Raw genomic sequence first — 87,573 nt, forward strand, 5'->3', positions numbered from 1 at the left:
AAGATCCAAAAGTAGGAAGCTATGCGTTTAAATCTTTACAGGCTGCAACAAGCGCGCTTAAAGAAGACCAAATAGATGTTTTGGTGACCGCTCCCATCAATAAACATAGCATCCAGTCTGCCGAGTTTAATTTTCCAGGCCATACAGATTATTTGGCAAAAGAACTGGAGGGCGAAAGCCTCATGTTTATGATTACCGATACATTGAAAATAGGTTTACTTACAGATCATGTGGCCCTAAAGGATATTGCGAATACCATTACACCCCAATTAATTGAAAAGAAATTGAAAATTATCCAGGACACTTTGAAGCAGGATTTTAGGGTTCAGAAACCTAAAATAGCAGTTTTAGGTATTAATCCGCATAGTGGCGATAACGGGGTTATTGGGAAAGAAGATGAAGAAGTTTTAAAACCTACGCTTCAGAAATTGCGGGATAAAGGAGATTTGGTTTTTGGTCCATTTTCGGCCGATAGCTTTTTTGGTTCTAAAAATTACGTGAATTTTGATGCTGTGGTGGCCTCTTACCACGACCAGGGCCTAATTCCTTTTAAAACCCTTTCTTTTGGTAATGGAGTAAATTTTACCGCCGGGTTGAGCAAAGTGAGAACCTCGCCAGATCACGGTACCGCTTTTGAGATTGCGGGTACTAACTCGGCAAATATTAATTCATTTAAAGAGGCCGTTTTTCGGGCAATAGAAATTTATAAATGCCGTGAAGAATATAAGGAGCTTACCAAAAACCCCTTAAAGAAACAGGGTAGAAAGTTATAAACAAAAAATTGTTTATAACAAGGCTCTAATTTATTAATTTTTATATATTTGCACCCGCCTAAGCCTAAGCGGCTCATGGCATGAAACTGATGATGAGATGAGGAATTTAGCAGCGTATACAATCCCTTTTGTAGGGTTAAAGCTGGGGGAACACCAGTTTGAATACGACATTGACAATAAGTTCTTTGAGCATTTTGAGTACGACGATCTTAACAGTGCCAATGTGAAAATTGATTTGTTGTTGGAGAAAAAAACAACAATGATGGAGCTTACTTTTAAAGCTTCCGGTGCGGTTAACGTAAATTGTGATATCACCAATGAGCCATATAATCAGCCTATTGAAGGCAGTTTATATTTGGTTGTGAAATTTGGTGAAGAATATAATGACGAAAATGAAGATTTATTAATTTTGCCCCACGGTGAATATGAAATAAATGTTCAGCAATATATTTATGAGCTTATTGTGCTTTCTGTGCCTTTAAAAAGGGTTCATCCTGGGGTAGAAGATGGCACCTTAGATTCAGACGTACTGGATAAACTTGAAGAATTAAGTATTAGTAATAACGAGAATAAAAATGATGAGGATGAAATAGATCCTCGCTGGGATAAATTAAAAAACTTATTAAACGATAAATAACAGCAAGCCATGGCACATCCAAAGAGAAAAATCTCTAAAACAAGAAGAGATAAAAGAAGGACACATTATAAAGCTTCGGTACCAAAAATAGCTACAGATCCTACAACAGGAGAGGCTCATTTGTACCATAGAGCACACTGGCATGAGGGTAAATTATATTACCGAGGCCAGGTCCTAATTGATAATACAGAAGAAATAGAAGCTTAATTGAACATAGAGCTTTAACTTTTATAAAAACTCTCACCCACGTGAGAGTTTTTTGTTTCAAGTTGAATAAGTGCTAAAAAGACCTTAATTTGCACGCCCAGTTAAAGAAAAATTAGTACTTTTCTTTAGGCTTTTTACGTCTCTATGGGCGTAGAATGGGTATTAAAGTGAAATCTATGAATAAAATCACAGCAGCCATTACCGCTGTGGGTACCTATGTACCCGAGGATGTGTTAACCAACAAAATGTTGGAAGAGATGGTGGAGACCAACGATGAATGGATCTTCAGCCGAACCGGTATTAAAGAACGCCGAATTTTAAAAGACCCTAATAAAGGAACTTCATTTTTAGGAATAGAAGCAGCCAAAAATTTGATAGAGAAATCAAATCTCGATCCAAAAGAGATAGATTTGGTGCTTTTGGCTTCTGCAACTCCAGATTTACCTGTAGCCGCTACAGCGGTTCATATCGCTACGCAAATTGGTGCTACCAATGCGTTTGGATATGATCTTCAGGCCGCTTGTTCCGGATTTTTATATGCCATGTCTACGGCTTCGGCCTATATTGAATCTGGCCGATATAAAAAGGTATTAGTGATTGGGGCCGATAAAATGTCTTCTATAATCGATTATACCGATAGGACTACCTGTATTATCTTTGGCGATGGTGCAGGTGCAGTACTTATGGAGCCTAATGAAGAAGGCCTTGGTTTACAGGATGAAATCTTAAGAAGCGATTCTATTGGAAGGGAATCCCTAAAAATAGAAGCCGGCGGTTCACTAATGCCTCCAACCGAGGAAACAGTAGCTAAAAAATTACATTATGTAAGGCAGGATGGCAAAACTGTATTTAAGTTTGCAGTGTCTAATATGGCAGGCGTTAGCGAACAAATTATGGAGCGCAATAAATTAAACAATGATGATGTAGATTGGCTTATTGCACACCAGGCAAATAAACGAATTGTAGGAGCTACGGCTCAGCGTATGGGCCTTGAAGATAATAAAGTGCTTATGAACATTGAGCGCTATGGAAATACTACATCGGCTACTTTGCCTTTATTGCTTGGAGATTACGAAAAGCAATTCAAAAAAGGAGATAATTTAGTTTTTGCTTCATTTGGAGGCGGCTTCACCTGGGGAGCAATCTACTTAAAATGGGCATATAATTCTTAAAAAAACCAACACCCTAACATTATGGATTTAAAAGAAATTCAGAATTTAATAAAGTTTGTGGCCAAGTCTGGTGCCAGCGAGGTAAAACTGGAGACGGGCGATGTGAAAATTACGATTAGAACAGGCTCAGACGAAAAAGAAACTATTGTTCAACAAGTGCCAATGGGTGGCCAAATGCCACAAATGCCTGCGCAAGTACAACCGCAGCAACCACATGCACCGGCACCATCTCAGGAAGAAAGTGCACCACAACAAAAAGAGAGTAAATCGGCTGCAGAAGACGATTCAAAATATATTACGGTAAAATCTCCAATTATTGGAACTTTCTATCGCAAACCTTCTCCAGATAAACCAACCTTTGTAGAAGTTGGAGATTCGGTTAAAGAAGGAGATGTGCTTTGTGTGATTGAAGCTATGAAACTTTTTAATGAGATAGAGAGCGAAGTTTCAGGAAAAATAGTAAAGGTACTGGTAGACGATGCTTCACCGGTAGAATTCGATCAGCCTTTATTCTTAGTAGATCCATCATAAATTACTGCCCATTTAGCTTAAGGCATTTTGTCCTGGGCCAAAAAAACAATAGGTATGTTTAAAAAAATATTGATTGCAAACAGGGGCGAGATCGCTTTACGCGTAATTCGTACCTGTAAAGAAATGGGAATTAGCACAGTGGCGGTTTATTCTACCGCAGATGCTGAAAGCCTTCACGTAAGGTTTGCCGATGAGGCCGTATGTATAGGGCCTCCTCCCAGTAATTTATCTTATCTTAAAATCTCAAACATCATAGCTGCGGCAGAAATTACCAATGCCGATGCTATTCACCCCGGTTATGGTTTTCTTTCTGAAAACGCAAAATTTTCAAAAATTTGTGAAGAGCACGATATTAAATTTATAGGTGCTTCTGCCGAAATGATTGGAAAAATGGGGGATAAAGCAACAGCTAAAGCTACTATGAAAGCTGCCGGGGTTCCCTGTGTACCGGGATCGGAAGGGATTATTAAAGATTTTGAGGAATGTAAAAAAATAGCCAAGGAAATTGGTTACCCGGTTATGCTAAAAGCTACTGCAGGTGGTGGTGGTAAAGGTATGCGTGCCGTATGGAAGGAAGAAGACCTGCAAGCTGCATGGGATTCTGCAAGACAGGAATCGGCTGCAGCTTTTGATAATAATGATATGTATATGGAAAAGCTCATTGAAGAGCCTCGCCATATAGAAATTCAGGTAGTTGGAGACAGTAGGGGGAAAGCATGTCACCTTTCTGAAAGGGACTGCTCGGTACAACGCCGTCACCAGAAATTAACCGAAGAAACACCTTCTCCTTTTATGACCGATAGCCTTCGGGAAAAAATGGGAGAGGCAGCCGTAAGGGCCGCAGAATACATTAAATACGAAGGTGCAGGTACTGTAGAGTTTTTGGTAGATAAACACCGTAATTTCTACTTTATGGAAATGAACACCCGTATACAGGTAGAGCACCCAATTACCGAACAGGTAATAGATTACGATCTTATTAGGGAGCAAATCCTGGTTGCAGCGGGAGTTCCAATTTCGGGTAAAGATTATTTCCCAAAATTACACTCTATAGAATGCCGAATTAATGCCGAAGATCCTTATAACGGCTTTAGGCCTTCGCCGGGGAAGATCACAAATCTTCACGCACCCGGTGGCCATGGAGTAAGAATAGATACGCACGTTTATAGTGGGTATATTATTCCGCCAAACTACGATTCTATGATTGCGAAATTGATTACTACCGCCCAAACCAGGGAAGAGGCGATCAATAAAATGAAACGCGCATTAGATGAATTCGTGATAGAAGGTATTAAAACCACAATCCCGTTCCATAGACAACTTATGGACCATCCCGATTATATTGATGGGAATTACACCACTAAGTTTATGGAAGATTTTGAAATGAAATCACTCGAATAAGATTAAGTTTCGGCGTCATTCTGAACTTGTTTCAGAATCTAACATCTGGAATATTTAAGCATAAGACCTCACAGATTTTCTAAACCTGTGAGGTCTTTTTTTATTAGCATCGCCAAAAGGGCATATTAACCTGAGGTAGTTTACTTGAACAATTTTCCTTCGTCAGCCTTAATTTATTTCAGAATCTAATATCTTGACAATCTAAATGCGTTAAAAATCCAGAAAAAGATTAAACTATGTCGGCTGGAGTTTTTATGTAGCCTCATTATTTATTTCGTATTTTCATTAAAAATTAACCAAGCCTAATGAACCTTTCTTACTGGGAAACCAAAACCTGGTTTTCAAATATTGATTTTTGCATTGTCGGTAGCGGGATTACGGGCCTAAATTGTGCTCTAAACTTAAAAACGCGATTTCCAAAATCTAACATCCTGGTTTTAGAACGCGGCATGTTACCAAACGGAGCAAGTACAAAAAATGCCGGTTTTGCCTGTTTTGGAAGTATCTCTGAAATCTTGGATGATCTAAATTCCCATTCTGAAGAGGAAGTGCTGCAGCTTATTCAAAAGCGGTTAAAGGGCTTGAATTTGCTTCGGAAGAATTTGGGAGATAAAAACATAGGCTATAAGGAATATGGGGGCTACGAACTTTTTACCAAAGAAGATCGGCCACTTTTTGAAGAATGTAAAGCAAAGCTACCTGAGCTCAATAAAATGCTGGAACCGCTGTTTGGAGAGGCTGTGTTTAGTATTCAAAAAGATAGCTTCGGATTTAGGAATATAGAGAAAAAACTCATTTTTAATCAGTTTGAAGGGCAGTTAAATACCGGGGAAATGATGGAAACTCTGCTATACAAAGTGCAAAAGGCCGGCATCAAAATCCTGAATAATGTTAACGTTGAAGAATTCACGGAGGCCAAAAATTCTGTAAAGATTAAAACCGATAAATTAGAATTTTTAGCAAGGAAATTATTGATAGCTACTAATGGTTTTTCAGAGAAATTGGGGATTGCGCAGGTAAAACCGGCACGTGCCCAGGTGTTGATTACCAAACCGATTAAAAATCTGAAAATCAAAGGCACATTTCATTTAGATAAAGGCTATTATTATTTCAGGAATATTGACGATTGCATTCTTTTTGGCGGTGGTAGGAACCTGGACTTTAAGACGGAAGAAACCACCGAAATGGCGCAAACAAAACTTATTCAGCAGAAACTTGAGGAATTACTTAAAAATACTATTTTGCCCGAAACTTCTTTTGAAATTGAACATCGCTGGAGCGGAATTATGGGCGTTGGAAAACAGAAAAAGCCCATAGTAAAACAGATTTCAGAAAACGTTTATTGCGGAGTGCGATTAGGCGGGATGGGCGTTGCCATTGGCAGTTTAGTAGGAAAGGAACTTTCAGAATTGATAATATGATGAAGAAATTTTTCAAATTTATCCTAAAACTGATAAGTGTTTTACTTCTGTTTTCCATTTTTATGGTCTTGCTATATAAATGGTTACCGGTGCCCTTTACCCCTTTAATGGCTATTCGGTATTTTGAGAATCCCGAAGAAGAAATTCGGCATACCTGGGTGTCCCGGGAAGATATTTCCCAACACTTACAGTTAGGCGTAATTGCCGGTGAAGATCAAAACTTTGTAAAACATAATGGTTTCGATTTTGAAGCTATAGAAAAGGCCATAGAAGATAACCAGAAAGGAAAGCGGGTGCGTGGCGCCAGCACAATTTCCCAGCAAACTGCAAAGAATGTGTTTTTATGGCCGGGAAGAAATTGGTTTAGAAAAGGCCTGGAGGTTTATTTTACGTTTTTAATCGAAACTTTTTGGAGCAAAGAACGAATTTTAGAGGTGTACCTGAATAGTATTGAGATGGGGAAAGGAGTTTACGGGGCTGAAGCTGCAGCCAAGCATTGGTTTAATAAATCGGCTGCGAACCTTTCTATTTACGAAGCCGCTGCAATTGCCGCTATTTTGCCTAATCCCAGGGAATATAAGGCAAACCCTGCGAGTAGTTATATAAATGAGAGGAAAAACTGGATTGTGCGGCAAATGCAGAATTATGGAAGATTTCATTTGGAGTAAATTTTACAATAATTTCATTTATCGTCAATCTGAACTTGTTTCAGATTCTTATATGTTTGGATTATTAAACACTTAGATTCCCGAAAAGATTCGGAGCAGGCTCTGAAATAAATTCAGGATGACCACTGAAAAAACTATGTATAGCTTTTAGCTAAAAAACTCATGAATTTAATAAAAGAGAAATTATATAAAGCTTGCGAGGCTTATGTGGAAGAACGTATAAAGCGTATTGAAGTTGCTATGGGCGGACTTGAAATCGACCTGGAGAACGAAACCAAAAGCAGTGCGGGCGATAAATATGAAACCGGGCGGGAAATGATAAACCTGGAATGGAATAAATTATCGGGACAATTACAGCAATTTAAAAATCTTAGAAATACGCTTAATCTTGCTAAAAGTAGAACTAACAATGGCTCCGCTCAATTGGGGGCTGCGGTAAAGACCAATATGGCTAATTATTTTATAGCGATTCCGGCAGATCGTATTATTGTAGAGGGCGAAGCGTATTTTGCTATAGGTGCTAATTCTCCCATCGCGCAATTATTGCTACATAAAAAAGTTGGAGAAGAAATTACTTTCAACGGAAAAACAGCTAAAATCCTTGAAGTGTTTTAAATTAAAAATGCTTAGCCGCGATTACACGAATATTCTATAAAATACCTCCTCTACTTTTAAAGGGAGGGAATAAATAAAGGTGGGGTGACGACACAAAAAAACAATGTGTGATTGCTAAGAAGGTACGACTAAAGCAATCTGCACAAATAGAAACTCTCATTCAGTAGATTACCGCGCTCCTTCGGGCGCTCGTAATGATGATAGTAAAAAAGGAAAAAACAAGAAACAAGATCAAACCCCTCCGATCTGCGGACACCTCTCCTTGAAGAAATGGTGTTTATCCCTGGATAGTAGGCCTTTTTTGGGGCCATAATTTTCTATCTAACGGCTAATGACTACAGTCTATCGACTAGAATTATTCGGTTATTCGTGGCGAAACTTACTTCAATCTAGATTCGATTAATTTTTCTGAAATTTTAAGCTTTATCCTTTTGCCTTCTTTTAATTCCTGTGAATGATTAAAATAGATAGTTTTTCCGTTTAGTTCGGCTTCAATTAACCAGTTTTCACCTTTAAACCAGGATTTTTTTACTGTTGCTTCTATTCCGTAGGTTTTGGAAAGTTTTATTTCTTCCGGGTAAAGAATCACTTTTTTCCGGCTGCTTTCATCTTTAGCCAAATCCTTTAGCATAAGTTCGTTTACATCTCCAAAAAGGGACGCTACATATTTATTTGGTGGGGTTTCGTATAAATTCTGCGGGGAATTTTCAGCATAGATTTTTGCATTTTTCAGGACGATAGTTTTGTCGGCGAAAGAAAGTGCATCGGTACTATCATGCGTGGCCACTATACAGGCGATATTGTGGTCCTTTAGGTAAGCAAAAAGTCTTCGCCTTAAATTATTTTTTCTAAAGTGGTCTATATGGCTAAAAGGTTCGTCCAGTAAAAGCAGTTCGGGTTGCTTTGCCAGTGCCCGAGCCAGGGCAACCCTCTGTTGCTGGCCGCCGCTTAAAAGTTTCGCTTTCTTATCGGCTAGCTCGGTCATTTCAACCACTTCCAATAATTCTTTTATACGCTGCTTCTTTTTGTGCGGATATTGGTTGCTAAGGTATTTTCCAATATTATCGGCTACACTTAAAGGAAGCATAAGATCGAAATCCTGGGCTAAATATTTTATAAAAGCCTCTCCGGGCACCAGGTTAAAATTGGGTCCCAATAATTCTTTTTCTTCCCAAAAAATCTCACCATCGGTATGAAGCAGGCCGTAAATAAGTTTAAGCAGCGTACTTTTACCACAGCCGCTTTCTCCAATTACCGAAAGGTTTTCTCCTTTTTCAAGCTTAAAACTTATGTTTTTTAAAACCGGTTCTTCAGCATAGGCAAAAGAGACATTTTTGAGTTTCAGCATAAAATTTATGTATTCTTTACAAGAGTGCTTAGCAAGACTTTCTTGCCTGGCATACTAGACATCGTCGTAATCTACCTTAAGCTTTGGCGTAAGAGGTTGTGCCTGGCAGGTTAAGATTAAACCTTCTTCCACTTCGTCATCGGTTAGAATTTGATTTTTACGCATTTCGGCCTTTCCTTCGGTGATTCTGGCAATACAACTGCTGCAAATACCACCCTGGCAGGAATAAGGTACGTCTAAATCCTGCTCTAAAGCAGCATCCAGTACCGTATCTTTGGTATCCATAGAAAAGGTGGTTTCCTCGTCATCTACCATAACCGTAAGTTCGGTTTTACCTTCAACATTGGTTTCTATGGCGCCTGTTTCTTCAGTGGTAAATAGTTCGTAAAGAATTTTGTCTTCGGTAATTCCGTTTTGTTTTAAAACATCACTTACCTGGTTTATCATTTCCTCGGGACCACAAAGGTAAAAAGCATCAAAAGCCTGATCTTTAAATTTGTTCTTTACAACAAAGTTTACCGTGCTGGTTTCTATACGTCCAAAATGGGAATTATCCTCTCTTGTTCGGCTGTATACAAACTCTATAAAAAGCCTGTCGGCAAATTTAGCTTGCAATTCAAGTAGCTCTTTAAAAAAAATGGTTTCTTCCGGAGATTTGTTTCCGTAGGTAAGCACAAACCTACTTTTAGGCTCTTCGCTCAAAACGGTTTTTATAATAGAAAGCACTGGTGTTATCCCGCTTCCGGCAGCAAAGGCTGCATACGTTTTTGCTTCACCGGTAGGTTTTAAAATAAATTTTCCTTCTGGCGGATGAACTTCCAGAATGTCTCCTGCATTGAGTTTGTTATTGGCAATTACTGAGAATTTCCCACCTTCTACCTCTTTTACCGTTACTTTAAACTCTCCCGAATTAGGGGCCGAACAAAGGGAATAAGCACGTCTTATCTCTTCATCACCTACTTTTGTTTTTATGGTAATATACTGGCCTGCATCAAACTTAAATTCCTCTTTTAAGTTTTCCGGAATATTAAAAGACAAGCTTACTGCTTGTGGGGTTTCCCTAATTACTTCTTTTATCTCTAAAGGAAAAAATTTACTCATCAAAAAATATTTTTTGCAAAAATACAAAGTATGTGAAATTAAAGAGTGTAACAAATGCCTAAATTTCTATACTTGTAAAGTAAGTGATAGGTAAAATATGAATATGAGCTATATTTTGGTCTGGAGATACCTTTAAATTTAATTTAGGCCAATGCTTATTTAATCCCGTTTAGTGGGGAAATTCTTAAAAATTATGTTTCAACGATTTTTGTGGTTAGAGTGGAAGTCTTTTTTTCGTTCTGCCAGTCTTGGGAAGAATATAGGGTTAAAAATCTTCTTAATTTTTCTGGCCTTATATTTTTCGGTGGCATTCTTGGCCTTAGGGATTGGTCTCTACCCATTATTACAGGAAACCTTTCCTAATCAGGACCCTTTACAAATGGTAAATCGGTTTGTTTTACTCTGGCTGGTGTTCGAGCTTGGTTTTAGGTTTATGATTCAAACATTGCCGGTGTTAGATATAAAACCGCTTTTAAATTTACCTATTTCCAGAAGAAAAGCAGTGAACTTTGTGCTGCTTAAGTCCATGTATTCTTTTTTTAACTTTCTGCCCCTATTTATAATTATACCATTCGGGATTTTTTGTATTAACAAAGGCGATTATGGCATCTGGAATATTATAGGATGGATGATAGCCATGATTGCTGCCACGCAATGTGTGAATTTTTTAAACTTTCTTATTAAAAAGAAGTTTACTGATAATTTAAAGGCCTTAATTCCCGCAATCTTAGCAGTTGTGATTCTTGGAATATTGGAATATTTTAAAGTTTTCGAGATTAGTTTTTGGTTTGGTAAAATGATGGATTTCCTTGTTTTGAATCCTTATCTTGCTGTTTTGCCTATAGTTCTGCTAATTATGCTATATAAATGGAACCAATTAAACCTTGAAAGCAAGTTTTACCTTGATGCAGGTTTAAAAGAAAAACAAAAAGATGCCGATACAAAGAATTTTGAATGGACTAAAAAATTTGGAGTTCTCGCACCTTTTCTTCAATTAGATTTAAAACTTATTTGGAGAAATAAAAGACCTAAGACCACAATTTATATGTCGTTGCTTTTGTTGGGTTACGGCTTGTTTATTTATCCAGGCGATATGTACGGGCACCCGGCTATGTATGTATTTGTAGGTGTTTTTATGACCGGAATTTTTATGATCAATTTTGGTCAATTTGTGCCTTCCTGGGATGCCTCTTATTACCCCATGATTATGGCGCAAAATATTCCGCTTAAAGATTACCTATCCTCCAAAGCAATGCTAATTAGTTGTAGTGTGATTGTACTGGCTATTTTAAGCACTCCATATATTTATTTTGGGTGGGATATTTTATTGATAAATATGGTTGCAGCTTTATATAATATTGGTGTGAATATCCCTATTCTACTTTATTCCGGTTCTTTTAATAAAAAAAGGATAGATCTTGATAAGAGTCCGTTTATGAACTATCAGGGTACAGGAGCCGCTCAATGGATTGTTGGTATTCCTTTAATGTTTTTACCTGTTTTAATTTTCTGGCTTCTAAACTTTTTTATAAGTTTTGAAGCAGGCTTAATTGCTCTTTCTGGTTTGGGACTGTTAGGGTTGCTGTTGCGAGCTAGTTTAATGAAATACATTGCCGGGGTTTATCAAAAAAGAAAATATGCAATGATTAATGGTTTTAAACAAACCGGTGAATAAAATTATAAATATGATAACAGCTACGAATCTTAGTAAAGTTTACGGCGGAACAAAAGTTTTGAACATAGAACATTTAGATATTCCTGAAGGGGAAAGTTTTGGTCTGGTTGGGAATAATGGAGCCGGAAAAACTACCTTTTTCAGCTTACTGCTTGATTTAATCCAGCCTACTGCCGGAAATATTTTTAACCATGAGATCACCGTTAGTCAAAGCGAAGACTGGAAACCTTTTACTGCTTCCTTTATAGATGAAAGTTTTTTGATTGGCTATTTAACCCCCGAAGAATATTTTTATTTCGTGGGTGAATTAAGAGGAGCCAATAAAGCTGATATCGATTCGTTTTTAACGAATTTTGAAGATTTTTTTCACGGTGAGATTTTAGGCCGAAAAAAATATTTACGCGATCTCTCTAAGGGAAATCAGAAAAAAGTAGGGATTGTAGCTGCTTTAATAGGAAACCCTAAAGTGGTTATTTTAGATGAACCTTTTGCTAATTTAGATCCTACCACCCAAATTCGCTTAAAAAAAATTATTAAAGAACTTACTGAAAATAGAGAGGTTACAGTGTTAATCTCTAGCCATGACCTTATTCATGTAACCGAGGTTTGTGAACGAATAGTAGTTTTGGATAAAGGTGAAGTGGTAAAAGATATTAAAACTTCTGAAGCTACTTTAAGTGAGTTAGAACGCTATTTTTCTGGTGAGGTAGAAGTAACTCAGGCTGAAGAACTATCTTAATTAGGTTTGCATTTATAAAAAGAAGCGTATTTTTGCACACTAAACTTTCTGATTTTTAGTTATAAAGCCATCCAGAACCGGTTGATTTTGAAAATAATTACCAAACTTATTTTGTTTATACTCTTTCTAGGGAGTATTGCGGGCTGTTCCCGAAAAAAGAACACCTTTTTAAACCGAAATTGGCACGCGGTTACTACAGAGTATAATACCCTTTACAATGGTAATATTGGCCTGCAACAGGGGAAAGAAGAGCTTAACCAAAACTATGCCGATAACTATTGGGATATACTGCCCATAGAACGTATGCAAATTGACGAAAATATTGTTTTACCAGACAGTGTTCGAAATCAGAATTTTGGTTATGCTGAAGAAAAGGCTGTAAAAGCTATTCAGCGCCACGCCATGCTTATTGAAGGGAAAGAGAGAAATCCCCAAATCGATGAAGCTTATCTATTATTGGGGAAAGCCAGGTATTTCGATCAGCGTTTTATTCCTGCACTGGAAGCTTTCAACTATATCTTAAGGCGTTACCCTGCCAGTAACAATATTATTCACGCCCGGGTTTGGCGGGAAAAGACCCATATGCGTCTGGAAAATAATAGACTGGCTATTAATAATCTAAAAAAAGTCTTGGATTTGGAATATCTGGAAGATCAGGATATTGCCGATGCCAGTGCCACTATGGCCCAGGCATATATCAACCTTAAGCATTTAGATAGTGCGATAGTTCCATTAAGTAACGCCGCAGAGTTTACCGATAAAAACGAAGAAAAGGGCCGCTATTTTTATATTCTCGGCCAACTTTATAATCGTATGGGTGAGCTTGCCAAAGCCAATGCTGCCTTTGATGCGGTTATAGACCTAAACAGAAAATCCCCCAGGGTGTATATGATTAATGCCTATGTGCAAAAAGCACGAAATTTTCAATTGGGGCAGGGAAATAATTATGAATTAAGGGAAATGCTTCGAGACCTGGAGGAAGACCGTGAAAACAGGCCGTATTTAGACAAAATTTATTTTCAAATTGGTGAATATTATAACCGCCTGGACTCTACCGAAACAGCCGTAGAATATTATAAAAAATCCTTGAGGGCACCCGCCAGCGATATTTACCTGCGGTCTATTAATTACGAGATACTGGCAAATATAAATTTCGACAACAGCAAGTATGTATTGGCAAGTAAATATTTTGATAGTACCCTGGCAGAGATGAATCCCAAACTTAGGGAGTTTAGAACTATAAAGAAAAAAAGGGATAATTTAGAAGATGTTATAAAATATGAGGGGATAGCTTATAAAAACGATAGTATATTGCGTTTAAGCCAAATGACATCTGCGGCGCAGTTAGACTATTTTAAAGACTACACCTCCAATTTGCGTACCCGTTTAGAGGCCGATGAGACTGCAAGTATTTTACCAGTAGCTTTGCCAAACATAGCTTCAGGACAACAGCCCAATTCTTCGCGTACATTTTATTTTTATAACGAAACTCGAGTACAACAGGGTAGGCAGGATTTTCTGAATCAATGGGGTGAGAGGCCACTGGCCGACAATTGGCGTTGGGCAGAAGTGAGCTTTGAAAATGAAGATGCTGTAGCAGAAGAAACAGGACTGTCGCAACAGGTTTTGGATAACGATCCAAGATTAGATCCCTATACCTATATTAATCAAATTCCTACAGATTCGGCAGTTTTGGACACTTTAACTCGTGATCGCGATTTTGCCTATTATCAGCTGGGGGTGATTTATAAAGAAAACTTCGGGGAATACCAGATGGCACAGGATAGACTCGAGGCGGTTTTAGAAATGTCTTCAGAAGAGCGTTTTGTTTTGCCTGCGATGTATAATTTATACCAGATTTACCAAAACACAGGTCAGGCGTTAAGCGCCGATAAAATGAGGGCTGAAATTGTAACTGATTATCCCGATTCGCGTTACGCGGCCTATATTTTGAATCCTGAAAGCATTCAGGAAGATAAAAATGTTCCTGAAGCGATTTATGCACAGCTGTATCGCGATTTTAAAGCACAGAATTTTGATAAGGTTATTTCTGAATCGAATAGATATATCTCAGAATTTTCTGGAGACGCAATTGTACCCAAATTAGAACTTTTAAAAGCCCAGGCCAGTGGCAGGCTTTTAGGTCTAGATGCCTATAAAAGCGCATTAAACCACGTGGCACTAACCTACCCGCAAAGCGCAGAAGGAAAAAAGGCCCAGGAAATTCTAAATAAAACAATTCCAAAATTAAGCGGCCTGGAGTTTAATGCAGATAGCCTTCAGCAAAATTATAAACTGCTTTATAGGTATAAACTTGCAGAAAAAGAAGCTGCCATAGCTTTAGAAGAAAAAATAAAAACAGCCATTTCCGATGTTAATTATAACCATCTTTCGGTTTCTGTAGATGTTTATAGCCAAGAAGAGGTTTTTGTAATGGTTCACGGTCTTAAAGATTTGGAAAGAGCCAAAGGCTTTGCCGAATTACTTCAAATAAATGAAGACTATCTGGTGGAAAAAGAACCAGTTAAAATTTCGACCGAGAATTATAGAGTTGTTCAAATTCAGAAGAATTTGGAAGAATATCCAAAACCAATAAATTAGTATTTTTTTTCGGTTTAAAGTATGAAAAAAGATAACCTGAATAAATACATGGTTTTTGTGAATATTGCTTTTCAAATGGGAATCATTATTGCCGGAGGCGTTTTATTGGGGATATGGTTAGATGGTGAGTTCCCCAATAAATATTCTGTATTTACGATTTCATTATCCTTATTAGGGGTTTTTATAGCGCTTTACCAGGTCTATAGAAGTGTAATTAAAATGAGCGAAGAAGACGAAAAATATGAAAAATGATTTACTGGCTTTCTTAAAGCGATTGTTGCCTTTTACTTTGTTTTTGTGGTTAATACAATTTCTTTTACAACAGTATGTTTTAGAGTTAGATTTCTACTACAGTAGTTTTAGTATCTACCTTTTTCATTTTGTGGCCACCTTTCTAATTTATTCAATCCTGGTTTTTGTTTACCGTAATTTTACCGAAAATACCGGTTTTGCTTTTATGGGATTAAGTTTGTTAAAAATGGTGATGGCCGTAATTTTCTTGCTTCCTCTGGTTTTAAGTGGTTTAGATGGCGTATTTAGTAATATTCTTGCGTTTTTTATTCCTTATTTTTTGTTTTTGATCTTTGAGACGCTATATGCGGTGAAACTAATAAACAAAGCTTAAGCTCCTGTTTGTCAGTAATAATGCAAAAAATAACACTTTTGCTAAAATTTTAGTTGGGGTGCTTTCAAATAAAAATTAAAAGTATACCTTTGCACCCGAATTTAGAGCCCATAATTTTAAGCAGAACAGGTACTATGATAGCACATAAATCTTTAAAGATTATAGTGACGTTTACACTAGCCTTAGCCTTACTTCCTTTTAACGCTTTTGCCAAGGATGATTCTCAGGCAGAAGAAAGTAAAAATGATTTTAATCCTACCGATATGATTATGCATCATATTGGCGATGCCCATGGATGGCATTTTTTTGGCGCGGGAGATAGTTCGGTTACTTTGCCCCTTCCCGTAATTCTTTACACTAAAGAAGATGGATTTGTAACCTTTATGTCAAGTGAGTTTCATCACGATACCGAAGGGAAATACGTGGTTGAAAAGGACGGTATGCGTTTTGTGAATTATCATGAAGATATATACAAATTAGATGCGGGTGCAGAAACTGTAGAGTTTGATGAAGAGCATAATGTTATAAATGCCAGTAAGCCCTGGGATTTTTCTATTACCAAGAATGTGGCCGCTATGCTTTTAACGGTTATTTTAATGTTGATTTTCTTCTTTGGCCTGGCCGGGCATCATAAAAAGAGTAAAAAGGCTCCTGCCGGTTTCAATAATATTTTAGAAACATTGGTTCTTTTTGTGCGCGATGAAATTGCAAAGCCTCAAATTGGCGATAAGAAGTATATGAAGTTTATGCCGTTTTTGCTAACTGTGTTTTTCTTTATATGGATTACAAACCTGTTAGGCCTGCTGCCTGGTGCAGCTAACGTTACCGGGAATATTGCGGTAACTGTTTCCTTAGGGCTTTTTACCCTTGTGTTAATAGTGTTTAACGGGAATAAGGATTTTTGGAAGCACACACTGTGGATGCCGGGTATACCAACTTTTGTAAAACCTATCCTGGCGGTTGTAGAATTGCTTGGGCTGCTAATAAAGCCTATTGCATTAATGATTCGTCTATTCGCTAATATTACAGCAGGGCACATTATTATCCTAAGTTTATTAGCCTTGATATTTATATTGGAAAATGCTGGGGTTGCCGGAATTTCGGTTCCTTTCGCACTTTTTATTACAGTACTGGAATTGCTGGTAGCATTCCTTCAAGCGTTTATTTTTACTATGCTGTCGGCCTTGTTTATTGGGGCTGCGGTAGAGGAACATGAACATCATTAATTTTAATTTTTAATTTTTTTACTATGGAATTATTACACGTAGGTCTTGCAGCTTTAGGAGCTGGATTAGCAGTTATTGGAGCCGCTTATGGCGTTGGTAAAATTGGTGGTTCAGCGATGGACGCTATTGCCCGTCAGCCAGAGGCTTCTGGGAAAATCCAGACTGCAATGATTATTGCTGCTGCACTTGTAGAGGGTGTTGCTCTTTTTGGAGTGGTAGCAGCTTTATTAGGGGTTTTAACTTCCTAATAAGAATTTACAAAACCCATTCGTAACGGTTGGTTGCGAATGGGCTTTTAAAAAATGATGTTAACAGGTATTATAAATAAATAATTATGGATTTAATTACTCCGGAAGTTGGTCTTATTTTTTGGCAAACTATTGTCTTTTTAGTATTGATGTTTATTCTTGCTAAATTCGCCTGGAAGCCAATTCTTGGTGCGGTAAGGACCCGCGAAGAGTCTATTAATGAAGCTCTTGCTTCTGCTGAAGATGCGCGTAAAGAAATGCAAAATCTAAAGGCAGACAATGAGAAATTGTTGCAGGAGGCGCGTGCAGAAAGAGATGAGATTCTTAAGGAAGCACGACAGCTAAAAGAGAAAATGGTTTCTGAGGCTGAGGCAGATGCACAAAGTAAAGCAGATAGTATTGTGGCTAAGGCCAAAGAGAGTATTGAAATAGAGAAGCGTGCAGCTATGGCAGATATTAAAAACCAAGTTGCGACCCTTTCTATAGAAATAGCCGAGAAGGTTATAGGTAAAGAATTAGCCACTGAGGAGAAGCAGCATCAGATGATCGATAAGATGTTGAATGATGCTACCTTAAATTAAGACACATGAAAGGAACCAGGGCAGCACAACGTTACGCTAAGGCGATTTTAGATTTGGCTAAGGAAAAAAATACTACTGAGGGTGTTTTTACCGATATGCAGCAAATTTCTCAAACAATTGCTAAAAGTGAAGATCTTTCGGCTATGCTAAAAAGTCCGGTTGTTAATACAACGGTTAAAAAAGCTAGTTTAAAAGAGATATTTAAGGGCGCAGGAGAGATTACCCAGGGTGTTTTTGATGTGCTTATTGAAAACGGAAGAATTAATATTCTTGACCTGGTAGCGCGAAATTATATACAGCGTTTTAACGAGATGAATCGTTCTCAGGAGGCGGTAGTAACTTCTGCAGTTCCATTAACACCAGAGCTTGAAGATAAGATTTTAGCCAAGGTGAAAGAATTGACAGGTGCCGGCGCAAAAATTAAAAACGTTGTGAATAAGGATATTATTGGAGGTTTTGTTTTAAGAGTTGGTGATTTGCAATATGATGCCAGCGTATCAAGAAACCTTAACAGGTTAAAAAGGGAATTAAAAACAAACGCATATATATCATCTATATAAAATGCCCTTAATGGGCTTTTAAAAAGTTAATAAAAACCGTCACGTAAATATTGTGGCATTTTATCTTAAATAATTATGGCAGAAGTAAATCCTGCTGAAGTATCAGCAATATTAAAGAAACAATTATCAGGTTTTGAAAGCGGAGCCTCTTTAGACGAGGTGGGAACTGTACTTACTGTTGGTGATGGTATCGCTAACGTTTATGGTTTGGCAAACGCACAATACGGAGAATTGGTTCAGTTTGAAAGCGGCCTCGAAGGAATGGTATTAAACCTTGAGGAAGACAATGTAGGTATTGTACTATTAGGCCCTTCTAAAGATGTTAGGGAAGGATCTGTAGTAAAAAGAACCAATAGAATTGCTTCTATAAACGTTGGTGAAGGCATAGTAGGTCGTGTAGTAGACACCTTGGGAGACCCTATAGATGGAAAAGGTGATATTGAAGGAGAAACTTTTCAGATGCCATTAGAGCGTAAAGCGCCGGGAGTAATTTATCGTCAACCGGTAAGTGAACCTATGCAAACAGGAATCAAATCTATTGATGCGATGGTGCCTGTTGGTAGAGGGCAGCGTGAGCTTGTTATTGGTGACCGTCAAACAGGTAAAACTACCGTTTGTATTGATACCATTCTAAACCAAAAAGAATTTTACGATGCAGGGGAACCTGTACACTGTATATATGTTGCTATTGGGCAAAAAGCTTCAACGGTAGCAGGTATCGCAAAAGTACTTGAAGATAAAGGTGCTTTGGCTTATACTACCATTGTAGCGGCAAACGCTTCAGATCCTGCTCCTATGCAGGTATATGCTCCGTTTGCAGGTGCTGCTATTGGTGAGTATTTTAGAGATACCGGTCGTCCGGCCTTAATTATTTATGATGATCTTTCTAAGCAGGCGGTAGCTTACCGTGAGGTATCTTTGCTTTTACGTCGCCCACCGGGACGTGAAGCATACCCTGGAGACGTTTTCTTCTTGCACTCTAGATTGTTAGAGCGTGCTGCAAAGGTTATCAATGACGATGATATTGCAAAAAATATGAACGACCTTCCTGATTCCCTAAAGGGAAAAATAAAAGGAGGTGGCTCTTTAACGGCACTGCCAATTATTGAAACACAGGCAGGTGACGTTTCGGCTTATATCCCAACCAACGTAATTTCGATTACTGATGGACAGATTTTCCTTACTTCAGATTTATTTAACTCTGGGGTTCGTCCTGCAATTGATGTGGGTATTTCTGTATCTCGTGTAGGAGGTTCGGCTCAAATTAAATCGATGAAGAAAGTTGCCGGTACTTTAAAATTAGACCAGGCACAGTATCGTGAATTGGAAGCTTTTGCTAAGTTTGGTTCAGATTTAGATCCTACAACCTTAAGAGTTATTCAAAAAGGTAAACGTAACGTAGAAATCCTTAAGCAGGCTGAAAACGATCCTTATGCGGTAGAAGATCAGATTGCAATTATTTACGCGGGTTCTAAAAACTTACTAAGAGATGTGCCGGTAGAGAAGGTAAAGGAATTTGAAAAAGATTACCTGGAATATCTTAACGCAAAGCATAGAGATATGCTAGATACACTAAAAGCCGGTAAATTAACCGATGAGGTTACAGATACTCTGGTTGCAGTAGCGAAAGAGCTTTCAGCTAAATATAAGAAATAGTATTGAGTATTGAGCTTGGTGTAGTTAGAAACTTAGGTTCATATTTAAACTTTAAATAAATTATAGGTATCGGGTATTTTGTGTAAAATCTAAATACTCGATACTCAATACTAAATAAAATGGCAAACTTAAAAGAATTACGTAGCAGGATTACTTCGGTATCATCAACGATGCAGATTACCAGTGCCATGAAAATGGTGTCGGCAGCAAAGTTGAGCCGGGCTCAGGATGCGATTACGCAAATGAGACCGTATTCTGAAAAATTAACGCAGCTGTTACAAGATTTAAGTGCAACCCTGGATGACGATGCCAGTAGCAAATACGCTGAAGAACGCGAAGTGAAAAACGTGTTAATGGTGGCTATATCTTCAAATAAGGGTCTGGCGGGTGCTTTTAATACCAATATTGTAAAAGCCGTTAAGTATAAAGCCGGTAGCGATTATGATGCTAAAAAGGTAGATCTTTACACCTTGGGTAAAAAGGCAAACGATGTACTTAAAAAAGACTACGGGGTTTTTAAAAATAATAATGAGATCTACGACGATCTTTCTTATGAAAATGTATCCGCGATAGCCGAAGAATTAATGCAGTTGTTCTTAGATGAAAAATACGATAAAATTGTATTGGTATACAACCAGTTTAAGAATGCCGCAACCCAAATTGTACAGCACGAACAGTTTTTGCCTATAGAGCAGTTTGAAACTGAAGAAGAAAAGCAACTTGACTATATTTTTGAACCTTCAAAAGATGAAATAGTAAAAGAACTTATCCCTAAATCTCTAAAGATGCAATTGTTTAAAGCATTAAGGGATTCTTTTGCATCTGAACACGGCGCGCGTATGACAGCAATGCACAAAGCAACCGATAACGCAAAAGAGCTGCGTGACGACCTTAAATTGTCTTATAACAAAGCGAGACAAGCTTCTATTACCAACGAAATCCTTGAGATTGTTGGTGGTGCCGAGGCTTTAAATGGATAAGCTTTATATAATATTCCGGAAATACTTCCGTTTTTAAAAACCCGTATGTTAGTACGGGTTTTTTATTTGGTATAGGTTTTGTTTTTGTACTTTTAAACTGCAATATTTCTATTATGAAGAAACTACTATTTTTACTTGCCGGTATATTTGCTTTGAGCTTAGTTACAAGCTGTGGCAGCAATAAGAAATTGCAGGAACGTGCTCCTGCACAGTTTCAGGATATTTATTATACAGAGAATGAGAATGGGTTAGATCTCTACATTCCTGTGGCTGTTATCCAGAAAAACATGGTGAGTATGGATAGTGTCTATTTTAGAGGAATGAAATCTCCATTGGTGCGTGATAGTGAACAAACCAACCTTTTTATAGCCAATTTTAGTACCGGTGCTATGGATATTATGAGTATTGATCCGGCCGAAGAGAACAAAAACAGGCTTCCGCAACGAACTGAGAAAGTTCCTTTTGAGATTCAAGACGATGAAGCTATTCTCGTGTTTACACAAAACAATAAAACAAAATATTACAAGCTAACTGGAATAGAAGCGCAAAACTAAGCCTAAAATCTAATTATTCTTAAGGTTGGGTATTTTTAAAAAACTTTTTCAACAAACATTTATATACGGGCTTGCCACGGTGTTGCCCCGTATGCTCAATGTTTTATTAATTCCGCTTTATACGCACGTTTTACCAAAGGAAGAATACGGCGAAATTTCTATCATCTTCGCCTATTTTGTGTTTTTTAATGTTATCCTGGCTTATGGGATGGAAACAGCGTTTTTTAGGTTTTATAATAAAATGAAAAACAAAAAAGAAGTTTTAAATACTTCCGGCTGGTCCCTGTTAATAAGTTCTTTAGTGTTTTTTGTCCTGGCTTTTTTTGTAAAGGATTTTATTGCTGAAATGGTGAATATCCCGGTTAAGTATATTCAACTGGTTATTTGGATACTATTTTTGGATGCATTGGTTATTATCCCATTTACCTGGCTTCGTGCTACCGAAAAACCCATGCGTTTCGCAATCATTAAACTTATTAATGTTAGTATAAACCTGGGGTTAAACATATTCTCCTTACTGTTTTTAAAAGACCTGGCTATAGATAATCCGGTTTTTGATAGCATCTATGTGCCAGATTTCGAGATTAGCTATATTTTCATCTCTAACGTGGTGGCCAGTGCAGTTACGTTATTAATGATGCTACCTTTCTATTTTAAAATAAACTTCAGCTTTAATACCGTTTTATGGAAATCGATGATGTCTTATGCATTTCCGGTTTTAATTGCCGGTCTGGCCTTTTCTGTAAATGAAGTTTTTGATAGAATAATGTTAGATTATTTGCTGCCACAGGATATAGCCAGGGAAGAAATTGGGGCTTATGCTGCCTGCTATAAATTAGCCTTGTTTATGACGCTTTTTGCTACTGCTTTTAGGCTGGGCATAGAACCTTTTTTCTTTAGTCACGCCGAAAATAAAAATGCACCGGAAACTTATGCGATAATCACGAAATATTTTGTGGTTTTTGGAAGCTTTATTCTTATTGCCGTTATCGTCTTTATAGACCTTTTAAAAGAACTTTTAATCCAGAATAGTACTTATTGGGAAGCAATGCATATTGTGCCACTTATTTTGCTGGCTAATCTTTTCCTTGGAATATATCATAACCTCTCTGTTTGGTATAAGATTACAGATCGCACCCGTTTTGGCGGGTACATCTCGGTAGTTGGTGCTTTATTCACCCTTACCCTCAATATTATTTTAATTCCATATATAAGTTATACCGGTTCTGCAATTGCAACGTTAGTGGCTTATGCTGTTATGATGTCGCTTTCTTATTTCTTCGGAAAAAAATATTATCCTATTCCCTACAATCTTAAAAAAATAGGCAGCTATTTAATGCTTTCCGTGCTATTTTCGGTATTTTCATTTTATGTCTTCCGCGGAAATTATTTTGTTGGAATAAGCTTATTATTAATCTTTCTCGGAACCGTATATGTTGCAGAAAGAAAACAATTTATTAAAATCTTACAATCATAAATATGCAAGTAAAGATCATCAATAAATCGGCACACAAACTGCCGCATTACGAAACTGAAGCTTCGGCAGGAATGGACCTTAGAGCCAATATTTCTGAAGCTGTTACATTAAAACCATTAGAAAGAACAATCGTTAAAACGGGACTTTTTATAGAGCTTCCGGTAGGTTACGAGGCCCAGGTAAGACCACGAAGTGGCCTGGCCGCTAAAAAAGGGATTACAGTATTGAATGCTCCCGGTACCATAGATGCCGATTATCGCGGTGAAATTGGGGTTATTTTGGTGAATCTTTCTAACGAAGAATTTACAATAGAAAATGGCGAGCGTGTTGCCCAAATGGTTATTGCTAAACACGAACATATTTCCTGGGAAGAGGTAGAAAGCCTGCAAGAAACCACACGTGGTGCCGGCGGATTTGGCAGTACCGGGAATAAATAACACCCGTAGTTCTCACGGGATTTTAAAAAGAGAACTTACTAATTTTTGACCTTCGGGTTAGTTGTGCGAAAAATTAATATAAATATAGATCTTGAAAAATTAAAAGATCTTAAAAACAAATTAAATGAAAATTATAGTGCCTATGGCGGGTCGTGGTTCAAGACTGCGCCCTCATACCTTAACTATTCCAAAACCTTTAATTCCGGTTGCGGGAAAACCAATTGTACACCGTTTGGTAGAGGATATTGCAAAAGTACTTGACCAACCTATAGATGAGATTGCTTTTATTTTGGGCGATCCCGCTTTTTTTGGTGACGATGTTGTAAAGAGTTTAGAGAAATTAGCTGAAGGTTTAAATGCAAAAGCTTCAATTTACCGCCAGGATCAACCATTGGGAACCGGCCACGCTATTATGAGTGCTAAAGAATCGCTTTCCGGTCCTGCAGTGGTTGCCTATGCCGATACTTTGATAAAGGCCGATTTTGAGCTAGATAAAGATGCCGATGCAGTAATTTGGACTAAAAAAGTTGCCAATCCTGAAGCTTTTGGGGTGGTAAACCTTAATGAAAAAAACGAGATTATAGAATTGGTTGAAAAGCCATCAGAGTTTGTTAGCGACCAGGCCGTAATAGGTATCTATTATTTTAAAGATATTGCTGTCTTAAAAGAGAAATTGGAAGAGGTTCTTGATGAAAACCTAATGCACGGTGGCGAATACCAAATTAATGATGGTATTAAAAAAATGATGGCCGAAAATAAGGTTTTTAAAACCGGAACCGTAGATGAATGGATGGACTGCGGAAACAAAAATGTTACCGTAGAAACCAATGGTAAAATGCTTAATTTTCTTCACCGGGATGGTGAAAAGTTAATCTCAGACTCTATTAAGATTACTAATTCTGAAATTACCGAGCCTTGTTATATCGGAGAAAATGTAGAGCTGGTGAATGCTGAAATTGGCCCTAATGTTTCCATTGGCGATGGTACCAAAATTATTAACGCTGAAGTGAAGAATAGTCTAATTCAAACTTTTGCTGAAGTTAAAAATGCAAAATTAGATAATGCGATGATAGGTAATTTTGCTAAATTTAATGGAGAATTCACCCAGATTAGTATTGGGGATTATTCCACTTTAGAATAAGCTTAATTAAGAGGTTGTTTGAAGAATTTTAAGATCGTCATCCTGAATTTATTTCAGGGTCTAATTTATTGTTCGTCAAAACATGTTAGAAGCTGAAACCAGTTCAGCTTGACGAAGCCTGATTTTTTCAAACAACCTCTTTACTTCAATTTTCCTGAAATTTAATCTATGAAAAAGTATGTCTTTAGTATCGCTATATTTTTGGGAGTCTTAGCTCCATTTCAGGAAAATTTTGCCCAGGAAAAAGACATAAATCAGGATGACCTGGGAAATGTAACCGATGCATTTCAGGAGCAATTCTTCGAGGCTTTAAAACAAAAAGGCATAGAGAACTATGAAAAAGCTTTACTTGCTTTAGAAAAATGCCAAAAGTTGGAACCTGATAATGCGGTTGTATATTTTGAAATGGCCAGGAATTATAATGAATTGGAGGATTTTGATAAGGCTATTCTTAATCTTGAAAAAGCACATCAGTTGGTACCCGAAAGGGAAGATGTACTCAACCAACTTTACAAAACATATACCAGGGCACAACGCTATGATGCCGCGATAGAAAGCTTATTGAAGCTTCTTGATTTTAACGAAGATTATAAAGAAAAACTTGCCAATATTTATTTATTAAATAAGCAATACGAGCAAGCTCTTGAAACCATAGATGAATTAGACCGTCGGGAAGGCCTCAGCACTTACCGAAACCAACTACGCAGGCAAATTTATGCACGAACCGGCGATACCGCAGCTCAAATAGAGAACCTGGAGAAGGCAATTTCCAATAATCCTAAAAACGAACAAAATTACCTGAACCTTATTTATATCTATAGTGATATTGGTGATGATGAAAAAGCTTATAACACCGCTTTGCAGTTGCAGGAGGCTAATCCAGGCTCTACTTTGGTGCATTTGGCCCTTTATAAATTTCATCTAAATAGGGAAGAGCCTGAAGAGGCAGTAACTTCAATGAAAATTGTTTTTGAAAGTGAAGAAATTGATGCCGAATCTAAATTTAAGGTACTTAATGATTTTTTAATTTTTGTAGATAATAATCCCGATTATGAAGAAGATTTAATGCAGGTAAGCAAAATGCTTAGTGAGCGTGAAAATGCACCCAAACTCTACGGCCAATTGGGGCAATATTATATGAAACGTGGAGAACTAGAAGATGCATTAAATTTCTTTAAAGCCGGCCTTGCAGAAAATAAAGAAGATTTTCAGTTGGTAAGAAATACAATTTTTCTACAATTAGAGTTGGGAAAATATAAAGAGGCTCAACTTTTGAGTAAAGAAATGTTAGAAGTATTTCCGGCGCAGCCAGTTTTATTTTTATTGCAGGGTATAGCACTAAACAAACTGGAGGCATATAAGGAAGCTGTAGAAATACTTACATTTGGACTGGATTATTTAATAGATAGTCCCAGGATGGAAATAGACTTTTACACACAGTTAAAAATAGCCCATCAAAAATTGGGAGAAGAAAAGAAATCGGTTGAATTTTCAAAGAAAATAGAAACCTTATTAAAAGAAATAGAATAGATGTATAGAAAGATATTGGGACTGGTTTTACTTAGCCTTTTTGTAGTTTCCTGCGGAAGCCGAAAAGGAGTAAAGGGAATTGCCACAAAAAATGCGGAAGCAGCAACAATTATAGAAAGTCATTATAATGCTGAAACCAACTTTAATACACTTACCGGAAGGTTAAAAACTGTTTATCAAAACGAAGATCGTACCCAATCGGTCAACCTAAGCTTTAGAATGGAGAAAGATAAGGCTATTTGGATGAGTGCCTCGGTTCTGGGGTTTCCGGTAGCCAAGGCTTATATCACTCCATCTCGGGTAAGTTATTACGAAAAGGTGGGGCAAACCTATTTTGATGGTGATTTTCGCTTGTTAAGTGATTTACTGGGTACCCCATTAGATTTTCAGAAACTTCAAAATCTGCTTACAGGCCAGGCAATTTATGATCTTAGGGAAGAAGAATTTGAATTTTCACAAACCGCAAAAGGCTTTCAGTTTATGCCTGCTCAAGACGGATTAATAAAAAAAATGTTCTTATTGAATCCGGGTAATTTTAAAGCTTCTGCCCAGCAACTGGCACAAACAAACGAAAATAAAAGTGTAACGGTAACCTATTCTGATTATCAGAACATAGACGGTAGGGTTTTTCCGGAAGAAATAAGTATCATTGCCAACGAGGCTGGAAATAGTACAAGAATAGAACTTACGTACCGCTCATTGGAATTTGATCGCGGTGAGTTGAGTTTTCCGTTCGATATTCCGTCGGGTTATGAAGAAATTAGTTTATAATGAAGTTTAAGAAGTTTTCTGGATTAATATTCTGTTTTATAGGCGTACTGCTTTTCGTAGGGAATTTGTCGGCTCAAACAACCAGGGAAAGCCTGGAGAAAAAGCGTATTGAACTTAGAAATGAGATTCGTAGAATAAACGAACTAAGAAGCAGTAATAAGCAAAAAGAACGCTCGGTTTTAAGTCAGGTTGAAGATTTAGATCAACAAATAAGAAGTACCGAAAACTTAATAAAAGTAACCAACCAGCAGGCCAACCTGTTAACTAATCAAATAAACGCCAATACCAACAAGATTTCGCGTCTTAGAAAGGAATTGGAGGAGCTTAAGGAAGATTATGCCGGGATGATAGAGAAATCTTATAAAAGTAAATCTTCGCAAAGCAGAATAATGTTCTTGTTGTCTTCAGAAAACTTTTTACAGGCATACAAACGCTTGCAGTATATGAAACAATATACAAACTACCGTAAACAGCAAGGAGATGAAATTAAAGCCAGAACCGAAGAACTGCAGGAGCTTAATGCCAGTTTAGCCAATCAAAAAGAGGCCAAGGAGGCACTTATTGCTGAAAATAGGCAAACAAGGGCGCAACTTGAAAAGAATAAAAAAGCCCAGCAGGATTTGATGCAGAGCATTAGAAGTAGAGAAGGAGAGTTTGCAGCACAGATTAGGCAGAAACAACAAGAAATAAATAAAATAAACGCCCAAATCGAGAAAATGATTCGCGAGTCTATTGCGAAATCTAATGAGGAAAGCGGTTCTAGCGAAAGGGATGTGTACGAATTAACACCGGCTGCCAAAGCGCTTGCTGCCGACTTTGTTAAAAATAAAGGTCGTTTGCCATGGCCGGTAAGATCTGGTGTGGTTACTTCTCGTTTTGGCAGGCAACCACACCCTGTTGTGAAGTCCATTAGTATTAATAATAACGGAGTGAATATAGATACCGATTCCGGTGGAAAAGCCCGTGCTGTATTTAATGGTACCGTTAGTGAAGTGCAGGTGCTAAAAGGTGCCAATAAAGCGGTGATGGTAAGGCACGGAGATTATATTACTATTTACGATAACCTGGAAAACGTATTTGTAAAAAAGGGAGATGTAGTGAATACCGGACAGGAACTTGGTGCTATTGCTACCAGTCGTACCTCGGGTAAAACTACTTTGCATTTTCTCATCTATAAGAATATGCAAAAAATGGATCCGGCAGATTGGATCCTGGAGATGTAATTTAGCTACCCTAAACAGATTCAATTGATTTCCTGCAAGGCTAGACGTATTGACTAAATTATTATGATAGTGCTATTTAGCTTTTAATGTGAAAGCTTGGGAAATAAATAGGCTTATTATATTATTAATTCTCAAATAAAGCCTTGAGTTCTGTAGCTTCGTTAGGCTTCATTTTTCCTGCAAGTACCAGGCTAAGTTGTTTTCTTCGCAAAGCAGCTTCGTAGCGCTCTTTTTCGAGGTCTGTTTCAGGTTCTAAAGGAGGAACAGCTACAGGAGAACCGGTCTCGTCTACAGCTACAAATGTATAGATAGCCTCGTTTGCCTTAGAACGTTTTCCGCTTTCACGATCTTCAACCCAAACATCTATAAAAATTTCCATAGAAGACTTAAAAGCTCTCGAAACAGCAGCCTCTACAGTAACCACACTACCTAATGGAACAGCTTTGTTAAACGCAACGTGGTTTACCGAGGCGGTAACCACAATACGGCGGCTATGTCTCCTGGCAGCAATACTGGCCGCACGATCCATTCGGGCAAGTAATTCGCCACCAAATAAATTGTTTAGAGGGTTGGTTTCACTGGGTAAAACCAAATCGGTTAAAGTAGTTCTGGATTCTTCTGGATGTTTTGCCTGCATTCTGCCAATTTTTGGCAAAAATAAGGTGCTTTGGGCAATTTACAACTTAAATAACTATTAAAGTTCCTGTACCAATAACCACGCTGCTTCATTAAAAGCTTTTACCTCGCGAAGCATATTAATGGCATCACGTCTTTTTTCGTGGCTGGCATAAACCACCTGGTGCAAACCATATTTATTTTCGCCAAGTAGATGTGCTTTAAAGCCTTCTTTTCTAAGTTCAGCTACTTTGGTTTTTGCATTTTCCTCTACACGAAATGCCCCGGCTACAATATGATAGCTTCCGGTTTGCTTAGCTACGTTAAAAGTAACGGCCGGTAATGGGGTGTCAATTACAAAGGTGGCTTGTTGTATTTGCTCCTGAAGTTGTTCCTGGGCTTGTTGCTGCTCGGCTATATTATGTTTAGAAACCTGGCTGCTGTAAATGTTTAAGCCGGTAAAACCAGAAATTCCCAGGGCAATAAGGCCTATGGCAGCATATTTTAGATAAGCAGGAGTATTTCTGCGTTTTTCGGGAGTAAAAAGTATAGGAGCTTTTTCTTCAAGCTCTTCCACTTGTTTTTTGTAAGTCTCCCGACTAACTGTTGAAGTTTTAAAGCTATCCAGTCCAAAAGAATCGGTTAAGTAATTAACCTGTTCAAAAGGTTCAAACTGAAGTTTGTCTTCAGCATAAAAAAACCGACCAATATTTTCAAGCTCAACCTTAGTGTCTTGCTGAATGGATTTTTCTAACTTCTCAACAAATTCAGCAATCATATTCACGGCAGTAGTGTAAGATACTTTTTGAGCTGAGGCAATATAATTAGCCAAAAGCCCATCGTTCTTTTTTAACTGCGAATTAAAGGAAACCACTTTTTTAGGCGGATAAAAAACCTGGGTTTCTTTGTTTATAAAAGCTGATTCTTTTTGGGATAAAAAAGCCCCAAACCCGGGTAGAATTACGCATTCGTACCTATATAATAAATCCTGGATGTAGTTAGCTATCTTCATTGCCGCAAAAATAAGGTGTTATTTTAATCCTCCTAAAGTTACCCAAAGAAATTTTATTAACAAACCTTTTTTTCTGTAATTTTAAGGAAAACCCAATTATGTCTTCAGAAGAATTATTATATATCCTTGCTTTGCAACATATTCCAAATCTGGGAGATACAACTGCTAAGAAACTAATTGGGCATTTTGGAACTGCTAAAAATGTTTTAAAACAGAGAAAACAAAATTTATTAAAAATTGATGGTATTGGTGCCTACCGTTTAAGTGGGTTTTTTGATGTTGCTCACCTAAAAGCAGCCGAAGAAGAGCTTAAATTCATTGAAAAGAACAATATAAAAACACTTTATTTTAAAGACAGCGATTATCCAGACAAATTAAAACACTGTATAGATGGCCCGGTGTTATTATTTCAAAGAGGAAATATAAACCTTAATAATCAAAAGATTATTAGTGTAGTAGGAACCCGAAAAATCACTCAAAGTGGCGTTGCATTTTGTGAAAAATTTATCGAAGAACTAAGTCCATTAAATCCTATAATTGTTTCAGGTTTTGCTTACGGGGTAGATATTACAGCGCATAAAGCGGCCGTAGCCAATAGGCTTCAAAATATTGGGTGTTTGGCGCATGGTTTAAATCAAATTTATCCCAAAGTGCATCAAAAATACGTGAGTTCGGTAGAAGAAAATGGAGGCTTTTTTACCGATTTTTGGAGCAGCGACGATTTCGACAGAAATAATTTTTTAAAGCGCAACCGGATAATCGCCGGCCTAAGTGAGGCTACCGTGGTGATAGAAAGTGCCGAAAAAGGCGGTTCGCTGGTTACTGCAGATATTGCGAACTCTTATAACCGGGAAGTATTTGCGGTGCCGGGCCGGCCGGCCGATAAATTTAGCAAGGGTTGTAATAACCTTATAAAATCTCAAAAAGCACATTTGTTGAACAGTGCAGCCGATTTGATTTACATGCTTAATTGGAAGCCGGAAGAAGCAATAAAACCGGTGCAAAAACAGATGTTTGTAGAACTTGATGCCGAGGAGAATAATATATTGGATTTTTTGCAAAAAGAAGGGAAAGCCCAGTTAGATAGCATAGCTTTAAACTGTAACTTTCCCTCTTATAAAGCTGCGGGTATTTTAATTAACATGGAATTAAAAGGCGTTGTACGCCCATTACCCGGTAAATTATTTGAATTAATCTAGTAGCCTACTTTGTTTCTTACCCTATGTAATACTTCATTAGCTACATTTCTGGCTTTTTCGGCACCTACTTCCAGGGCTTTGTCTATTTCTTCCAGATTGTTCATGTAATATTCATACTTTTTACGTGGAGTTTCAAATTGCTCTAAAAGTAGTTCGTATAAAGCTTGTTTAGCGTGGCCATAGCCAAATCCGCCGGCTTCATATTTTTTACGCATTTCGGTAACCTGTTCTTCGCTGGCTACTAATTTATAAAGTGTAAAAACATTACAGGTATCGGGGTTTTTAGGTTCCTCTAGAGCAGTGCTATCGGTAGCAATGGCCATAATTTGTTTCCTTAGCTTTTTATCGTTTACAAATAGATTTATGGTATTACCTTTAGATTTGCTCATCTTGGCACCATCGGTACCCGGTACATATTTTGTGCTTTCCTGAACTTTTGCCTCGGGAATTATAAAAGCTTCTCCCATTTTAGCGTGAAAACGAGAGGCCACGTCACGTGTAATTTCTAAATGTTGAAGCTGGTCTTTTCCTACGGGCACAATTTCGGCATCATAAAGTAATATATCGGCCGCCATTAGCATAGGGTAGGTGAAAAGTCCCGCGTTTACATCTTCCAGCCTATCGGCCTTATCTTTAAAAGAATGTGCCAGAGTTAAACGCTGGTAGGGAAAAAAACAACTTAAATACCAGGAAAGCTCTGCAGTTTGCGGAATATCGCTTTGGCGATAAAAAACTGTTTTTTCAATATCTATACCACAAGCCAGCCAGGTTGCCGCCACAGAGTAGGTGTTGTTTCTTAAAGTTTCGGCATCTTTTATTTGGGTTAGCGAATGCATATCTGCAATAAATATAAAAGAATCGTTATCGGGTTTATTGGCCATTTCTATAGCCGGTAAAATTGCACCCAATAAATTTCCCAAGTGTGGAGTTCCTGTGCTTTGTACTCCTGTAAGAATTCTGGACATCTGCTTTTTGGTTTTTGTGCAAAGGTACTTTTTTTACCGAATTCGTTCGGTTCATTTTAGTACTTTTGGCTGCTATGAGCATTATGCGATCTATACTTATTATTTTATGGCGAATTTGGTTTTATATATTACTTGTAATACCAATTTTGCTAATGTTACCGGTACTTTTGGTGTTTTCTTCGGCTGAGCGATTTTACCCAAAATTTTATTTTTGTGCCCGTATTTGGGCAAAATGTATCTTATACGGAATGGGTTTTTATCCTGAAGTTGAAAGAATGCAGCAACTTGACCCCGGTAAAAATTACATGTTAGTGGCCAATCATACTTCTATGATAGATATTATGATGATGCTCGTGATTATTAAACAGCCCTTCATTTTTGTTGGAAAGAGGGAACTTGCTAAAATTCCTATTTTTGGTTTTTTCTACCGAAAAACCAATATCACCGTAGATAGAAGTTGTGCTAAAAGTAAGCAAGATGTAGTAACCGAAGCGCGCCGAAGATTAGATATGGGAGAGAGCATTTGTATTTTTCCCGAAGGCGGTGTGCCAGACGATATGTCTTTGGTTTTGGATTCCTTTAAAGATGGTGCTTTTAGATTGGCTATAGCCCATAAAATTCCTATAGTGCCCATTACTTTTTATGACAATAAAAAAAGGTTTTCCTATAAGTTCATTTCGGGAGGGCCGGGTAAGCTACGGGTGAAAATCCATAAGTTTATAAGCACCAAAACAATGCAAACCGGCAATAGAAAGATATTGAGGGAACAGACGAGACAAATTATTTTAGACGAGCTTAAAAGAAATTAAAAAGAGGGAATAAGCTTTTAAAAGTCTTCCATTTAAATTTTTAGAAGGATCTTAAATGCAATAGTTACCCTGCCTAAAAGCTAAAACTAACACCCGAATAAACACCAAAATAAAAGGGTTTTACGCCCGGTGCATCATCAAAAGTTTCTAGCTGATATTTAAATATAGGCTCTACATTCAACTTAAAATTGTCAAAAAGTTTATAATCCAGCCCCACACCTATATTTGTACTAAAGCTCACTTTGTTAATATTCTTAGCTTCTCCAAGCCTTGTATTTTGGTTATTGGCATTTACCTGTATACTATTTTCATCTAGAAATAAGCTACTTCCACCGGCAATTATATTAAGTCCTACCTTTTTATCCAGTAAGTTGTATTCTATTTCCAGAGGCACTTCAATAAAACCAAACTGTTGGTTGAGTTCTCCTGGGAAAGATCGACTTAAAGGAGCTAAATCAAATTGACTTTCTGAATTTGGTGAATTTGGCGATCCGCTATGTATACTATTTAATTGAGGATTGTTTTTTTTGTGATCATTAATAATACTTATAGAGCTTGCCGCAACTCCCGGAGAGAATACAATATCTTCAATATTGTAGCTCATGCTAACTTTTGAAATTCCGCTCCTTATCTTTATCTTATCTGAAATAGCGTAGGCCAGGTTCATTCCATAGGCCATACTCACTTCAGAATTGGTTTTGTTTCCTGCAAATTCTGGATCTATCGCGCTGCCACTACCAATATTATCGTAAAAAACCGGGGCTGCGAAAGTGCTTAAACGAAGTTTCTTTTTTGAGACGGTCGCAATACGCTCTTCGTCTTCTTCAAGCCTTTTTTCTTTTTCCAATTCAGCTAACGCGTTTGGTTCATCAGGAGAAAACTCCCTATTTTTCCCGCTATTGTTTTCAGCAATGGCTTCTGCAATATTTTTGTCATCCTGTTTTTCCGGGTTGAATGGGTTGACCTTATTTTTTGGGGCTTTTGAAGATGATTCACTTTCTTCGGCTATGGCTGTTTTATTGTTTTTTTCTTCTGAAGTATTGATTGCAGGTTCTCTATTTTCTTCAGAAGGATAGGTTTTGTCACTGCTGTGGCTTTTTTTAGTATTAGCAGCAATTGCAGTGTTGCTTTGGGCAATGTTTTGGTTAACTCTAGTTGAAGTAGATGATTTCTCCAGGTTATTTAAAAGTTCTGAAGCTATAGTAAAACTGGTATTAGTGTTTATGTCTGGAAAGTTAATATTGGGCTTTGCTTTTTCTTCTATTTCAAAGACTACCCGGGTTTGGGTAAAATTATTTTGGCTAAAGAAGTATCCGCTTAGCATAAGCGCTAAAATTGCGGCAACGCCACCAATTTTCATCCATAAAGGGATTATAAATGGTCTTTTCTCATCTTTTTCATTTAATTTTCCGGCAATAGAATTCCATAATTCAGGTTTGGGCTCAGGGTTATAATCCCTAAACTTTTCCTGGTATAGCCGGTCTATATTTTTTCTTTCTTTCATAGCGAGTGCACCTTATTGCCGTCTAGATGATTTTCTATTTTTTCTTTTAAAATATTCCTGGCACGGGCAAGGTTAGATTTTGAGCTGCCAACGCTAATGCCAAGCATGTCTGCAATTTCTTTATGTGAAAACCCGTCTAAAGCATACAGGTTAAAAATTTGCCGATACCGTGTAGGAAGTTCCTGAATTTTCTCTAAAAGAAAATCTGTGCTAATTTCTTCATTATCGACCTCTATTTCAGGGTCTTCCAGTAAGTTTTCATTAATAATCTCGAAATACCTATTTTTTCTGTGTTGCTGTAGGCTGGTATTTATTACAATGCGTTTCATCCAGCCCTCGAAAGAACCTTTGTCTTTATACTGCCCTATTTTGTTAAAAATTGTAATAAAGCCGTCCTGCAGGCTGTCTTCGGCCTGTTCATAGCTGTTAGAATATTTAAGGCACAGGCCAAAAAGTTTTCCGGCGTACATGCGGTAAAGCTTTTCCTGTGCCTTAATATCCTTTTTTTTACACTTATTTATGAGTTTTTTTAAACTCACTAACTTAACTATTTGTTATGCGTTAGTATTTTCTTCTGGTGTTTCCGGCTCTGGTTCTCCTACCGGTACATCTATTGTTATGTATTCTGGCTTGTCGTCACTGTCAAAACCTGATAGGAAATTGAAACGGTAAGTAGTGTAATCTTCTGATCTTACTCTAAAGTCTTTAGCAAGTTGAGAGGTTCTGGATAAACTATCGTTTTCTACCGTACACTCTGTAAGGGCAGGATCGTATGAAGATATAACTGTGATGTTGTATTCATAAATAGAGTCATTTTCTTCATTTCTCCCCTGGCTGGAATCAAACGTCACAAACTTATGGCAGGCTGAATTTAAAGTGTAATCTGCATTAATCTCGTAAGTTTCATCCTTTTCAAAATACTCGGGTAAATCTGCATCAGTGATTAGGGCAACATCATAAGCAATACTTGGGCCATCGTCTGTATTACAACTTACCAACACCAATGCACTCACAAATAATAAAATTAATCTTTTCATTTTAATAATTTTGATTTTAAATTGTTTTATTGTCTTATAGATGCTTAGCACCTTAAAAGGTTGCGTTTTGAAATAAAAAAAATCCCTGTAAAAAGGGATTTTTTTGACTTTGCTATTGTTTTAACAAACACCTATGCTTCTTTAGCAATTTTAATGGCGTTTTTTATCTTTTCCTCCAATTCTTCCATAAGATCAGGATTGTCTTTTAATAGGGTCTTTACCGCATCACGTCCCTGCCCTAATTTAGTGTCTTCATAACTAAACCAGGAACCACTTTTCTTTACGATCTCGTAATCTACACCAATGTCTATAATCTCTCCAATTTTAGAAATTCCTTCGCCATACATAATGTCAAACTCTGCCGTTTTAAAAGGTGGGGCAACTTTGTTTTTTACCACTTTTACACGGGTTTTGTTCCCCAAAACATTGCTACTACTGTCTTTTATTTGGGTAGAACGCCTTATATCTAAACGTACCGAAGCATAGAATTTTAGGGCATTACCACCGGTGGTGGTTTCTGGATTGCCAAACATAACCCCAATTTTTTCCCTTAGCTGGTTAATAAAGATTACCGTACAATTGGTTTTGCTAATTGAGGAAGTTAGTTTTCTAAGTGCCTGAGACATTAAACGTGCGTGCAAGCCCATTTTAGAATCGCCCATTTCCCCTTCAATCTCACTTTTTGGAGTAAGTGCTGCAACCGAGTCTACCACAATAATATCTATGGCACCAGATCGAATTAAATTATCGGCAATTTCTAAGGCCTGTTCTCCGTTATCGGGTTGAGAGATAATTAAGTTTTCTATATCTACTCCAAGTTTTTCTGCATAAAAACGATCAAAAGCATGTTCAGCATCAATAAAGGCGGCAATGCCTCCTTTTTGTTGAGCTTCAGCTATAGCGTGTAAAGTTAAGGTTGTTTTACCCGAAGATTCCGGCCCGTATATTTCAATAACCCTTCCGCGTGGATATCCTCCAATGCCCATGGCTAAATCTAAGCCCAAAGAACCGGTAGAAATTGCATCTATATCTACTACGGCCTGGTCGCTCATCTTCATTACCGTACCCTTTCCGTAGGTTTTGTCCATTTTATCCAGGGTAAGCTTTAATGCTTTTAATTTTGCTTCTTTTTCTTTATCGTTGCTCATAGTTTGAATAATCTGTTTAGAGAGTTGCTAAATTACTATAAGTTTTGTTGCATCACAATTTTATATACATGGCTTTTGAATATTTACTTTTTCCTCCCAGACTTACATGAAAAAATAGTGTTTTTTGGTTTAGGTTTTTTTGGCTATATCAGGGATTTTAAAAATAAAATATATTTTTGAAGGTTTAACGATGCAAAAACGGGTATAAAAGTTTTAAAATTGAATTATTAACAAAGAAAACTTTAGCAATAGATTTTTGTGCATTTTTTCATCCTTAATTTTTAAACGTATCTTTGCAAAAAATTTCTTTAACCTTAACTAATTAGTATAGCATGCAACTGTACAATAAATTAAGTGCTAAAGAGAGAGAAACACTTATAGACGAAGCAGGTGAAGACCGTTTAACGCTCTCTTTTTATGCCTATGCCAAGATTGGTAATCCGCATTTATTTAGAAACCATCTTTTTATTGCCTGGGACAACATGGATGTACTGGGGAGAATTTATGTTGCCCACGAGGGGATTAACGCTCAACTTTCTGTTCCGGCAAAACGTTTTGAAGAATTTAAAGAGTTTATAGACAATATTTATTTTCTTGAAGGCGTGAGGCTTAATATCGCAATAGAACACGATGCTAAGGCCTTTTTAAAACTAAAGGTAAAGGTGCGTAAAAAGATTGTGGCCGACGGTTTAAATGATAGCACCTTTGATGTAACCAACAAAGGAGTACACGTAGATGCCTTAAAGTTCAACGAGCTTATTAGCGATCCTAATACGGTGTTGGTAGATATGCGAAACCATTACGAAAGTGAAATTGGTCATTTTCAGGGGGCCATCACTCCAGATGTAGACACTTTTAGGGATTCTTTGCCAATTATAGAAGATGACCTCAAGGAGTATAAGGAGGATAAAAACCTGGTGATGTATTGTACCGGGGGTATTAGGTGTGAAAAAGCCAGTGCCTATTATAAACATAAGGGCTTTAAAAATGTATATCAATTGGAAGGTGGTATTATTGAATATGCCCGCCAGGTTGAAAAGCAAAAACTGGAGAATAAATTTATTGGTAAGAATTTTGTTTTTGATCATCGCCGGGCCGAGCAAATTTCAGGAGAGGTCATTGCAAATTGTCACCAATGCGGAAAGGCTTGCGATACGCACGTAAATTGTGCCAATGAAGCTTGCCATTTACTGTTTATTCAGTGTGAGGAATGTGCCAAAAAAATGAATAATTGTTGCTCTACCAGCTGTATGGAAATTGCAGCTTTGCCTTACGAAGAGCAAAAAGCACTTAGAAAAGGTAAGGGAAATAGCAATAAAATATTTAAAAAAGGGCGTTCTAAAGTTTTAAAATATAAAAGTTAAGAAAGCGTTCTAAAAAGAGAGTGCCAATTAATATTGGTATATTTACTCGATAATCGAAATTTAATTGTTTAGAGGATTGCTTCTATTCAAGTGTAAACTTTCGGTTTATAACTCTTGGGATTGTCCCGGGGTTCTTTTTTTAGAAACTCAATATAAACCCAAAAGTCTGCAAATTAATTTTGTAAGGCTTCCAACATATAAACTATTTATGGCTTGTAGCAGTTGCTCAACCAAAGACGGTCAGCCAAAAGGATGTAAAAATAATGGTACCTGTGGAACAGATTCCTGTAATAAACTTTCTGTATTCGATTGGCTTTCAAATATGTCTATGCCCAATGGCGTAGAAGCTTTTAATTGCGTGGAAGTGCGCTTTAAAAACGGAAGAAAACACTTTTTTAAAAATACCGAAAACCTAAGCCTTAGTATGGGAGATGTAGTAGCCACAGAAGCTTCTCCCGGCCATGATGTAGGTATGGTAAGCCTTACCGGAGAACTGGTTAGGGTGCAAATGAAGAAGAAAAAAGTAAAACCCGATAGTGAAGAAGTTTTAAAGATTTACCGAAAAGCTACTCAAAAAGACATAGATGTTTGGGAAGAAGTACGCGAAAGGGAAGAACCCATTAAGAAACGTGCCCGGGAAATTGCCATTAGGCTTAATCTAAGTATGAAGATTAGCGATGTTGAATTTCAGGGAGATGCTTCAAAAGCTACTTTTTATTATACGGCCGATGATCGTGTAGATTTCCGTCAGTTAATCAAGGAATTTGCCAGGGAATTCAATACACGTATTGAAATGCGTCAAATTGGTTTAAGGCAGGAAGCGGCCCGTTTGGGTGGAATTGGTTCCTGCGGGCGAGAGCTATGCTGTTCTACCTGGCTAACAGATTTTAGATCGGTAAGTACCTCGGCGGCAAGATACCAACAATTATCATTAAATCCGCAGAAATTAGCGGGACAATGCGGTAAGTTAAAGTGTTGCCTTAACTACGAGCTCGACTCTTACCTGGAAGCTTTAAAAACATTTCCAAGAACCGATACGAAGCTATTTACTAAAAAAGGAACTGCAGTTTGCCAGAAAATAGATATTTTTCAGGGGGTACTTTGGTATGCTTATGAAGGCGAATGGATGAACTGGCATAAATTAACTGCAGAGCAGGCCAATAAAATAATTGCTGCAAACCGAAAGAAAGAAGATGTTGGTAGCCTTGAGGAATTTGAAGTACAGCTTCAAATGGAAGAAAAACCAGATTTTAATAATGTTGTTGGCCAGGACAGTTTAACAAGATTTGATAAACCCAAAGGACAGCAAAAAAGGAACAAGTCAAAAAAACGAAGAAAACGTAAAGGAAAACCTTCTAAGAATGCGTAATGCCTGTATATTTTTAATTTTTTTGGGTGCTTTTGCCTTGTTTACTTCCTGTGATAAAAAACGGGTTTACGACGAATATCAGCCTATAACCGGAGGTTGGGAAAAAGATTCTAGCCTTGTTTTTAACCTGGGAGAATTAGACTCGTTACAAACTTATAACCTGTTTATAAACCTTAGGAATAATAAAGATTATAAATACAGCAATTTATTTTTGATTACCGAAATGCGTTTTCCGCAAGGAAAGGTAGTTACCGATACTTTAGAATATGAAATGGCAGCGCCAGATGGAACCTGGCTTGGTACGGGTTTTGGTGATGTAAAAGAAAGCAAACTCTGGTATAAAGAGAATGTAAGTTTTACCGAACCCGGAGAATATAAAATTGCCATTAAACAGGCAATGCGTAAAAACGACGAGGTAGAGGGAATAGAAAATTTAGAAGGAATTACCCACGTAGGTTTCAGGATTGAAAAAGACCTGCAATAATATTTTATATACATGGCCGCAACAAAAAAGAAACAGCAAAAGACCAAAACCAGTAAAAGGCCTTATATTATTGGATTTTGGACTCTTTTTGGAATAGGATTTTTAGCTGTAGTTTTAATTTTTTTAATGGCAGGTTGGGGTGCTTTTGGCAAGATGCCCAATTTTGAAGAGCTGGAGAACCCTGAAACTAATCTCGCTACCGAAATTTTCTCTTCAGATGGGGAAACCCTGGGGAAGTATTATAGCGAAAACCGTACGCCAATAAAATATGAAGACCTTCCAGATCATTTAGTGGAAGCCCTTGTTGCCACAGAAGACGAGCGTTTTTATAAACATGCTGGGATAGATGCCAAAGGAACTATACGGGCCGCAGTCTACCTGGGTACCCGTGGAGGTGCCAGTACCATTACGCAACAGCTTTCTAAATTATTATTTACCGAACAGGTTTCAAATAACCCTTTTGCCAGGATTTTACAAAAAGTAAAAGAATGGATAATCGCTACCCGATTAGAGCGCCAGTACACAAAAGAGGAAATTATTACCATGTATTTTAATAAATACGATTTTGTGTATCAGGCTGTTGGGATTCGTTCGGCTTCAAAAATTTACTTTGGTAAAGAAGCTAAAAATCTTAACATAGAAGAATCAGCGGTATTGGTAGCAATGTTAAAGAATGCTGCTTTATACAATCCTGTACGTAGGCCCGAACTGGTAAAACAGCGTCGTAATCAGGTTTTTGTTCAAATGTATAAAAATGGTTATTTGTCTGAGCAAGAAAAAGATTCACTTCAAAAATTACCCTTAAACCTTGATTTTTCCCCTGAGGGCCACGATGAAGGGATGGCAACCTATTTTCGTGTATACCTACAAGGCTTTATGAAAGACTGGATAGAAAAAAATCCAAAACCCGATGATACCGAATATAGCCTGTATCGCGATGGTTTAAAAATTTATACCAGTATAGATTCTAAGATGCAGCAGTATGCCGAAACTGCAGTAGAAAGACATATTTCACATTTGCAGAAGGAATTTGACAGGCAAAATGAGAAAAACAGGACCGCACCTTTTAGAGATTTAAATCAGGAGCAAATTAATAATATTGTTAAAAGTGCTATGCGACGTTCTGTGAGATGGCGCGAAATGAAAGAGCAGGGTAAATCTGAGGAGACCATCCTGGCTTCTTTTGATAAAGAAACCAAAATGCGTGTCTTTTCCTGGGATGGGATAAAAGATACGATTATGACTCCTAAAGATTCTATTTTTTATTATAAAGGCTTTTTACAGGCAGGTTTAATGTCTATGACACCGCAAACAGGGGAAGTAAAAGCCTGGGTTGGAGGTACTAACTTTAAACATTTTAAATACGACCATGTTAAACAAGGTAAGCGTCAGGTAGGCTCTACCTTTAAGCCTTTTGTGTATGCCACGGCAATAGACCAGCTAAAGCTTTCTCCCTGTGATATAATGCCTAAAAACAGGTTTACTATCGAAGCCGGTAAATATGGAAATGCTAAAGATTGGTCTCCTTCAAATGCGAATGGAAAATACGAGGGAATGATTAGTTTAAAGAATGCCCTTGCACAATCTGTGAATACGGTAACCGCCCGGCTTATAGATAGGACCGGACCAGGACCGGTAATAGATTTGATTAAAAAATTAGGCGTAGATACTGAAAACTTTTCTGAAGGTCCGGCAATTGCTTTGGGTACCGAAGACATGAGTCTTTTTGAAATGGTATCGGCATATAGCACTTTTGTAAATGAAGGGGTGTATGTGAAACCGGTTATTGTAAACCGAATTGAAGATAAAAACGGAACGGTACTTTATCAACATGTTCCAGAAACCCGCGATGTGCTTAATAAAGAAGCGGCTTATGTAACGGTGAATATTTTAGAAGGAGTTACACAGTACGGTTCAGGGGTTCGTTTACGTGGTACCTATGCCAAAGATTTTGCTCATTACAAACGCGGTGTTACCGGGTATCCATATGATTTTAAAAACCCTATAGCAGGTAAAACCGGGACCACGCAAAACCAAAGTGATGGCTGGTTTATGGGTATGGTGCCTAATTTAGTGACCGGAGTTTGGGTGGGTGCTGAAGATAGAGCAGTTCATTTTCCTAGTTTAACCTATGGGCAGGGTGCTACTATGGCATTACCAATTTGGGGGATGTATATGAAAGATCTTTATGCCGATGAGGAACTTGATGTATCAAAAGGTAATTTTCCAAAGCCCGATAATCTGTCTATACAGGTAGATTGTGAAGAATATAATGAGGAAAACCAATCTGAAACCGATAGTATCCCAGATGAACTTGATTTTTAAATCCTTTAGAGGTTTTAATTTTACTTGATTTATCTAACATTTTAAGAAGTATTTTTCGATACATAACACGTGGTATTCCTTCAGGAGTTTTTGATTATTTATCAAAAATTAAGCGTTATTTATTAGAAAAATATAATCTACAAGCTTAAAAGCATTGTAACAGCATTTTTATTTTCGTATTTTTCGGTAAAATTAAATACCGATGATTAAAAAAACTGTAGCAAATGTAAAAGATGCTTTGCAGGGAGTAGAAGATGGTATGACGTTTATGCTGGGAGGTTTTGGCCTTAGCGGTATTCCTGAAAATGCCATTTCAGAATTAGTACGTCTTAATGTAAAAAATCTTACCTGTATTTCTAATAATGCCGGGGTAGATGACTTTGGCCTTGGGCTTTTACTTCAAAAGAAACAAATAGATAAAATGATTTCTTCCTATGTGGGAGAAAACGATGAGTTTGAGCGCCAAATGCTTAGCGAAGAATTGGAAGTAGAACTTATTCCACAGGGAACATTGGCCGCACGCTGCCAGGCTGCACAACAGGGCTTTCCCGCCATATATACACCCGCAGGTTACGGTACCGAGGTTTCGCAGTTTAAAGAAACCCGCGAATTTGATGGGAAAATGTATGTTTTGGAAAGAGCCTTTAAAGCCGATTTTGCCTTTGTAAAAGCCTGGAAAGGTGATAAAGCCGGGAACCTTATTTTTAAAGGAACCGCACGAAACTTCAATCCTCTAATGTGTGGTGCTGCAAAAATTACGGTTGCCGAGGTAGAAGAATTGGTAGAGCCGGGAGAATTAGATCCAAATCAAATTCATATTCCGGGCATTTTTGTACAACGTATTTTTGAAGGAAAAAATTACGAAAAGCGAATAGAGAAGAGAACGGTGAGAAAAGTGAGTTAAGGGTTAAGGGGTAAAAGTGATTAGTTTTAGGCTTACATTAAGAAACTAATTCTAATTTGAAGCATATCTGTGCACTCTAATTATTAGACCATTAACAAATAACTAATTAACGAATAACTAGTAAAGGATGTTAGACAAAGAAGGAATAGCAAAACGCATAGCCAAAGAGGTAAAAGATGGGTATTATGTGAATTTAGGAATTGGAATTCCTACCCTGGTAGCCAATTTTGTACGCGATGATATAGAAGTAGAGTTTCAAAGTGAAAACGGAATTTTGGGAATGGGCCCTTTTCCTATAGAAGGTGAAGAAGATGCCGATTTGATTAATGCCGGAAAACAAACCATAACAGCCCTTCCCGGAGCAAGTTTTTTCGACTCTGCGATGAGTTTTGGGATGATAAGAGGGCAGCACGTAGATCTAACAATTTTGGGAGCTATGGAAGTGGCCGAAAATGGCGATATTGCCAACTGGAAAATTCCGGGGAAAATGGTAAAAGGCATGGGAGGTGCTATGGATCTTGTTGCCAGTGCCGAAAATATTATCGTGGCAATGATGCATACCAATAAAGCCGGCGCTTCAAAATTGCTTAAAAAATGTAGCCTGCCTTTAACAGGTGTTGCCTGTGTTACAAAAATTGTGACTAATCTTGCGGTTATTGAAGTTACCAAAGATGGCTTTAAGCTCCTGGAGCGAGCTCCCGGAGTAAGTGTAGAAGAAATTAAAAAGGCTACCGAAGGAAAGTTGCTTGTAGAAGGCGATATTCCTGAAATGGAAATATAAGTAACACCTGTTTTGGAATGTTTAGAATTAAATCTTCCAAAACAGGTGCTAAGTTATTTACGCATCTAAAAAAGAGGTAGACGTTTCTTTTATATTAACAAGAAAATCTATGGCCTCGTCTCTGGCAATAATTTCTCCGCGTGAATTGGCTTGAGAAAAATATTTGTACCAGCCAACACGATCTAAATTTTCCTCCAACATTTTCACTTCCTCCTTAGAAGGCATTTTCCAAACCGTGATATACCTGTAATCACTTCGGTAGGGAGTATGTTCATCATTTCGCGCCCATCCCATATTCTCTACGCCACGGGATTTCATTTCTTTAATGCGATCTTCCATATTTGTGAATACCTTACGGCGTTCTTCTACAGTGAGTTTTAACCATCTGCGGGTAACGTTCCACATTTCAATATACAAATACATATCTCTAGGTTTTATTGGTTGTACTTAAAGTTAGGAAATATTTGATGGATAATCCTTTAGCTTAGGTTAAAATACTATAGAATATGATTAAACTCATACTTCAAAAAATTATGAAACACTTATAACTTCTGAAGCCTGTAATAAATTTTCCTGGCGCAGCTTTAAAATAACCTGGGCAATAGCAAGTACATCTTTCTCACAATAATCGACAATACGAGCTATATCTTTTTCAATGTAAAATACATCCCTTACATCGCTACCCGAAATATCATCTTTTGGAGAAGGTATTTTTAATACATTGGTCAATAATTTTAGGGAAGTATAATGTTTATAATCTCCAAACTTCCAGAGTTCTAAAGTATCTAGATGTGGTACTTCCCAGGGCTTTTTTCCGAATAAATTAAGTTTTGTGGGTAGTGGCAGGTTATGAATTAGCATTCTACGCGCAATAAATGGAAAATCGAATTCTTTCCCATTGTGGGCACAAAGTAGGTGCTGAGGTTTTGAAAAATGCTCTTCTAATAATAACGAAAACTCTTGTAGTAAGTCTCTTTCTTCCCCTTTAAAAGTGGTAAGCCTAAAGGATCTGTTTTTATTTTTAAAATTAAAAAAGCCTACCGAAATACAAACAATTTTTCCAAATTCTGCCCAAATCCCGGCGCGGTCATAAAACTGCTTTGCAGTAAAATCATCTTTGCGTTGGTATTGGGTTTTTGATTCCCAGAGCAATTTTTTTTCTTCATCAAGATCGTTGAAATTTTCAAATTCGGGGACCGTCTCAATATCAAGAAAAAGAATATGCTCCAGTTTAATTTTTTGCAGCATGGTTTAGCATTTTATAAGTCTCATCAATATACTTATAGAAATCGGGTGCGTGCTCTTCATTTTCTTCTTTTTTAATCAGGTTTTCCCCCAATCTTACAATAATCAAATCATCTTCAGGTATTACAATAACATACTGCCCGCGAATACCACGCATATAAAAAATATCTTTGTTTTTATAATCGCTAAGCCAAAAACCATAACCATATTGCGGGCTATCTTTAAAACGGGGTTTAATAGATTTCTCTACAAAGTCAGGATCCAGAAGCTGTTCTTCGTTCCACATACCCTGGTTTTTATAAAGTTTCCCAAAACGTGCAAAATCCCTGGCATTGGAAGCTATACAGCAATAGGCTTTCTCCATCCCGCTCTCCTCGCTGTCTAATTGCCATAAAGCATCTTGTTGCATTTGCATGGGCTTCCAAAAACTATCGCTTAAATATTGTGAAAGTTTTTCTCCAGTGGCTTTTTCTATGAGCATACCCAGTAAAATAGTGTTTCCGCTAAGGTATTTAAAGCTTTCTCCGGGAGTTTCTGTTACTTCAAGGCGTAATACCAGTTCGCGAATATTTTCATCAAAATAGGCGCGGGCAGTCATCCCAAAGGGATTGTAATAATTTTCGTTCCAATTTAAGCCTGAAGACATGGAGGCCAAATCACCTGCTTTTAGCTTAGGTGTAAACTGTGGAAAGAAGTCGGCTACCGGTTGCTCCAAACTTTTTATATACCCGTCTTTAATGGCTTTTCCCAGTAATGCAGCAACAATGCTTTTGGCCATAGAAAACGAATTGGTTTTAGAACCTGGCCCATATTCCTGAAAGTATTTTTCGAACCAAATGCTGTCGTTTTTTATAATTAGGAATGCAGCGGTTCCCAGCTCTTCGTTTAGCTCGGCAAGATTTTCTGTAGGGGTAACCGAGTTATAATTTGGGTGTTCTGGCCAGGTGTTTTTTTGTGAACCGGCTTCAATAAGCCTGTTTTCAAAATGTGGATAATCATCTATAAAAGCTGTATTATGGCCTTGAAAATAGGTGGTTTGAATGCCGCGGAAAATATAACCAAAATCGAATATAATAAGAATTACGATGGCTATTGAAAGGGTGAGAATTACCGAACCAATAATTTTTAAAAATCTAATCATAGGATTAAGGGTTTAGAACATGGAAAGTTGTGAAGAATTATTTTCGTGGTTTAAAAGCCATTGCTTACGTGATAATCCACCTGCATATCCAGTTAGGGAACCGTCACTGCCAATTACGCGATGGCAGGGAATTACTATCCAGAGCGGATTTTTTCCGTTTGCCGAAGCTACTGCCCGTATTGCCTTTTCGTTACCTAGCTTTCTGGAAAGTTCAAGGTAACTACAGGTTTTTCCAAAAGGAATTTCGTTAAGCGCTTTCCAAACTTTTTTCTGAAAAGCAGTTCCTTTGGGGTTAAGCTTTAAGCTGAATTCTTTAAGATCTCCTTTAAAATAATCGTTTAATTCTTGAACTGCCAATTGAAAAAAAGAAGGTATTTCTGTTGAAGTTGGAATTTCTTCATCCAGGATTTGAATTGCCGTTATTCCCGCTTCGTCTCCACTAATGCTGGCCGTTCCCAGCGGAGTTTTCAGAAATATCTGATGTGGCATCTGCGTCTTCCTCATTGTCTTTCCTTTGAATTAACCCAAGGCGTTTTGCTCTTTTTTCCCAGTTTTGGCGTGCCAGCATCTGCATATCTTCAATACTATCACTTTCATCCATAATTTCAAGGCCTAAAAGCGTTTCAATAATATCTTCCATGGTTACCAGGCCAACCGTATTTCCAAATTCATCTACAATCATGGAGATATGCCCTCTTTTTTGAACAAAATTCTCAAAAAGTTCTGGTATTGGGGTGTCTGCGGCACTCATAAAGATTTCTCTTTTTAAAGAGCTTAAAGGCTCTGGCCCCCTATCATCAATCATTTGTTCCAGCACATCATCTTTTAATATGAATCCTGTTACATTGTTGGTTTGGTTCTTATAAACAGGAATCCTGGAAAATTTAAGGTTTTTATGGGTTCTGTGAAACTCTTCTATGCTGGTATCTTCGTTTTCAATAATAGCAACAGAATAAGGCGTCATTACATCTTTTGCTTTAACCGATTTAAATACCAGGAGGTTTTTAATAACCGTTGTTTCACTTTCATCAAAAACACCTTCTTCCTCGGCAGCATCTGTAATTGCAGCAAATTCTTCGCGATTCATAGACGAAACATGGGCCGATTTCCCTATTAACTTAGTGGTAAGCATCATAAACCAAAGTATCCCGGTGTATTGCAGCGGGAAGATCATTATTTTAAGGGTTTTTGCCGTGAAATTTCCTAGAGATTGCCAATAGGTTGCACCAATGGTTTTAGGGATTATTTCGGAGAGAATCAAGATAGCCATGGTCATAATTGCAGATACTATTCCCACTGCATTGCCACCATCGCCATAAATTTTTTCTGCCTGTACCCCCACCAAAATAGCACCAACAGTATGGGCAATAGTATTAACGGTTAATATGGCAATTAAAGGCTTGTCTATATCCTGCTTAAAATTTGCCAGAGTTGTAGCGTATGCTTTTCCTTCTTTATTTTTAATTTTTATATAAGAAGGGGTTACACTCAATAAAGCTGCTTCCAGGATAGAACACATAAAGGAAAAGAAGATGGAAAGAACAGCAAATAAAATTAGTAATCCCATATTAGTTTTAAGGCTTGTTTGAAATACTAATTTAAAGATAATTCCTGCAAACAGGTACAAAGAAATGATAAAACATCAAAAACCGCCCCAATAGATAGAAATTGGGGCGTAATAAGAGTTGTTTAGGAGGTTTTAAGCCGAAAGTTTTTCATTAATTATACGCTGCCACTTCCTTGCAATAACCAAACTTTCTGATGCATTGTTGCGCTCATTTTCACTATCATCTTCATCATAAAAGATAATTTTGGTGAGTTTTGGATGTTTTTTGTTTTCTGAAAGATCTAAACTAACGCTTTTAATTAGTTTGTTGTTTTCAGGAAAAGTGCAAGAGTTTACTGTGCTACTTTTTACTTTAGTAAGGTCTAAAATTTTGTGTTGCATATTATTGGCAGGCTCTACAATAAGCAATTTATTTGCTTTGGTATCTAAGCCAAGTAATAGATTGGCCGAAACCTCAAAAGTGTCTGCGTTCAAGTTGTTTTGAGCACTTATATTTTTAAGGTTTTTAAGCCTGTTTTTTTCTTTGTTGTTTTGTTGCCAAATAAGGTATAGCACCGGCAGCATAAATAATGCTAAAAGGCCAAGGCCAATTAGTGTAGATACGGTATCCATTTTTGTAAAATTTAGGTGATTTTTTATGTGTTTGCTCTGTTATAGAGCCAGGTATGATTTACGAAAAAGCTTGAATTTTTCGGAAACCTGTAAAATCACCAGAAAAAATGGAAAGGATAAATATATTGTAGAATTAACTGCCTTTGATCTAAATGATTGAAAAATGTTAATTTCCCAATGTGAGGTGGCAGTATTTCTTTTGAAGTTAAAGTAGAAACAAAACTTCCTGAAAAATTTATACTATTTTCCTCTGAAGTGCTGTGTTCAGAACTAAGGTTTTCGGCAAATAGAACAGCTTGTTTGTTCTGTTCAGCTTGTAGATAATCGTAATTTCTGGAATCGAGATTCTCATCAGAAAAACCAGAAAAAGCAAAACCCTGCCCTGAAAAGGACATAAATAATATGGCTAATAGCGCATATAAAGTTCTAAAATTTTTCTGGTGTTTCATCTAGCAAAAGTATATAAAAACCGGTTTGTTAATTGCTAAAATTTAGTTATAAATTTTAGGAAATAAGCTTTACTGCATCCCTGACAAAATAACTGGCAATCATTGATGCCCCGGCACGTTTTATAGCGGTTAATTGTTCTAATACTACGGCATCATGGTCTAGCCAACCTTTTTCGGCCGCAGCTTTTATCATTGCATATTCCCCACTTACCTGGTAAACAGCTACCGGAATATCTACTACATTCCTAATGTCTCGAACAATATCTAAATAACATAAGCCGGGTTTTACCATCACAATATCTGCACCTTCCTCAATATCCATAAGGGTTTCTTTAACTGCTTCCTCACGGTTGGCAGGATCCATTTGATAGCTTTTTTTGTCTTTTGGAATATTCTCGGCATCAACCGGTGCAGAATCCAGAGCATCCCTAAACGGCCCGTAAAAAGCCGATGCATATTTGGCACTGTAACTCATAATTCCGGTGTCATAAAACCCCTGATCTTCCAATAAATTTCGCATTTCTAAAATGCGACCGTCCATCATATCGCTTGGAGCGAGGATATCGGCACCGGCTTTGGCATGAGAAAGTCCCATTTCAGCCAAGATGGCGGTGGTGTCGTCATTACTAATTTTCCCATCGGTAACTACTCCGTCGTGTCCATAAACAGAATATGGGTCCAAAGCAACATCGGTCATAACCAACATCTCAGGGACTGTATTTTTTACGGTTTTTATGGCTCGTTGCATAAGTCCGTCTGCGTTTAAAGCTTCCTTCCCTGTGTTATCTTTTAAATTTTCCGGGACTTTTACAAAAAGCAAAACCGATTTAATTCCTAATGCCCATAGCTCTTTTACCTCTTTCTCTAGCAAATCAAGACTAAACCTAAAGTAATTGGGCATAGAAGCGATCTCTTCCTTTTTGTTTTTTCCTTCCACCACAAAAAGCGGTGCGATAAAATCGTTTGGACTAATCGCGGTTTCTCTTACAAGACTACGAATAGCCTCATTAGTCCTTAATCTTCTATTTCTTCTTAGTGGATACATTTTTTTTGGCTTTAAGCCAATAGCTATAAGCAATTAGCTGTTGGCGTTTAATTTAATTTTTGAATTAAAGAGTTCAGCATTTTTTTAATTTCCTCTACTTGAAAAATTATTGGCTTGCTTTGCGCCTCTGTTATAAAATTAAGATCAACACTTAATAGAATTTGGTATTCTAATTCATTGACTGAACCAAATGCAATGTAGAGAAATCTTGCAAAATCTTTGTCGCTTTTCCTTCCACAACCTTCAGCAATATTTGTGGGAGTAGAACTGGAAGAACGTTTCATTTGGCTAACCAAACTATAAAGCTCTTCTTGAGGATAATTGGCTAGTATTTGATAAACATCAAGCGTGAGTTTATGAGCTTTTTCCCAAATTGAATAATTTTTATAGTTTCTCATATTTCCCTTCTTAATGCTAAAAGCTAAAGGCTGATAGCTATTAAACCCAATTTCGTGGTTTTTCCAAAACTTTTATTAATTTTTCTTCCTCGCTGCCTGGTTTGGGATGGTGGTTGTAAGCCCATTGTACGTGCGGGGGGAGGCTCATTAAAATACTTTCAATTCTTCCGTTGGTTTTTAATCCGAACAGGGTGCCTTTATCGTGTACTAAATTAAATTCTACGTAGCGTCCGCGTCTTATTTCCTGCCAGTTGCGGTTTGCCTCATTATAGGATAGGTTTTTGCGTTTCTCTACAATTGGAACATAGGCTGCAAGGAAACTATTGCCTACTTCGGTTACAAAATCATACCAGTCTTTAATAGTTTTTTCTTCTGAAGCTTTTAAATAATCAAAAAATAGTCCTCCAATTCCCCGGGCTTCATTTCTATGGGAATTCCAGAAATATTCGTCGCATTTTTTCTTGTATTCTGGATAGAATTCGGGGGAGTGTTTGTCGCAAGCTTCTTTTGAAACCTTATGAAAATGCACGGCATCTTCTTCAAACAGGTAATAGGGTGTAAGGTCTTGCCCGCCACCAAACCACTGGTCTAAAACCTTTCCATCTTTATCATACATTTCAAAATAACGCCAATTGGCATGAACGGTAGGTACCATCGGGTTTTTTGGATGTATTACCAGGCTAAGGCCACAAGCAAAAAAATCTACATCTCCCACTTTAAAATATTGTTGCATAGCCGGGGCCAAAGGTCCATGTACCGCCGAAATATTTACACCGCCTTTTTCAAAAACAGCGCCATTTTCTATAACCCGGGTTCTACCGCCACCACCTTCTTCTCGTTCCCAAAGATCCTGGTGAAACCTGGCTTTACCGTCTATTTCTTCTAATTTACTACAGATTTTATCCTGTAATTTTTCAATGTAATTATAAAATTCCGCTCTCATTTTTCAATCTTCAATATAAACCAGGTTGTTTTTTGTTTTCGCTATTTCTTTAGTTTCAGATACTTTACGGGCGCTTTTCATCTTTTCCTGAAGCAGTGTGATAACTGCTTTAGATGATAAATTAGTTCCCTGAAATATAGCCTGCCCAAACCTGTTATTATGTAAATCCATTGCTTTGGCAAGCTTTTGATTTGGAGAAAGCTTTTCGTGCAAACCCGTAAATTGATCACTCCAAATTCTGGCAGCTTCTACCGATTGGGAAATTCTAAAACATTCCCGGCAAATCAAATAATTCCACAGCGCGTGTCTAAAGGCATTTTCTTTACCATTTTTATGATGCTCTTTTTGATAAAGTTCATCACAAATTTTTAAGGTTTCAATAGTAGCCCGATAGGTGGGTAATATATAGCGAGGTTTACTTATAAAAACTTTAAAGACTGCAAACAGTTCTTTAAAGTTCATATTTTTAATCCGCGCCCAGACTGCCACTACCCGGCTTTATATTCTTTTACCGCTTCTACAAAGGCTTTTGCGTTCTCTACCGGTATATCGGGCAAAATACCGTGCCCCAGGTTTACGATATACCTATCTTTTCCAAATTCATTAATCATTTGGGTTACCATTTTTTTGATCTCTGCCGGTGGGGAATACAACCTTGAAGGGTCAAAATTACCCTGTAAGGTAATTTTGCCTCCGCTTAAATACCGGGCATTTCTGGCGCTAATCGTCCAGTCTACACCTAAAGCTGAAGCTCCCGAATTTGCCATTTCATTAAGGGCAAACCAGCAGCCTTTTCCAAATGCTATTACCGGAATATCATCTTTTAAGGCATCAATTATTTGCTGGATGTATTTCCAGGAGAATTCCTGGTAATCTACAGGGCTCAACATACCGCCCCAGGAATCAAAAATTTGTACGGCATCTACGCCGGCTTCAACCTTGGCTTTGAGGTAAGCGATCGTTGTATCGGTTATTTTTTGCAACAATTGGTGGGCTGCTATTGGGTTGGTAAAACAAAACTTCTTGGCTTTATCAAAGTTTTTAGAACCCTGGCCCTGTACAGCATAACATAAAATTGTCCATGGGGAACCTGCAAAACCAATAAGCGGAACTTCATTATTCAGTTCCTGTTTGGTCATTTTAATAGCATCCATCACGTAACCCAAAGTCTCTTCTATATTGGGAACAATCACCTCTTCTACGGCTTTTGTTGTGCGAATAGGATTGGGTAACCATGGGCCAACGCCCGGTTTCATTTCTACCTCTATGTTCATGGCCTGTGGAACCACCAAAATATCGCTAAATAAAATAGCCGCATCGGTACCTACCTGGTGTATTGGCATAACCGTAATTTCGGTAGCCAATTCTGGAGTCCTGCAACGAGTAAAGAAGTCGTACTTTTCTTTAAGCTTCATAAAATCTGGAAGGTAACGGCCTGCCTGTCGCATCATCCAAACCGGTGGTCGCTCTACTGTTTCACCTTTTAAAGCCTTTAGAAATAGATCGTTTTTTATCATTTTTTAAAATATTTTACTACCTGTACAATCACATTTTCAATGCTTGGTTTGGTAGCAATTATTATGTTGTTTGTATGTTTTTTGGCTTCTAAAGCAGTAGTATTTCCTATACAAAATGCGGTGATGCCTGAAAGTGTATTTTTTTCGGTAAAACTTTGTACGGCACTTGGACTAAAGAATAGAATTCCATCAAAATTTTGGGAAAATGCCTGTGGATTTAGGCTTGTATTATAGACTTGAATTTCCTGAAACTTAATATTTTCTTGTTGTAGCCTTCCGGGAATTTCGTCCATCCTTTTATTGCCGCAAAAAAATGTAAAAGTTTCTGAAGCATATTTTTTGGCAATAATATTGGCTAAATCTTTACCATAATCTGCAACTTCCTGTATGTGAAAACCATTATCGCTTAAAAGTTCGGCGGTTTTTTCCCCAACACAAAAGCAGTTTTTAAACCTTCTTTTTCCCAATACAGCGTTTACCGAGTTTTTACTGGTAAAAATTACGTTTTCAATTTCTTTTGATGGAAGTTGAGCATTGGTAGGACTTATAAAAATCGCATCATATTCTACCAGGCTTAATCCCGAATTTAGAAACAACTGTTTCTGGGAATTACTGAGTTTTTTTGTGGAGAGAATGCTTTTCATTCCAAATTGTTTAAATAAAAATCAGTCCTGACTATTTATTTCGGCTTTTATTTGCTGCATTAGTTTCGAGCCGCCATTATTTAGAACTTCTTCAGCACAACGCTTTCCTAAATTTTTAAATTCGTTTAAAGCAACCGTTTTTTCTATCCCAATTTTTTGTTTTCCGTCCAGACTAAAAAGAGCAGCTTTAAAATAAATCAGGTCTTTTTCAATGGTAGCTAATGCACCAATTGGAGCGGTACAACCGCCTTCGAGAACCTTTAGAAATTCGCGTTCAACATGTACGCATATTTCAGATTCTTTATGGTTTAATAAAGCAAGGGCTTTTCGTGTAAAGTCATCTTGCTCAATGGCAACTACCAGCATGGCACCCTGTGCCGGGGCCGGAATCATCCAATTTAGATCTATAAAGTTTTCTGGTTTTAAAGCGATACGTTCCAGGCCGGCAGCAGCGAAAATTGCCCCATTCCAGGCATTATCCTCTAATTTCTTCATCCTGGTGTTTACATTGCCGCGTAAGTCTACTACCCGATGTGCCGGGTATTTATTTAACCATTGAGCTTTTCTTCTTAAACTGCCTGTAGCAATAGTTCCTTCTTTTTCAAGGAAATCAAGACCTTTGTGAACAAGAATATCTTTAGTGTTGGCACGTTTTAAGACCGCAGCCTCCACGATTCCTTTTGGAAGTGCTGTGGGCACATCTTTCATAGAGTGCACAGCAATATCAATATCACCATTTATCATGGCCACATCCAGGGTTTTGGTGAAAATCCCGGTAATGCCCATTTCGTAAAGTGGTTGATTCAAATTAAGATCTCCCGTAGATTTAACGGGCAAAAGTTGAGTTTTGTGGCCTGCTTTTTCTAATGCATTCTGCACAGTCTTTGCCTGCCAGAGAGCGAGTTCGCTATCCCTGGTGCCAATACGAATTACTTTATTCATTGCGCCTGTTCTTCTAGCTGAAATACTTTCTGGATTAATTCCAGGCTTTCGTTGGTAGTTTCCGAATCTTCTTTTAAATGATTGGCAAAATGCTTCATTATTTTTTGAATAATCCTGTCGCTAACTATTTCAGCTTGTTCATCGTTAAAATCTGATATTTTTTTACGCTGAAAATCGAGCTCGGCATCTTTCATACTTCTAAGCTTTTTCTTCAAAGCTTTTATTGTAGGAGCAAATTTTCTTGTTTCAAGCCATTTATTGAAGTCTGTCTCTACTTCTTTGATAATAACTTCGGCTTCTGGAATAAAACGCTTTCTACGCTCTAAATTTTCATCTGTAATTTTTGAAAGTTCATCCAGGTGCACCAGTTTTACGTTAAGCAAATGTGCTACATCTTCTGAAACGTTCTTTGGAATAGAAAGGTCTAAAACCAATAAATCTTTATTAGAATAGATTAGTTCTTTAGAGATAGTAGGGTTTTGCGCCCCGGTGGCAACAATAAGAATATCTGTATTTCTTATTTCTGCCTGTAAATCGGCATAATCTTTAACGATAAGATTAAATTTCCCGGCAATTTTTTCCGCTTTATCCTTGGTGCGGTTAATTAGGGTTATATGTTCGTTATGGGTATGTTTAATTAGGTTTTCGCAGGTGTTTCGTCCTATTTTTCCGGTGCCGAAAAGCAAGATGTTTTTGTCGGTTACATTAGGTACATTTTTCAAAATGTATTGTACCGAGGCAAAAGATACTGAGGTAGCCCCCGTTGAAATTTGAGTTTCGTTTTTAATACGCTTGCTCGCCTGTATTACGGCATTAACCAGTCTTTCTAAAAAGGCATTCACCAAACCAAGTTTTTTGGAACGGGTAAAGGCCAGTTTTAACTGACTAATAATTTCAAAATCCCCCAGGATTTGACTATCCAGACCGGTTCCCACCCTAAACATATGGGAAATGGCCTGTTTGTTTTTATGAACATATGCTACTTTTTCAAACTCTTCTACCGTGCCATGAGTGTGCTCACAGAGTAGCTTTATAAGTTGAAAAGGATGTTCGGCAAATCCATAGATTTCAGTTCGGTTGCAGGTAGAAGTTGCCAGAATGGCCTCAATACCTTCAGCATTAGCCTGAAGTAACAAACGTTTTTTTGCTTCTTCATCTAAACTAAAATGTCCTCTTATTTCTGCATCGGCCTTTTTGTAACTAAGACCAATTGTATAAAAATGTTTTCCGCTTGCTATATGATAATCTTTCATGTACCTGTATGGGGTATTCGGTTGCAAAATTAAGCTAATGATAAATCAAAAAGTAACGCTCAAAGTACTTTTTGTATCGCTTTCAGTTATTTTGGTTTTTTTAACTCCTTAAAATATGGTATTTGCTTACATTTGTAGCAATAATAGTCCATTTGGACAGTGCAGTTTAGAACTGTTCTAAATAGTATTAAAATTCAAAATATGGTTTTAGAAGATAAAAATAACGCTGAAAGATTTACAGAGGGTTTGAAGATTGAAGAGGGTTTTTATCTTTTAAAGTTTCAAAATGATACTTCTGATAGCCAAAAAATCATAAGGAATATTGATAGTAGTTTTATTCAGTTCCATTTTAATTTGAAAGGGAATTGTAAGTTTCAGTTTAATAAGGGCAATTACGAGCTCCCGCTTAACGAAGAAAGTTCATTGTTATTATATAATCCGCAGCAGGATCTTCCGCTTAACCTGGTTTTAGAACCAAATTCCTGGTTAATTTCGCTAGTGATTTCTATTAAAAAATTTCATTCACTTTTTTCTCAGGAAGCGGGCTATATTACTTTTTTAAGTGCAGAAAATAAAGATAAAAAGTATTATAAAGACGCTCCTATTTCGCCCTCTATGGCCATAGTGCTTAACCAGGTGATGAATTTCAATCTTACCCGCAGTATAAAAAACCTTTACTTTAAGGCTAAGGCCTATGAATTGTTGAGTTTATACTTTAATCGAACAGAAGATCCCGATGTAGAGCAATGCCCTTTTTTAATTGACGAAGAGAATATTATAAAAATAAGAAAAGCCAAAGATATTGTGATTTCCCGAATGGCCGAACCGCCTTCATTACAGGAATTATCTGATGAAATTGGATTAAGCCTTAAAAAATTAAAAGAAGGTTTCAAACAAATTTACGGTGATTCTGTTTACAGTTTTCTATTTGATTATAAAATGGAATTTGCAAGAAAGCTTTTGGATAGTGGCGATTATAATGTAAACGAAGTGGGTTTAAAGGTAGGCTATAGTACTTCCAGTCATTTTATTGCCGCGTTTAAAAAGAAATTCGGTACAACACCAAAAAAATATATCATGTCACTAACCCCAAACCTGTAAATATGTATAGATTAGGAGTGCTTGTTTTTTTAGGGCTTTCTCTTTTTAATCAACATAACTGTTTTGCACAAGATGCCGGGAATAAAGACAGTAAGGTGCAAAAGCAGGTAATGGTTTTCTATAAAACCGAAGGTTTTTGGCACAAATCTATTCCTGCGGGTTTAGACTTACTTAAGCAGCTTGCATCAAATCACAGTTTTAAAGTAACTACCACTAAAGATGGCAGTGATTTTAACGGGAAAAATCTTGCTGGATTTAATCTTGTGATTTTTCTTAATACCACGGGAAATGTTTTAAACAAAAGTGAGCAGGATGCTTTTGAAAAATATATAAAGAAAGGGGGGAATTTCTTCGGAATTCACGCCGCGGCAGATACCGAGTTTGAATGGCCCTGGTTTGGTAAGTTAGTAGGTGGATATTTTGCCGGCCACCCTAAGGTACAGGAAGCAGATATTTATGTAAATATGCCCAAGCACCCAACGGTTTCGCATCTGCCAAAGATTTGGACCAGAACAGATGAATGGTATAATTATAAAAATTTAAACCCCGAAATGCAGGTTTTGCTCTATCTTGATGAGAATTCGTATGAAGGTGGTACTAACGGTGATGAACATCCCATTGCCTGGATGAGAAAAACCGGCTACGGTGGAATTTCAATTTATACAGGTTTGGGGCATACTATTCAATCTTATAGTGAACCAGACTTTAAGGAGCATATTTTACAAAGTATTTTGTACATATTAAACGAAGTAAAAAAATAAAATCTCTATAAAGTCATAAGAAAGTGTAATACAATAAAGTTTTATTGCATTTTTAATAAGCTTATTTTTGAGGTTGAAAAAGAAAAATTATGAGTAAAGGCGTACTATTGGTTAACCTGGGGTCTCCAAAAAGCACCGACCCTAAAGACGTAAAAGAATACCTGGACGAATTTTTAATGGATGAGCGGGTTATAGATGTGCCATATTGGGCTCGTACCCTTCTGGTAAGGGGTATTGTGTTAAATACAAGGCCTAAAAAATCGGCTGCAGCCTATCAAAAAATATGGTGGGAAGAAGGCTCTCCACTCATTGTATTGTCTGAACGGCTTCAGGAGAAGATAGATAAAAACACCTCGGTGCCAATTGCTTTAGCCATGCGTTATGGAGAACCAAGTATAAAATCCGGGCTTCAGGAATTGCACGATAAAGGGGTAGATGAGGTGTTGCTATTTCCATTATATCCGCAATTTGCAATGGCTACTACAGAAACTATTCTTGTTTTGGCCGAAGAGCTTAGAAAAGAACATTTCCCGGAAATGCAATTTACCACCATGCCACCATTTTATAATCACTCCGATTATATTAGGGTGTTGGCCGAAAGTATTGCCGAAAATCTTAAAGGAAAAGATTTCCAGCATTTATTGTTTTCTTATCATGGGGTGCCAGAGCGGCATATTAGAAAAAGTGACGTTACCAAATCGCATTGTAAGATCGATGGCAGTTGTTGCCAAACGGCTTCGGCAGCGCATCAATTTTGTTATCGCCACCAGTGTTTTGAAACCACCAGGCTGGTTGCCGAATATTTAGAATTAAAAGAAAACTCTTATAGCGTTTCTTTTCAATCCCGTTTAGGTTTCGATCCATGGTTACAACCTTATACCGATAGAACCATAGAGCGTTTTGGAAAACAGGGAATGAAAAAACTGGCTATTGTTACTCCGGCTTTCGTTTCAGATTGTTTAGAAACCCTGGAAGAAATAGCCATGGAAGGCGAGGAGATATTTCACGAAGTGGGCGGTGAAGAATTTACTGTGGTTCCCTGTTTAAACGATAGAGACGATTGGGTTAAGGTGCTTTCCCGTTGGGTAGATGAATGGGCGCATCAAAAGCCGGTTAATGCATAATGGCTTCGGTAAATTCCACAAATCTTGGAGAGAAACCAATAGCTAAATTACTCGTGCAACAAGCGGCACCGGCTTCTATAGGAATTCTGGTGATGTCGCTAAATATTTTAATCGATACTATATTTGTAGGAAACTGGATTGGTTCTACGGCTATTGCAGCAATAAACGTAGTTCTTCCGGTTTCTTTTTTTATTGCCGCCCTGGGTATGGCCATTGGTATTGGGGGATCATCCATAATTAGTCGGGCCCTTGGTGCCAATAATCATAAAAAGGCCGTAAAAACTCTTGGGAATCAAATTAGCCTTACCTTACTTCTTACCATTAGTCTTGTAATTATAGGGCTTGTTTTTGTAGATTCCCTTATTCCGGCTTTTGGTGGAAAAGGTGATATTTTTGAGCCGGCAAAAATTTATTATACCATCGTGCTTTACGGCGTACCGTTTTTAGCACTTTGCATGATGGGAAATACCGTGATTAGGGCAGAAGGTAAGCCTAAATTTGCGATGATTGCCATGATTATTCCCTCTGTAGGGAATTTGCTCTTAGATTATATCCTTATCAATCAAATGGGGCTTGGAATGTGGGGCGCAGCCTGGGCTTCTACCGCTTCTTACTTTTTTTGCTTTGCCTATGTCTTCTGGTTTTTTATTTCTAAAAATTCCGAGCTTAAAATTAGATTACCAGATTTTCAACTTCATAAAACTATAATTTCTGAAATAGGCTCGCTGGGATTTGTCACCTTAGCACGGCAGGCTGTAGTTAGTATTATTTATTTACTGATGAATAATATTTTGTTTGATCTTGGTGGGGAAGATTCAGTAGCGATTTATGCTATTATTGGAAGAATGCTCATGTTTGCCCTTTTTCCCGTTTTGGGGGTTACACAGGGTTTTTTGCCCATTGCCGGTTTTAATTATGGCGCTCAAAAATACCACCGGGTAAAGAAAAGTATTAATACTGCAATTTTATATGCCTGTGGCCTGGGATTGTTGGTCTTTGGCGGTATTATGTTATTTGCTGAAGAAATTGTTGGAATCTTTACTCAAAACCCAACGATTATTGCTGCAACCCCAAATGCCATGCGCTGGGTTTTTGCTGCAACACCTATTGTAGCTATTCAATTAATTGGGGCTGCATATTACCAGGCGGTTGGAAAGGCCATTCCTGCTTTATTGCTTACCCTTTCGCGTCAGGGTTTCTTTTTTATCCCGTTAATACTTATTTTACCTGAATATTTCGGTGAAATTGGAGTTTGGATCTCTTTTCCTATTGCCGATTTACTTTCAACGCTACTCACAGCTTATTTCTTGAATAGGGAAATAAGGCTAAAACTAAGGCCCGCAACCTCCCGATAATTTTTCCATAGAAAAATTCATAAATCCCTATCTTTGTTGGAAAGGCCGAAAAACCATGGATAAGAATGCTTTGAAAATAGAACTGATTCAAAAAATCATTGCTTGTGATGATGAAGATTTGCTTTTGAAGATGGTAGCTTTGTTGAAAAATGTAAAACCCGGGGCCAGTGAACCAGGAGAAAACTATGAAGTAGAAAGCCGAAGTAGCCAACTTTCAAAGGAACAATTGAAGGAAATAGATGAGCGGAACAAGGCTTATTTGGAAGGGAATTTGGAAACCGAATCACTGGAAACCTTCAATAAAAAAATTTTTGAAAAATATGGGGTTTAAGCTTAAAATAAGCGTAAAGGCCCGTTTGGATGTTCAGGAAGCTATAGATTGGTATAACAACCAATTATCTGAATTAGGAATAAGATTTCTAAATGATTTTCGAAGTACTATAGTGTATATCACTGAAAACCCATATTCATTCAGAAAATTTGATGGTAATAACAGGGAAGCAAGACTAACAATCTTTCCTTATTTAATCATCTATAAGGTTGAAGATCTTAAAATTACAGTTCTTGGTGTTTTCAACACTCATCAAAACCCAACCAAAAAACCATAATTAGTGATAGAATATTACCAATACATAAAAGCTTTACATCTTATCTTTGTGATCACCTGGTTCGCCGGGCTTTTTTATATTCCGCGCTTGTTTATTTATCATATTGAAGCAACCCAAAAACCGGAACCGGAAAAGAGTATTTTGGCTTCCCAGCTAAAGTTAATGACAAAAAGACTCTGGTTTATTATCACCTGGCCTTCGGCTATTTTAGCCAGTTTGTTCGCTTTTTTACTCCTTCACCTTTCTCCAGGATGGCTTTCACAAGATTGGATGTTGGTAAAATTAGGTTTTGTAGTCTTGTTGTATGCCTATCATTTTAAAACACATCTCATTTTTAAAGAACTCCAAAATGATGTGGTGAAATGGAGCTCAAACCAAATGAGGCTTTGGAACGAAGTATCTACTTTAATCCTCTTTTCGGTTATATTTTTAGTGATTGTAAGAGATGCTTTAAACTGGATTTACGGAGTTTTGGGTATTTTCCTATTGGCCGCAATGTTAATGTTGGGCGTTAAAATTTATAAGCGCATTAGAGCTAAAAATCCTGATGCTTAATTGGTGCGATAATTGCTTACATTGAGCTAATTATTAATTATGAAGCTTTCAAAACTTTCTTTAAGTACCCGCATTTTTATCTCCATGATCCTATTGGTGTTGGGAGCTTCTATTTTAATTGTGGGTATTACGGTATATCAATATAAGCACGAAGCCGAGAATTATCACCGTGAGCGCCTGGAAAGAAAAGAACAGGCTATTAAGGAAAATATTAAATTTATTCTGGCCAGTACTACTTTTCTGGTAAATACCGAGAATATAGACATCATTTTTAGGGAGCGCAATAAGATTCATGAAATGGCCCAGGTTCATGAAATGCAAATCAACATTTATGATCTTCAGGGGGAACTCTTAATAAAATCTGATCAATCCTTTTTCAGAGATACTACCGATAATCAGCTAGATGCGCATATTTTACGAAAATTAGAACTATCGGAAAGCAAAAGGTATATTGAAAAAAATGAAATTAACGATCAAAAATTTCAGTCTTCTTATTCTTATATTTTAGATGGAAAATTTAAACCCCTGGCTATCCTCTATCTTCCCTATGTGCAGGATGATACGGTTTTAAACCGCGATTTAAATAATTTCCTTCTACGAATGGGAGAAGTGTATTTATTTATGTTGGTGCTGGCAATTATTTTGTCTTATTTCCTTTCAAAATATATCACTAAATCCCTAAAAATTATTTCAGATAAAATTACAGAAACCAGGCTGGATAAACGCAACCAGAAAATAGATATTAACAATGCTTCCGAAGAGATTTATACCCTTGTGGCGGCTTATAATAGTATGATAGATGAGCTGGAAGAAAGTGCTGTAAAACTGGCTGCCAGTGAACGGGAGCAGGCTTGGCGCGAAATGGCCAAACAGGTAGCTCACGAAATTAAAAATCCGTTAACTCCAATGCGTTTAAGCGTTCAAAGTTTTGAGCGTAATTTTAATAAACATGATCCTGAAATTGAAGCAAAAGTAGCCGAATATTCTACTACCCTCATCAACCAGATAGATACAATGAGCTCTATTGCAGAGGCGTTTTCAAATTTCGCCAAAATGCCAGCGCAGCAAAATGAGATGCTAAACGTGCCAAAAATAGTAAAGCTCGCACTGGATATTTTCAATGAAAATTATATTCAATTTACCAGTGAAAAAGAAGAAATCCTTGCCAAATTTGACCGAACACAACTTATTAGGGTTATAACCAACTTGGTGAAAAATGCCATACAGGCTATGCAGGGCCAAGAAAATCCGCGAATTATGGTGAGTATTCATGAAGAAGAGGAAAATGTTTGTGTGATTATTTCAGATAATGGTGCAGGAATTTCCGAAGAAAATATAGAAAAGGTATTTGAACCTAAATTTACAACCAAAAATAGCGGGATGGGACTTGGGTTAGCTATGGTAAAGAATATTGTGGAAACCTATAACGGAAATATTACCTTTACTTCTAAACAGGGAAAAGGCACTACATTTAAGGTGCGATTTCCAAAATAAATAAAAACCGAATAAAAATCTTAGATATGGAATTCGAAAATATTGTAACCGAAAATAATGAGGGAATTTTACACATCATTATTAATCGTCCAAAAAAATTAAACGCATTAAACAGGGATACTATTCAGGAACTTCATGAGGCTTTTACTGATGCGAGGGAAGATGAAGAAGTAAAAGTGGTTATTTTAACCGGAAGCGGTGAAAAGGCCTTTGTAGCGGGTGCCGATATTAGTGAATTTGCCGATTTTTCTGCAGAAGAAGGTCGGGAGCTCGCCGCTAAAGGACAGGCCAATTTATTCGACTTTGTGGCAAATTTCCCGAAACCGGTGATTGCAGCGGTAAATGGTTTTGCCCTTGGCGGCGGACTCGAATTGGCCATGGCAGCACATTTTAGAGTGGCCAGCGATAACGCAAAAATGGGCTTACCCGAAACTTCCCTGGGTTTAATTCCCGGCTATGGTGGTACGCAACGACTTCCGCAACTTGTGGGCAAAGGGCGCGCTATGGAAATGATTATGACTGCCGGAATGATAGATGCTAAACAGGCGCTTCAATATAATCTTGTGAATCACGTTTGCGAGCCGGATGAACTTATAGAGTTTACCGAAAAAATTGCTCAAAAGATTATGAGGAATTCCCTGGTAGCTATGAGTGCAGCTATTAGAGCGGTTAATGCAAATTACGAAGATGGCGTAAACGGTTTTGAAGTTGAAATTAGCGAATTTGGAAGTTCTTTCGCAACCGAAGATTTTAAAGAAGGGACTTCAGCCTTTTTAAATAAACGCAAAGCCGATTTTCCGGGGAAATAAATAATACAGACCAAAATTTGCTCTTAAAAATTCTTATATGAAAAAACTCTTATTAATACTATTCCTTAGTACTTTTAGCTTAAGTGCCCAGGAACAAGCGAAACCTTTTTTTGAAAATGGGGAAGCACAAGTTGTTCCTGAATTTAATATCCCCGAAGATTGGATTCGCGAAGATCTATGGGTAGAAACCAATTTTGATACTGATGGTGATGAATTGCCAGACAGGATGCATGTAGCGGTAACCAGGCCAAAACAAACCGAGACCGAAGGTTTAAAGCTTCCTGTAGTTTATGAGTCCAGTCCCTATTTTGCAGGCGTGGCACCCGATGTAGAAGGTGCTTTTTATGATGTTTATCACGAGCTTGGGGAAAAGGGGAAAGATATTGTTAATCCATCTGTAACCAGAATTGGGGAGCGCCCAATCATTTCCAATTCACAAATAAATACCTGGGTGCCGCGTGGATACATCGTAGTACATTCTTCATCGCCGGGAACAGGGCTTTCGCAAGGCTCTCCAACCGTAGGGGGAGATAACGAATCTCTCGCGCCAAAAGCGGTAATAGATTGGCTTAACGGGCGGGCGAAAGGATATAAGACTCCTTATGGAGACGAAGAAGTTGAAGCTTACTGGACCACCGGAAAGGTGGGGATGACAGGGACTTCCTATAACGGAACAATTCCTCTGGCAGCTGCCACAACAGGGGTAGAAGGTTTGGAAGCTATTATTCCCATCGCACCAAATACTTCTTATTACCATTATTATCGTTCCAATGGGTTGGTGCGTTCGCCGGGTGGTTATCTGGGCGAAGATGTAGATGTGCTGTATAATTTTATTCATAGTGGTGATGAATCAAAACGCGCTTATGCCGATTCTGTTTATCGCGATACCGAAATTAAAAATGGGATTGACCGTATAACCGGAGACTATAACGAGTTTTGGGCGGGTCGTGACTATTTAAATGAAATGGAACCTATGAAGGCCGCATTATTTATGGCACACGGTTTTAACGATTGGAATGTAATGCCAGAGCATAGTTACCGTATTTATAAAGCTGCAGAAGAAAAAGGCCTGCCGGTTAAAATCTATTACCATCAATATGGGCACGGTGGTCCACCACCAATTTCCATGATGAATAAGTGGTTTACCAAATACTTGTTTGGAGTAGATAATGATATAGAAAAAGGCCCTAAAGCTTATATTGTTCGGGAAGATGACCATCCCAAAAAACCAACGGCTTATGCAAATTATCCAAATCCGGATGCTGAAAAAGTTAGATTGTATTTACAGAACAACGGATTAAAAAAGGGAGCGCTTAGCACTAAAAAAATAAAAAATCAGGGAAAACAAACCTTAATTGATAATCATAATTTCTCTGCAGATTCTCTGGCAAAGCTTAAAAGCTCTAAACATCGTTTATTATTTACCACACCTATTTTAAATGAAGATGTGCATCTTTCGGGCTTGTCCACTATAAAGATTAAGTTGGCTAGTAGTAAGCCGGCAGCAAATCTTTCGGTATGGATGGTTTCGCTGCCCTGGAATTCAGGTGAGAATACCAAAATAACCGATAATATTATCACCAGGGGTTGGGCAGATCCGCAAAATTATAAATCGCTAACCGAAAGTGAAGCTTTAGAACCGGGTAGGTTTTATGAATTGTCCTTCGACCTTAATCCCGATGATCAGGTAATTCCTGCCGGGCAACAAATAGGGTTGATGATTTTTTCCAGCGACAATAAATTTACGTTGTTACCAGAACCAGGCACCCAACTTACTGTAGATCTCGATGAAACCCATATAGAGATTCCGGTGGTGGGTGGAATGCCGGCCTTACAAAAAGCAATGAAATAATAGGATAAAGTCCTAAAAAAAGGAATTATTCCAATATTTAAATTAACTTTGAGGTGTATTGCTACCTCAAAGTTTTTTTATGTCCAAAATTGAAAACTATATAAAAGGGCGGGGTGCCCAAAAAAATGTGCACAATCGTTTTAATGCTCTTGAACACGAGTTTAGAGATGATTTTTTAAATTACTGTGCAGTTGAAGGCGATGAAGTTCAGAATTCTAAAACGCTTTTAATAGATACCTTCCCTAAAAGCATTGTAAATAAAGTGACCAGCCCCGATGTTGGTATGGGCTTCTCCTTAAATCCGTATCAGGGTTGCGAACATGGATGTATTTATTGCTATGCCAGGAACTCCCATGAATATTGGGGCTATGGGGCCGGACTTGATTTTGAGCAAAAGATCCTGGTAAAAAGAAATGCGGTAACACTGCTGGAGAAAAAGCTTAGCAGTAAAAAATGGGAAGCCAAACCTATTGTACTTTCAGGAAATACCGATTGTTACCAGCCTACAGAGAAGAAACTGGAAATTACCAGGCAACTATTGGAAACCTTTCTAAAATACAAACATCCTGTGGGCATTATCACCAAAAATGCCCTGGTGCAAAGGGATATGGATATTCTTAGAGAACTGGCGGCAGATAATTTAGTACATGTAAACCTTTCGGTTACTTCGCTTGATGAAAAGACCCGTAGTATTTTGGAACCCCGAACGGCCAGTATAAAGAAACGCCTGGAAACCATAGAAAAACTTTCTACGGCTCATATTCCGGTAAGTGTTATGATGGCACCCATAATACCTTCTATTAATTCTCACGAAATTATGCCCCTGGTTAAAGAGGTTTCGGAAAGGGGCGCATTGGGAGTGGGCTACACTATTGTGCGTTTAAACGGTTCAATTGGAGCAATTTTTACTGACTGGATTAAGAAAACAATGCCCGATAGGGCCAGTAAAGTATTACACCAAATTGAAAGTGTGCACGGCGGAAGCTTAAATGATAGCAGGTTTGGTACAAGAATGAAGGGGGAAGGTGAGTTCGCCGATCAGGTAAAGCAGCACTTTAAAATAGCAAGGGCTAAATATTTAAAAGGAAAAGCGAGACCGCAGCTAAACTGTGATTTACATGAAGAATTTAAAGATGGTCAAATGAAACTTTTTTAAAAGAGTATCCTGTTGCTGAACTCGCTTATAAATTTATTGGCACCGCCAAAGGCTGTAATGCCCCGAGGTAGTTTACTTTCAATTTTTTTCAAAGATTACATTTGCATTAAATTTAGTCTCATTTTTTTAAGTTTATGACGAATTTATAAGCTTTATGCTGAAATCATTAATATTTTAGAGAACAGAGAACAGAGAACAGAGAAAATATGCCGGAACTACCTGAAGTTGCCTATCAAAAAAAATATGCCGATGCTACTATTTTGCATAAAAAGATTGTAAAAGTAGAAACCGGGGATAAAAAAATATACCAGTCAGATAAAAGTGAATTTGAAAAAGTGCTTCAAAACAATCATTTTACCACTAGCGAGCGTTTGGGAAAATATTTGTTCCTCAATTTAGAAAAGCAGGGATGTTTGGTGGTACATTTTGGGATGACCGGTAAGCTAGTATACTACCAGCACAACGAGATTCCAAAATATGCGCAACTTACGCTAACTTTTCAGGATCATTCCAGGCTTTCCTTTACCTGCCCCCGGAAGTTCGGAAAACTCTATTTAGCTGAAAGCTTAGCCCAATTTCAAAAAGAGAATAATTTAGGAATTGATGCTTTGGCGCTTAAAAAAGAGATGTTTTTAGAGATTTTAAAGGCTAAAACCGGAAGTATAAAAGGTTTGCTAATGAATCAAAAACTCATTGCCGGAATTGGAAATTTATATGCCGATGAGGTGCTGTTTCAGTCTAAGGTTCACCCGGCCACCAGGGTGAATAAACTTTCAACAAAAGAGAAAACCGAAATTTTTAAAAACATTGTTGAGGTTTTAGAAGTAGTGAAAAAGGCCAGGATGGAAGGAAAAAAACTTCCTGAAAGTTATCTGACTTCGGTGCGAAAAAAAGCTGCAGCCTGTCCGCGGAACAACGGTAAAATAGAGCAAATTAAAATTTCCGGGAGAACCACCTATTTTTGCCCTGCCTGTCAAAAAGAAAAAGCTTGATTTTTAAAGCTCCCCATTCCACTCGGCATAAAACTGTTCCAGGTACATTTCCATAAACTCGTGACGTTTTTGGGCAATATCCTTTCCGGTTTTAGTGTTCATTCGGTCCTTTAGTAAAAGCAACTTTTCATAAAAATGATTAATAGTTGGGGCGCTAGAAGCTTTATATTCTTCCTTGCTCATATTGAGCCTGGGTTTAATTTCGGGGTTATAAAGCGCACGTTCTTTAAACCCTCCGTAATTAAAAGTCCTGGCAATACCAATAGCTCCCAAAGCATCCAGCCGGTCGGCGTCCTGGACGATCTTTAATTCAATTGAGTTAAAATCCTGCTGAACATTTCCTCCTTTAAAAGATACGTTTTCGATAATTTTTACCACCTGTGTTATAATTTCAGCAGAAACCTGTTGTTTTTTAAGGAATTCTGAAGCCACTTTAGGCCCTATGGTTTCGTCGCCATTATGGAATTTAGAATCGGCAATATCGTGGAGAAGCGCACCCAATTCTACGATAAAAAGATCGGCAGTTTCAGTTTTCGCAATTAATTTCGCATTTCTCCAAACCCGTTGAATATGAAACCAATCGTGACCACCTTCCGCATTTTTAAGGCTTTCTTTTACGAAGTCTTCGGTATTTTTTAAAACCTGAGATTTATTCATATTCAAATCAAAGAATATTTTTGGAAGTATAGTTTCGTCACGCTGAACCTGCTCGGCTTTTCAGGATGACGTTTTAATATACCTACAGACGGTTTTTAAATTTATTTAATATCGGCAATAATGGTTCTTTCTACTTTAGCAACCAGGCTTTCCGGATCGTCTGAAGCTACGGGAATAGGTTCGTGAACCTTTAATTTTATATGAACTCCCGGCTCCATTGGGAAATTGCCGTGTTTAAAGAGTTCCCAGGAATTATTGATGGTTATGGGAACAATAAGTGCTTCAGGCATTTGTTTAAAAAGCATTTGCATACCACTTACCGCAAACTTTTTAGGGGCTCCTGTTCTACTTCGTGTGCCTTCGGGAAAGATAACTGCAGAACGGTTGGTTTTAGTAAGATATTTAGCAAATTTACTCATTTTAATAAGCGACTCCCGTTTGTTTTTTCTGTCAATTAATACAGAACCTCCGTGGCGTAAATTAAAAGAAATACTGGGGATGCCTTTTCCCAGTTCTTTTTTACTTACAAATTTTGGATGGTGTTTTCTTAAATACCAAATTATGGGTGGAATATCGTACATTCCCTGGTGGTTTGAGATAAAGATACAGGGTTTTTCTATCGGGATATCGTAGGGATTATCAAAGCTAAACCGCGTACCTAATACATTTAGGCAACGCATTAAAAAGAAATTAAAGATATCTACACTTTTCTTATGTGCCTGGTAGCCACCTAGCTTTAGACAAAGCCATTGAATTGGATGAAAAACCAGTAGATTAATAAAAAAGAAAAGATAATAGAGGGCCGTTAGCGGATATGAAAGTATTTTTTTCATCACATAAATTATGCGGCTAAATTAAGTATTTAAGCCTTAAACCTGCAAGTACAAATGTGGGAAAGGGAAATAAAAAATGACTGGTTGAAAAATTGATTTTGTTCGTCATCCTGAACTTGTTTCAGGATCTAGTTTCAAATTAACCTAGAAGCTGAAACAAGTTCAGCTTGACGCAATAAGACTTTTCAACCAGTCATTTAATAGTTTATACTAGATATAGCTGCTTAGCAAAACTCGTTGTAAGCACCAACAAGGTTTTCGGCAATCATTTCTGCCGGACGGCCTTCAATGTGGTGACGCTCTAGCATATGTACTAATTCACCATCTTTAAAAAGTGCCATGGAAGGCGAAGATGGAGGAAAAGGTACCATTAAGCTACGCGCTTTTTCGGTAGCTTCTTTGTCTACCCCTGCGAAAACAGTTACTAAATTATCTGGTTTTTTTGCATTTTGTAAAGAGATTCTTGCGCCCGGTCTTGCATTGGCGGCAGCACATCCACAAACCGAATTTACAACTACCAGGGTAGTTCCTTCTTTTTTCATGGCGTTTTCTACATCTTCTACGCTGTGTAATTCTTCAAAACCAATGCTGGTAAGGTCTTCTCGCATAGGTTTTACTAAATCTGCTGGATACATATAGTTGTTTTTTTGTATTAAACTTTTGTAAGTTACAAAGATACCAAATTAACTTCAGGAGTCCATATTCCAATTAATTATGTGGAGATAGGATAAATTGATGAAGGCTTTTATTTTATGTTGGGTATCACAAGGCTCTACCTTTAAAAATTGCTGTAAGGCTTTTGGCTTTTAAATCTCATTTAATGAGTAAATTACCTGGTAGCAAGCTCACGAGCTTTTCTTTAAGAACCATTGAATAATTTCGAGCTAAGCCTTAGAGCATTTAAACCTTCATTGTCTACTAAAATAGTATCTTTGCCGCTTATTAAAAATTTTCTTCATGTTTAAGTGGATTGCCGCCGTAATTGGCTATATGTATTTTCGGTTTCCGGGAGCTATTTTAGGATTTATTGTAGGAACCCTTATAGATAACTGGAGCCGCGGTAGTGGTGGAGCATTTAAACAAATGTTTGGAGAGCAAGATCAAAAAGTTTCTCCCGGCGATTTCGAACTTAATTTATTGTCTTTATGTTCCCTGGTGATTAAGGCCGATGGGCAGGTTTCGCAATCTGAAATGGATTATGTGCGCTCTTACTTTGTGCAGGCTTATGGGAAGGAACGCGCTAATGCAACCTTTAGAACCTTTAATGAGTTGGTTAAGAATCGTGAAATTTCAGCATTAAGAATTTCACAGTATTTGGCCGCCAGAACAAAATACCCGGCACGTTTACAAATTATCCACTTTTTATTCGGAATTGCCCAGGCCGATGGAAAAGTAAGCGATGCTGAAGCACGGGTAATCCAGGAAATTGCCGGTTACCTTAGAATTGGCAGAATGGATTTTGAGAGCTTAAAAGCCATGTTCTTTAAATCGGCCGATAATGCTTATAAAATTTTGGAGATCGAGAAATCGGCCAGTGATGCCGAAGTTAAAAAAGCCTACCGCACGATGGTGAAAAAATACCATCCCGATAAATTAGGACATATGGATGAAGCCTACAGAAAAGGGGCGCAGGAAAAGTTCAATAAAGTCCAGGAAGCTTACGAACAAATTCAAAAGGAACGCGGAATATAATTTATAGCATGTTCCCTAATCTCCTTCTTGTAAAATTTCTAGCAATTCGGCTGAGGTGTAATATTCAAAAATCCGTTTTTTTACGGCAAAATCACTGTTTAAAATAATAGTGGCCGGTAGCGAAAATGGTGTTCCTTTGCGATTGGCCAGCAATAGTGCAAGTTGGTGAACCCCATTTCTTTGGGTAAGGGCTTGTTTGTTCACCAATTTTATATTGTCGAAATAGATGGTATCGGTAGTTTCAACATCCATTTCTACCGCGTAATAATCTGAATTTAATTTGTTTATTACTTTTTGGTTTGTAAATATTTCCCGCTCAATTTTTTTGCAATAGGCACACCATTCGGCGTGAAAAAAGATAAATACCGGCTTTGGTGCTTTTTTTAGTGCCTGTTCAAGTTCTGCCCAGCTTTTCCAATTTATTTCAGCTTTTTTCTGAGCATTTACGCTAGGAAATACCAGTAGTAGAATGAATAAAAAGTAGCCTTGCATTCGCATAATTCTTGTTTTAAAAATCGCCAAATTTTAATCCTATAAATACGGTTCTTGGCCGGTTTGGGCCATAGATATAATCGGAGTCCCTAAGTGGGCCCTGGTCAAAATCATTTTGGTAACTGTCAAATAGGTTTTGTACACCACCGCTTAGTTCTACGTGAAAATTTTCTATAGGATCAAAGTGATAGGTGAATTTTGCTGTCATATCCAGAAAATCTTCTGTGTCTATCAATTTTATAAAACCGGTTTCGCTAACAACCCGCGGTGCTATCATAGAGCCGGTATAGCTTCCGGTTAGGTCTAAATTAAAGTTGTCGTTTATGCTCCAGTTAGAATTTAAAAAGCCATAAACATTGGGCGAGCGAATAAATTCGTCTAAAATTACATCTTCTTCCCCGACAGAATCTCCATCGGCCTCATAAAGAACCTGGTTTTCTTTAAAGGTAGAACGTTGTATGGTGGCCCCGGCCTGGAAAAATAAAGATTCGTTTGGGGAAATTGTAAATTCCATATTAGTTCCCGCCACATAAGCTCCAGAGCCGTTTCGAGACTCCTCTAAAATAGAGCCATTGGGTAGCGAGGTGCCGGTACTAACTATGGTAAACGGATTTTTAAGACTTGTATAAAATCCTTCTATTAAAAAATTGGTCTGTACTTTATTGTAATTTTTAGTGAAATCAAAAGACGCTGTATAGGCATTGGAGAATTCACTTTCCAAATTTTCTGAAAGAATAACAAATCGCTGTTCCCCGCCAACCGAAGAGATATGCAGGTCTTCGTTAAAAGCCTGGGGCGCCCTAAATCCACGAGCATAACCTCCTCTGAATTGTAAATTTTCCGAGAGGTTGTACAAAATAGTTAAACGCGGGCTTAATACTGTTTCACTAATTTCTGTAGAACGTTGTATGTTTTGAATGCCATACAAACCATCTACGCTTACGTGATCTAAGCGAGCCCCAATTAATGCGGTAAAATCTTCAATGGGTTTCCATTCGTACTGGCCATAAAGCCCAATGCTATTCACCTTCTGATCAACAATGCGGTTATAGCCGGTAATCTCATCTTTTGTTTCATTTAGTTGATATTCCAGGCCGGTGGTAAGAACATCTTTATTAGAGAAGCTACGGCTATATTTTGCTCCTGAAACCACCGCAAGATCTGTGGTTTTTCCAAAAGCATTATTGGCCGCGATAGAATCGGCTTTGCTGCGGCCGCCACCTAAACCTCCGTAGTAACTGTCTCTATTTGTATGCTGCACAGAAATATAGGCTGAGGCATTATTTTTACGTTCGTCGTCCCATAATTCGTAGTCTAGGCCTGTAAAAATAGTGTTATGATCCAGTTCTTCGGTAATATCGGTAAACTGATGTGCCAGGTCAATACGGTCTCCGCCACGTCTATACTCTCTAATTCCGGTAAAATCCAGGCCAATTCTACTGTTATCATTGGGTCTTAAAAATGCTTTGGCACCCATGGAATTATTTGTAAGTTTTGTGATTTCACTAAACCCATCTTTATTGGCATCATAGGCATCACGATCGCGAAATATCCCATATACCGTAACTCCACTGCTTAAGTCTTCACTAACTACTGAAGCATTCAGGTTTACATTTCTATCGGCTGTTTCTCCATCTATAAGCGCAAGGTTTGAACTCACTTCCCAGCTATCGTTTATGGGTTCTTTGGTAATTACATTTACGGTTCCTGCAATGGCATTAGAGCCAAATAACGCCGAGCCACCACTGCGCACCACTTCAACCCGTTCAATAGTACTAATAGGTATTTGCTCTAAACCATAAACCCCGTTTAAGGCACTAAAAACGGGTCGGCTGTTTACCAATACCTGGGTATATTCACCTCCCAGGCCATTAAGGCGAACCTGTGTAAAGCCGCAGTTTTGGCAATTTGTTTCCACACGCACCCCCGACTGGTAATTAAGACCGTCTGCCAGGGAGATAGACTGGGTGGCTTCAAATAATTTGGGACTAAGCACATTTACAATTACCGGCGCTTCTTTTTTACTAATCCTGTTACGGGTAGCGCTTACCACCACTTGCTCTAAACCCAGGGCATCTTCAATGAGGGAAAAATTTATAGTTTGTTTTTTGTTATCTGTAACTTCTATCTCTTTACTTTGAGACCGATATCCCTGAGATCTTGCTATAATAGTAGTAGATCCCGTAGGTACATTTAATTCATACTTTCCGTTCACATCGGCATCGGTACCTATTGGTTTATCTTTTATATACACACTTGCAAAAGGTACCACTTCTCCGTTTGAGGTAATGGTACCCGAAATATTGGTTTCAGAATTTTGGGCCATGGCTATTGAAGTGGCCAGTGTCAATAGGGTAATTAACTTTTTCATATTTCAGAAATAAAATTTCAACTTTATATTTTTTTCAAATGTATAAAATAAATTTAGACAAGACTAAAAATATTGTTTTTTAAAATTAAATATGTACTTTTGGCTAGCAAAAAAAGCTGAGTATGTTTAGTTTTTCGGAAGAAAATTATTTGAAAGCAATTTTTCATTTAGAAAAAAAATACCAGGCAGGTGTGAGTACCAATGCCCTGGCGGAAGAAATGGAGACCAAGGCTTCTTCGGTTACCGATATGATAAAGAAGTTATCGGAAAAGGAGCTGGTGGTTTACAAGAAATACCAGGGGGTGAAACTAAGTGAATTGGGGAAGAAGACAGCCATTCAGGTGGTTAGAAAACACCGTTTATGGGAATATTTTCTTGTAGAAAAATTGGACTTTAATTGGGACGAGGTACACGATATCGCTGAGCAATTAGAGCATATTAAATCTGAAAAACTTACCCGGGAATTGGATAAATTTCTGGGATTCCCTAAGCGTGATCCTCATGGCGATCCCATTCCCGATGCCGAAGGGAACTTTAGCGTAGCAAATAAAATGTTGCTTGCTGAGCTTGATAAAGAGGAAAAAGGGATTTGCGTTGGGGTAAAGGATTCTTCATCTGAATTTTTAAGATTTTTAGATAAGAACAATATCTCACTGGGAAAAGAAATTAAAGTATTGGAAAAGGAAGCCTTTGATGGCTCTATGCTAATTGTTATAGAAGAAAGAGAATTAAGAATATCTCAATTAATATCTAACAACCTATATATAAAAACACAATAAATGGAAGATGTAATCGCTTATTTTGAGCAATTAGACCCGGTTTTAGCTGCATTGTTCGCTACAATTTTCACCTGGTTACTTACGGCTGCAGGTGCCTCCCTGGTTTTTCTATTTAAAAATATGAATAGAAAATTATTTGACGGTATGCTTGGGTTTACCGGTGGGGTTATGGTTGCTGCCAGTTTTTGGAGTTTATTGGCACCCGGAATAGAAATGAGTCCCGGCGAAGGTTTTGAAAAAACAGTACCACCACTTATTGGATTTGGGCTAGGTGCAATCTTTCTTTTTGGACTTGATAAAATACTTCCCCATTTGCACGTAAACTTTAAAATGAGCGAAAAAGAAGGGATTAAAACCCCCTGGCATAAATCTGTTCTGCTTACCCTGGCCATTACCTTACACAATATTCCTGAAGGCCTGGCCGTGGGCGTACTTTTTGGAGCTGCCGGTGCAGGGTTGGAAGGAGCGACTATAGGTGGTGCCGTCGCCCTGGCGCTTGGAATAGGTTTACAAAACTTCCCGGAAGGTTTTGCTGTTGCCATGCCACTGCGCGGACAGGGAATGAGCCGGTGGAAAAGTTTTAATTTCGGTCAACTCTCGGCTATTGTAGAACCCTTTGCCGCAGTGCTTGGTGCCTGGGCGGTATTGACCTTTGAGCCTATTTTGCCTTATGCGCTTTCATTTGCTGCCGGGGCTATGATTTTTGTGGTAGTGGAAGAAGTAGTACCGGAATCGCAAAAAGGAAATTATACCGATATTGCCACTATGGGCTTTATAGTTGGATTTATGGTGATGATGACCCTGGATGTTGGTTTAGGTTAAACCTTTTGCAACATTGGTTTAGTGTTTTAGTCTTTAATAATAAAGGCTATGCACATATTGATACCGAATCCAGGCTTAAGGCGATTTAATACGGTTTTTCTTTTCTTAAAACCGATTTCACCAATGCTTATTTTCTGTTTTTTCAGTTTTGTTGCAGGAGCACAGGAGGTGGAAATTACAGATTATTCTGCTACAACTTCTTTGGGGGAATCTTTCAATTTTAAAGACAAAAAAATTGTATTTAAAGAGGTATTGGAAGATTCAAGATGCCCAGATGATGTGACTTGTATTTGGGCCGGCGAAGCAAAAATACTGGTAGAAATAGTTGAAGGCAATAAATCTTTAGGAACAAAGATTATTAGTTTGCGTAGCAATGCAGTTACTAATGCGCCCGGCCTGGCCAGTTTTTTTAATGAGGATGTTAAGATAAAATTCCTGTCGCTTAGCCCGTATCCCAAAACTTCCCGAAAGATAAAGGCTTCAGATTACCAGCTTAAGTTGAAGATAACTGAAAACTTAGAAAATTAATCACAACCACAACCTAAAACTCCGCAGGCTTAGCCCTTAAAATGAATTTTATCATTTAAGAGACTTAGTACAAATGAGAAATAACCCTTATCTTGTAATTAAAAATTTATTATGGAATCAGTAATTTTAAAAGGAGAATCAAAAGAAGATTTAAAGTTGCTTATAAAACTTGCCAATAAACTTGGCATTGAAGCTCAATTTTTAAAGTCTAACGAATTAGAGGAATATGCGTTTGGATTAGCAATTGAGGAAGGAGTAAATGAAGAAGAAATGAGCCTGGAAGATTTTAAACAATCACTTTTAAAAGATGAAGGTAAGAATCAGTAAAAGCCTGGCAAAAGACACTGCAAAAATCACTGATAAAAAAGTTAAAGAAAAGCTTTTTAAAAAAATTGAAGAGCTTCAAAATGAAGAAAATTTAAATCAACAACCGATTAAAAAGCTTAAAGGATTTAAAGATTTTTATAGAATTCGAATAGGTGATTATAGATTGGGCATTAAAAAGTTGACTGAACAAGAAATTCTGCTTGTTCGTTTTTTGCAACGAAAAGAGATTTACAGATATTTTCCAAAAAGAGATTAATCACAACCACAACCTGAAACTCCGCAGGCTTTTGCTTTTTCAGACTTCTTTTTTAAAAAAGCGGGTTTCCAAATGAATTTTGTAAACATATATCCCAGGGCGATCGCGAAGGTGATAAAAACGAGTATTTCTTGTATTAGTGCCATAATTATGAATCTTTGATTTACATTTATTTTAATAATTGAAAAGCAGCCAGCGCTACAAAATAGGCGAATAAGGTCATAACCACCAATTGTAATACGGGCCATTTCCAAGAATTAGTCTCTTTTTTAACAATAGCCAGGGTGCTCATACATTGCATGGCAAAAGCATAGAATAACAATAAGCTTATTCCACTGGCAAAAGTAAATAGGGGGCCTCCCAAAATTGGGTTTATCTCTGCTGCCATGCGGTTCTTAATAGTTTCCTCTTCATCGCTGCCTACACTATAGATTGTAGCCAGGGTTCCTACAAAAACTTCACGAGCGGCAAAAGAGCTTATAATGGCAATGCCAATTTTCCAATCGTAACCCAGGGGAGCTACCACTGGTTCAATACCCCTTCCCATAATCCCGATATAAGAATTTTTTAATCTAAAAGAGGCGATTTCCTCTTCAAGTTGTTCTTCGGTTACGTTACTTTGGTTATCGTATTGTTCGCTCACTATTTGTTGGGCATTGTTGAATTTGTCTCCCGGCCCATAACTGGCCAAAACCCATAAAATAATAGATATTGCCAGGATTATTTTTCCTGCACCAAAAACAAAAGCTTTTGTTTTTTCTACCACATTAATCGCAATGTTTTTGCCCATGGGCATTTTGTAATTGGGCATTTCAATAACAAATTGACTTCGGGTTTTAATATTCAGAATTAAATTTAAGACCCATGCAGACCCAATAGCTACACCAAAACCAAGTAGGTAAAGCAGCATTAAAGTTAAGCCCTGCAGGTTAAAGCCCCAAACGCTTTCGTCTGGAATTACCAGGGCAATAATAATTAAGTAAACCGGTAAACGTGCCGAGCAGGTGGTGAATGGTACCACCAAAATGGTGATTAATCGTTCTTTCCAACTTTCAATATTTCGGGTGGCCATCACCGCTGGAATGGCACAGGCAGTCCCCGAAACCAGGGGTACCACGCTCTTTCCGCTAAGTCCGAATTTTCGCATAATGCGATCCATTAAAAAAACCACCCGACTCATATAGCCTGTTTCTTCTAAAATGGAGATGAATAAAAACAAAAAGGCTATTTGAGGAATGAAAATAACAATGCCCCCAAGCCCGGGGATAATACCCTCGGCAATAAGATTTGTAAAGGATCCTGCCGGGAAATTTATTTTGGTCCATTCACTTAAAAAGGCAAAGGTTTCATCAATAAGGTCCATAGGATAGCTAGACCAGCTATAAATTGCCTGAAATATGAGCAAAAGGATAGCGAAAAATATCGCGTAGCCCCAAACTTTATGAGTAAGGATGCGGTCTAAACGAGAACGAAGGTCTTTTGCTGAACTGGAATCGACCGTTAAAGTTTCTTTTAAAACACCATTGATAAACTGGTACCTAAGTATGGTTTCTTTATGCTGTAGTTTTTTTAACTCGGTATGGGATTTAGTTTCAAAATATGCCGAATTGGTAATCTCTTTTCTATTGATATTCCCAAAGTTAACATCCTGGGTAATTACCAACCAAAGTTTATATATAGATTGGTTGGGAAAAGCCTTTTTTAACCTTTCAAAATATTCGGGGGCTATTACAGGGGCATTCACACAGGGTTCATCTGGGATATGCCTGTAATTAATTATGGCTTCTTTGAGTTCATTAATTCCTGTGTTTTTACGGGCACTTACCAGGCAAACTTTTGTTTTTAAGCGTTCTTCCAGTAGGTCTACATCCAGGGAGATGCCTTTTCGCTCCATCCTATCGGCCATGTTAATTACCAGGATACTTGGAATTCCAAGGTCTTTAATTTGGGTAAAAAGTAGTAGATTTCGTTTAAGGTTCTCTACATCGCTCACCACCACGGCAACATCGGGGTAATCTTTATCGCTTTTGTTGAGCAATAATTCTATAACCACATTTTCATCTAGAGAAGAAGCATTTAGGCTGTAGGTGCCCGGAAGATCTAAAATATGCGCTTTTAGTCCGCGAGGGAGCTTGCAAATACCTTCCTTTTTTTCAACAGTTATTCCGGGATAATTCCCCACTTTTTGGTTTAATCCGGTGAGCTGATTAAAAACCGAGGTCTTGCCGGTGTTGGGGTTCCCTATTAACGCAACATTTATTTGTTTGGCCATCTTAGCTTATAAGGTCAATTTCAATAAGTAAAGCGATTTCTCTTCTTATGGCCAGGTGGCTACCGTTAATGTTTAAATACATTGGATCTTTAAAGGGTGCCAATTGCAACATTTTTACTTCATTGCCCGGCAAACAACCCATTTCCAGTAATTTTAACGGAATATTTTCTTCTGAAAATTCTTTGATAATCCCACGTTCTCCACGTTTTAGGTCGGCCAGAGTTCTAATCACTTTTATTTAGATTAAATTTAAACAAGACAAAAGTAAGGTAAAAATTCAGCAGTAAAAAATTTGATGGAAAAAAACTATTTTATCGATATTCCTGTTTTAAAACCTCTATATCGTGCATTAGGCTTTCTATGGCTTCGGCATCAGTACCATCATAAAAGCCTCTAATTCGTTTTTCTTTATCTACAAGCACAAAATTTTCGGTATGTATCATATCGTAAGGCCCGCCATCGCCATTGCTTTTAGAAGCCAGGTAAGATTTTCTGGCAAGCTCATAAATATGCTTTTTGCTACCGGTAACAAGGTTCCATTTTTCATCTAAAACGCCTTTTTCTTCCGCATAGGCTTTTAAAACGGGAACCGAATCGGTTTTTGGGAAAACGGTATGTGAGAGTAATAATACTTCGGGATCGTCTTTAATTTCCTCCTGAATATCCAACATATGATCGGTCATTACAGGGCAAATGGTAAGACAGGTGGTAAAAAAGAAGTCGGCCACATAAATTTTATCCTTATAGTAATCTTGCGTAATGGTATCACCGTTTTGATTAATCAACTCAAAATCTTTAACCGTATGGTATTTGCGCACGTGTTGTACAGTTGAATCTACTAATTCAACATTTACCATATCTGGTTGATAGACGGGTAGACGTTCTTTGGGAGTTAGAAGGGTGTAAATACTATACACGATAATTGCGGAGAGTATAAACAATACAATAGCAAATTTTTTAAGCCAGTTAAATAGGTTGCGCATATTTTTAAATTAACACAAATTGAACTAATACTTTTCTGAACCCGGTTTCCCTTATACATTAAAATCTGGGAAAACTTTCTGCAAAATTAAGGCCTGGTGATTAATTTGTCGCAGTTTAAAACTTAAAATTTCAGTGTGTTGAAACCGAAAGGCTTTTAACTTTTCTAGGATGCTATAAAAGATTACTTTTGTGCGACTTAAAAATTTGAAGAATTACACATGGATCCATTTATAGTTAAAGCCATACAGTTACTGTTAAGCTTGTCTTTACTTATTGTTTTACACGAACTGGGGCACTTTATACCCGCCAAGTTATTTAAAACCAGGGTAGAGAAATTTTTCCTCTTTTTTGATGTGAAGTTTGCTCTCTTTAAAAAGAAGATAGGCGATACTGTTTACGGTATTGGTTGGTTACCGTTGGGCGGATATGTAAAAATATCGGGGATGATAGACGAGAGTATGGATAAGGAACAAATGGCAAAACCCCCAGAGCCATGGGAGTTTAGAAGTAAACCAACCTGGCAACGACTTATTATTATGCTTGGAGGGGTTACTGTAAACCTGGTACTTGGTTTTCTTATTTATATGATGATTATGTTTGTTTGGGGTAAAAATTATATTGGCCCTGAGCAAATGCCGGAAGGTTTTGCAATAGCTGAAGAATTTAAGCAATATGGATTTAAAGATGGCGACCGGGTTCTGGAAATTAACGGTGAAGCCCTTCAAAATAGCGACGATGTAAATCGTTACCTCTTTATGCGCGATGTAAACAATATTACTGTTTTGCATCAGGATGGAAATGAAGAGGTTATTGAGGTGCCAGAAAATATAGGCGAGCAAATGTGGGAACAGGGCGTTATGTTGCCTTTTATTCCTATTCAAAATCCAGTTTTAGATAGTGTGGTTGCCGAAATGGCCGCAGCTAAGGCCGGCTTGAAAAAAGGAGATAGTCTAATTTCTATCAACGATAGGGAAATAGGTTATTGGCATACCATTGGCCCGGTAGCTGCCGAAAACAAAGGAAAAGAAGTAGAGGTGATTTTTAAACGTGGCGATGAGATAAAGAGCGCCATGGTTACGCCCGATGAGGAAGGGAAGCTTGGAATAACCCCGCGTCGTGATTTTGAAATTAAAACGCAAAAATATGGCTTTGTTGAAAGTATAAAACAAGGTTTTGATTATGGTTATTGGACCCTGCACGACTATGTCGCGCAATTTAAATATGTATTTACCCAAAAAGGAGCCTCTCAATTGGGCGGTTTTGGAGCTATTGGAAATATGTTCCCCGATACCTGGAACTGGAAAGGCTTTTGGCATACAACGGCACTTATTTCCATTATTCTGGCGTTTATGAATATTTTACCTATCCCCGCTTTAGATGGAGGGCATGTAATGTTCCTTTTATATGAAATGGTAACCGGAAGAAAGCCCAACGATAAGTTTATGGAAATAGCCCAAATGCTCGGCTTTTTTATCTTAATCGCTTTGGTTCTTTATGCTAATGGTAATGATGTATATCGCTGGTTATTTGAGTGATACGGAAGCGAGTAAAATTTATTCAAAAAAAAGTGGATTTTTGTTTTGTGGTGATTTAAATTTTGACTTATATTTGCAACCGCTAAAGAGCAAAACACTCCTCCTTAGCTCAGTTGGTTAGAGCATCTGACTGTTAATCAGAGGGTCCTTGGTTCGAGCCCAAGAGGAGGAGCAAAATAGAAGAAACCAGTCTTGAAAAAGGCTGGTTTTTTTCGTTTAAAGTCTTTTAGAGTATCAATGATATCCTTTTTTATCTTGAATCCAGGTGCCTTAAGTGCTCCAGATGTAGAAATTGATAATTAATTAGTAAATTAGAAAGGTGAGATACTTCAAAAGTGAAAAAGCTAAAGTGTTTATCGGTTTTTTGTATATGTTTATGGGCAGGTGCTCTGTTCGCCCAGGATGTTTCAAACGATAGTCTTTTAAACGCAGCTTCGGTTGCCGACACACTTAAAAAGAAAAGGACGGGTTTCCCGGTATATTTAAAAGAGGATAGCCTTTTTGTTGTGTTTGAGGCTTTGGGGCCATATACTGCCAGGGAGAGGGCTCAACGCAGTACTAATTTGATTAACAAACTTTTTCAAGGGGAAGAGGTAGACAGCACTCTATTTTACCTTCAAGAAAATTCAGGGCTCATTATCTTAAAGTATAAAGACCTGAGCCTCGCCAGTGTTACTCCGCAAGATGCAGTATTCTTAAAAGATTCACAGGAAAATCTTGCCCAGAGATATTTGACTTCCATCATTGAGGTAGGCCTCAGCTACCACAAAAAGGAGGTGTGGTACAAAAAATGGATTCGAATAGGCTTGTTGGTCCTAACACTGGTTGTATTTGTTTTTCTAATTAAATTCCTTAACCGGGGAATTAACTTTCTTATTCATAAATCTCTTGATAGAGAATCGGGCTATCTTAAAGGAATCAAGATTAAAGATTATGAATTTATATCGGTAAATAAGGAGAGGTGGCTTATTATGCAGGCACTAAAAGTTTTGAAATGGATCATAATCATTTTTCTTTTTAGTCTCGCACTCCCTTTACTTTTCAGTATATTTCCTGCTACCGAGCCACTATCTAATACCATTTTCAGCCATATAGTTAATCCTCTTAAGAATTTTGGAAATGCTATTCTGAAGTACATACCTAACTTGTTTACAATATTTATTATAGTTCTTATTGCCCGGTTTGTAACTAAGTTTTTGTATTTCCTTTCTACCGAAGTTGAAAAAGAAAAGCTGAAACTCCCGGGGTTTTATTCAGATTGGGCCAGGCCAACCTTTAACCTCTTAAGGGTAATTGTGTGGGCATTTGCCTTTATTACCATTTTTCCTTACTTACCGGGAAGCGACTCGGCAGTTTTTCAGGGCGTAAGTGTTTTTCTTGGATTACTTATCTCTTTAGGTTCTTCTACGGCTATTGGTAATATAATAGCCGGCCTGGTGATTACCTATATGCGTGCATTTAAGATAGGAGACCGGGTAAAGATAGGGGAGACAGTTGGAGATGTAATTGAAAAAACCATGCTTGTAACTAAGGTGCGTACCGTTAAGAACGAGGAAGTGGCTATTCCCAACGCCGCAATTTTAACCGGTAGTACTATAAATTATACCGCAAATGCCGGTAAGCTCGGTTTGGTATTGCACTCAAAAGTTACAATTGGTTATGATGTGCCCTGGCGGAAAGTGCACGAGCTATTAATTGAGGCTGCCTCGCAGGTAGAATCGGTTAATAAAGAACCCCGGCCGTTTGTACTGCAAACTGCATTAGATGATTTTTCGGTGAGTTATGAGATTAACGCTTATACCAACAACCCCCGAAAATCCCAACAAATCCTTTCAAACCTGCATGAGAATATCCAGGATGCCTTTAATGAAGCCAATATAGAAATACTCTCGCCGATATATTCTTCAATTCGCGATGGGGATCATCCAATTTTGAAGAGAAAAGACTAACATTCATTCATTTTATAGGTTGATTATCCCGGTGGAGAATTACAGTAGAAATCCGGGTAGCGGGATTTACAGGTTTTTCCAGGAACCCTTTCGGGATTCTAATTTATATTCAGCTTAAAAATATGTTGGATCTTGAAATAAATTCAGGATGAAGATTTAAAATAAAAGTTCCAGAACATTTTTATCAGTAGAAAAGGGCCGTATAAAACACTTCTTTCTAAATTAAGTAGAAACTTTATTTTAAGTGCATGCTTTTAAGACAGCTGTTGAAATACTGTAAATAATAAGAATTTATACAATGTAAAAGTGACTAAGGCGTTATATATGCTAAGGAATACACACTTAAACACTAATTTAAATGTATGAATATGAAAATTAATTATTTACCGGGAATTTTAGTATTAATGCTATTATTTCAATCGTGCTCAGAGAGCGACGATACCAATGAGCCAGATTTAAATGCCGTAGCTTTTTCGGCTGATTCACATGTGGAAACCTCAACATTGCCACAAAGTATTCTGGATTATATAACAGTAAATTACCCCGGACTTACCATTGTGGAAGCCGAAATTGAAGATAACCAGAATTTTGAAATTGAGCTTAGCAATGATACCGAGTTGATTTTTAATGCTCAGGGAGAATTTTTGGGAGTAGATGATGAGGAAAATGAATTTGATGATGAAGAAATTGATCCGGCAGTATTGCCACAGAATATCCTGGATTTTATAAGCGATAATTTCCCGGGACTGGGTATAGACGAAGCTGAGCTGGAGAACAATGGAAACTACGAGATAGAGTTGGATAATGATATCGAGCTTATTTTTGACGGAGAAGGAAATTTTCTAGGTCAGGCAAAAGACGAAAATGAAGATGAAGAGGGCGAAGACGAAGAAGATATTAATCCGGGTGAATTGCCGCAGATAATCCAGGATTACATCACAGAAAACTATCCCGATAATATCATTATTGAAGCAGAAGTTGATGAAGATGAATATGAGGTAACCCTGAATAATGGCGTAGAATTGGAATTCGACCTGGAAGGAAACTTGCTAAATGTAGAGGATGGAAATGGCGAAGATGATGATGACGACGATGACGATGACGGGGATGATGATTAAAGTTTAAAGAAAAAACAAATTCAATTACCTTAAGGCACAGCCTGGGGGTTTCGATTATCGAGTAAAACAGAAAAACCGGTCCTAAAAAGGCCGGTTTTTTTGTTTATGCGTGATAATGCCTTACAGGGTTTTAAAAAGTGATTTTTTCGGTCTTACTTTACGTTTTTCCGTAAGCTTGTTTTGTTTTATTGATTTATATTTAGCGAAACCGCAGGTTATCCTGAATTATATTTGGTTAAATAAGTGTATTTTGGGAGATAAAATGAGTTGTGCACAATTAATGTTAACGAAATATGAGAAAATTATTATTAATTATTCTATCATTTTTGATGTTCTCCTGTTCAGATAATGAGGCAAACAAGAAAGACTTTTTAAATTATAAATGGACTTTAAATAATGAAATTAAAATTGATAAAGGCAACTACCATTCATACACAAGTTTTGATCAAAAAAGGGGTAAAATGGTTGGAGATTCACTTATTCCAATTAAAACTTTAGATTCTAGTATAATTATCACCCAAAAAGTGGCTTTTGGAAAATATGATTCAAACTTAAACTTCATTCCAAATAATGATACTTTGATCACAGATACTTTATTTTTTGACATCAGAGATTTTAAAGGAAAAACAAAACTGTTGTTATTTGATGAAAATTTTTATCCAATTGCATATGACCTAAAAAGCAATGAAAAATTAAAGGAGAATAGAAAAATAAATAATATACCGTTTAAAATAGCCGGTTTAACAATAGGAGATTCTATAGACAGAAATGAATTTGAAGTTAAGGACGTGACAAACTTTGAAAATTTCAGTCTTGAATCTGTTGAATACATTCCCAATAATGATATAGATATGGAAATTATAGGTGACAATTTCATCCATTCTATAATACAAAGAAAAATTAGTTCCACTGATTTAGAAGACATTATCAAAGTTGTAAATTCAAAATTGAATATGGAAGCTGAACATGATCCAACAGAAAAAAATGGTGACTATGAATCAGAATATTATCGGTGGGGTAATAACGGTGTGGATATTACACTACAGAGAATGAAATATTTAGGGGATGATCCTTGGAAAAAGATGGCTTCAGATAATTATTGGACTTTATACTACGATGATAAAGTTACTCAAGCATTATTAAAATCAGAGTTTGTTGGATCTAAACCAAAATCTACGGTAATAAATTAACAGTGCACAACAATGGTTCATCGCAAGTAGACGGCAGCGTTAGAAAGAAAATAATTAACTTGACCAACAAACCAATACTAAGCCGACAAAGCCGCGCGCCTTACTTCATTAACTGGTTGTAAGCGAGATGTTTGGCAGCTATAATGAAGAAAGAACTCATACTAATAATATTATTTTTTTTACATCAAATTGTGTTTTCGCAAATTGAAGAAAGTACCTACGAATTGAATTCATTAGATAATTTACTAACAGATAAAGTTAAAAACATTGTCAGTCAAAATATTAATGAAAAACAAACCATCTTTTTGGGAGAATCAGTTCATTATAGTGGTTCTGATTTTATAGCCAAAACAGAATTTGTGAAATATTTAGTTAATGAACACGGTTTTAAGGATATTATTTTTGAAAGTGATTTTTTTGCTTTGTTATTTGACCATGATAAACGGAATTTATATTCAATTTGGAGTAAATCTAAACAATGCAAAGAACTTTTTGATTTTTTGAAAAAAAACAAAGTTACTATCTGGGGGTTTGATAGTAGAATTCCTACTGCTTATTCTCATAAATATTTCACTATAAAATTATCAGAGTTATTAAAAACAAATAATATCGAACTCGATGAAGAATTTACAAAACTTGTAAAAACCATTATAAAAGATGAATATGAAGTAATCAATACAATATCAAAAGAAGAAATTGAATATGTTAATGATTATCTCGCTAAACTTTTATCAAATGAATTAATTAAAACAAATAAAACATGGGTTCAAATTCTAGAAAGTTTCAAAAGTTCAGTAAAACTTTACACCGTTAAAGATAACAACTCAGATAAGAACAGAGTGAAAATTCGAGACAAACAAATGGCTAAAAACCTTGATTTTTTAGTGAAAAAATATCCTAATAAAAAGTTTATTATTTGGTTGGCAAACGGACATATGTCAAAATCTAACAATGAGTTAATGAAGGGGCAAACTATGGGTTATCAGTTTATACAATTAAATCCAAAAACTTCTTATCATATAGCTTTCGGTACCATTGAATTACCTCCTACTAGAACTAAAAATGAAACTGAAAGAGCTTCAAGAAAAAGTAAGTCCATTTTAAACTTCCTACCATCAATAAAGAAAAATTATTTTATAGATTCAAAAAAAATAATTTCAGCAAACAAAGAATTGATTAATAAAAAGTTTGATGATTTGTATATTTTTAATTTACCAAATAACAAAGCGAAATTACTTAATCACTTTGACGCTCTTGTTTTTATAGCTAAAGGAGAGGAAGTTAAATATGAAAAATAAATTACACTTGTAAGCAACGTATCCTATTAACAGCCCTAGTCCAGTTCTAAACTTAAAAACATTAACTTAAAACCCGTAAGTGACGGTTATACGAAACGTTACATTCAATTAAGCTGGAAAGAAATATGAATAAAAGAAAATTAAAGCTGATTATTTCAATTATAATTTTGGGAACATTTACATTGATTTTCTTTTCCAATTATACTATTGAACAAGCAACTGAGAATAAAACTTTTTTCGACGTATCAGCAATTGACAAAAACGAAGTTGGATTGGTCTTGGTGTAAGCTTCCCCTAATTAGAACTGCTTGATTGTCCAAAAATATCATTTTTCATTCTCCTGTCGGTACCGACAGGAGAATGAGTTTTTGCGTATGCTACGGGGGCCATTTTTCCCAGTGCATTATGTGGTCTTACATTGTTGTAATCTTCCATCCAGGTCTCGGTTTGTTCCCTTACCTGATTTAGATCTTCAAAGAGGTACTTATTGAGAACGCCTCTTCGATATGTTCCATTGAATCTCTCTATAAAAGCATTCTGGGTTGGTTTCCCAGGTTGAATATACTGAAAGTCGATTTCTTGCATCTGGCTCCATTCTGAAGCGATCTTAGCAACAAATTCAGGACCATTATCCATTCTTATTTTTTTGGGTTTTCCCCTGCGATTAATCAAATGGTTCAATACCCAGACGACACGTTTGCTAGGCAGTGAAAAATCAATTTCTATATGCAATGCTTCTCGGTTGTAATCATCAATTACGGTTAAGCCACGGAAGCGTCTTTTATTTTCTAGGACATCGGTCACAAAATCAATACTCCAGCAACGATTAGGAGCTATGGGAGCCTCCAGGGGTTCTTTAACCCTGGCAGGTAAACGCTTTTTTACCTTTCGTCTCAAATTTAAACCAAGTTTTTTATAGACCCTGTACACCCGTTTATGGTTCCAGGGCTTGCCTTCACTCCTTAGACGATCGTAAGCCATCCAGAAGCCTTCTTCGCTATGTTCTTTAGCTTTCTGTTGTAGAGCTTCTTCGATAGCAGTATCATCCTTTGGAATTGGCCTGTAATAAAAAACGCTTTTGCTCATATTTAAAACACGGCACGCCCTGCTAATACCGTAACGCGTAAGTTCTTTGGCTATGGTTCTTTTACGGCAGGGCTTTAAAGCTTTTTTTCGATGATTTCTTTGGCTATTTGATGATCCAGGGATAGATTGGCATACATCTGCTTCAGCCTTCGGTTCTCCTCCTCAAGGTCCTTCAGGCGCTTCAGCTCTTTGCCGTTCATCCCGCCATAACGTTCCCGCCACTTATAGAATGCAGCTGTACTAATACCATATTCACGGCTGATCTCTACGGCCGTTTTTCCGTTATCAAACTCCTTTAAAATCTTTGCGATTTGCTGTGGTGAATATCTACTCTTCTTCATAATTACTGTTTAAAGTTATAAAATATATTATACTTTTAAACAGTTCGTTTTTAAGGGTAGCTTACA

The 87,573-nt window shown here is 37.4% G+C and carries 92 protein-coding genes and 1 tRNA gene (1 of these 93 cut by a window edge); 59 read left to right on the plus strand and 34 right to left on the minus strand.

Annotated features, from left to right (window positions below; translation table 11 throughout):
* The 9 genes from pdxA to I6U50_RS12940 all read left to right on the plus strand — a co-directional run.
* Positions 1 to 773: the 3' portion of a 4-hydroxythreonine-4-phosphate dehydrogenase PdxA gene (gene pdxA / locus I6U50_RS12900; protein WP_198639138.1), read on the plus strand. Its footprint begins 274 nt before the window's first position; 773 of the gene's 1,047 nt are visible here — the last part of the coding sequence; the start codon falls outside the window, past its left edge; the stop codon is at positions 771 to 773.
* A gap of 97 nt (positions 774 to 870) precedes the next feature.
* A complete protein-coding gene (locus tag I6U50_RS12905) occupies positions 871 to 1,410 on the plus strand; it encodes a YceD family protein (RefSeq protein ID WP_198639139.1) in 540 nt (179 codons plus the stop codon).
* Positions 1,411 to 1,419: 9 nt separating this feature from the next.
* Entirely contained in the window at positions 1,420 to 1,617 is a 198-nt protein-coding gene (gene rpmF, locus I6U50_RS12910) for a 50S ribosomal protein L32 (RefSeq protein WP_037318365.1), read from the plus strand.
* Between the two features lie 176 nt (positions 1,618 to 1,793).
* Entirely contained in the window at positions 1,794 to 2,789 is a 996-nt protein-coding gene (locus I6U50_RS12915; RefSeq protein WP_198627880.1) for a beta-ketoacyl-ACP synthase III, read from the plus strand.
* Positions 2,790 to 2,810: 21 nt separating this feature from the next.
* The gene (accB, locus tag I6U50_RS12920; protein ID WP_193712138.1) at positions 2,811 to 3,320 is read left to right on the plus strand and encodes an acetyl-CoA carboxylase biotin carboxyl carrier protein; all 510 of its coding nucleotides are present in this window, start codon (positions 2,811 to 2,813) and stop codon (positions 3,318 to 3,320) included.
* Positions 3,321 to 3,374: 54 nt separating this feature from the next.
* Positions 3,375 to 4,721, plus strand: coding sequence for an acetyl-CoA carboxylase biotin carboxylase subunit (accC, locus tag I6U50_RS12925; protein ID WP_198627881.1), 1,347 nt, complete (start codon positions 3,375 to 3,377; stop codon positions 4,719 to 4,721).
* A 305-nt stretch (positions 4,722 to 5,026) separates the two neighbouring features.
* Positions 5,027 to 6,142, plus strand: coding sequence for an NAD(P)/FAD-dependent oxidoreductase (locus tag I6U50_RS12930; protein ID WP_198639140.1), 1,116 nt, complete (start codon positions 5,027 to 5,029; stop codon positions 6,140 to 6,142).
* Positions 6,139 to 6,810: a monofunctional biosynthetic peptidoglycan transglycosylase gene (gene mtgA / locus I6U50_RS12935; protein WP_198639141.1), complete on the plus strand. Its 672-nt coding sequence runs from the start codon at positions 6,139 to 6,141 to the stop codon at positions 6,808 to 6,810. Before I6U50_RS12930 ends, mtgA begins: the two co-directional genes overlap by 4 nt.
* A 162-nt stretch (positions 6,811 to 6,972) precedes the next feature.
* Positions 6,973 to 7,425 (plus strand): GreA/GreB family elongation factor, encoded by a 453-nt coding sequence (locus I6U50_RS12940; protein WP_232805939.1) that lies wholly within the window; start codon positions 6,973 to 6,975, stop codon positions 7,423 to 7,425.
* Positions 7,426 to 7,804: 379 nt separating this feature from the next.
* Here I6U50_RS12940 and I6U50_RS12945 read toward each other — a convergent pair whose 3' ends face one another.
* Together I6U50_RS12945 and I6U50_RS12950 are read right to left on the minus strand one after the other, a co-directional pair.
* Positions 7,805 to 8,773, minus strand: coding sequence for an ABC transporter ATP-binding protein (locus tag I6U50_RS12945; RefSeq protein WP_198639142.1), 969 nt, complete (start codon positions 8,771 to 8,773; stop codon positions 7,805 to 7,807).
* Positions 8,774 to 8,827: 54 nt separating this feature from the next.
* Complete coding sequence (locus tag I6U50_RS12950) at positions 8,828 to 9,874, minus strand: ferredoxin--NADP reductase (protein ID WP_198639143.1); 1,047 nt, start codon at positions 9,872 to 9,874, stop codon at positions 8,828 to 8,830.
* Positions 9,875 to 10,067: 193 nt separating this feature from the next.
* Between I6U50_RS12950 and I6U50_RS12955 the strand changes: the two genes are divergently transcribed.
* From I6U50_RS12955 to I6U50_RS13040, 18 genes are all read left to right on the plus strand, one after another.
* Positions 10,068 to 11,549 (plus strand): DUF5687 family protein, encoded by a 1,482-nt coding sequence (locus I6U50_RS12955; protein ID WP_198639144.1) that lies wholly within the window; start codon positions 10,068 to 10,070, stop codon positions 11,547 to 11,549.
* 10 nt (positions 11,550 to 11,559) lie between these two features.
* Positions 11,560 to 12,288, plus strand: coding sequence for an ABC transporter ATP-binding protein (locus I6U50_RS12960; protein WP_198639145.1), 729 nt, complete (start codon positions 11,560 to 11,562; stop codon positions 12,286 to 12,288).
* A gap of 87 nt (positions 12,289 to 12,375) precedes the next feature.
* Positions 12,376 to 14,889 carry a type IX secretion system periplasmic lipoprotein PorW/SprE gene (gene porW / locus I6U50_RS12965; protein ID WP_232805940.1) on the plus strand — a complete coding sequence of 838 codons (2,514 nt, stop codon included), beginning with the start codon at positions 12,376 to 12,378 and terminating at the stop codon, positions 14,887 to 14,889.
* Positions 14,890 to 14,910: 21 nt separating this feature from the next.
* Complete coding sequence (locus I6U50_RS12970) at positions 14,911 to 15,141, plus strand: AtpZ/AtpI family protein (protein WP_193712125.1); 231 nt, start codon at positions 14,911 to 14,913, stop codon at positions 15,139 to 15,141.
* Entirely contained in the window at positions 15,131 to 15,514 is a 384-nt protein-coding gene (locus I6U50_RS12975) for a hypothetical protein (RefSeq protein ID WP_193712124.1), read from the plus strand. The genes I6U50_RS12970 and I6U50_RS12975 overlap by 11 nt, the downstream gene beginning before the upstream one ends.
* Before the next feature lie 134 nt (positions 15,515 to 15,648).
* The gene (gene atpB / locus I6U50_RS12980) at positions 15,649 to 16,740 is read left to right on the plus strand and encodes a F0F1 ATP synthase subunit A (protein ID WP_193712123.1); all 1,092 of its coding nucleotides are present in this window, start codon (positions 15,649 to 15,651) and stop codon (positions 16,738 to 16,740) included.
* A gap of 23 nt (positions 16,741 to 16,763) precedes the next feature.
* Entirely contained in the window at positions 16,764 to 16,988 is a 225-nt protein-coding gene (gene atpE, locus I6U50_RS12985; RefSeq protein WP_193712122.1) for an ATP synthase F0 subunit C, read from the plus strand.
* An 86-nt stretch (positions 16,989 to 17,074) separates the two neighbouring features.
* On the plus strand, positions 17,075 to 17,569 hold the full coding sequence (locus I6U50_RS12990) for a F0F1 ATP synthase subunit B (RefSeq protein ID WP_193712121.1): 495 nt from the start codon (positions 17,075 to 17,077) through the stop codon (positions 17,567 to 17,569).
* Between the two features lie 5 nt (positions 17,570 to 17,574).
* Positions 17,575 to 18,129, plus strand: a complete 555-nt coding sequence (atpH, locus tag I6U50_RS12995; RefSeq protein WP_198627889.1) for an ATP synthase F1 subunit delta — start codon at positions 17,575 to 17,577, stop codon at positions 18,127 to 18,129.
* Between the two features lie 75 nt (positions 18,130 to 18,204).
* On the plus strand, positions 18,205 to 19,785 hold the full coding sequence (gene atpA / locus I6U50_RS13000; protein WP_198627890.1) for a F0F1 ATP synthase subunit alpha: 1,581 nt from the start codon (positions 18,205 to 18,207) through the stop codon (positions 19,783 to 19,785).
* 119 nt (positions 19,786 to 19,904) lie between these two features.
* Positions 19,905 to 20,765 carry an ATP synthase F1 subunit gamma gene (gene atpG / locus I6U50_RS13005; protein WP_198639147.1) on the plus strand — a complete coding sequence of 287 codons (861 nt, stop codon included), beginning with the start codon at positions 19,905 to 19,907 and terminating at the stop codon, positions 20,763 to 20,765.
* Positions 20,766 to 20,878: 113 nt separating this feature from the next.
* Entirely contained in the window at positions 20,879 to 21,319 is a 441-nt protein-coding gene (locus I6U50_RS13010; protein ID WP_198639148.1) for a hypothetical protein, read from the plus strand.
* Positions 21,320 to 21,344: 25 nt separating this feature from the next.
* The gene (locus tag I6U50_RS13015) at positions 21,345 to 22,796 is read left to right on the plus strand and encodes an oligosaccharide flippase family protein (RefSeq protein WP_198639149.1); all 1,452 of its coding nucleotides are present in this window, start codon (positions 21,345 to 21,347) and stop codon (positions 22,794 to 22,796) included.
* 2 nt (positions 22,797 to 22,798) lie between these two features.
* Positions 22,799 to 23,233 carry a dUTP diphosphatase gene (gene dut / locus I6U50_RS13020; RefSeq protein ID WP_193712115.1) on the plus strand — a complete coding sequence of 145 codons (435 nt, stop codon included), beginning with the start codon at positions 22,799 to 22,801 and terminating at the stop codon, positions 23,231 to 23,233.
* A 124-nt stretch (positions 23,234 to 23,357) separates the two neighbouring features.
* On the plus strand, positions 23,358 to 24,374 hold the full coding sequence (locus I6U50_RS13025) for a sugar phosphate nucleotidyltransferase (RefSeq protein WP_198639150.1): 1,017 nt from the start codon (positions 23,358 to 23,360) through the stop codon (positions 24,372 to 24,374).
* Between the two features lie 168 nt (positions 24,375 to 24,542).
* Positions 24,543 to 25,904, plus strand: a complete 1,362-nt coding sequence (locus tag I6U50_RS13030; protein ID WP_198639151.1) for a tetratricopeptide repeat protein — start codon at positions 24,543 to 24,545, stop codon at positions 25,902 to 25,904.
* Positions 25,905 to 26,675, plus strand: a complete 771-nt coding sequence (locus I6U50_RS13035; protein WP_198639152.1) for a DUF4292 domain-containing protein — start codon at positions 25,905 to 25,907, stop codon at positions 26,673 to 26,675.
* Positions 26,675 to 27,898 carry a murein hydrolase activator EnvC family protein gene (locus I6U50_RS13040; RefSeq protein WP_198639153.1) on the plus strand — a complete coding sequence of 408 codons (1,224 nt, stop codon included), beginning with the start codon at positions 26,675 to 26,677 and terminating at the stop codon, positions 27,896 to 27,898. The genes I6U50_RS13035 and I6U50_RS13040 overlap by 1 nt, the downstream gene beginning before the upstream one ends.
* A gap of 124 nt (positions 27,899 to 28,022) precedes the next feature.
* Here the strand turns inward: I6U50_RS13040 and I6U50_RS13045 are convergent, their stop codons facing one another.
* Both I6U50_RS13045 and I6U50_RS13050 read right to left on the minus strand, forming a co-directional pair.
* Complete coding sequence (locus I6U50_RS13045) at positions 28,023 to 28,535, minus strand: acyl-CoA thioesterase (RefSeq protein ID WP_193712110.1); 513 nt, start codon at positions 28,533 to 28,535, stop codon at positions 28,023 to 28,025.
* 57 nt (positions 28,536 to 28,592) lie between these two features.
* Entirely contained in the window at positions 28,593 to 29,525 is a 933-nt protein-coding gene (locus tag I6U50_RS13050; RefSeq protein WP_193712109.1) for an HU domain-containing protein, read from the minus strand.
* A gap of 98 nt (positions 29,526 to 29,623) precedes the next feature.
* Between I6U50_RS13050 and dprA the strand changes: the two genes are divergently transcribed.
* Positions 29,624 to 30,724: a DNA-processing protein DprA gene (gene dprA, locus I6U50_RS13055; RefSeq protein WP_198639154.1), complete on the plus strand. Its 1,101-nt coding sequence runs from the start codon at positions 29,624 to 29,626 to the stop codon at positions 30,722 to 30,724.
* On the opposite strand, the gene trpS is transcribed toward dprA, so the two are convergent.
* Positions 30,721 to 31,689, minus strand: a complete 969-nt coding sequence (gene trpS, locus I6U50_RS13060; RefSeq protein ID WP_198639155.1) for a tryptophan--tRNA ligase — start codon at positions 31,687 to 31,689, stop codon at positions 30,721 to 30,723. The two genes, dprA and trpS, sit on opposite strands and share 4 nt — an antisense overlap.
* A 152-nt stretch (positions 31,690 to 31,841) precedes the next feature.
* Here trpS and I6U50_RS13065 point away from each other — a divergent pair, with 152 nt between their 5' ends.
* A complete protein-coding gene (locus I6U50_RS13065; protein WP_317192032.1) occupies positions 31,842 to 32,498 on the plus strand; it encodes a lysophospholipid acyltransferase family protein in 657 nt (218 codons plus the stop codon).
* Positions 32,499 to 32,571: 73 nt separating this feature from the next.
* Here the strand turns inward: I6U50_RS13065 and I6U50_RS13070 are convergent, their stop codons facing one another.
* The 4 genes from I6U50_RS13070 to recA form a co-directional block, all read right to left on the minus strand.
* On the minus strand, positions 32,572 to 34,002 hold the full coding sequence (locus I6U50_RS13070; protein WP_198639157.1) for a hypothetical protein: 1,431 nt from the start codon (positions 34,000 to 34,002) through the stop codon (positions 32,572 to 32,574).
* A complete protein-coding gene (locus I6U50_RS13075; RefSeq protein WP_198639158.1) occupies positions 33,999 to 34,541 on the minus strand; it encodes an RNA polymerase sigma factor in 543 nt (180 codons plus the stop codon). Before I6U50_RS13075 ends, I6U50_RS13070 begins: the two co-directional genes overlap by 4 nt.
* A gap of 15 nt (positions 34,542 to 34,556) precedes the next feature.
* Positions 34,557 to 35,039, minus strand: coding sequence for a hypothetical protein (locus I6U50_RS13080; RefSeq protein WP_198639159.1), 483 nt, complete (start codon positions 35,037 to 35,039; stop codon positions 34,557 to 34,559).
* Positions 35,040 to 35,170: 131 nt separating this feature from the next.
* Positions 35,171 to 36,187, minus strand: a complete 1,017-nt coding sequence (recA, locus tag I6U50_RS13085) for a recombinase RecA (protein WP_193712102.1) — start codon at positions 36,185 to 36,187, stop codon at positions 35,171 to 35,173.
* Between the two features lie 332 nt (positions 36,188 to 36,519).
* Here recA and trhO point away from each other — a divergent pair, with 332 nt between their 5' ends.
* The 6 genes from trhO to I6U50_RS13115 all read left to right on the plus strand — a co-directional run bounded on the left by trhO (position 36,520) and on the right by I6U50_RS13115 (position 43,414).
* On the plus strand, positions 36,520 to 37,551 hold the full coding sequence (gene trhO / locus I6U50_RS13090; protein ID WP_198627903.1) for an oxygen-dependent tRNA uridine(34) hydroxylase TrhO: 1,032 nt from the start codon (positions 36,520 to 36,522) through the stop codon (positions 37,549 to 37,551).
* A gap of 208 nt (positions 37,552 to 37,759) precedes the next feature.
* Positions 37,760 to 38,920: a PSP1 domain-containing protein gene (locus I6U50_RS13095; RefSeq protein ID WP_193712100.1), complete on the plus strand. Its 1,161-nt coding sequence runs from the start codon at positions 37,760 to 37,762 to the stop codon at positions 38,918 to 38,920.
* Complete coding sequence (locus I6U50_RS13100; protein WP_198639160.1) at positions 38,913 to 39,404, plus strand: gliding motility lipoprotein GldH; 492 nt, start codon at positions 38,913 to 38,915, stop codon at positions 39,402 to 39,404. Before I6U50_RS13095 ends, I6U50_RS13100 begins: the two co-directional genes overlap by 8 nt.
* A 12-nt stretch (positions 39,405 to 39,416) precedes the next feature.
* Positions 39,417 to 41,729: a penicillin-binding protein 1A gene (locus tag I6U50_RS13105; protein WP_198639161.1), complete on the plus strand. Its 2,313-nt coding sequence runs from the start codon at positions 39,417 to 39,419 to the stop codon at positions 41,727 to 41,729.
* Between the two features lie 202 nt (positions 41,730 to 41,931).
* A complete protein-coding gene (locus I6U50_RS13110) occupies positions 41,932 to 42,633 on the plus strand; it encodes a CoA transferase subunit A (RefSeq protein ID WP_198639162.1) in 702 nt (233 codons plus the stop codon).
* A gap of 127 nt (positions 42,634 to 42,760) precedes the next feature.
* On the plus strand, positions 42,761 to 43,414 hold the full coding sequence (locus tag I6U50_RS13115) for a CoA transferase subunit B (protein WP_198639163.1): 654 nt from the start codon (positions 42,761 to 42,763) through the stop codon (positions 43,412 to 43,414).
* A 57-nt stretch (positions 43,415 to 43,471) separates the two neighbouring features.
* Here the strand turns inward: I6U50_RS13115 and I6U50_RS13120 are convergent, their stop codons facing one another.
* From I6U50_RS13120 to hemA, 15 genes are all read right to left on the minus strand, one after another.
* Positions 43,472 to 43,837: a DUF6616 family protein gene (locus tag I6U50_RS13120; protein ID WP_198639164.1), complete on the minus strand. Its 366-nt coding sequence runs from the start codon at positions 43,835 to 43,837 to the stop codon at positions 43,472 to 43,474.
* Between the two features lie 108 nt (positions 43,838 to 43,945).
* On the minus strand, positions 43,946 to 44,662 hold the full coding sequence (locus I6U50_RS13125) for a 3'-5' exonuclease (protein ID WP_198639165.1): 717 nt from the start codon (positions 44,660 to 44,662) through the stop codon (positions 43,946 to 43,948).
* Positions 44,646 to 45,800: a serine hydrolase domain-containing protein gene (locus I6U50_RS13130; RefSeq protein WP_198639166.1), complete on the minus strand. Its 1,155-nt coding sequence runs from the start codon at positions 45,798 to 45,800 to the stop codon at positions 44,646 to 44,648. Before I6U50_RS13130 ends, I6U50_RS13125 begins: the two co-directional genes overlap by 17 nt.
* 12 nt (positions 45,801 to 45,812) lie before the next feature.
* Positions 45,813 to 46,289, minus strand: a complete 477-nt coding sequence (locus I6U50_RS13135; protein ID WP_198639167.1) for a methylated-DNA--[protein]-cysteine S-methyltransferase — start codon at positions 46,287 to 46,289, stop codon at positions 45,813 to 45,815.
* Positions 46,240 to 47,367 carry a CNNM domain-containing protein gene (locus I6U50_RS13140; RefSeq protein WP_198627910.1) on the minus strand — a complete coding sequence of 376 codons (1,128 nt, stop codon included), beginning with the start codon at positions 47,365 to 47,367 and terminating at the stop codon, positions 46,240 to 46,242. Before I6U50_RS13140 ends, I6U50_RS13135 begins: the two co-directional genes overlap by 50 nt.
* Before the next feature lie 132 nt (positions 47,368 to 47,499).
* Positions 47,500 to 47,979 (minus strand): hypothetical protein, encoded by a 480-nt coding sequence (locus tag I6U50_RS13145; protein WP_198639168.1) that lies wholly within the window; start codon positions 47,977 to 47,979, stop codon positions 47,500 to 47,502.
* Positions 47,980 to 48,074: 95 nt separating this feature from the next.
* Entirely contained in the window at positions 48,075 to 48,428 is a 354-nt protein-coding gene (locus tag I6U50_RS13150) for a hypothetical protein (RefSeq protein ID WP_198639169.1), read from the minus strand.
* Positions 48,429 to 48,483: 55 nt separating this feature from the next.
* Positions 48,484 to 49,473, minus strand: a complete 990-nt coding sequence (gene hemB / locus I6U50_RS13155; protein WP_198639170.1) for a porphobilinogen synthase — start codon at positions 49,471 to 49,473, stop codon at positions 48,484 to 48,486.
* Between the two features lie 47 nt (positions 49,474 to 49,520).
* Entirely contained in the window at positions 49,521 to 49,871 is a 351-nt protein-coding gene (locus tag I6U50_RS13160) for a four helix bundle protein (RefSeq protein ID WP_198639171.1), read from the minus strand.
* Between the two features lie 40 nt (positions 49,872 to 49,911).
* Complete coding sequence (gene hemF / locus I6U50_RS13165; protein ID WP_198639172.1) at positions 49,912 to 50,814, minus strand: oxygen-dependent coproporphyrinogen oxidase; 903 nt, start codon at positions 50,812 to 50,814, stop codon at positions 49,912 to 49,914.
* A gap of 3 nt (positions 50,815 to 50,817) precedes the next feature.
* A complete protein-coding gene (locus I6U50_RS13170; RefSeq protein WP_198639173.1) occupies positions 50,818 to 51,276 on the minus strand; it encodes a DUF6973 domain-containing protein in 459 nt (152 codons plus the stop codon).
* Between the two features lie 26 nt (positions 51,277 to 51,302).
* Positions 51,303 to 52,331 (minus strand): uroporphyrinogen decarboxylase, encoded by a 1,029-nt coding sequence (gene hemE / locus I6U50_RS13175; protein WP_198639174.1) that lies wholly within the window; start codon positions 52,329 to 52,331, stop codon positions 51,303 to 51,305.
* Positions 52,328 to 52,975, minus strand: a complete 648-nt coding sequence (locus I6U50_RS13180; RefSeq protein WP_198639175.1) for a uroporphyrinogen-III synthase — start codon at positions 52,973 to 52,975, stop codon at positions 52,328 to 52,330. The genes hemE and I6U50_RS13180 overlap by 4 nt, the downstream gene beginning before the upstream one ends.
* A 21-nt stretch (positions 52,976 to 52,996) precedes the next feature.
* Positions 52,997 to 53,917: a hydroxymethylbilane synthase gene (gene hemC / locus I6U50_RS13185; protein ID WP_198639176.1), complete on the minus strand. Its 921-nt coding sequence runs from the start codon at positions 53,915 to 53,917 to the stop codon at positions 52,997 to 52,999.
* Entirely contained in the window at positions 53,914 to 55,170 is a 1,257-nt protein-coding gene (gene hemA, locus I6U50_RS13190; RefSeq protein ID WP_198639177.1) for a glutamyl-tRNA reductase, read from the minus strand. Before hemA ends, hemC begins: the two co-directional genes overlap by 4 nt.
* 201 nt (positions 55,171 to 55,371) lie before the next feature.
* On the opposite strand from hemA, the gene I6U50_RS13195 reads away from it, so the two are divergent.
* The 12 genes from I6U50_RS13195 (at position 55,372) to I6U50_RS13250 (ending at position 66,977) form a co-directional block, all read left to right on the plus strand.
* Positions 55,372 to 56,271, plus strand: coding sequence for an AraC family transcriptional regulator (locus I6U50_RS13195; protein ID WP_198627920.1), 900 nt, complete (start codon positions 55,372 to 55,374; stop codon positions 56,269 to 56,271).
* A gap of 2 nt (positions 56,272 to 56,273) precedes the next feature.
* Positions 56,274 to 57,032, plus strand: coding sequence for a ThuA domain-containing protein (locus I6U50_RS13200; protein WP_198639178.1), 759 nt, complete (start codon positions 56,274 to 56,276; stop codon positions 57,030 to 57,032).
* 89 nt (positions 57,033 to 57,121) lie between these two features.
* A complete protein-coding gene (hemH, locus tag I6U50_RS13205; RefSeq protein ID WP_198639179.1) occupies positions 57,122 to 58,156 on the plus strand; it encodes a ferrochelatase in 1,035 nt (344 codons plus the stop codon).
* Entirely contained in the window at positions 58,156 to 59,511 is a 1,356-nt protein-coding gene (locus I6U50_RS13210; protein WP_198639180.1) for an MATE family efflux transporter, read from the plus strand. Before hemH ends, I6U50_RS13210 begins: the two co-directional genes overlap by 1 nt.
* 55 nt (positions 59,512 to 59,566) lie before the next feature.
* Positions 59,567 to 59,842, plus strand: coding sequence for a hypothetical protein (locus I6U50_RS13215; protein WP_198627924.1), 276 nt, complete (start codon positions 59,567 to 59,569; stop codon positions 59,840 to 59,842).
* Positions 59,832 to 60,119, plus strand: coding sequence for a type II toxin-antitoxin system RelE/ParE family toxin (locus I6U50_RS13220; protein ID WP_198627925.1), 288 nt, complete (start codon positions 59,832 to 59,834; stop codon positions 60,117 to 60,119). The genes I6U50_RS13215 and I6U50_RS13220 overlap by 11 nt, the downstream gene beginning before the upstream one ends.
* Positions 60,120 to 60,125: 6 nt before the next feature.
* Positions 60,126 to 60,674, plus strand: coding sequence for a CopD family protein (locus I6U50_RS13225; RefSeq protein ID WP_198627946.1), 549 nt, complete (start codon positions 60,126 to 60,128; stop codon positions 60,672 to 60,674).
* 39 nt (positions 60,675 to 60,713) lie between these two features.
* Positions 60,714 to 62,168, plus strand: a complete 1,455-nt coding sequence (locus I6U50_RS13230; protein ID WP_198639181.1) for a sensor histidine kinase — start codon at positions 60,714 to 60,716, stop codon at positions 62,166 to 62,168.
* A gap of 26 nt (positions 62,169 to 62,194) precedes the next feature.
* Positions 62,195 to 62,977, plus strand: a complete 783-nt coding sequence (locus tag I6U50_RS13235; protein WP_198639182.1) for an enoyl-CoA hydratase/isomerase family protein — start codon at positions 62,195 to 62,197, stop codon at positions 62,975 to 62,977.
* A 37-nt stretch (positions 62,978 to 63,014) separates the two neighbouring features.
* Positions 63,015 to 64,829, plus strand: coding sequence for a Xaa-Pro dipeptidyl-peptidase (locus tag I6U50_RS13240; protein WP_198639183.1), 1,815 nt, complete (start codon positions 63,015 to 63,017; stop codon positions 64,827 to 64,829).
* A gap of 79 nt (positions 64,830 to 64,908) precedes the next feature.
* A complete protein-coding gene (locus I6U50_RS13245) occupies positions 64,909 to 65,985 on the plus strand; it encodes a PA0069 family radical SAM protein (protein ID WP_198639184.1) in 1,077 nt (358 codons plus the stop codon).
* A 206-nt stretch (positions 65,986 to 66,191) separates the two neighbouring features.
* Positions 66,192 to 66,977 (plus strand): Fpg/Nei family DNA glycosylase, encoded by a 786-nt coding sequence (locus I6U50_RS13250; RefSeq protein WP_198639185.1) that lies wholly within the window; start codon positions 66,192 to 66,194, stop codon positions 66,975 to 66,977.
* A gap of 3 nt (positions 66,978 to 66,980) precedes the next feature.
* Here the strand turns inward: I6U50_RS13250 and I6U50_RS13255 are convergent, their stop codons facing one another.
* From I6U50_RS13255 to I6U50_RS13265, 3 genes are all read right to left on the minus strand, one after another.
* Positions 66,981 to 67,634: an HD domain-containing protein gene (locus I6U50_RS13255; protein WP_198639186.1), complete on the minus strand. Its 654-nt coding sequence runs from the start codon at positions 67,632 to 67,634 to the stop codon at positions 66,981 to 66,983.
* A gap of 101 nt (positions 67,635 to 67,735) precedes the next feature.
* Positions 67,736 to 68,467: a lysophospholipid acyltransferase family protein gene (locus I6U50_RS13260; protein WP_193712068.1), complete on the minus strand. Its 732-nt coding sequence runs from the start codon at positions 68,465 to 68,467 to the stop codon at positions 67,736 to 67,738.
* A 224-nt stretch (positions 68,468 to 68,691) separates the two neighbouring features.
* Complete coding sequence (locus I6U50_RS13265) at positions 68,692 to 69,102, minus strand: BrxA/BrxB family bacilliredoxin (RefSeq protein ID WP_193712067.1); 411 nt, start codon at positions 69,100 to 69,102, stop codon at positions 68,692 to 68,694.
* 322 nt (positions 69,103 to 69,424) lie between these two features.
* Here I6U50_RS13265 and I6U50_RS13270 point away from each other — a divergent pair, with 322 nt between their 5' ends.
* Positions 69,425 to 70,159 carry a TerB family tellurite resistance protein gene (locus I6U50_RS13270; protein WP_198639187.1) on the plus strand — a complete coding sequence of 245 codons (735 nt, stop codon included), beginning with the start codon at positions 69,425 to 69,427 and terminating at the stop codon, positions 70,157 to 70,159.
* Positions 70,160 to 70,174: 15 nt separating this feature from the next.
* Here I6U50_RS13270 and I6U50_RS13275 read toward each other — a convergent pair whose 3' ends face one another.
* Complete coding sequence (locus tag I6U50_RS13275; protein WP_232805941.1) at positions 70,175 to 70,681, minus strand: thioredoxin family protein; 507 nt, start codon at positions 70,679 to 70,681, stop codon at positions 70,175 to 70,177.
* Positions 70,668 to 73,022: a TonB-dependent receptor gene (locus tag I6U50_RS13280; RefSeq protein ID WP_198639189.1), complete on the minus strand. Its 2,355-nt coding sequence runs from the start codon at positions 73,020 to 73,022 to the stop codon at positions 70,668 to 70,670. The genes I6U50_RS13275 and I6U50_RS13280 overlap by 14 nt, the downstream gene beginning before the upstream one ends.
* Positions 73,023 to 73,144: 122 nt before the next feature.
* Here I6U50_RS13280 and I6U50_RS13285 point away from each other — a divergent pair, with 122 nt between their 5' ends.
* From I6U50_RS13285 to I6U50_RS13305, 5 genes are all read left to right on the plus strand, one after another.
* On the plus strand, positions 73,145 to 73,801 hold the full coding sequence (locus I6U50_RS13285; protein WP_193712063.1) for a metal-dependent transcriptional regulator: 657 nt from the start codon (positions 73,145 to 73,147) through the stop codon (positions 73,799 to 73,801).
* On the plus strand, positions 73,802 to 74,623 hold the full coding sequence (locus tag I6U50_RS13290) for a ZIP family metal transporter (RefSeq protein WP_198639190.1): 822 nt from the start codon (positions 73,802 to 73,804) through the stop codon (positions 74,621 to 74,623).
* A 123-nt stretch (positions 74,624 to 74,746) separates the two neighbouring features.
* The gene (locus tag I6U50_RS13295; protein ID WP_198639191.1) at positions 74,747 to 75,151 is read left to right on the plus strand and encodes a hypothetical protein; all 405 of its coding nucleotides are present in this window, start codon (positions 74,747 to 74,749) and stop codon (positions 75,149 to 75,151) included.
* A 111-nt stretch (positions 75,152 to 75,262) separates the two neighbouring features.
* The gene (locus I6U50_RS13300; protein ID WP_193712060.1) at positions 75,263 to 75,478 is read left to right on the plus strand and encodes a hypothetical protein; all 216 of its coding nucleotides are present in this window, start codon (positions 75,263 to 75,265) and stop codon (positions 75,476 to 75,478) included.
* The gene (locus I6U50_RS13305) at positions 75,459 to 75,734 is read left to right on the plus strand and encodes a type II toxin-antitoxin system RelE family toxin (protein ID WP_198639192.1); all 276 of its coding nucleotides are present in this window, start codon (positions 75,459 to 75,461) and stop codon (positions 75,732 to 75,734) included. The genes I6U50_RS13300 and I6U50_RS13305 overlap by 20 nt, the downstream gene beginning before the upstream one ends.
* On the opposite strand, the gene I6U50_RS13310 is transcribed toward I6U50_RS13305, so the two are convergent.
* The 4 genes from I6U50_RS13310 to I6U50_RS13325 all read right to left on the minus strand — a co-directional run bounded on the left by I6U50_RS13310 (position 75,731) and on the right by I6U50_RS13325 (position 78,989).
* Positions 75,731 to 75,880, minus strand: coding sequence for a hypothetical protein (locus I6U50_RS13310; RefSeq protein WP_193712058.1), 150 nt, complete (start codon positions 75,878 to 75,880; stop codon positions 75,731 to 75,733). The genes I6U50_RS13305 and I6U50_RS13310 overlap by 4 nt on opposite strands.
* Before the next feature lie 23 nt (positions 75,881 to 75,903).
* Positions 75,904 to 78,006 (minus strand): ferrous iron transport protein B, encoded by a 2,103-nt coding sequence (gene feoB / locus I6U50_RS13315; protein ID WP_198639193.1) that lies wholly within the window; start codon positions 78,004 to 78,006, stop codon positions 75,904 to 75,906.
* Between the two features lies 1 nt (position 78,007).
* Positions 78,008 to 78,244 (minus strand): FeoA family protein, encoded by a 237-nt coding sequence (locus tag I6U50_RS13320; protein ID WP_394370625.1) that lies wholly within the window; start codon positions 78,242 to 78,244, stop codon positions 78,008 to 78,010.
* 73 nt (positions 78,245 to 78,317) lie between these two features.
* Positions 78,318 to 78,989, minus strand: coding sequence for an SCO family protein (locus tag I6U50_RS13325; protein WP_193712055.1), 672 nt, complete (start codon positions 78,987 to 78,989; stop codon positions 78,318 to 78,320).
* A 219-nt stretch (positions 78,990 to 79,208) separates the two neighbouring features.
* On the opposite strand from I6U50_RS13325, the gene rseP reads away from it, so the two are divergent.
* From rseP to I6U50_RS13355, 6 genes are all read left to right on the plus strand, one after another.
* On the plus strand, positions 79,209 to 80,525 hold the full coding sequence (rseP, locus tag I6U50_RS13330; protein WP_198639195.1) for an RIP metalloprotease RseP: 1,317 nt from the start codon (positions 79,209 to 79,211) through the stop codon (positions 80,523 to 80,525).
* 98 nt (positions 80,526 to 80,623) lie between these two features.
* Positions 80,624 to 80,697 (plus strand) — tRNA-Asn (locus I6U50_RS13335).
* A gap of 163 nt (positions 80,698 to 80,860) precedes the next feature.
* Positions 80,861 to 82,474 carry a mechanosensitive ion channel family protein gene (locus tag I6U50_RS16100; RefSeq protein ID WP_198639196.1) on the plus strand — a complete coding sequence of 538 codons (1,614 nt, stop codon included), beginning with the start codon at positions 80,861 to 80,863 and terminating at the stop codon, positions 82,472 to 82,474.
* A 362-nt stretch (positions 82,475 to 82,836) separates the two neighbouring features.
* Positions 82,837 to 83,592, plus strand: a complete 756-nt coding sequence (locus tag I6U50_RS13345) for a PepSY-like domain-containing protein (RefSeq protein ID WP_232805942.1) — start codon at positions 82,837 to 82,839, stop codon at positions 83,590 to 83,592.
* A gap of 293 nt (positions 83,593 to 83,885) precedes the next feature.
* Positions 83,886 to 84,782: a hypothetical protein gene (locus I6U50_RS13350; RefSeq protein ID WP_198639198.1), complete on the plus strand. Its 897-nt coding sequence runs from the start codon at positions 83,886 to 83,888 to the stop codon at positions 84,780 to 84,782.
* Between the two features lie 143 nt (positions 84,783 to 84,925).
* On the plus strand, positions 84,926 to 86,080 hold the full coding sequence (locus I6U50_RS13355) for an erythromycin esterase family protein (RefSeq protein ID WP_198639199.1): 1,155 nt from the start codon (positions 84,926 to 84,928) through the stop codon (positions 86,078 to 86,080).
* 294 nt (positions 86,081 to 86,374) lie between these two features.
* Here I6U50_RS13355 and I6U50_RS13360 read toward each other — a convergent pair.
* Positions 86,375 to 87,507 (minus strand): IS3 family transposase gene (locus I6U50_RS13360; RefSeq protein ID WP_198639025.1). Its coding sequence is split into 2 segments (ribosomal slippage): positions 86,375 to 87,246 and positions 87,246 to 87,507, totalling 1,134 coding nucleotides; the frame shifts between segments, so codons are not numbered across the junction.
* Between the last annotated feature and the right edge of the window lie 66 nt (positions 87,508 to 87,573).

This window comes from Salegentibacter maritimus, from assembly GCF_016236975.1.
In the GTDB taxonomy this organism is placed as follows: domain Bacteria; phylum Bacteroidota; class Bacteroidia; order Flavobacteriales; family Flavobacteriaceae; genus Salegentibacter; species Salegentibacter maritimus.

What these genes read in the sequence shown, in the direction of transcription:
- I6U50_RS12905 (WP_198639139.1), top strand. Translation starts at nt 871, where the DNA reads ATGAGGAATTTAGCAGCGTATACAATCCCTTTTGTAGGGTTAAAGCTG.
- rpmF (WP_037318365.1), top strand. Translation starts at nt 1,420, where the DNA reads ATGGCACATCCAAAGAGAAAAATCTCTAAAACAAGAAGAGATAAAAGA.
- I6U50_RS12915 (WP_198627880.1), top strand. Translation starts at nt 1,794, where the DNA reads ATGAATAAAATCACAGCAGCCATTACCGCTGTGGGTACCTATGTACCC.
- accB (WP_193712138.1), top strand. Translation starts at nt 2,811, where the DNA reads ATGGATTTAAAAGAAATTCAGAATTTAATAAAGTTTGTGGCCAAGTCT.
- accC (WP_198627881.1), top strand. Translation starts at nt 3,375, where the DNA reads ATGTTTAAAAAAATATTGATTGCAAACAGGGGCGAGATCGCTTTACGC.
- I6U50_RS12930 (WP_198639140.1), top strand. Translation starts at nt 5,027, where the DNA reads ATGAACCTTTCTTACTGGGAAACCAAAACCTGGTTTTCAAATATTGAT.
- mtgA (WP_198639141.1), top strand. Translation starts at nt 6,139, where the DNA reads ATGATGAAGAAATTTTTCAAATTTATCCTAAAACTGATAAGTGTTTTA.
- I6U50_RS12940 (WP_232805939.1), top strand. Translation starts at nt 6,973, where the DNA reads ATGAATTTAATAAAAGAGAAATTATATAAAGCTTGCGAGGCTTATGTG.
- I6U50_RS12945 (WP_198639142.1), bottom strand. Translation starts at nt 8,773, where the DNA reads ATGCTGAAACTCAAAAATGTCTCTTTTGCCTATGCTGAAGAACCGGTT.
- I6U50_RS12950 (WP_198639143.1), bottom strand. Translation starts at nt 9,874, where the DNA reads ATGAGTAAATTTTTTCCTTTAGAGATAAAAGAAGTAATTAGGGAAACC.
- I6U50_RS12955 (WP_198639144.1), top strand. Translation starts at nt 10,068, where the DNA reads ATGTTTCAACGATTTTTGTGGTTAGAGTGGAAGTCTTTTTTTCGTTCT.
- I6U50_RS12960 (WP_198639145.1), top strand. Translation starts at nt 11,560, where the DNA reads ATGATAACAGCTACGAATCTTAGTAAAGTTTACGGCGGAACAAAAGTT.
- I6U50_RS12970 (WP_193712125.1), top strand. Translation starts at nt 14,911, where the DNA reads ATGAAAAAAGATAACCTGAATAAATACATGGTTTTTGTGAATATTGCT.
- I6U50_RS12975 (WP_193712124.1), top strand. Translation starts at nt 15,131, where the DNA reads ATGAAAAATGATTTACTGGCTTTCTTAAAGCGATTGTTGCCTTTTACT.
- atpB (WP_193712123.1), top strand. Translation starts at nt 15,649, where the DNA reads ATGATAGCACATAAATCTTTAAAGATTATAGTGACGTTTACACTAGCC.
- atpE (WP_193712122.1), top strand. Translation starts at nt 16,764, where the DNA reads ATGGAATTATTACACGTAGGTCTTGCAGCTTTAGGAGCTGGATTAGCA.
- I6U50_RS12990 (WP_193712121.1), top strand. Translation starts at nt 17,075, where the DNA reads ATGGATTTAATTACTCCGGAAGTTGGTCTTATTTTTTGGCAAACTATT.
- atpH (WP_198627889.1), top strand. Translation starts at nt 17,575, where the DNA reads ATGAAAGGAACCAGGGCAGCACAACGTTACGCTAAGGCGATTTTAGAT.
- atpA (WP_198627890.1), top strand. Translation starts at nt 18,205, where the DNA reads ATGGCAGAAGTAAATCCTGCTGAAGTATCAGCAATATTAAAGAAACAA.
- atpG (WP_198639147.1), top strand. Translation starts at nt 19,905, where the DNA reads ATGGCAAACTTAAAAGAATTACGTAGCAGGATTACTTCGGTATCATCA.
- I6U50_RS13010 (WP_198639148.1), top strand. Translation starts at nt 20,879, where the DNA reads ATGAAGAAACTACTATTTTTACTTGCCGGTATATTTGCTTTGAGCTTA.
- dut (WP_193712115.1), top strand. Translation starts at nt 22,799, where the DNA reads ATGCAAGTAAAGATCATCAATAAATCGGCACACAAACTGCCGCATTAC.
- I6U50_RS13025 (WP_198639150.1), top strand. Translation starts at nt 23,358, where the DNA reads ATGAAAATTATAGTGCCTATGGCGGGTCGTGGTTCAAGACTGCGCCCT.
- I6U50_RS13030 (WP_198639151.1), top strand. Translation starts at nt 24,543, where the DNA reads ATGAAAAAGTATGTCTTTAGTATCGCTATATTTTTGGGAGTCTTAGCT.
- I6U50_RS13035 (WP_198639152.1), top strand. Translation starts at nt 25,905, where the DNA reads ATGTATAGAAAGATATTGGGACTGGTTTTACTTAGCCTTTTTGTAGTT.
- I6U50_RS13040 (WP_198639153.1), top strand. Translation starts at nt 26,675, where the DNA reads ATGAAGTTTAAGAAGTTTTCTGGATTAATATTCTGTTTTATAGGCGTA.
- I6U50_RS13045 (WP_193712110.1), bottom strand. Translation starts at nt 28,535, where the DNA reads ATGCAGGCAAAACATCCAGAAGAATCCAGAACTACTTTAACCGATTTG.
- I6U50_RS13050 (WP_193712109.1), bottom strand. Translation starts at nt 29,525, where the DNA reads ATGAAGATAGCTAACTACATCCAGGATTTATTATATAGGTACGAATGC.
- dprA (WP_198639154.1), top strand. Translation starts at nt 29,624, where the DNA reads ATGTCTTCAGAAGAATTATTATATATCCTTGCTTTGCAACATATTCCA.
- trpS (WP_198639155.1), bottom strand. Translation starts at nt 31,689, where the DNA reads ATGTCCAGAATTCTTACAGGAGTACAAAGCACAGGAACTCCACACTTG.
- I6U50_RS13065 (WP_317192032.1), top strand. Translation starts at nt 31,842, where the DNA reads ATGTTACCGGTACTTTTGGTGTTTTCTTCGGCTGAGCGATTTTACCCA.
- I6U50_RS13070 (WP_198639157.1), bottom strand. Translation starts at nt 34,002, where the DNA reads ATGAAAGAAAGAAAAAATATAGACCGGCTATACCAGGAAAAGTTTAGG.
- I6U50_RS13080 (WP_198639159.1), bottom strand. Translation starts at nt 35,039, where the DNA reads ATGAAAAGATTAATTTTATTATTTGTGAGTGCATTGGTGTTGGTAAGT.
- recA (WP_193712102.1), bottom strand. Translation starts at nt 36,187, where the DNA reads ATGAGCAACGATAAAGAAAAAGAAGCAAAATTAAAAGCATTAAAGCTT.
- trhO (WP_198627903.1), top strand. Translation starts at nt 36,520, where the DNA reads ATGCAACTGTACAATAAATTAAGTGCTAAAGAGAGAGAAACACTTATA.
- I6U50_RS13095 (WP_193712100.1), top strand. Translation starts at nt 37,760, where the DNA reads ATGGCTTGTAGCAGTTGCTCAACCAAAGACGGTCAGCCAAAAGGATGT.
- I6U50_RS13100 (WP_198639160.1), top strand. Translation starts at nt 38,913, where the DNA reads ATGCGTAATGCCTGTATATTTTTAATTTTTTTGGGTGCTTTTGCCTTG.
- I6U50_RS13105 (WP_198639161.1), top strand. Translation starts at nt 39,417, where the DNA reads ATGGCCGCAACAAAAAAGAAACAGCAAAAGACCAAAACCAGTAAAAGG.
- I6U50_RS13110 (WP_198639162.1), top strand. Translation starts at nt 41,932, where the DNA reads ATGATTAAAAAAACTGTAGCAAATGTAAAAGATGCTTTGCAGGGAGTA.
- I6U50_RS13115 (WP_198639163.1), top strand. Translation starts at nt 42,761, where the DNA reads ATGTTAGACAAAGAAGGAATAGCAAAACGCATAGCCAAAGAGGTAAAA.
- I6U50_RS13120 (WP_198639164.1), bottom strand. Translation starts at nt 43,837, where the DNA reads ATGTATTTGTATATTGAAATGTGGAACGTTACCCGCAGATGGTTAAAA.
- I6U50_RS13125 (WP_198639165.1), bottom strand. Translation starts at nt 44,662, where the DNA reads ATGCTGCAAAAAATTAAACTGGAGCATATTCTTTTTCTTGATATTGAG.
- I6U50_RS13130 (WP_198639166.1), bottom strand. Translation starts at nt 45,800, where the DNA reads ATGATTAGATTTTTAAAAATTATTGGTTCGGTAATTCTCACCCTTTCA.
- I6U50_RS13135 (WP_198639167.1), bottom strand. Translation starts at nt 46,289, where the DNA reads ATGCCACATCAGATATTTCTGAAAACTCCGCTGGGAACGGCCAGCATT.
- I6U50_RS13140 (WP_198627910.1), bottom strand. Translation starts at nt 47,367, where the DNA reads ATGGGATTACTAATTTTATTTGCTGTTCTTTCCATCTTCTTTTCCTTT.
- I6U50_RS13145 (WP_198639168.1), bottom strand. Translation starts at nt 47,979, where the DNA reads ATGGATACCGTATCTACACTAATTGGCCTTGGCCTTTTAGCATTATTT.
- I6U50_RS13150 (WP_198639169.1), bottom strand. Translation starts at nt 48,428, where the DNA reads ATGAAACACCAGAAAAATTTTAGAACTTTATATGCGCTATTAGCCATA.
- hemB (WP_198639170.1), bottom strand. Translation starts at nt 49,473, where the DNA reads ATGTATCCACTAAGAAGAAATAGAAGATTAAGGACTAATGAGGCTATT.
- I6U50_RS13160 (WP_198639171.1), bottom strand. Translation starts at nt 49,871, where the DNA reads ATGAGAAACTATAAAAATTATTCAATTTGGGAAAAAGCTCATAAACTC.
- hemF (WP_198639172.1), bottom strand. Translation starts at nt 50,814, where the DNA reads ATGAGAGCGGAATTTTATAATTACATTGAAAAATTACAGGATAAAATC.
- I6U50_RS13170 (WP_198639173.1), bottom strand. Translation starts at nt 51,276, where the DNA reads ATGAACTTTAAAGAACTGTTTGCAGTCTTTAAAGTTTTTATAAGTAAA.
- hemE (WP_198639174.1), bottom strand. Translation starts at nt 52,331, where the DNA reads ATGATAAAAAACGATCTATTTCTAAAGGCTTTAAAAGGTGAAACAGTA.
- I6U50_RS13180 (WP_198639175.1), bottom strand. Translation starts at nt 52,975, where the DNA reads ATGAAAAGCATTCTCTCCACAAAAAAACTCAGTAATTCCCAGAAACAG.
- hemC (WP_198639176.1), bottom strand. Translation starts at nt 53,917, where the DNA reads ATGAATAAAGTAATTCGTATTGGCACCAGGGATAGCGAACTCGCTCTC.
- hemA (WP_198639177.1), bottom strand. Translation starts at nt 55,170, where the DNA reads ATGAAAGATTATCATATAGCAAGCGGAAAACATTTTTATACAATTGGT.
- I6U50_RS13195 (WP_198627920.1), top strand. Translation starts at nt 55,372, where the DNA reads ATGGTTTTAGAAGATAAAAATAACGCTGAAAGATTTACAGAGGGTTTG.
- I6U50_RS13200 (WP_198639178.1), top strand. Translation starts at nt 56,274, where the DNA reads ATGTATAGATTAGGAGTGCTTGTTTTTTTAGGGCTTTCTCTTTTTAAT.
- hemH (WP_198639179.1), top strand. Translation starts at nt 57,122, where the DNA reads ATGAGTAAAGGCGTACTATTGGTTAACCTGGGGTCTCCAAAAAGCACC.
- I6U50_RS13210 (WP_198639180.1), top strand. Translation starts at nt 58,156, where the DNA reads ATGGCTTCGGTAAATTCCACAAATCTTGGAGAGAAACCAATAGCTAAA.
- I6U50_RS13215 (WP_198627924.1), top strand. Translation starts at nt 59,567, where the DNA reads ATGGATAAGAATGCTTTGAAAATAGAACTGATTCAAAAAATCATTGCT.
- I6U50_RS13220 (WP_198627925.1), top strand. Translation starts at nt 59,832, where the DNA reads ATGGGGTTTAAGCTTAAAATAAGCGTAAAGGCCCGTTTGGATGTTCAG.
- I6U50_RS13230 (WP_198639181.1), top strand. Translation starts at nt 60,714, where the DNA reads ATGAAGCTTTCAAAACTTTCTTTAAGTACCCGCATTTTTATCTCCATG.
- I6U50_RS13235 (WP_198639182.1), top strand. Translation starts at nt 62,195, where the DNA reads ATGGAATTCGAAAATATTGTAACCGAAAATAATGAGGGAATTTTACAC.
- I6U50_RS13240 (WP_198639183.1), top strand. Translation starts at nt 63,015, where the DNA reads ATGAAAAAACTCTTATTAATACTATTCCTTAGTACTTTTAGCTTAAGT.
- I6U50_RS13245 (WP_198639184.1), top strand. Translation starts at nt 64,909, where the DNA reads ATGTCCAAAATTGAAAACTATATAAAAGGGCGGGGTGCCCAAAAAAAT.
- I6U50_RS13250 (WP_198639185.1), top strand. Translation starts at nt 66,192, where the DNA reads ATGCCGGAACTACCTGAAGTTGCCTATCAAAAAAAATATGCCGATGCT.
- I6U50_RS13255 (WP_198639186.1), bottom strand. Translation starts at nt 67,634, where the DNA reads ATGAATAAATCTCAGGTTTTAAAAAATACCGAAGACTTCGTAAAAGAA.
- I6U50_RS13260 (WP_193712068.1), bottom strand. Translation starts at nt 68,467, where the DNA reads ATGAAAAAAATACTTTCATATCCGCTAACGGCCCTCTATTATCTTTTC.
- I6U50_RS13265 (WP_193712067.1), bottom strand. Translation starts at nt 69,102, where the DNA reads ATGTATCCAGCAGATTTAGTAAAACCTATGCGAGAAGACCTTACCAGC.
- I6U50_RS13270 (WP_198639187.1), top strand. Translation starts at nt 69,425, where the DNA reads ATGTTTAAGTGGATTGCCGCCGTAATTGGCTATATGTATTTTCGGTTT.
- I6U50_RS13280 (WP_198639189.1), bottom strand. Translation starts at nt 73,022, where the DNA reads ATGAAAAAGTTAATTACCCTATTGACACTGGCCACTTCAATAGCCATG.
- I6U50_RS13285 (WP_193712063.1), top strand. Translation starts at nt 73,145, where the DNA reads ATGTTTAGTTTTTCGGAAGAAAATTATTTGAAAGCAATTTTTCATTTA.
- I6U50_RS13290 (WP_198639190.1), top strand. Translation starts at nt 73,802, where the DNA reads ATGGAAGATGTAATCGCTTATTTTGAGCAATTAGACCCGGTTTTAGCT.
- I6U50_RS13295 (WP_198639191.1), top strand. Translation starts at nt 74,747, where the DNA reads ATGCTTATTTTCTGTTTTTTCAGTTTTGTTGCAGGAGCACAGGAGGTG.
- I6U50_RS13300 (WP_193712060.1), top strand. Translation starts at nt 75,263, where the DNA reads ATGGAATCAGTAATTTTAAAAGGAGAATCAAAAGAAGATTTAAAGTTG.
- I6U50_RS13305 (WP_198639192.1), top strand. Translation starts at nt 75,459, where the DNA reads ATGAAGGTAAGAATCAGTAAAAGCCTGGCAAAAGACACTGCAAAAATC.
- I6U50_RS13310 (WP_193712058.1), bottom strand. Translation starts at nt 75,880, where the DNA reads ATGGCACTAATACAAGAAATACTCGTTTTTATCACCTTCGCGATCGCC.
- feoB (WP_198639193.1), bottom strand. Translation starts at nt 78,006, where the DNA reads ATGGCCAAACAAATAAATGTTGCGTTAATAGGGAACCCCAACACCGGC.
- I6U50_RS13325 (WP_193712055.1), bottom strand. Translation starts at nt 78,989, where the DNA reads ATGCGCAACCTATTTAACTGGCTTAAAAAATTTGCTATTGTATTGTTT.
- rseP (WP_198639195.1), top strand. Translation starts at nt 79,209, where the DNA reads ATGGATCCATTTATAGTTAAAGCCATACAGTTACTGTTAAGCTTGTCT.
- I6U50_RS13345 (WP_232805942.1), top strand. Translation starts at nt 82,837, where the DNA reads ATGAATATGAAAATTAATTATTTACCGGGAATTTTAGTATTAATGCTA.
- I6U50_RS13350 (WP_198639198.1), top strand. Translation starts at nt 83,886, where the DNA reads ATGAGAAAATTATTATTAATTATTCTATCATTTTTGATGTTCTCCTGT.
- I6U50_RS13355 (WP_198639199.1), top strand. Translation starts at nt 84,926, where the DNA reads ATGAAGAAAGAACTCATACTAATAATATTATTTTTTTTACATCAAATT.